Source organism: Micromonospora sp. NPDC049101, assembly GCF_040648675.1.
Lineage (GTDB): Bacteria > Actinomycetota > Actinomycetes > Mycobacteriales > Micromonosporaceae > Micromonospora.
Map to the genome: position 1 here is coordinate 1 of NZ_JBEZED010000033.1, position 91,409 is coordinate 91,409.

Consider the following 91,409-nt stretch of genomic DNA (forward strand, 5'->3'; position numbering starts at 1 on the left):
ACCCACGCCCTCACCGCCCTCACCACCAACACCGAACACCCCCACCTCACCCACCACCACACCCCACCCACCACCACCACCCACATCACCTTCCTCGTGCCCGCCGCGTCGCCGGACCCCGAACCCCTGGTCACCTGGTGGCGCACGCACGGGGTCGTCGCGGACACGGTGCTCACCGAGCGCGATCCCGAGGAGTTCCGCACCGCGGTCAAAGCGGCCACGGCCAGCGGCACCGCGCTGCTCATCGAGCTCGGCCCCCGTGGTCTCGAACGTCTCGTCCGGGACTCTCCCGGCGGGGACACCGCCCTCTACCTGCCGACCTACGCCCCCGACGACCCGGACCCGGAACACCGGCGTCTCATGCACGAGTCGCTGGGTGTGCTCTGGACCCGGGGAGTCCCCGTCGACTGGTCCGCGGTCTGCCAGCGTCCGGAGCGGATCCCGCACCTTCCGCGTTACCCGTTCGAACACCGCGACTACTGGGTCCCGACGCTGCGGCACGAGATGACCCCGGTGCCGACGTCGCGGCACGAGATGGCACCGGCCGACGCAGGCACCGGACTGCTGCCGCACTTCACCGACACGGCGTCCGGGCAGCTCATCGCCGAGACGCACCTGTCGCTGGCGGCGCTGCCGCTGCTCGACGAACACCGCGTGCACGACCGCATCCTGGTCCCCGCCATCGTCTTCCTCGAACTGGTGCACCGCTGCGCGCAACGCGCCCTCGACGGGCCGTTCGCCGTCGGGCGCCTGGCGTTCAGCCGACCGTTGATCCTCGCGGACGACGCCGCGCGCACGGTGCAGACCATCCTGGACCCGGATGACGATGGTGGCGCCCGCGTCCGCGTCTTCGCGCACGACCCGGACAGCGGCTGGCAGCAACTGCTCGAGGCCGACATCGTCGCCGCCGACTCGAACAACGCCGATTCGGGCAACGCCGACTCGGACAACGCCGACGAGTTGGAACCGGAGGAGTTCGAGCGGGCCCGCGGCCGGTGCCTCGACGACCTCGACCACGACGAGTTCTACGAACGAGCCTGGCATCCGTCCTTCGCCCTGGGCGCGAGCTTCCGGCTGGTGCAGTCGGCGCTGCGCGGCCGGGCCGCCGCGGTCGGGTACGTCGCCGCGCCGGACCCGTCGTGCGCCGCGCTGACCGCTGGGGTACGGCCCGACCTGCTCCTGCTGGACACCTGCGTGCAACTGATCGCGGTGGCGGCCGGGGCGGACGCCGGACCCGAACGGCCGCTGTACGTCGGCACCGGGTTCGCGGGCATGACAGTCCAGCGAGCCTTCACCGACGGCGAGATCCGCTGCACGGCGGTTCTGCGCGACGCCCCCGGCCGCGACGACGGTCTGGTCGGCGACGTGTCGATCACCGACGAGGACGGCCTGCTCTACGCCCTCATCAGTGGCGTGTCCTTCAGCCCACTCACACCGGAGACCGTGGAGCGGCTGACCGCCGGGCCGTCCTCGATGTCGAGCGGCTCGCCGACCCGGGCCCAGACGGGCCCGAAGGTCGCCCGACCCGACGTGTCGCGACTGCGCCGGACGAGCCCGCAGCAGGCACGCGAACGCCTCCAGCGGTACCTCGCGGCGCTGCTCGCCTCGGTCGAGGGATGCGAGCCGGAGGACATCGACCCGGCCGGGCCGGTCACCGCACGGGCCGACTCGCTGATGATCGCCGAGTTCCGGAGCGCGATCGAACGTGATCTCCACGTACGGGTTCCGATGGACGTCCTCTTCGACAACGCGTCGCCGGCCACGCTCGCCACGATGCTCGCCGACGAGATCCGCGCCGCCGACCCCGGGGTGCCCGCACAGGCTGGAGACCCGGTCGCGGCCCCGGCACCACCGGCGCTGGATCCCGTCCTCGCCGCCCAACCCCGCCCGCTGTCGATACTGAAGACCGGCAAGCTCACCCGGATGAGCGTGGACGAGATGGCCGCGCGCGCCGCGCTGCCGCCGTCGATCGCCGCCGACACGTCCGCCTGGCATCCCGACGGCGCACCGCGGGCCAGCCTGCTGACCGGCGCGACAGGTTTCGTCGGCGCCTTCCTGCTTGCCGAACTGCTCGAACGGCGCGACGGCGATGTCTACTGCCTGGCCCGGGCCAGCAACGCGCACCGCGCGCTGGAGCGGATCCTCACCAACCTCGACACCTACGGCATCGACGTCGACCGGCACCGGTCCCGGATCGTCGCGGTGCCCGGTGACCTGACGGAGCCGGGCTTCGGCCTGGGCGACGAGGCGTTCGCCGACCTGCACGCGCGTTGCGGCGACATCGTGCACTGCGGCGCCCAGGTCAAGTGGACCTATCCGTACCGGGCGCTGGAGCGGGCCAACGTGCACGGCACCCGGGAGGTGCTGCGCCTCGCCACGTTGGCCGGCCCGGCACGCCCGGTGCACCTCATCTCCACCGTCGGGGTGTTCTCCTCGGTGGAGTACGAGCCGGACACCGTCCACGAGTGGCAGCTGCCGATCGAGAGCGGACCGCTGTCGGTGGGGTACGCGCAGTCGAAGTGGGTCGCCGAGCAGATGATCCGCACCGCGCACGAGCGGGGCGTACCCATGACGATCCACCGGGTCAACGCCGGCGGGGACAGCCGCACCGGGGCGTTCAACCGGCACGACCACCTGAACATGATGCTCAAGGGCTGCATCGAGGCCGGGGTGGGGCCGCGCGAGGTCAACATCCACCTCCAACCGGCGCCGATCGACTACGTGGCGGCGGCGGTGGTGGAGGCGGCCCGCCGCCCCGAGTTGAACGGCGCCACCTTCCACCTGGTCAACGACAGCGACCTGACCTGGCCGCAGCTGTTCGAGATGGTCCGCGCGTTCGGGTATCCGATCGACCTGACCAGCTGGGACGACTGGCGTGAACGGATCACCGGCTCGCGTTCCGGGACCATGGCGCTGCTCGGCCTGGTGCCCTTCCTCGTGGACACCATCGACGACGCGCGGGTGCCACGGTTCGAGTCGACGTCGACCCGCCAGACCCTGGCCGGGCTCGGACTGACCTGCCCGCCGCTGACCACCGGGCTCCTCCACACCTACCTGCGACGGTTCATCTCCGCCCGGTTCGTCGACCCTCCGAAGGGAGCAGTCCGTGCACTCCGTGACGCACGAGCCGATCAACTATGACCCGGCCGATCCCGCGCATCGCGTCCTGCCCTGGCCGATGTACCGCCGGCTGCTCGAGGAGGCCCCGGTCCACCGTACGACCGCCACGACCCCGGACGGCGAGGACTTCTACCTCCTGAGCCGGTACGACGACGTGGCCGTGGCGCTGCGCGACCGCCGGCAGTTCTCCTCGCACGTGCGCCGGGGCGACTTCCTCGATCTGCCGATCATGGTGAACCGGGACGCCCCGGACCACACCAGGCTGCGCCGGGTGACCAACCGGGCCTTCGGGCCGCGCGCCCTGAGCACCCTGAACGGATGGATTCAGCAGACCGTCGAGGAACTCGTCGACGACCTGCTGGCCCAGCGCTCGGTGGAGTTCGTCGACCAGTTCAGCACCGCGCTGCCGCTGCGGGTCGTCGGCGGCATGCTCGGCTTCCCGATGGAGCGCAAGGCCGAGATGCAGCGCTGGTCCCAGGCCGTCATCGAGGTCTTCTCCGTGATGGGCGGCCTGGACCCGGAACAGGTGCCGGGTTTCTTCGAGGACTTCATGGGCCTGGTGGGGTACATCGACGAGTTGGCCGCCGAGCGCGTGGGCTGCCCGCACCGCGGCGACATCCTCAGCGATCTGGTCAGTCGCAGGGAGTCCGGGGACGTCGACCACGACGAGATGGTCGGCCTCGGTTGGTCCTATGTGGCCGCCGGCATGGAGACCACCATGAACCTGCTCGGCGGCGGGGTGCGGATGCTGCTGGAGGACCGGGAGTTGGGCCGGGTGCTCGCCGCCGATCCCGACCGCACCGACGACTTTATCGACGAATACCTTCGTCTATATACTCCGACGCCATGGTTGCTGCGCCGCGCAGAGGTGGACGTCGATCTGCACGGCACCGTGATCCCGCGCGGCGCCCTCGTGCACGCGCTGCTCGCCGCGGCCAACCGCGACCCGCGCAAGTTCCCCGACCCCGACGTGTTCGACCTGGACCGCCCGAACAAGGAAGACCACATGGCCTTCGGCGCCGGGCCGCACTTCTGCCCGGGCGCCGTGCTCGGCAAGATGTTCGCGGGCAGGGCATTCCGCGCTCTCTACCCGCATCTGGACCGGATGTCGATCGACCCGGACCGTCCGCCGCGTCTGCGATCACGGCCCGGCACCTACGGCATCGAGCACATGGGTGTGCTCATCGAACCGGCATCGCGGGCCGACGTGGCGTGAGTGCGCGGAGACCGCCACAACCCTGAGAGCGGGAGACATGATCGAGAGTTTCGGGCTGGGCAAGACCTTCCGCGGTCGTCGCAGCAAGGTCGAGGCGGTGAGCGGCGTGGACCTCGTCGTGCAGGCCGGGGAGGTCTTCGGCTTCCTCGGGCCCAACGGCGCGGGCAAGACGACAACGGTACGGATGCTCGCGACCCTGCTGCGTCCCTCCTTCGGCCGGGCCACCGTCTGCGGCGCCGACCTCGTCGAGCAGCCCCGCGAGGTCCGCAAGCACATCGGCTACGTCGGCCAGCGGGGCGGCACCGACCCGTCCATGACGGCCTGGCAGGAGCTGATCATCCAGTGCCGGTTCCACGGCATGAACAAGTCCGCGGCACTGGCCCGCGCCGAGTGGGCGGTCGACGCCTTCGAACTGGGCGACTGTGCGGACCGGCGCACGGGCACCTACTCGGGCGGGCAACGCCGGCGTCTCGACCTGGCGCTCGGCATGATGCACTCGCCCAAGCTGCTGTTCCTCGACGAACCGACCGCCGGCCTCGACCCGCCGAGTCGGGCGAACCTGTGGGTCCAGGTGCGCAGGCTGCGCGACGAGGGGATGACGGTCTTCCTGACGACGCACTATCTCGACGAGGCGGACGCGCTGTGCGACCGGCTGGTCATCATCGACCGCGGCCAGATCGCCGCCGAGGGCACCCCGCAGGACCTCAAGCGTGAGATCGCGGGCGACATCATCGTGGTCGGGGTGGAGGGCGACGCGAAGACGATCCACAAGGTGTTGGCCGAGCAGCCGTTCGTTCGGGACGCGGACGAACCCGATCCGCAGACCGTCCGCCTGTTCGTGGAGAAGGGCGAGACCGCGCTGCCGCACGTGATGCGCCTGCTCGACGCCCACGGCGCGCAGCTCACCTCGATCGCCCTGGAGCGGCCGTCGCTGGACGACGTGTTCCTCCGCAAGACCGGCAGGTCGCTTCGCGATGCGAAATGACGCCTTCCCCGCACAACCAAGGAGTGCACCGTGAAGTTGCTCACCGAGACCTGGCTGGTCTACCAGCGCGCCATGATCCGTACCTTCCAGAGTTTCCGGGGGGTGGTGGTGATGACGGTCCAGCCCCTGTTCTTCCTGATCCTGTTCGCCCCCCTGCTCAAGAGCAGCCTGCGCGGGGCGGACCCGGACAAGGTCCTCAACCTGTACGTCCCGGGTCTGCTTGTGCAGTTGGCCATCTTCACCTGCCTCTACGCCTGCTTCTCGCTCGTCGCCGAGACCCACTTCGGTGTGCTCGAACGGTTCCAGGTGACCCCGGTCAGCAGGTTCGCCCTGCTGCTCGGGCGCACCATGCGCGACGCGTCGGTGCTGCTCATGCAGTGCGTGATGATCACCCTGCCGGCGGTGGCGTTCGGGCTGCACCTGTACCCCCTCCAGGTGCTGCAGATGGCGGGTCTGCTGCTGCTGCTCGCCCTGGGCATCGCACCCCTGTCGTACGCGCTGGCGTTGATCTTCAAGACCAACGAGGTACTCGGTCCGGGGGTCAGCCTGATCACCATGCCGCTCACGCTGCTGTCGGGCATCTTCGTGCCGATGACGTACGCACCGGACTGGCTGCGCTGGCTGTCGCTGGCCAACCCGCTCACCACCGTGGTGGAGGGCGCCCGTGAGCTGTACGCGGGACACGCCTGGAACAGCGGAGTCGCCTGGGCGTACGGCCTGGCGGGCGTCGGTGCGGTCGTGTCGCTCACCTACACCGGACGGCTCTTCGCGCGTACCGCTGAGTGACCGCGCCGGTGTCACCGGCGCGGCGGAGTTCGCCACTGCAGGAGGGTGATCCCCACGTGACCTCGATTCTGGTAACCACGCACGCCATCACCGGGCACCTGCGCTACGCGACACCCCTGGTGCGGGAGTTGGTCGTCGCGGGCCACGACGTGCTCTGGTACACCGGTAGGGCGTTCGAACCCCTGGTCGTCGGGACCGGCGCGAGGTTCGCCCCGATGACCGCGCGCGCCGGGGCCGACGTCGGCGCGGGCGACGCGCTGCAGAGCGCACCGGACCGCGCCGGCGGGGTCGGCGGTTACGGCACCACAGTGCTGGAGGTGTTCGTTCGCCCCGTCGAGGCCTTCGTGGCCGACATCGACGAGCTGATCGACTCCTTCGCGCCCGAGGTGGTGGTGTCCGACCACAGTTTCCTGGCCGGGATGTTCGCGGCCGAACGACGGAACATCCCCCTGGTGGTGTTCTCGACCGGCGCGCTGCACGTGTCGAGTGTGGACACGGCACCGTACGGCACCGGGCTGCCGCCGGCGCGCGGGCCGCTCGGCCGGGCGCGCAACCGACTTCTCTACCAGTTGGTCCGGCGGGTCGTCATGCGCGAGCCGCAGCGGGAGGCGACCCGGATCCGGGCCGCGCTCGGCCTACCGCCGCTGCCGGGCTTCTTCTTCTCCTGGCCGCAGCAGATCGTCGACCGGTACGTCCAGTCGAGCATCCCCGAACTCGAGTACCCCCGGCGCGACCTGCCCGACTCGGTGGTGTTCTGCGGGCCGATGCGGCTGGAGGGGTTGGACGACTGGAAGGAGCCCTCGTGGTGGGGGCGGATCGCGCAGGCGCGGGCCGCCGGCCGGCCGGTGGTGTTCGTCACGCAGGGCACCGCCGCCACCGATCCGCTCGACCTCCTGCTGCCGACGATCAGCGGGCTGGCCGACGAGGAGGTGCTGGTGGTCGCCACGTCGGGTGGACGCGACCCGCAGGAGGTGCTGCCCGCGGAGCGCCGTCCGCCGAACCTGGTGCTGGAACCGTACATCCCGTTCACCGAGGTGCTGCCGCACGTGGACCTGATGGTCACCAACGGCGGTTTCGGCGGCGTGCAGACCGCCCTGGCGCAGGGCGTGCCGCTTGTCGCGGTCGGCGACTCGGAGGACCACATGGAGAACAACGCCCGGGTGCGGTGGTCCGGCGCGGGCCTCTGGCTGAGGAAGGAGCGGCAGACGGCCGAGCAGCTGCGCGACGCCGTGCACACGGTGCTGACCCACCCGGCGTACCGCGCCCGCGCCCGCGAGCTGATGACCGCCTACGAGCGCTTCCCGGACGGTGCGCGGGCAGCGACCCGGGTGGTGCTGGACGCCGCGACCGCGCGCCGCCGTGGTGCGGCCTGAGGACGGCACACACCATCCACGGTACGACGAGACGCGCCCACCTTCACGACGCCGCGTGCCGCTCGGCGGCCAGCACCCGGTTGACCCGGCGGATCTTGGCGTCCACGGCATCGTGGCCGACTGTTCTGAGGTAGCCGGCATCGTCGAGGTGCTGGTGATAGTGCAGCAGCACGGGATCCGAGGGCAGCGGGTCGACAAGGTGCGTCGGGTAGTTGAACCTCGGCGTGAGGTCGCACACGGCCAGGCCCAACTCGTGTGTCGCCAGCCCGAACGCGACCTGGTCGGTGTGGAACGTCAGGTCGCCGAGGACCTCCGGGCGGTCCAGCAGCCACCTGTTCCATCTCGGCCAGGCGCTCCCGATGGCCTCGAACGCCTCACGCGTCAGCACGTACACCCCGCCGTTGAAGTTGCGGGCGAAGGTCGGCTCTCCGGAGTGGGTGGCGAGGGCGAGACCTGGTTCGGAGTCGAAGCCCACCGCCGCGAAGATCCGCCGCCAGTGGTCGTACGACGGTCGCGCGAGGTCGACAGTCTTGGCGGCGATCATCTCCAGGCCGGCGAACAGGCCGGCGACGTCGTCGGCGAAGGCGATGTCGCAGTCCGTGAGGACGACCTGGTCGGCGTCTCGCAGCGCTTCGCTGTGCAGTTGGCTCAGCTTGTTGGAGTACGGATGGCGTCTGTCGAACGGCGGGACGGTGCGGATCTCCACGCCCAGGTCACGGAGGACGTCGAACTCGCGGCCGTCGACCCCTTCGACGAGGTGCATGACCAGCTCGGAGGGCTGGCGTCGGGCGATGCGCAGCAGCGTCGTACTCCAGATCCAGGCCTCGTGCCGGTATCTCGGGGAGCCGTCGACGACGCAGGAGAACTTCACCGTCTCGTTCATCCCCGGTCTTTCCGTGAGTGGGAGGGCAGGCTGAGTCGACGGACCCTACTCACCGGCCACGAACTCCCGCCGCACCTTGGGCGGCCAGGATCCGCTCTCGAAGATGCCCAGGGAGTACGCCCTGCCGACAAGCGCCGTCCGGTTCGTCACCCGGAACTTGCGCAGTAGTCGTCCGATGCGGTATTCCACACCCTGTCGGCTGAGAAAGAGGCTGGCCGCCAGTTGCACGCTCGACGCGCCCGAGGCGACGCCCTCCAGGACACCCGCGTCCCGGACGTTCAGCGGCGGGACCTTGCGGGCGGGCACGGGCCTCGCCGCGTGCGGGGTGACCCGCTCCACCGCATCGATCCCCTGCGCCTCGTCGTCGCTTCGCATCGCGGATCCCCGGAGGCGCGTCATGCTAGCGATCCCCCGTGCGGACGGGTTCCCGCGTGCCGATCCGGCGCGCTTCGGCCAGAATCGCCGGGCCGAAATCACCCCACAGCCCGTCGAGCCTTGAGGTGATCACGACGGTGTCCACCGCCCGGTCCGGCAACGCGGTACGGACGCCCACGTTGTGGCGCACGTCGTGGCGGGCCCCGGCACCGTCGGCGACAAGCCGGTCCACGACCTGCCGGTCGAAGTCGGCGAGTACGCAGGACTGCCGGACAGCGGGCACGACGGCCCCCGCCCCGAGCACGGCGACGCGTGCGTCGGGCGCGATCGACTCGAACGCCTTCGCCAACTCGGCGGTGACGGTGCGCCCGGCACATTGGCGGGTCCAGTCCGCGACCCGGCGGCTGAGCATCTCCACCGTGCACAGGGCAGGCTCGGTGGGCGACTGCAGGACCAGCCAGCCGAGTTCGAGTGAGGGCTCGGCGAACCGGTACTTGGTGAAGAAGCTCTCCGCGTTGCGCAGGAGGCCCGCGAAGTTCACCGCGCCGTCCCGCTCGTGTGGCGACTCGATCGCCCACGCGTCCAGGCTCAGCTGGATCGCGGTGCCGTTACGGGCCAGCCGGTAGCCCAGGTCGACGTCGTCCAGGCCCCAACCGCGGAAGTCCTCGTCGAAGCCGCCGACCGCCCAGAAGTCGACGGCGGGTATGGAGCAGTTCGAACTCCAGAACAACTCCTCCGGGAAGATGCGCTCACCCAGGTCGAACCCGACCTTCTCGAACTCCTCGTGCCGCGGGTCACGAAACCTCGGCTCGTCCCGGTAGCGGTCAGCCACCTGCTGCGGTGTCAGCGTCCGGACGGCCTCGGCCAGCCCGGCCGGGGGCGCGTAGCTCGGGTCGTCGACCCTGCGTGGAGGGTATGCGTACACGTACCCGGCGATCGCCCGGCCGGGCACGGCAGGTGGGGTGTGCGCGAGCAGATGTGCCGTGAGCAGGTCCGGGCCGGCCAGCGTGGCACAGTCCAGGAACACCAGCACTGGTGCCGTGGCCAGCCGGGCGCCGGCGTTGCGCACCCGGGTGACGCCGTTGTCGCGCACCTGCGCGGCCCGGGCACCGAGATCCTCCTGGAAGAGGTACTTGAGCCGCAGTCGGCCGGCGAAGGAGTGGACGACGGACCGGGTCTCGTCGGTCGAGCCGTCGTCGGCGACGATCACGTCGTACTCGTCGACTCCAAGTGTCTGCTCGCAGAGGCTCTCAAGCGTGCGGCGCAGGTCCTGGGCGCGGTTGTGGGTGGGCACGACAACGGAAACCCGCGGTGTCGTGTCGCCGCCGACGAAGGACGATTCCGCGGTCGACTCACCGCCCCTTTTCGACACTCGGCCCTCCTCGTGCTGATTTTGCCGAAACAGTGTCCACCAGGCACCCAACCGCAGGGGAGCCGAGAAACGAGAAACCAGAAGAAGATAATCGCAGGCAACGTCGCCCGAACTGCATCCAATCCATCGAATACTCGTCCCACTTAACGATGGGCGTTGATATGTTAGCCACGATCCAGCGGGTGGTCAAGGCAGAGGAAACCCCCACAACGATCCGTCGCAGTTAGCGTTTGTCCGGCTTGGTAACGTATTTTGAACGGTGAAGACGTCACTGTGGCGGCGAGGCCACAGCGGTGACGACCTGGAGAAACGCCCCACCAGCCACGACGCCGTAACCAGCGGATTCGAACACCACCTTTGGGCGCAGACAACCGAAGATCAGCAGAAGCCCTACCCATTTACCACCCAGCCCACAACACAGGCGATTCCATTATCGAACCGGACAAAGCCACACCACGACGAAATCGCCGGGAGAACCGGCCGCCTGCCGCCAACGGAACTCGGCGGCCGACACCTACCGCACTCGCCCCAGCAATGGCACAATGGCTGCCATCGTCGGGCATCGATTGTTTACTCCAGGCCGCGCCAGCGCGATCCCCAGGTGGCGCAATCCCTACCCCGGGCGGAGAGTTTATGAATGATCAAGTTTGGCATGACCTGCTGGCCCTTCAGGTTTTAGCCCCGCTGTCATCGAGCTATCTGCCCTGGAATGTGGCGGCAATGCGTCCCAGCGGTGTCGTCGCCGTGCTCAACGAGGTCGTCATCAACCGGCGGCGCCACATCGTGGAACTGGGCAGTGGCATCTCGTCGGTCTACCTGGGACGCCTGGCCCGGCAGCGAGGGGGGCGGGTCTGGACGGTGGAGCACGACGAACAGTGGGCCGACACCATCGAACAGCAGCTCGCCGACGAGTCGCTGGACGACGTGGTGACTGTCGTGCGCGCACCCCTGGCGCCGACGGCGTCCGCGTGGCCGCACGAGGAGAACGCGTGGTACGAGACGGACGCCATTCGCCGCGGGATCGCCGACCAGCCGATCGACCTGCTCATCATTGACGGCCCGCCGGCGAGCGACGTCGCCCGGCAACACTCCCGGTATCCCGCGATCCCGTTCTTCGCCTCACTGCTCGCGGACGACTACGCAATCATTCTCGACGACATCGACCGACCCGGCGAGCAGGAAATCATGAAGCGCTGGGAGCAGGATCTCGACATCAGTTTCGAACGACAGATCCTGGCCGGCGGAATCGGAATCGGCCGCCCACGGCCGTCATTCACGGTCTGAAACCCGAGGGGCGACATGAAGATTGTCACCATAGCATCCGACCTCGACCAGCCGTTCCTCCAACGCCTCCTGATCCCGTCCTGTGGCATTCTCGGACTCGACCTGGTCATTCTGCACTCCACCAAGGACGGCTTCCGACACAGCGACAAGCGGTCCATCATCACGGGCTACCTCGCGCAGCACGTCGAGGCCGATGAGCTCATCGTGTTCACCGACGCGTACGACACGTTGTTCATTCGCGGACAACAGCACATCGAAGAGGTCTACGAGACCTTTGCGCAGCCGGTCGTCTTCAGCGCCGAGGTCGGCAGTTGGCCACTGGGTGCCCTCGGATTCGCCATCCTGGACGCTCCCCCCACTCCGCCGTACCCCTTCCTCAACAGCGGCGGGTACATCGGCCCGGCCGGCGTTCTGCTCGACCTGCTCGACAGATACCCGCAGCCGCCGAGCGACCGGTTCGGGCTCCTGCGGAAGTTGCGGCAGTTCGGCTACGACACCAACGAGCGGTACGCCTTCAGTGACCAGTACTACTGGACACTGGTGCAGCTTCTCGAAGGCGAGACCGTGGCGCTGGACCACAGCGGCCAACTCTTCGAGAACCTCGGCCCGCCCATACCCGATGTGTGGGACCTGCAGATCCTGCTCGGGCACTACGAGTTCTACACGCAGGACCGGAAGGCGACCAGCTACCGGCAGGAGCGCGCGCGTCTCGAAGAGGTGCTGAAGACCCCCAGCCAGGCCGCGCACATCCACTTCTCCAATCCCATGGGCAAGGCCGCCGCACTGGACCTGCTCGACGAGGGGAAGCTGCCCGACTGGCTGCGCGAGGTCACCGGGTCCACGACACCGGCCGCTCGGGCGGCGACGGTCGTCGCGGTGGACCAACTGGTCGGCAACTGAGCACGCACGAGCCCAGGTGAACAACAGACGGAGGACGTGTGCACGCTGACCCGGGAGCTCGGCTCGTCGAGGAGCCAGCCTTCATCCTGTCGGCCATCCGGTCCGGATCAACCCTGCTGCGATGCATTCTCAACACACACTCACAGATCTGCGCGCCCCACGAGCTCCACCTGCCGCACACGAGGGTCGACACCACGACCTGGTACACCGAGCTGGCGCTGCGCACCGCGGGATTCCCCGACGAGGAGCTCGCCTTCCTCCTGTGGGACCGGATCCTGCACCGCCTGCTGGAGGCCAGCAAGAAGTCGGTGCTCGTCGAGAAGACACCCGGCAACTCGCTGTCCTGGCGTCGGCTCAGCGAGTGCTGGCCGCGTGCCCGCTACATCTTCCTGCTGCGCAACCCGGCGGACATCATGAGGTCCGCGCTGCGGGTCGGGCCTGATCCGGAGTCCACTGTCGTTCCGATCGTGCTCGAGATGATCGACGGAGTCGAGGACGCGCGGCGCGAGCTGTCGGGCCTCACGATTCGGTACGAGGACCTGCTGTCCGACCCGGTCGCGTCGACGAAGGCCGTCTGCGCCTACCTCGACGTCGACTGGGAACCGACGATGCTGGAGTACGGCCAGGCGGACCACGGCCCGTTCGAGCCGGGAATCGGCGACTTCGGTGCCGCCATCCGCTCCGGTCAGGTGCAGCCCCGGCCGGTGACGACGACCGCGCAGCCCGTCCCCGACTACCTCGAAGACCGATGCGCTCGCTGGGGCTACACACCGGAGGCACGGGATGCCCGCTGAGCCCGCGACGCCCACTCGCACGCTCGACCTCTCCAGGCTTCCGCCGCCGGCTGGCCTCTGGCCGGCTCGCGTCACGCCAGACGTGCTGCCGTTCCAGGCGGACACCTTCGATCGTGCCGTCGTCGGGTTGGACGCTCTGCAGGCCGCGCGGCTCCCACGCCTGTTCGACGAACTGGGTCGCGTGGTGGTCGACGGTGGTGCGATCGAGTTCGTGGTGCGTGACGACGAGCCCGTCGACGGTTTGACGATGCGCTTTCCGGACCTGATCGCGGCGGTCCTCCAGGCGTTCGACGTCTCCGCCATCGCGTCGAACGACGGTCTCCTCGCCATCCGCACCCAGAACGACGCCGGGAGACGACCCGGCGACGTCACCCTCGGGACCACCGATTCGACAGCCGACGCCGCGGCCGCGCTCCTGCTCATGATGCGCGACCGCGACATCGAACGGGCCGCAACGCAGGCACCGCCGAACGCGTCGCCTCCCGCCGTCGACGACGGCTCGCCGACGACCGGCCGGCCCTGGCGCATCGAGGTGGCCACCGGCGACAGCGCACCGGCGCACGCGGTCCGGTTCGAGTCGGCCAGCCTTCCGACCACACCACCGCGGCGGCCCGACCTGCGCGTCGCGGCCGTCCTCGGCGAACGGTCGCGGCTGGCGCTGCGGTACGAGTTCGGTGTGCAGCCGGTCCGGCGGGGCTCGTGGCGCGCGGCCTTTCGGCCGGCGCCGCCGCACCTCCTCCTGGTCGAGTCCAGCTGCCCGGCCGACGATGCGGGCGGGCCGTTCACCCCCGACGGCGGGCTCCACCCGTGGGTCGTGGAGCTGCTGGACCACTGCCGCCAGCACGCCGTTCCCACTCTCTTCTGGAACAACGACGACCCGTCGGGCTACGAGCCGTTCCTGCCCGTCGCCCGCCACTTCGACTGGGTCTTCACGGTGGACCCGAGCTGCGCGCGCCGATACCGGGCGGACCTCGGGCACGAGCGGGTCGGTGTCCTGCCGTTCGCGATCCAACCGCGTATCCACAACCCGGTGGGAGCCTTCTCGCACGCCGTCGGCGACATCGCGTACGTCGCACCACGTCACGATGTCGGCGCCGAGTTCCTGAGCGCCACCGCCGGTCTCGGGCTGCACGTCCTCCTGCTCGACGAACCCGGGTCGCACCCCGCGCTCTCCCCCGCCCTCAAGGATCACGTCGCCAGTCACGTGACGTACGACCAACTGCTGAGCGCGTACCGGCGCTACCGGGTCTTCCTCCAGGTGGACCCGGTCTCGGACCCCACGACGCTCTCGCCCGCTCTCCTGGAGCCGCTGGCCTGCGGCACCCCGGTGCTCGGTGGCCCGTCACCGGCGGCCGTCGCGATGGTGGGCCCCGGCGGCGTGGCGGCCATCGCGGACAGGTCATCGCCGCAGATGCTGGTCAAGGCCCTCCTGTCCAGCACCGAGCTGAGAGACCGTCAGGCCGTGCAGGGGGTCCGGTGGGTCATGCGGGAGCACACCTACGCGGACCGCGTCGACGATCTCCTGCGGACGGTCGGCCTGCGCTCCAGCCCGAAGCCGCCGCCCCGCGTCTCGATCGTGGCGCCGACCCATCGACTCGGCGGATACGAGAGCATCATCAGAAACGTCGGTCGCCAAACCCATGCCGACCTGGAGCTGATCCTCGGCCTGCACGGCGTCGACGAACCGGAGTCGCGCATCCGGGACGCCGCAGCCGCCCAGTCGATCCAGCACCTCACGGTGGTGCGCCTACCGAGTGAGCTGTCACTGGGATCCGTGTGCAACGAGCTGATCAAGACGGCGTCCGCGCCGTACGTTGCCCGGTTCGACGACGACGACCTCTACGGCCCGAACTACCTGGAAGACCAACTGCGCGCCTTCGAGTACACCGAGGCGGACATCGTCGGCAAATGGACCAGGTTCATCTTCCTCGAGAGGCTTCCCGCCCTCGGCGTGATCTTCCCCGGCACCGAGCACGTCTATGGCACACCCCTGTGCGGCGGGACACTCCTGATGCGCCGGGAGTTGTGCGATGTGGTGAGGTTCGCCGACCAGACCAGAGGCGAGGACATCAGGTTCGTCATCGACGCGGCCCAACAGGGGTACGCCACCTACGCGACCGACCGCTTCAACTACGTCTACGTACGCCACACCGACACCTCCCGACACACCTACCAGCCGGCAGACCTCGACCTGCTCGCGCAGACCAGGATCGTGTCGTTCGGCCCGTCACTCGACCACGCGTTCGCCTGAGCGGTACTGATGAACACACCGAGGCGTCGATCCATGCGGGTCATCTTCACCGGGGTGCCGCTGCTCGGCCACCTCCTGCACCAGGTGCCGACCGCACGAGCCTGCATCGACCAGGGGCACGCGGTGTCGGTGCTGGTGCCGGAGTCGGTGACGAAGGTCTTCGGCGGCGAGGAGTTCGAGATGCTTCCCGCCGGCGCGGATGCGGGTGCCCTCCGTGCCGAGGTGCTCCGCCGTACCGGTGAGGATGTCATGGCGGGGGCGACACTCGCCGCCCAGCTTGAGGCCTTCGGCAACACCAGGATCGACCTCTCCGCGGCGGACAGCCTGGCCGCGGCTCGGGCCTGGCGGCCGGATCTGATCGTCACCGATCCGACGGACGTTCTCGGGCCGCTCGTCGCCACCGCCCTGGACGTGCCCGCTGCCACGCTGACGGTCGGGCCGGAGGGTTCGCCGGAGTTCCAGCAGAGGTTGCGGCAGCAGGTGTCCGGGCAGTACGAAAGCCGCGGACTGACGCCTCGGCCGGCCCGCTGGGTGCTGGACGTCTGCCCTCCGGCGATGCGACGCGACGACTGGCAGGCCACTGAACGATGGCGGCCACTGCGCCCCGAGGCCCACCGCGCTCCACCCGGCCAGCGCGCCCCCGTGCTCCGCGCACTTGTCGGGCAGCCCCGGATCCTGGTCACCTTCGGCACCCTCTTCACCGACGCCCGGCGGCTCGACCCCATCCTGCGCGCGCTCGCCTGCACCGGCGCGGCGCTGCGGGTGCCCGTCGGGCTCACCGCCTCGGCGGACGACTTCGACGTCGACCACGCGGCGGTCGTCTTCGAGCCGTTCGTGCCACTGCACGACCTGCTGGCCGACATCGATCTGGTGGTGTGCCACGGCGGCGCCGGAACCGTGCTCGGCGTGCTGGCCACCGGGCTGCCCATGGTGGTCGTGCCGCAGGGAGCGGACCAGTCCATGCATGCCGGCCGGGCAGCCAACGCGGGCGCCGCCGTGCAACTCCGGCCGGACGACGTCACACCGGAGACCGTCGCCCGGGCCGTGGACACGGTGCTCGGCACGCCCAGCTACCGCACCAACGCCGGCAGGATCGCCGACCAGATCGCCGCCATGCCATCCCCCACGGAGGTGGTCACCGCGCTGGCCACGGAATTGCTGACCGACGCGCGGTGACACCTCGGCAGAACCCGTTGCACCCGACAAGATCCGTCGTACGTCCGGAGGTGACCCGATCATGGCTGACCACATCGACCCGGCACGATCGACGGCGCTGGTCGAGATCCTGCGGCCCGAGCGACGGCCGCGCATCCTCGACGTCGGCGCCAACCCGCTCGCCAACCCCCTGGACCGGCCCCCGTACGAGACTCTCGTCGAGCAGGGCCTGTGCGAGGTGTGGGGCTTCGAGCCGCAGGAGCGCGCGTACCGGGAGTTGCTGAGGACCAGGCGGGACAACGAGCACTACCTGCCGTACGCCATCGGCCGGGGCGGCCCGGCGACCCTGCACGTCTTCCGGAACGGCGCCTTCAGCAGCATGTACCCGATCCATCTGCCATCGATCGACTTTCTCGACCGGTGGCGCGACGAGACCACGCTGGTGGAGACGATCGACATGGAAACCCATCGGATCGACGACCTGCCGGGCATCGTCGACATCGACCTGCTCAAGATCGACTGCCAGGGCTACGAGGTCGAGGCGATGCGGGGCGCGGAGAAACGGCTCGCGGGCGCGGTCACGATCATCCCGGAAGTCCGGTTCCTGCAGCTGTACGACAACGAGCCGAACCTCTGCGGCCTGGACGGATACCTGCGCGCCCAGGGGTTCATGCTCCACAAGTTCCTGTTCGTCAAGTCGACCCTCATCAACCACTCCCGATTCGGCAGGCTGCCGAAGGAGCTGACGGTGAACCAGGCGGTCGACGGCGATGCCGTCTACATCAGGAACCCGGTCGCACCGGAGCTGACCACCGAGCAGCTGAAGAACCTCGCCATCTTCGCCGACGCGGTCTTCTTCTCCTTCGAACTCGTCATTCGGTGCCTCGACATTCTCGCCGCCCGCGGGGTCGTCACCGACGCCGACATCCAGTCGTACGTCGACCGGCTGGTCGGCTGAGCCGCGCGACGGCACCGGCCGCGTCTTCCACCAGACGTAGACAGCTCCCGCGGCACGCTCCCGGCGGGGCTCGATCCGCCGCTCACCGCCGGGGTTTGGGCGGGTGCGGCTGTTCGGGTGGTTTCCCCATGGCATGAGCGGCGTCGGAAGCGGCGATGCCGGCGAGGACGGCGACCGCGGTGCCGGCCACGGCCAGCGGCGGCAGAAGGATCATGAACGGTGCGGCGCCGGCGAGCGCCAACGCGCCGATGATCCGCGAGTGCGACACCCGGTCGAACACGGCATGTTCCACCAGGGCTCGCCCGATCAGGAACAGCATCGGTCCGCCGAGGACGACGAGAATCCACGCCGCTTCCGTGTGTCCGAACGGATGTTCGATCACAATCTCGTACCCGACGGCGACGGTGACGATCCCCGTCACCATGAGGACGTGCGCGAGGAAGGCCTCCCGGATGAGGTGCGCGGGCTCAGCGGTGGCTCTGATCGCTTCGGGCAACAGCTGGCCCGCCCGGAAGAGGTAGACGCGAAACAGCAGCACGGTCGTGATGAAGGCGACCGCGAAGGCTGCCACGGATCCGATGTGCCGGAAGGACGTGTCGCTGTAGGCCGAGCCTGTCGTCAGGATCAGCTCGCCGAGGGCGATGATGAAGAACTGTCGGTAGCGCTCGGACAGGTACTCGGCCAGGACGGGCCACTGCCGTTGGGTGGGGCGGGTCCAGGGCGCGGGGTAGAACAGCAGCAGCGCCGCGCAGTCGATGGCGATCGCGAGCGTCCACAACAGCCCGCGGGCCAGGTCCGTCACGACCGCTCCGGCGATCCACGGCACGGCCGACAACGTGAACCAGAAGAACACCCCGGCCGCCCGGCGCTGAGCTTCGTGGCCGCGCAGCATCGGCACGATGACCAGACCACGAATGATGTGGACCGCGACGTACGCGCCAGCGAACGCCATGCCCCGGTCCCCGAACGCCTGCGGCACCGCCACCGTCATCACCAGCGCACCGAGCATGGCCGTGTAGACAAGCAACTGGAGCTGCGGCCGCTGTGGGTCGTAGAGGTCGGTGACCCACGCCGTGACGAACCACAGCACCATGAACGCCAGCAGCAACAGCAGCGTCTCGGCGGCCTCGACGAGGACGACCCGCCGCTCGGTGAGCTCCTCGACCAGCCGCTGTGAGACCCGGTTGAGAGCGAAGACGAACACCAGGTCGAAGAAGAGCTCCAGGAGGCTCGGCCGTTGCGGTTGTCCCGGCTTTCGAAGCAGCGCCGCTGCCGTTGTCGACATGGGCTGCCCATTTCTACCGGCTTCGCCTGTCCGGGTATTGGTACCACGCCGGGCAGGTCGTCGAAGCCATAGTCGAAGAATGCCGAAGACCGTACCTGCGGCTCAGGATTGCTTCTCCCGTCCTGGGGTACCCCGCTGCGCCACGCGGGCGCCGTCGGATCAGCCGAGCGGGTCGCTGTGAGCCGCGTACACGCCGAGGGACCGGTACCGGATGGATCAGCGGGAGGTGGGCGCGCGGGCCGGGGCTGACGACTTGGTGGAGCTGCGGGTGCACGGGGTGTCCGCCACGGGCCCGGACGACCTGCTGGATCGGCCACACGTGCAGCAGGTGGCGGGTGACCGCAGGGGCGGCTTCTACCGGCCGCGACCGGGAAACCAGCAAGACGATGCGGCGGACGGACCGACGCTGGAGGCCTACCGCTGGAACAATCTGCCCGCCGGCACCGCGACGCGCACGCTGTCGATGGTGATCCTGTTGCCCTTCATGCTGATCAACCTCGCCATCTGGATGCGTCCGGCCGCAGCCGGCCCCGACCCGGTGGTCAAGGCCCTGTGCCGGCTGTTGGCACTCACCCTGACCGGCATGTACGTGCTGAGCACCGTGGGCATCGCGCTGGACGTGATCGCGTGGAAGTGCATGTCCTCGCCGGAGTGCCTGGACGGGCGCAGCTGGCTCTCCTGGCTCGGGGAGCGTCCGGCCGGACTGCGCCTGGCGGTGCTCGCGCTGGCGCCGGCCGCCGCCATCAGCCTGGTGTGGGGGCTCAGCGCCCGCCCGGCGCTCCCGTTCCCCGTCTTCCGTGCGGCCGACCAGCCCCTTCCGGCGCACCGGCTCACCGCAGTCGGTCGGTGGGACAACGAGCCGCTGGTCGGTCGGCTGCGCTCGATTCACGTCACGGCGGCGTTTGCCACGCTGGATCTCAGCCTGCTCGGTGCCCGGGCGGCACAGGGCCTGTCGATCGGCACCGTCGCGCTGGGGGTAGCCGTCGGCCTCCTGCTGATCACGTGTGCGGTCCTGCTCTGCACCCCACCCCTGACCACGCCCACGGAGTGGCGGCTCGACCGGTTGGTCGGCGTGCTGCGCACGATCGCCCTCGGCCTGACCGTGGTGGTCTGGCTCCACGTTCTGACCAGTTCCGCCTCGTGGCCGGAGAGGAACGGGCTGCCCGGCTACAACCTGACGGTCGTCGGGCTGTTCATCGGTCAGGCGGTGCTGCTGGCCGCCCTGGGGGCGGTGCTGTTCTGGCACCGCGATCGCAAGCCCGGTGTCGCGCCCTCGCTCGGGTTCGGTGCCCTGGCGGCCTCCGTCGCCGCGATCAGTCTGGCCCTCACGTTCTCCGCCGAACTGGTCTATCGGGTGTCCGACGTCCTGAACAGGGGCGCGCCGACCGCGGACGCGCTGATCACCAGCCCCCCACGTGCCTGCATCTGGGCGATCCTCGGCTTCTCGCTGGCCGTGCTGGTGACGCTGGCCGTCGCCGGCGTGGTGTCGCTGGCGTCACGACCGGGACGGATCCGTGCCGCGGCGGCGATCGTCGCGCGCGACTTCCCGGACGCGCCGGCCGAGGCCAGGCCACGGCTGCGGCAGGTGCGCAAGGCCATCGCCCGCGCCCGGTTCACCGAGAGGCTGCTGCCGCTCGCGGTGCTCTACGCCTGCCTTGCCGGAATCGGCATCGCGGCGGTCGCGCTCGGCCTGCTGCCGACGCCTGCCGACGAACTGATCCAGCGGTACGTGGGGGTGCCGGCCAGCCTCGTCGACTTCGGCATCGGTGTCGGCAGCTACCTGATCGCCGCCATCATCGCCGGTCTGGTCGTCGGCGGAATCTTCGCCTACCGCACCCCCGGCTTTCGTCGGTACGTGGGCGTCGTGTGGGACCTGGGCACCTTCTGGCCCCGAGCCGCACACCCGTTCGCGCCACCGTGCTACGCCGAACGGGCCGTGCCCGAACTGACCTTCCGGATCACCCACCTCGTCGACTCCGGCCACGCGGTGGTGCTCACCGGACACAGCCACGGCTCGGTCCTGCTCGCCGCGACGGTGCTCCAACTGCCGCCACGGGTCACCGACCGGATCGCCCTGCTGACCCACGGCTCGCCGCTGCGACGGCTGTACGCCCGGCTCTTTCCCGCGTACGTCAGCGACGAGGTGATTCGCGAGATCGCCGATCGGGTGGACTGGCGGTGGGTGAACCTGTGGCGGGACACCGACCCCGCCGGCGGGCGCGTCTTTCCGCCGCACCGACCCGACGAGGCACCCGCCGCGTCGGACCGGAAGGCGACGGTGGACCGACGGCTTCGCGACCCCCGCGACGTCACGGCTCCGGCCGGCGACATCTTTCCGCCACCGATCAAGGGACACAGCCCCTGCGAAGCCGACGAGGCGTTCACCGAGGCGGTGCGTGACCTCGCCGGCCACCTCCGCTGAGCGAACAGGTAGTGCCGGACGTTCCTCGTCAGACGAGGCGGGTCATCCAGCCGTACGGGTCGGCGACCCGGCCGTACTGGATGTCGAGCAGATGGCGGCGCACCCGCATGGTCACCGAGTCCTCGGCGCCGGCCTTCGGGGCCGTCACCTCGCCGCCCTCCCAGACCAGGCGCCCGACCGGCGTGACCACGGCGCCGGTGCCACAGGCGAAGACCTCGGTGATCGCGCCGGACGCGACGCCCTCCTGCCATTCCCGGATCTCCACCGGGCGCTCCTCGACCTGCAGGCCGAGATCCTTGGCAAGGATGAGGATCGACCCCCGGGTGACGCCCTCGAGGATCGTGCCGAGTTCCGGGGTGATGATCCTGCCGTCGGCAGTGATGAAGTAGAGGTTCATGCCGCCCAGCTCCTCCACGTAGCGGCCCTCGGCGGCGTCCAGGAAACAGACCTGCTCACAGCCGTGCTCGACGGCCTCTACCATGGGCGCCAGGCTGGAGGCGTAGTTGCCGCCGCACTTCGCCTCGCCCGTGCCGCCCCGTGCCGCCCGGGTGTATTGGGTGGACAGCCAGATGGAGACCGGCTTGACGCCACCGGAGAAGTACGCGCCGACCGGGCAGGCGAGCACCATGTAGGTGATCTCCTTGGCCGGGCGAACCCCCAGGAACGGCTCGGACGCGAACATGAACGGTCGCAGATAGACGCTGTACTCGTCCTGATCCGGCACCCACACCTGATCGGCACGGACCAGTGCCTCGACCGAGGCCATGAAGTCCGGCACCGGCAACTCGGGCAGTGCCAGCCGTCGGGCGGACCGGGCGAAGCGCTCGCCGTTGGCCTGCGGCCGGAACGACCAGATCGAGCCGTCCCGGTGCCGGTACGCCTTCATCCCCTCGAAGATCTCCTGCGCGTAGTGCAGCACGGCCGCCGCGGGGTGCATGAGGATCGGACCGAACGGGATGATCTCGGAGTCCTGCCAGCCGCCGTCCGGCCTCCACACCGCCCGTGCCATGTGGTCGGTGAAGTACCTGCCGAACCCCGGATTCGCCATGATCTCGGCTCGCCGCTGCGCGCTCGCCGAGCTCGGATTCTGCTGCAACGGGAACGACAGGCTCATGGCCGGGTCCTCTCAATGGCCGCGTCCCTGAGCGCTCAGGTCACCGAGGATGAACACGCAGGGGAGATTTGTCAGATGACAGGTGGAGAATACCGACCGTGTTGTCGCCCACGGTGGACAGACCGCAGCGACTCGGAGGGACGGCGCGGCCGTGAGCCAGGGTGACGAGCGGATCGCCGCGGCCGCCGACGACGCCGCCCGTCAGGTGCTGAGCCGGGTGGTCGTGTGTGCGGGCACCGACCTCGTCGACGTCGACGACATCTGGGCCCCCCGCTTCGCGGATTGGCATCTCACCCCGGGAGAACGCGCCTACTGCCTGCTCGCGCGCGACCCGGCGGAACGCTTCGCCGTCCGCTTCGCCGCCAAGGAGGCGGTGTTGAAGGCCCTCGGGACCCGGCCTGAGCGGGGCGGCCCTGCGGGAGATCGAGGTGGTCCGCCGCCACTGCGGGCAGCCGGCACTGGCCCTGGCCGGGCGCGCGACGGTGCTCGCCGAAGCGGCCGGTGTCGGTTCCTGGCTGATCACCCTGACGCACAGCCGACATTTCGCTTATGCCTTCGTCGCGGGCGTCGGCCGACCGTCCTGAGCGCCTTCCCATTTATCTGCACGCCCAAGCTGGACACACAACTTCGTCTCGCCAGTTCTCGGCGTGAGGTGACGGTCCACAGTGCTTGGACGGCCGTGGCACCGCTCACCGCGATGCCACGGCCGACCTTGCCAGTGCGCGCCTTGTCAGGCGGTCGTCCTCGCCGCCTCCAGGATGACCTCGGTGACCTCGTCGGGGTGCGAGATCAGGCCCAGGTGGCCGGCGTCGATCCGGGTGATGTCGGCCCCGGCCCGCTTCATCATCTCCTCCAGGCGGGCCGGCGGGATGACCCGGTCCTCGGTGCCGATCACCGCCCATACCGGGATCGTCTTCCACGCCGGCTCCGTGGCCGGCTCCGCCGTAGCGTTCGTGGCCAGGGCAATCTGGGATACGGCGAGCACCTCCGCCTGACGCCGAGGCAGGCCGTTGGCGAAGCCGGTGATGAAGACCTTCGGCAGGACGTACGAGTCGGCCGCCCCCTCCGGGGCGCCGGGGAACGGCACGAGCTTGAAGACGCTCGTGGGGTCGGTCGCGGCCGGGTCCAGCACCGAGCCGGAGCCCGCGCTGAGATCCTCCACTGTCTCCCCCTTCTCCGGGGCGAAGGCGTCGACGAACACGAGTGCCTTGACGTTGTTGTTGCCGGTCGCGGCGTCGCTCGCCACAAAACCGCCGTACGAGTGGGCCGCGAGCACGATGGGACCTTCGATGGTGGACAGGAAGTCCTTCAGGTAGCCGCTGTCGATCGACGGCCCCCGGTTGGGTTGTGGCGCGACCTGGACGTCGAAACCGCGGGCCTGGAGTCTGCGGACCTCCCCACTCCAGCTTGAGCCGTCGGCCCAGGCGCCGTGCACCAGGACGATTGTTGGTCTGGTGCGGTGCCCCTCGTCCGGGGTTGGTCGCACACCGCCGTCCGCGGACACGCCTGGGGCGGCTGAGCCGAGCACCGTCACCAGCGTCGCGGCGGCGAGCGTTGCGGCGATGGTCTTCGGCCGACGTAGCGAGATACCGAGCATGTCTCTTCTCCCTCGTTGGTCAGTGGTTTCCGAGCGCGGGCAGATGTGCACGGCCGCCGACGCGGCCCCGCCGGGGCCGCATCCGCCCGGCAACCCCGTTGAGGAGCACGTGGACGGCTGGCGGCCGGGCTCCGCTGCCGCGATGACGTGCCTGCTCGCCCGACCTCACCGTATTCGCGCCGAGGGGGAATCTCGGACGGAAGGGGAAAATCGCTCAGGTTTCGCCTTGTCGTAGGACACGCACCCAAGCGGGCACTTCGAGGATCTGTAAACAATCCTTGATATTAGGCTTCACGAACGTCAATATGTGGGGGTCGCGGGTCGTCGAAGCCTGGGGAGTGAGCCATGAGAAGCCGTCGGATTTTCGCAGTGGTAGCCGGGGCGGCGATGACCGTCACGGCCGCCGTCGCCTTCGTCCCCAGCAGCATGGCGGCCGTGCCCTCGGCCAACGCCGTCGCGATGGTCGCCTGCACCGCCCCGGCCTGGGCCGAAGGCCCCACCTACCAGGCGGGTGCCCAGGTCACCTACGGCGGCCGGCTCTACCAGGCGCTCGTCACCCACACCGCGCACCCCGGCGCCGGCTGGAACCCCGCCGCGACCCCGTCGCTCTGGCGTGACCTCGGCGCGTGCTCGGGAAGCACGCCACCGCCCACCACGCCACCACCCACCACGCCACCACCGACGACCCCGCCGCCCACCACGCCACCACCGACCACCGCTCCCCCCACCACGCCGCCGCCAACCGGTGGGACCTGCGCGGTGAAGTCGCGGCCCACCGGCAAGGTGCTGCAGGGCTACTGGGAGAACTGGGACGGGGCCGCCAACGGCGTACACCCCGGCCTCGGCTGGATCCCGCTCACCGACAGCCGGCTCAACCAGCACGGCTACAACGTGATCAACGCGGCGTTCCCGGTGATCCGCTCGGACGGCACGGTCCTCTGGGAGAACGGCATGGACGCTGGCGTGAAGGTGGCCACCCCGGCCGAGATGTGCCAGGCCAAGGCGGCCGGCGCCACCATCCTGATGTCGATCGGCGGGGCCGCCGCGGGCATCGACCTGAGCTCCACCGCGGTCGCCGACCGGTTCATCGCGACGATCGTGCCGATCCTGACCGCCTACCACTTCGACGGCATCGACATCGACATCGAGACCGGCCTGACCGGCAGCGGCAACATCAACACCCTGTCCACGTCGCAGGCCAACCTGATCCGGATCATCGACGGCGTGCTGGCCCGGATGCCGTCGAACTTCGGCCTGACCATGGCACCGGAGACGGCGTACGTCACCGGCGGCAGTGTGGTCTACGGCTCGATCTGGGGCTCGTACCTGCCGATCATCAAGAAGTACGTGGACAACGGCCGCCTCTGGTGGCTGAACATGCAGTACTACAACGGCAGCATGTACGGCTGCGCCGGCGACTCGTACCCCGCGGGCACCGTGCAGGGCTTCACGGTGCAGACGCAGTGCCTGAACAACGGCCTCACCATCCAGGGCACCACCATCCGCGTGCCGTACGACAAGCAGGTCCCCGGGCTGCCCGCGCAGATCGGGGCGGGCGGCGGCCACCTGTCGACGTCGCTTGTCACGCAGGCCTGGAACTCCGTGCCCGGCCTCAAGGGCCTGATGACCTGGTCGGCGAACTGGGACGGGTCGAAGGGCTGGACCTTCGGCGACAACGTGAAGCGCCTACAGGGCCGCTGACGGCGACGGTGCCGGGCCCCCCGCCAGCCGGTCATCCGACCGGCAGGGAGCCCGGCGCCTCGAACGGCCGGCGTCTCGTCCGTTCCTGCTCAGCGGAGTCGCTGACGCCCCAGGACGTACCTGTCGACGCGATTGCCGTACCGGCCGATCCCCGGCCCTCCCAACCGGAAGCCCAGGGATTGGAAGAGCTGCGAGGACCGGACATGCTGACTGTCGATCTCGGCGACGATCGGGAGACCCGCGAGGCCGCGGGTGATCCGGAGCTGACCGAGCACGGCACGGAGCGCTTCGCGGGCGTAGCCGTTCGACCACCGCGCGGGGGTGATCCAGACCCCGATCTCGAGGTCGTCCGCCCGACGCTCGACGGCCACCACGCCGACCTGCTCGTCGGTGTGGCGATCCGCGACCTGGAGCCACACTCCGCTGCCCTGTTCGTGCGCGGCCCGGCCCCGGTGGAACCGGTCAACCGCGCGCTGCCGGCTCCACGGGGCGCCGTCGCCCACGAGATGCGTCACCTCCGGATCAAGGGCCAGAAGGAGAAATGCCGGCAGCTCTGACTCCCGGTAGGGCCGCAGGAGCAGACGGGCCGTCATCAGCGTGGATACCCAGCGGTCGTAGCGGACACCGTCAGGGCCGTTGGGGGTGGGCCCCCTCCCCGGGGTCGTCAGGGCCTTCCCCGCCGTGCTGTCCACGTGGTCGGGAACCGCACCCTCGTGGCGATCGCCGGTGGTGGAGGTCCCGGTCGGCTCGAACATCAGAATCGACCCGCCCGGCGAGGACGGCTTGTGCTCGGTGCCCTTGGGAACCACGAAGGTGTCGCCCTGACGCAGCACGACTGTGTGTTCCTGCCCGGCCGCGTCGCGGTAGGCGACATTGAACTGGCCGTCCAGGACCAGGAAGAACTCGTCGGTGTCCTCGTGGACGTGCCAGACGTGCTCGCCCCGGGTGTGGGCGATCCGCACGTCATAATCGTTTGTCCGAGTCACGATTCGCGGACTGTAGACGTCGTCGAACGACGCAAGCGCCTCGGACAGATTCACGACGGCCAGGTGAGCGGGAGTGATCGACATGGACCGAGCATCCCCCGGGGCCGCCGCGCCGGTCTTGGACGTTCTTGACGCCGACGGCGCCCGACCGCCCGGTTGCCGAGTCCGGGCCTGGCGGCCACCGGTCCCCGAGATCAGCGAGGTGTTCCACGCCCAGATCGTCGACTACGCCTACCCGCCGCACGCCCACGACACCTGGACGGTGCTGATCCTCGACGCCGGCGCCCTCCGTTACGACCTCGACAACCGACACTGTGGGGTGAGCGGCACCGACTATGTCGCTGTCCTGCCACCCGGAGTGGTCCACGACGGCCGCCCCGCCGCCGACGCGCCCGGCTTCCGCAAGCGCAACCTGTACCTCGACCCGGCGTTTTTGCCCGCCAGTCTGATCGGCTCCGCCGTCGACCACACCGTCCTCCGCGACGGCCCGCTGCGCCGAGCCCTCGCCGGGCTCCACCAGGTCCTTGCTGCCGACGAGGACCCGCTGAACGCCGAAGCCCGTCTCGCCATGGTCAGGCAACGACTCACCGACCACCTGGCCGCCGTGCCTTCTCCGCCGGCCCGGCCGGAACCGCAGGCCGCCCGCGCGCTGAGGGCGCTGCTCGACGAGCACACGGTGGAGGCCGTCAGCCTCGCCGCCGCCGCTCGCCTCCTGGGCCGTTCGGTACCGCACCTGGTCCGCAGCTTCGGCCAGACCTTCGGGATCAGTCCGCACGCGTACATCATCGGGCGGCGGGTCGAGGCCGCCCGCAAACTTCTCCTCACCGGCATCCCGCCGGCCGAGGTGGCGATCGCCGTCGGCTTCTGCGACCAGGCCCACCTGACTCGGCATTTCCGCCGACACACCGCCACCACGCCGGCCCGGTACAGCCGCACCCGGCAGGCAACGCATCCTCCTCGGGCAACCAGTCAGAGCCTCCGCGGCGATCCTTCGCCGCGGAGGCTCTGACCACTCGGCTAGGGCGTGTGTCAAGGTCCTCGGTCGAGCCGAGGCGGAGTCCAGGCGGCGGTCCGGCAAGGCGGGAATTGGCCCGGATACCGGTGTTGTATCCGGGCCAATTCCCAATGCGGCCGGTCGTCGTCTGGGCCCGCCGCAGGCCGGCCAGAGGGGCTTTGACACACGCCCTAGCTCAGAGGCGCGGATCCTGCTGGACCATGAGGGCGTTGAGGATCGGGTCGTGCTCGCCCTTGTCGCGGCGCAGCTCGATCCTCAGGTCGCCACCGGCGTGCTCGACGGTGACCAGGTTGGTGTCCGCGGTCAGCGTGCCCACGGTCGCCTGTACGTCGTGGTCGTACAGCACGACCTTGCCGCCGACCAGGACGTCGAAGGCCCGCTTGCCGGCCTTGACCTTCTCGATTTCCGCGAAGTCGAGGGCGACCCGGTACTTTCCGGCCGGGGCGTTCTTGAACACGTAGCTGAACGTCTCGCCGGTCCGCTGGCTGCGGAACAGCGCGTCGTCCTTGGTGCCGGCGATGTCGGCCCTGGTGGTGCGCGCCTTGCCGCCGACGTAGCCCCACGGCCGCGAGCCCAGCGCCTGGTCGGGCGCCCAGCCGAAGCCGTCGGTGCCGACGTGCCCGGGCCCGCCGACGTCGACGCCCTTCCAGTAGGCCGAGGTCGCCAGGCGGACCGGCTTGAGCTGGGCTTCACCCTTGCCGGCGTTCGACGCCACGAGCACGTCGCCGACGAGTACGCCCGGCTTGACGCCGGCGTTGTCGGCCGTCGCCGTGACCGTGGTGGACGCGCCGACCGCGAGCGTGACAGTGCCGGTGGCGGCCGCGCCCGTGAGGGTCAACCACGGAAGGTCGGCCGCTTCGTGCCCGCCGTCGTCGGTGCGCTTCTGCTCGCTGATCCGCACGTCGAGCGGGGCGGAGCCGGTGTTGGTCACTGTCACGTCGGCGGTCGCCTTCTGGTCCTTGTCGAGGAGCCAGTCGAGGTCGCCGCCGGTGACGGTGGCGACGCCCGTGGTCAACGCTGTGTTGACCACCTCGGCCTGATCCTTCCTGGCGATGGTCACCGGGTGGCTGGCGGTGACGTAGTTCGGCGCCGAGACCTGAACGGTGTTTCCACCGACCAGCGCCTGGGCCTTCCACCGGCCCAACTCGTCGGTCGTGATGACCCGTTCACCGCTCGGTCCGCTGAGCGTGACGATCGCGCCCGCGATCGGCTTGCCGTCGTTCGCGTTGGTGGCCGTTCCCTCGATCGTGCCCGCCGCCGGGAGGGTGTATTCCAGCCCCAGGCCGGCCTTCAGGACGGGCTGGTTGAAGGAGTACTGACTCGCCGGGTTGCGCGTCAGGCTCTCCACGCCGACAGTCGCCGACGACCCTCGGGTGAGGGGGTTGTCGCCGCCGATCCCGTCGCCGTACCCGATCTGGATCCGCCCGTCCGCGATCAGGGTGACCGAGAAGCTCACCCGAGCCGTCCGGTCACTGTAGAAGGCGACGTCGCGCCACTCGACGACCTGCGCCGCCAGTCCGTCCACCTGCGTCGTGCCGTAGTAGATGCCTGCCTCGTCGTCGACGATGAGGTCGTCCCAGAGCGGGTAGATCGCGTCGATCGGGTACGGCGACGGCAGTGCCGTGTTGTTCCCCAGCGTGCTGGCGCGGTCGAAGGTCAGCGTGCCGTTCGTCGTCACGCACACGCCGTCCCAGGCCGTGTCGTAGAACGGAGCCAGGAAGCTGGAGTCGAACCACAGCGGGCCGCAGAGGTCGTCGCCGTGCCACCCGGACTCCTGCGTGCCCTGGCGGTAGAGCCCGTCGGTCACCTTCACCGAGTACGAGCGGCCGGCGGGAGCCACCGGCACGGGGCCCGGCTCCGGCTGCTCGGGTTGGGGCTCCGGCTCGGCCGCGTCGGCGCGTGGGTCGAGCGTCACCCGCAGCGCGGCAACGGTCGGGGCCTTCAGTCCCTTCGCGCCCCGCAGCTCCACGGTCAACGGACCGCCCTTGTGCTGCACGACGGCGGTGCGCCAGTCGGCGGTGTTCGGCCCCACGGCCGCCGCCGCGTCGTACGCGTACTCCGTCAGCGAGCCGTCCACGACGACGTCGAACACCCGCTTGCCCCTGGCCACCTTCTCGATCTCGGCGAACCCGAGATCGATCGCATAAGTGCCCTTGGGAGCGTCGGGGAAGCGGTAGAACAGCTCCTTCTCCTGGGTGGTGCGCTGCGACTGGAACAGGGCGTCGTCAGTCGTACCGTTGATCGCGGCCTTCGTGGCGGCGGTCTTCGTCCTACCCTCGTAGCCCCACGTCTTCTTGCCGGCGGCCTGGTCGGCGGCCCAGGTGAAGCCGGAGCCGTCGGTGAACGACGGTCCGCCGGCGTTGACGCCGACCTGGTACTTCGTGGTCGTGAGCGTCACCGGGACGTAGGTCTTGGACTGGCGTCCGGAGTCGGACCTGACCACGATGTTCGCGCCGAGGACTCCCGGCTTGGTGTCCTTCGAGGAGACCGAGACCTTGACGGTCGTCGACGCGCCCGGGGCGAGGGTGCCGCCGGTCGAGGAGAGCGACAGCCACGGCAGGTCGGTGATCAGGTCGTCCTCGACGTCGACGAGCACGACGTCATCGGCGATCTGGTCCGCCGCCCACAGCGCCCCGGTCGAGTCGGTTTCGAGGCCGCCGCCCTGGCCCGCCTTCTGGCCCGGGAACCACCACGCGTTCACCAGCGAGCAGTCGTCGGGGTCGACCTGCAACAGGCGGGTGGGCCGGTTCGAGGTGAGATCGGTGTACCAGATGGTGTCGGACGACTGGTTGTAGGCCAGGCCCATCACCTCGGGCAGCGGTGGGGCGCAGAACGACAGCAGCGCACCCGGCTTGTCGTGCGAGGTCCCGGCGACGGTGCCGATCATGCCGTTCTTCCGGCCACCGACGTAGAACACGTCCTGCGTCGGGTTGTAGGCGAGTCCGGTCAGTTGCAGCGTGGACCAGTCACCCTTGATCTGCCGGGTCTCCTTCCCGGTCGTCCGGTCGAAGCAGTGGATATAGCTGGCCGGGCTGTCCTCCATCTGGCACATGTCGCCGGTCTTGGTGTCGAGTGCCATGTCGAACGCCCGGTACGCGGGGTTCCACGACGCGTCGAAGACCTTCCCGGTCGGCTTGCCGGTCACCGTGTACGCGGTGTTGGTCCGCGCGTTGTAGTCGTGGACCCAGACGTCACCGTCGTACCCGATGCCGGAGGGCTCCTTCTTCTCGATCGTGCCCGGGATGGCGATCCGGGTGATGACGTCACCGCCGGAGGTCGCGCCGACCTCGGCGGCCGCCTGTGCCTCCGCCGCCTTCACCGTCGCCGCCTTGCCGTCGACGTTCGACGGCTTCATGCCGCTCGCACCGGCCTTCCACGCGGTGAGGTCGATCGTGCTGGCCGCACCCTTCCCGGTGCGCGTGGTGGCGCCGGCGGCGTCCAGGTCGGGGTGGCGGGCGGCCTCGCCCAGGTTGTACGTGAGTGGGGCGGAACCGTTGTTGGTGAGCGTCAGCGAGCCCACGCCGTTCTGGTCGGTGCCCAGCACGGCGTCGAGGCCGTCGGCCTTCAGGCCGGCGACGCCCGTGGTCAGCCGCGCGTCGATCTTCGCTTTCGCGTAGAGCTTGTCGAGGGAGAAGGGGTACGCCGCGGTCGGGTAGTTCGGCGCGTCGACGGTCATGGTGTAGTCGCTGACGGGAAGCTGGCGATGCACGATGCCGGTCCCGTTGGTCGTGACGGTCTCCACGAGCCCGGACTTGTTCGTGAACGAGACCTTGGCCCCGGCGACCGGCAGTGCGTCGTTCTTGTCGACGACAGTCGCGTCGAGGTACCCGAAGTCCGGCAGGTCGTAGGTGACGATCATCCCGTCGCGCAGCACCGGGGCGCTGTCGGAGAACCGGATGCCGTCGACGCCGGCCCAGCCCTGGATGCCGGTGACGGCGTGGACGCCGGCGGTCACCGGGTCGTCGGATCCGACGCCGTCGCCGTACCCGAAGATCACGGTGCCGGAGCGGGTGAGCGTGGCCGAGAAGCTGACCGGCTCCGTGTACTCGGTCCGGTCCGGATAGGCCCAGAGTTTGGCGTCGCGGTACTCGACGACGAACGCGTCCTCGCCGTTGACCTTGGTGGCCGCCGTGAAGACTCCCCCGCCAGGGGCGAACTCGACGGGGGTCTCGACGTAGAACGGGAAGATGCCCGCCCCGCCATAGCCGGGTCCGGTGGCGCCGTCCGGGGCGATCACGCCGCGCAGACCGATGCCGAGGGTGTCGTGGCTGCCGTTGTAGAGCGCGATCGGGAACGGCAGCTTCACCGTCGCCCACACGCCGCTGCCGAAGGTGACCGGGTCGGTGCCGCGCAGGTGTTCACCCTCGGAGACGGCGCAGCTGTAGCCGCCCTCGTCGACGACGAGCCCGACGCGGATCTCGCGCGACTCGTTCTGCGCGCCGACGCTCAGCGCGACGCTCGTGGGCGAGAAGCAGGCGTTGGGCGTGACGGTGAGGGTGTACCCGCCCTCGGGGACGGCGCCGATCGTGAACGCGCCGTTGGCATCGGTGCGTACCGGCTTCAGCGGCGTGTCCCGGACGGAGACGTCGGCGTTCGGAACGGGCCGCGACTTGTCGTCGACGACCCTGCCGCTGATGTCGTGCCGCACGGCAGCCGTGAGCGGCAGCTTGACGGAGGTGTCCTGGCCGAGGGTGATCGTGACGTTCGCGGTCGCGGTCAGGTAGCCGAAGACCTTGGTGCTGAGCTGGTAGTCGCCGACCGGGAGGTTCGTGGTGAACCGGCCGTCCTTGTCGGTGCCGATCGACCGGCTGAACGGTCCGCTGATCGTCACGTCGGCGGCGGGGACCGGGGCGCCGTTGGCGGTGACGACGCCGGTGAGGGTGCCGCCCTTGCGGGGCGCGAGTTCGAGCAGCCGGACGAGGTCGAGCCGGCCTTCGCCAAACTTGTTGTTGACGTCGGCGGTGCCGCCGCACTCGGTGTCGTCGACGTCGACGGCCGACTCACCGAGCAGGCGGCGGGTCTCCTCGACCTGCCCGATGAGGGTCGGGTCGTAGCTCCACAGCGCCGCGACGGCGCCGGCAACGTGCGGGGCGGCCATCGAGGTGCCGGACATCTCGACGTAGCCGTTGCCCGGGTACGACGAACGGACACCGTCGCCCGGGGCGGAGATCTCCGGCTTGATCCGGCCACCCTCACCCTCGCCCTTGCGGGAGAACAGCGCGAGCGTGCCGTCCGGCCTGGTGGCGCCGACGGAGTAGGCGCTCTCGGCGGAGCCGGGCGAGGAGACGGTGTCACAGTCCGCGTACGGTGCGGTGTTGCCCGACGACCAGACGCTGAAGATGCCCGCGGCGCTCCAGGCGTCGTCGATGGCCTGGAAGAAGTTGTTGAAGCTGTGCTCTTCGGTCTGGCCCCACGAGTTGTTGATGACGTGCGGGCGCTTGGACGGGTCGGGGTTGTTCCCGTGCACGTCGGTCGGGGCGAGCAGCCACCAGCCGGAGCGCAGCAGCGACTCGACGCCGGTGCTTTCGCAGCAGCCGTTCGTCGCGATCCACCGCGCGTCCGGGGCGACGCCGACGTGGTTGGTGCCGTCGTCACCGACCATGGTGCCCATGGTGTGCGTGCCGTGGCCGTTGTCGTCGCACGGCGCGTCGGCGCACGTGCCCCGGGCGGCCATCCAGTTGTAGTTGTGGTCGACAGTGCCGTCGGTTTTCGTGCCACGGTACTTCTGCAGCAGGGCGGGGTGGTCGAACTGGACGCCCGAGTCGAGGTTGGACACGGTGATGCCCGCACCGGTGGCGCCCATGGCCCAGGCCTCGGGTGCGTGGATGGCGTCCAGACCCCAGGTGGAGGTGCCCGCCTCGGCGGCGGCCTTCGGGGCGGGGCGGGCCTCCTGGTCGGCGGGGCTCTGCTCGTCGACGGGCTTGACCAGCGCGACCTGCGGCGTCGCGTGGATCTCGGCGACCTGCGACTTCGAGGCCACGGTGCGGGCGAGCTTCTCGTTGCCGCCCTTGACGAGCACCGTGTTGGCGATCGGGTAGGAGGTGTACTTGACGCCGGCCCGGTCGAGCTCGGTGGACACGGAGGCCAGGGAGGTCTTCGCCGCCGCGGTCAGCGCGTCGTAGACGAACTGCCCGCGAGCGGTCCAGTCGGTGATCTTCTTCGTCGGCGCGAGGTCGGCCCTGGTGTCGAACGTGATCCAGAAGTCGGACTTCGGCTCCGCGCGGAAGCGGTCCTTCAGGTTCGTGGCGATCTTGTCGGTGGGGGCACCGGGATCCGGTTCGACGGCGGACGCCGGTGGCGCCTGGATCAGGCTCAGGCCGACCGCTACGGCAAGCGTTGCCGCGAGGGCTGTGATTCTCATGAGAGTCCTTCGACCTACAGGGGTTGGTAGGGGTCGTGGTTCATGTGGTCGTCGGTACCGTCGGCGTCATGGGCGTCGGGGGCGCTGACGTGCGGCTCGCGAGGCGGCTCAGGTGGTGGCGGATGCTCGATGGCGGCGTCGTCACGCGCGACTTGTCGCTCAGGCACGCATTGCCCAAGGGCTATGGATCATGCAGCCATGCTCGGCGGGCTCAGTGGCCGTCGCTATCCAGCGGATACGTCAATTTTCACGACGGGACGTCGAGGGAGTCCTCTTCGGCGAACACTCCGGCCTCCACCGCCTTGACCGCGAGCGCGGTCCGGGTGGTCACCTTCAACTTGCGCATCGCCGCACGCAACTGTTGATCCACGGTCGCCGGTGACTTGGCCAGGATCCGGCTGATCTCCCGGTTGGTCTTTCCGGCGACGACCAGTTGGACCACGTCGAGCTCGCGCGGTGAGAGCTGGTCGCCGTACCCTCGTCGGCCGCCACGCCACAGTCGCGGTACCTCGGCGCCGTGCTCGCGAAGCCGCTGTGCGACACGGTCCGCGTCGCCACGGGCCCCGAGCCTGAACAAGTGCTCGTACTGTGCGGCCAGCAACTCTCGGCCGTGGTCGAGCCGGCCGTGCGCGATGAGCGCCTCGGCTTGCCGCTCGCGGGCGAGCATGGCGTCGTAGGGACGCGGCAACGCGCTCCAGGCGCGCGCCGCCCGATCCCACGCTGTGGCCGCCCGGGCGTGGTCTCCGGCCGCGGCGAGCAGCAGGGCACGGCATCCGGCGAGCGCGGCGCGAGGTGCGGGCGCCGTACGGCCCCGCAGCCCTCTGGCGAGCTGGTCACCCAGGCGCGTCGCGGCCCTGAGGTCCCCCGCGGCGAGATGCGCCTCGATCCGGGCGGGGACCAGGTCCGTCGCCCAGATCCAGATGCCCTTCCTCCGGACGGTGTCCATCGGCTCGTTGGTGACCTGCAGCGCCCGGCCGCTGTTTCCGTCCGTCAGCCACAGTCTGGCCAGCGCGGCGGCGGCCTCCATCGTGTCGTCGACCGCGCCGAGACGGGCGGACTCCTCCAGGACCAGGCGGAACTGCTCCTCGGCGGCGCGCCGCCGTCCGGCTGCGGCGGCCAGTCGGGCCGCGAGCCGGATGCTGCCGAGGTAGTGCGCCGGACGGTCGCGGTCCGCGTCGGCGAGTGCCGCGCCCTGTTCGGCGAGACCCTCCCACCGGCCGGTGAGCCACGCCAGGTTGGCCTGTTCGAGTCGGACGTTGTGCTGCAACCGGGACGCCTGCTCGGTCTCGGCGAGGTGCATGGCCACGGCGAGGTGGTCGTCCGCGTCGGCGTACCGGCCCCAGATCACCGCGCCGGTCCCGACGTTCGTGTGGATGCGGGCCACGTCGAGACGCTCCGCCGAGGTCGCGCCGTCGACGGGCAGGCCGGCGACGACGTCCCACGCCTCCTCCTCGCCGAGCATGAGCAGCGCCGCGGCTCGGTTGCCGGCCAGGTTCAGCCGTTCCGCGGGTGAGGCGAATTCGGTGGTGAGTTCAGCGGCGCGATCGAGCCAACGCCGATGGGTCGACGCCGGCCACGGTCCCGCGTAGGCCCAGCCCAGGTAGGTCATCGCCCGGGCCGCCTCGACCGGGTCATGGTCGAGGTTGGCCACCGCCTGCTCAAGCTCGCCGAGTGCGGCCTGCGCCTCACCCGCGGTGATCAGGAGCCGACCCAACGGGTTGCGGATCTCGGCCTGCTGGCGGGCGGAGAGACCGGGGGTTTCCAACACCGAGCGCAGGGTACGGATCACCCGCTGGTGGACCTGGTCGACCGGTTCGCGACGGCCCAGTGCGGCTACTCCGGCGATGCGCGCTATCCGTGCCCGGTCCACCGGCGGCAGCACGGCCCACGACAACAGGTCGACGAGCATGTCGACAGCCTTGGTGTGGTCGCCCGACGCCATGGCCAGCTCGGCACCCTGCTCGGCGTAGCGCGCCCAGGACCGCGTCTCGCCGGCCTCGCGGAAGTGGTGGGCAAGGCGTGCCACCGGCGGCGGGTGGATGTTCTCCAGGGCCCGGCCGGCCAGCAGGTGGACGTGTCTGCGGTCGGTCATCGGGATCGCCTCGTAGACAGCCGTCGCGGCCAGCACATGCCGGAATCGCCACTGGCCGCGGTCGTCTCCGTCCAGGACACCGGCGCCGGCCGCCTCCGTGATGGCGTCGCGACACGCGGCGGGCGACAGGCCGGCGGTCACCGCGATCGTGGCCACCGACGACCGCTCAGCCAACGTCGCCGCGGCTCGCAACACCTGCTGCGCCGTCGGCGACAGACGGCCCACCCGCTCCCGGGTGGAGTCGCGCACCGTCGGCGGCACCCGTAGCTCGCGCAGCTTCAGCCGGACCCACTGCCCGTCGCGGAAGACGAGGTCGGCGCGGTCGTACATGAGGCGAACCGACTCCTCAAGCGCCAGCGGGACACCACCGGTCCGCTCGTGCATGAACGTGGCGAACTCCTGCGATATCGGGTTGCCGTCCAGCATCGAGGACACCAGCGCCGCGGTGTCGTCGGGTCGCATCGGCGCCAGGGCGATCCTCAGTTGGGTCACGCCGGCGGGCAACCGGGACGTCAGCCGCAGCAACAGCGACCCGTCATCCACCTCCTCCGGCCGGTAGGAGATCACGAGGCTGGGCCCGTCCGTCTGCTGCCGGGAGGTGACGAACAGCAGGAACTCCAGGGTCACCTCGTCGGCCCAGTGGGCGTCCTCGAGCACGAGAACGTCGACGTGCAGAGCGCGCAGCAGCTCGTCCAGGGCGCGGAACAGCCGATGCCGGGCTGCCTTCGCGTCGTCCAACGGCGGTAGCGCGGGCGGCAGGTCCGCGGACCATTCCGGGAACAGGGGCCGTAACGCACCCGCGAGCGCGGTGAGCGGCAGTCGCGACACCGGGTGGTCGATCCCACCGAACGCGTCGACGATCGGCCCCAAGGTCAGCGACTCGCGCAGCGGTGGGCACACCGAGACCAGGGCGGTGCGCTGGCCCGGCGCCGCCAACCACTCGCGCAGCAGTCGGCTCTTGCCGATGCCGGCCTCGCCCTCCACCAGCACGATCGCCGGTGGCCGGGCCAGGGCGCCCCGGAGCGCTGCCATCTCCCGAGCACGGCCCACGAAGTCCGGTGTGGAGACCGTCGGCGCGGTCCCGTCGTCCTCGGGCGAGGGGTCGAGCATGCGTGATGATCTCGCTTTTCGCTGCTCGGGCGCAAGTACCGGAGGCAGGTAGCACCCTGCCGCCAATCCATCAAAAACATTTGATGGATCGTCTCTGTCTGATGTATCTTTCGGTTGTGGCGATGTCGAGTCAAACCGCTCCGGCGTTCGTGCGTCTCGCCGCCCATCCGCTGCGGTGGCGGCTGCTGACCGAGCTCGCGGCCAGCGACTACCGGGTCCGAGAGCTGGTGACGCTCGTGGACGAGCCACAGAGCCTGGTCTCCTATCACCTGCGGCTGCTGCGCGACGGCGGCCTGGTAGCCACCACCCGCAGCAGCTTCGACGGCCGCGACAGCTACTACCACCTGGATCTGGACCGTTGCGCCAAGGCGCTGGCCGACACCGGCGGCGCGCTGCATCCGGCGCTGCGCCGGGCACCCGTCGCGCCGCACGTGGTCCCGGTGAACCTGGGGCGCGCACCCCGCCTCGGCGTGCTGTTCGTCTGCACCGGCAACAGTGCCCGCTCACCGATCGCGGAGACCCTGCTCCGGCACCACACCGACGGCCGGGTGGAGGTGACCAGCGCCGGCACCCGGCCCAAACCCCGCCTGCACCCCAATGCCGTACGGGTGGTCCGCGAGGAATTCGGTCTCGACATCACCGGCCAGCGCCCCCGGCACTGGGACACGCTGACCGGTCGCCGGTTCGACTACGTCATCAGCCTGTGTGACAAGGCCCGCGAGGCATGCCCCGACTTTGCGGGCCACCCCCGGCGAGTGCACTGGAGCATCCCCGACCCGGCCCCGGCCGACGTCACCGACCAGGCCGGCTACCCGGCCTTCCAGCGCACCGCGGCCGACATCGCCACCCGCGTCAGACACCTGTTACCCGTCCTCAACGCCATCCGGCCCTGACGAAGAGATGCCGCCATGACACTGCCCGACCAGCACGCCAGCGTTCGCTACATTGTCGATGACGTCCAAGCGGCCATCGACTTCTACACCACCCGTCTCGGCTTCACCCTGCACAGCAGCGCCGTGCCCGCCTTCGCCGACGTCGTGCGCGGCCCGCTGCGGCTGCTGCTGTCCGGGCCGGCCAGTTCCGGCGCCCGCGCCACCCCTGACGACGTCACCGACGCCGGACGCAACCGCATCCACCTCGCCGTCGATGACCTGGATGCCGAGATCGACCGACTGCGCGGCACGGGCCTGTCGTTCCGCAGCGACGTGATCTCCGGCCCGGGCGGACGCCAGATCCTGCTCGCCGACCCCGCCGGCAACCTCGTCGAGCTGTTCCAACCCGCCCATCGACCGGACGCACCCTGACCCCCACCACGAGCGGCACACGTCCTAGCTGTCGCGCGGGGTCACCAGACCGGACTCGTAGGCGATGATCACGAGCTGTGCGCGGTCGCGGGCGCGCAGCTTGGCCATGGCCCGGTTGACATGGGTCTTCGCGGTCGCCGGGCTGATCACCAGGCGGTTGGCGATCTGGTCGTTGGACAGACCCCTCGCGACAAGCGTGACGGCTTCCCGTTCGCGGTTGGTCAGGACCGTCAGCGCCAGGCCGGGATCCAGCTGCGGCGGTTGGGAGACGTAGCGGTTGATCAGCTTGCGCGTGATCGCCGGCGCGAGCAACGCGTCCCCCCGGGCGGCGACGCGGACGGCGTGCAGGAAGTCCTCCGGCCGGATGTCCTTGACGAGGAACCCGGCCGCGCCGGCTCGAAGTGCGTCGAAGACGTACTCGTCCAGGCCGTAGTTGGTCAGGATGACGACGTGCACCCCGGCCAGCGTCGGGTCGGCCGCGATGCGCCGGGTCGCCTCGATACCGTCCACGAACGGCATCTGAATGTCGATGAGCGCGATGTCCGGCAGATGCTGCCTGGCCAGCGCCACACCCGCGGCACCGTCGGCGGCCTCGGCCACCACCTCGATGCCGTCCTCGGCGTTGAGCAGTGCGCGGAATCCGCTACGGATGAGCACCTGGTCGTCGACGAGCAGGACCCGGATCACGGCGTGCGTTCCAGTGGAAGTTCGGCCTGGACGGTGAAGCCGCCCTCACTGAGCGGTTCGGCACGGAGGCGGCCGCCGAGGGCGGTCACCCGTTCGCGCATCCCCAGCAGCCCGACCCCGGCCACCGGCACCAGCTCCGGTGTGGCCCCGCCGTCGTCGTCGACCCGGATGGCCACCGTGTCGAGCCGGTAGTCGATCCGGACCGATGCCGTGGCGGCCGCGGCGTGCCGGACGATGTTGGTCAGCGACTCCTGAACGATCCGGTACGCGGTCCGGTCCACCGCGGCTGGCACGTCGGCGCGGTGTCCCTCGACGGTCAGGGTCGCGTCCAGGCCGGTCGTCCGGGCGCGCCGCACCAGGTCCGCGACGTGGTCGAGCCCGCACGACCGCGTGTCCGCGTCGTCGCGCAGCGCCTCCAGGGTCGCGCGCAGTTCGCGGGACGCCTCGCGACCGGCGTCCCGGATCGCCAACAGCGCGTCCGGCACCGGGTCGCCCCGCTTCCGGGCCAGGTGCACCGCGACCTCGGCCTGCACCTTGATCACCGAGATCTGGTGGGTGAGGGTGTCGTGTAACTCCCGCGCGATGTGCAGCCGTTCCTCGTCGGCACGGCGCAGCGCGCTCTCCTCGCGGGTGCGCTCGGCCTCGTCCGCCCGCCGCTCGGCCTGGCGCAGCGCCTCGCCGGCCGCACCCGCGGCGATCAACCAGGCCAGTTCGAGAACGCCTCGGGCCTGCGCGAACGCCTCGCCCGGGTCGTACCGGCCCGACGCCATGGCCGCGACGGGAAGGGCCACCAGCGTGATCACACTGGTCACCACAGTGCCGGTGCGGTGCCCCGCGCGTACGGCGGCGTACACCGCGAACAGGTACGCGACGGCCGGCACGTCGACCCCGGCCCACTGACCGGCCACGGCGCACAGCCCGGTGAACGCCAGCACGGGGATCGGGGCGCGGCGACGCGCGGTAAGTGCCAGGCCCCCGGCCGCCAGCAGCACACCGCCGAACGGTTCGAGGCCGCGCGGTTCGGAAAGCCCGGTGACCAGGACGACGGTCGCCACACCGACCGCAACCGCCCAGTCCCGGACGCCGATGCGGGCCCTGCTCATGTGGGCACTCTAGCGGGGAGTCCGCCCTGGTCGACTCATGCCCGCGCAGGAGTGGCGACCTACCGCACCCGCGGTAGTTCGTCACTCCTACCGCGTCCGCGGCAGCGCGAGGTGACCGCGCCCGCACGACGCCGACGGATGGTGCCGAGGGCCAGGATTGGGCAACGTCCCGCCCGATCGAAGGAGATCGCATGTCACTCCAGCACCTCGCCGCATCCACTGTCGACGCCTACACCCTCACCGGTGGACGCCTCGTGGCCACCACCGCCGCGTTCGTGGCGCTGGCCGGCGCGATTGCCGGCGGACTCGCGCTCGCCCGCCGTGTCGGACGCCGAGGAACGACAGGAGCCCTGGTGGCGGGCATGATCGGGACGGTCGTCGGTGGGTGGGTGGTGGCCACCGCCGACGGAGGTCCCGGCAGCGGCAGCGGAGTCGTAGGTGGCTACGCGGCGCTGGCGCTGGGTGTGCTCGCCGTGGTCCTCGGCGGGATCGCGGCGGCCCGGTCCTCGCACCCCGCCTAGGGCGTGTGTCAAGCCCCTGGCCGGCCTGCGGCGGGCCCAGACGACGACCGGCTGCGTTGGAGATTGACCTGGATACAACACCGGTATCCAGGTCAATCTCCGCCTTGCCGGACCGCCGTCTGGACTCCGCCTCGGCTCGACCGAGGACGTTGACACACGCCCTAGGACACTGCCCGATGCCGTTCACCGGCTGGTTCGGTGAGGCCGACGACGAGCAGCAGGTACGCGGTCAACTCGGCCATCGCCGTGAGCGCCGGCATCGGTTGCGGCATGGACAGCGTGGGCGTGACGGCATCCCAGAAGAACCCGACGTTGTCGCTCCACAGGTGCAGGGGCATCGGGACCACGGCGATGCCGCTGTCCATCAGTGGCAGCGCCATGAGGGCCAGCAGCGCCGCGCCGGTCGAGGCGAGCCGCCGACCGTGGCCGAGAAGCGCCGAGGCGAGTGCCAGCGCGGCGATTCCGAGAACCAGGGGCGGCAGGACCGCCATGCTCACGGCCGTCGTCAGATCGGCCACGTCGGTGTCGCTCGCTCGCGGAGGTTCAGCAGCGGCGGTAAGCCAGGTGGCGACAACGCGCACGGCGGCGTACCCGATGACCAGCGCTGCCCCCACGACGGCCGGCACCGCCGTCCGCCAACGCCAACCACCGCGGCGAAACGCGACGAGCAGCACCAGGACCACGGTCAACGAAGCCCAACAGAGGGAGAGGCCGGACTCGAACGCGGACGGTGTCTCCGGGGCCGGGCCCGGCGTGAGCATCTGCACGCCGTAGCCAGCGCTGTCCCGAGCGGTCGGCATCGTCCGGACCGCGTCGGCGAGCAGGATCGCGAGGGATACGCCCAGCGCCCAGCGGGAGACCGGCGATCGGCTGACCATGGCGTGGGCAAGGAGCAGACCGACGCTCAGCACCTCGGCGTAACGCCAGATCGGACGGGCCGTCAGGACGCCTGCGACATGGACGGCGGCGCACACCGCCGCGGCGGACAGGAGGAACAGCCGAGGACGCACGGGCGCATCCTGCCACGAGCCGCGTGAGCCGCCGCTGCGCGCCAGCGACCTGGGTGCCGGTCAAGCAGAGGCCTCGATTTCGCGGTTCAGGGGTGAGTGGGGTGTTCGTGATCGGCGTGGCCTGCCGGTTCGAGCTGGAACGTGGAGTGTTCGACGTCGAAGTGCCCGGCCAGGCAGGTCTGCAGGGCGTCGAGTAGTTGTGGGGCGTGGCCGTCGTGGAAGCAGGAGTCGTCGACGACGACGTGCGCGGTGAGGACGGGCAGGCCCGAGGTCACGGTGTGTACGTGCAGGTCGTGCACGCCAAGGACGTGGTCGACGTCGGTGATGTGCTGGCGGATCTGTTCGAGGTCGGCCTCCGCCGGGGCGGCTTCGAGCAGGATGTTGACCGCGTCGCGCAACAGCCGCAGCGCACGGGGGGCGATGACGAGGCCGATGAGTAGGGACACCATCGCGTCGGCGCGGGTGAAGCCGGTCAGCGCGATGACCGCGGCGGCGGCGAGGACGCCGACGGAGGTGGCGGTGTCGGTGGCGACCTCGAGGAACGCGCCGCGCATGTTGAGGCTCGCGTCGCGGGCCCGGTAGAGCAACGCCACCCCGACGAGGTTGCCGACCAGACCGATCGCGGCGAAGACGGCCATGCCACCGGGTCGCACGTCGACCGGTTCGAACAGACGCCGGACGCCCTCGACGAAGACGTAGACGCCCATCCCGGCCAGGATCAGGCCGTTGACGGCGGCGGCGAGGATCTCCGCGCGCGCCCAGCCGAAGGTGCGCCGCCCGGTCGCCGGGCGGGCGGAGAGCATGGCCGCGCCGAGAGCGAGGGCGACACCGCCGGCGTCGGCCAGCACATGACCGGCGTCGGCGAGCAGCGCGAGGCTGTCGGTGAGGACCGCACCGACGACCTCAACCGCGAAGATCACCAACGACACCAGGAGTACGCCGGCCAGGGCTCGGCGGTGCCGCCCGGTCGCCGTCACCTGGTGGCTGTGGCCGTGGTCGTGGCCCATCAGTGGGTCTCCCTCGCCGCTCCGGCACCGTCGCGCCGGCCGATCAGATCGGAAATCATGCTCACATGCGCATACTAAGATGATTGGTTCGCGCCACGTCAAGACTCGTGACCAAATAGTTCAGCATTTTGTTTATTCAGCGGACGATGTACTGTTGCGTGGTGGAGACTCTGACGCACGGGCAGGTCCTGGCCCGCTTCGGTCACGCCCTGTCCGACCCGGTCCGCGCCCGCCTCCTGCTCGCCCTGCGCGAGGGGCCCGGCTACCCCGCGGACCTCGCCGACCTGCTGGGCACGAGTCGGCAGAACCTGTCCAACCACCTGGCGTGCCTGCGGGGCTGCGGCCTCGTCGTCGCGGTGCCAGAAGGCCGGCGCAGCCGCTACGAACTGGCTGACGCCCGACTCGTGCACGCCCTCGGAGACCTCCTCGGCCTGGTCCTGGCCGTCGACCCGGCCGCCTGCCCCGCCGCCGAGTCCGAGGGGTGCTGCTGATGGGCACGCCCCTGCCGTTGGTGTCGCTCGGCCCGTCACCGGCCCGACAGTCGGTCTTGATTCGGCGGGTGCGCCTGTTCGTCGCGGCGACGATCACCTACAACGTCGTCGAGGCGATCGTGGCGATCACCGCCGGCAGGATGGCCTCCTCGACCGCGCTGATCGGGTTCGGCCTCGACTCCGTCATCGAGGTGGCCTCCGCCGCCGCCGTCGCCTGGCAGTTCTCCGGACCCGACCACGAACGCCGCGAACGCGCCGCGCTACGCGTCATCGCGTTGTCGTTCTTCGCCCTCGCCGCGTACGTGACCGTCGAATCGGTGCGCGCGCTCGTCGGAGCGGACCGCGCGGAGCACACCACGATCGGCCTGGTCCTGGCCGCGGTGTCCCTGGCGGTGATGCCAGTCCTGTCGGCGGCGCAACGCCACGCCGGACACGAACTCGGCTCGGCGTCGGCCGTCGCGGACTCCAAACAGACCCTGCTCTGCACGTACCTCTCGGCGGTGCTGTTGGTCGGGCTCGCGGTCAACTCGCTGTTCGGCTGGTGGTGGGCCGACCCCGCCGCCGCCCTGATCATCGCTGCGGTCGCGGTGAAGGAAGGCCGCGAAGCCTGGCGCGGCGACACCTGCTGCGCCCCCGGCGCTGCCCTGCGCTCCCCCGCAGGCGGCGACGCCAGCGGGTGCTGCACCACCGACAGTCGCTGAGCGGACCTCCAGGAGGACCGCGTACCGGGGCGGCGACGCCGGCGGGTGCGGTGCCGTCAGGTGCCGGTCATCCCTCGGCGGTGGGTCGGCTGTGCACCACCAACTCGTCGATCTCCAGCCGGCCGACCCGCAACTCGCGCACGACGGCCCGGCGGATCGCCAGCCGCCCGATGGCCAGCGCCCCCACGGCCACGGCCCCGACCGCCAGCGCCCCCACGGCGAGGCCACCCAACGACGCCGCCCCCGCGGCCCGCGCACCCGTCGCCACCGCGCCGTCGGCGCGCGTCCCGGTCAACCGCATCAGGCGTACGTCTCGCTTCATCCCCCCATTGTCCGCGTATCGCCGGCCGCCCGCTGCCCACCCCGAGGCCCTGTCCCCCGTACCGTCCGCTCTGTTCACCTCCCGCTGCCGGGTGACCATCGGAGGCGCGCATCTAGGACGTCAGCTGCTGGGTCAGCCGGTCCAGGCCGCCCCTGATCAGCTGCCCGTACTGGTCGTCGCCGAGCGCGCCGATCCCCGCCCGTGCCCGCTCGACGTATTCGCGGGCCCGGTCGAGATCGCCGAGCCTGCGGTGGCACTCGGCCAGGCTGAGGTGCAACGACGGATACAGACCCGCCACCGACATCGGCACCCCAGCCTGCGCCAAGCGGGCATCGGTGAGCAGGTCGGCCGCCGCCAGCGCTCGCTCATCCCAGATCAGCTCCTGCTCGACGTCGTCCTGCACGTCGGCCATCGAGTGTGCGAGGACGCAGACGTGCAGAGGATCGCCGCGGTCCCCGCCGATCTCGTCCCAGATCTGCGTGAACAGGTCGCGGGCAGCCGCACGCTGGCCCTGATGATGATGCAGCTGCACAGCGTGGTTGATCCGGGTCAGCGTCGCCTCGAAGGCCGACGGCTGCTCCTGCACAGCTTCGTCTCGCGACGAGGGGGTGGATCCGCGCGGCTCACCCACGCTCGCTCCCCACCGCCGGATCCGCGGCGGCCCGCGGGAAGCGTGCCACGAACGTGCGGTACACCGGTGTTCCCGGCACGGTGTCGCGGATGGCGAACACCACGTGGTCGAAGCGGTCGACCTCGCGCAGCGCGTAGGCGAAGGCGTCGGCGACCGTAGCGGGATCGTTGCGGAACACGCCACACCCCCACGCGCCCAACACCAACGTCCGACGTCCGTGCGCGGCCGCGACCTCCAGCACCCGGCGGGCACGCCGGGCCAGCACCGCCGGCACGCCCGCGGCGTGTTCGGGCTGCTCGCGCAGGATCGCGCCCAGGTTCGGCGCCGCGGCGGTCAGGAACGACGTGGTGTACGGCTGGTCGAGCAGATCGCCCTCGTCGTCCCGGAACACCGGCACGTCCGGGGAGAAGATGACGCGGTCGCTGTACCGCAGGTCCCGCTGGTCGCGGTGGAACGCGTAGAACTCCGGGGCGGCACGGAGACACGCGTACAACGCCGAGGAGCGGGCGATGCTCTCCTCCTGCGCCTGCGCTCCACTCAAGAAGCCGCCACCCGGGCTCCTCGCCGAGGCGAACACCAGACAGGCCGCTCCGGGCGCCAGTCGACGGGCTGCCTGCAACGTCGACTCGTCCGTCACCTCCACCCTGCCTCCGCCGGGCTTCGCGTCGCCCGCCGCGGGCACCTCGTCTGGCAGGTGCAGACGAGTGCCGGCGACCGCGGCACGGACATCCTCGCCAACGTCGACCTCGGCACCGGCGCCAGTGCGATAGCGCCCCGAGTCAGCGATGGCGACAGTCTGCCGGGCAATCTCGCGGAGACGGTCGCTCACCCGGCGTACCCGTCCGTGCTGCGACCCTCGATCGTCACAAGCACCACGTTAGGCAGTCCCGCCCCGGCCGGCAACCAGGCCGAAATATCGGTGTCACCGGGGCGGGGCGGTGGCTAACGTACGCGGATGAGCACTGTTCCGATTGCCGGGCTGCGGCTGCGGTTCCACACCGACCCGGGCGAGTTCCTGGCCGCTGCGGGTGACTACCTGGGCGCCGATCCGGTCGTCAGCACGGTCGTGACCACGATCGCGCACCGGGTGCTGTCGCAACGGGCCGAGGGGATCGGACAGCCGGACCGCAACTGGTGGCTCGTGGTCAGCGACGACTCCGGCACGGTGGTCGGTGCCGGGATGCGCACCGCGCCGTACGCTCCCTACCCGCCATTCCTGCTGCCCATGCCCGACGAGGCGGCCGTCGCGCTGGCCCACGTGTTGCACCAGCGCGAGGAGGAGGTCCTCGGGGTCAACGGGGCCCTGCCCGCCGCTGACCTGTGCGCCGCCGAGCTGACCCGGCTCGGCGGGGGTCGAGTCCAGGTCACCCAGCACACCCGGCTGCACGAGCTCGGCGAGCTGGCGTGGCCGCCGCCGGTGCCGGGCGGCCTGGTGGTCGCGACCGAGGCCGACGTGGCACTGGTCACCGAGTGGTGCGCCGCGTTCGTGGGCGACGCCGACGAACAGGCGGGCCGTCCGCGCGGTACCAGCGCGCACGAAGTGCCCGACCAGGCCGAGCTGCTGCGCCGGATCCAGGGTGGACGGCTGTGGTTCTGGGTCGACGAGACTGGGGAGCCCGTGCACCTCACCGGGGCCAACCCGCCGTCGTTCGGGGTGGCCCGGTTGGGCCCGGTGTACACGCCGCCGGCCCAGCGCGGGCGTGGTTGGGCCAGCAACGCGGTTGCCGAGGTTTCCCGACAAATCCAGGCCGAGGGCGCGCGGGTCTGCCTGTTCACCGACCAGGCCAACCCGACCTCCAACAAGCTCTACGCCGCCCTCGGCTACCGGCCGGTCGTCGACATGGCCAACCTGATCATCGTCCGCTGACGCGGCATGCACCGCGACAGCCTCCGACAGCGGCAGCCGGCCGACAGCATGGGACGGTCAGCAGTCACAGTTCTCCGAACGTGTCGTGCACAGCGAGTTGGTCAAACCTGACCCGCGCGGTCCTCGGCGCGGCGTTCCCGCTGGTCCGCACCTTCAGAGTGGCTGTCGGGCCGGGAGTGTCCTCGACGATGACCACGTCCGGCACGTCGGCCGGCAGGTCGGCCGGCCATCCCGCGTCGTCGGTCGGCTCACTGGTCAAGAGGCGCGCGGGACGTCCACTCAGGCCCGTCTCGGTGGCCCGCACCGGCCGCCACCCCGTCGACGCCGGTCCGGTCGGCGCGGCCGTGCTCAGTGGGTGCTCAGCTGCCGTCGGATCGTCGGCAGCGCCTGGGCCGGTCACTTACCGAGCCACATGTGCAGCAGGTCTTCTTTGTCCACGACGCGACGCTCGGAGAGCTCCGCGAGCAACTCCAGGTGGACGGGGCCGTCGAAGATCTCGGCCCGCTCGGGACGCAGCGCCCCGCCGAGACCCAGGGCCGGGACGAAGCCGTAGATGGTGTCCGGGCCCACCGGGCCACGCAGTGCGCGTACCCGCTCGAACAACGGCTCCCTGTCGGCACCGTAAAGGTCGACACTGCGACGGTCCTGGCACATCAACAGCGCGTACAGCCGGTCATCGCGGCCGTCGTCGGACAGCGCGCGGTCGGAATGATCGGAAGGGATCACCCACCCGTGATGCGCACTGATCGTCAACCGCGAACCCGTCTGCTGCCCCCACACCTGCAGGTCGCCGAACGCACTGCGGCTCACCGCGACCCATCGTTCCGCTCTCGGCAGCTCGAGGCCGTCTGTCCATGCGTCGACCGCCGGCTGCCACACCTCCGGATCACACAACCAGAACGATCCGTTGCCAAAGCCGGCGAATCCGTACTCACGCCAACACGCCAGCAGCAGATCGGGCACGACACCGGCGAACTGAGTCAGCCGATCAGCGCGGACCGGAGCGGAACAGGTGGGAGGTCCCCAGATCTCAGCCAATTCCGCTACTTCACCATGCGCCATCGCGTTGCCTTTCCTCGTACCGCGAACCAACTGCCTGCCCGACCAGAACACCGCAGGTCCAGCGGGTCACGGGCAGCAGCCTACGGTGCCACGCGCGAGGGGCCGCGCGTCGAAGACGACGTGGCGTTTGGACTACCCTCGCGCCGTGGAGAGCACCGAGATTGACGCACCCATCGTCGGCGTCACCGTCTACCCGGACCGGGCCCGGGTCACCCGCCGGGGCAGCCCTCGGCTGGCCGCCGGCGAGCACCGGCTACGCGTCGCGCCACTCCCACTCGGCCTGCGGCGCGACTCCATCCGGGTCGGTGGGCGGGGCGCGGCCACGGTGCTCGGTGTGGACGTGACCACCTGGCGGCAGGCCCGCAGCGCCGACCCGCAGATCGTCGACCTCGAACAGCGACGCCGCGAGCTGAACGACGAGTTGGCCGAGGTCGCGGACGCGGACGCAATCGAGGAGCAGCGCGGGGAGTTCCTCACCCGGCTGGCCGAGCGAGCCGGTGGCACGTACGCCAGGGCGTTGGCCTCCGGCGACGCGGCGCCGACCGACGTGGCGGCCTTCAGTGACTCGGTGGCCGGTCAGCTGGCCGAGTCACGCGGCCGGCGGCGCGGGCTGTCTCGGCGGCGCACCGAGTTGGTCGCGGAGTTGGCCGCGGTCGAGCGCGACCTGAACGCGGCGCGTGGCAAGCGGACGCCGGACCGGTTGGCCGCCGAGGTGACGGTCTCGGTGGCGGCCGACGGCGCGGAGGTGGAACTGGAGTTGACCTATCTGGTCGACGGTGCGGTGTGGCGGCCCTCCTATGACCTGCGGCTGGTCGAGGACACGATGACCGTCACCTGGTTCGGGTTGGTCAGCCAGAGCACCGGAGAGGACTGGCCGGAGTGCGAGCTCCAGCTCTCGACCGCCCGGCCTGCGGCGACGACAGGCGTACCCGAATTGTCGCCCTGGTATCTCGACCGGCTTCGGCCGGTGCCGGTCGCGGGCGCGGCGGCGGCCATGCCGGTCGGGATGCCGCCCCCGGCACCGGGTGGGGCGCCGGCACCGTCCGCGGCGCCCCGGCAACGGTTGCAGGAGAGCGTCGCCCAGGTCGAGCAGGGCGTCAGCGCGGCCACCTATCGGCCGGCCCGGCCGGCGGCGGTGCCGGCCGACGGCAGCGCGCACCGCGCCACCATCGCCGTGCTGGAGCTGCCAACCCGACTGGACCATGTGACCGTGCCGGTCCGTGCCGCCGAGGCGCACCTGCGTGCGACGGTACGCAACACGTCGGAGCACACGATGCTGCCCGGTCCGGCGGCGGTCTTCCACGGCGCCGATTTCGTGGCGGCCACCGGGCTGCCGATGTGGGCGCCGGGCGAGGAGATCGAGCTGGGGCTCGGGGTCGACGACCGGTTGCGGGTGGAGCGGAAGCTGCACCGGCGCTCGGAGACCAGGGCCGCGCTCGGGTCGACGCGGCGGCGGGAGGTGGACTACCGGATCACCGTCGCCAACCACACGCCGCGGTCGGCGACCGTCGAGGTACGCGACCAGTTGCCGGTGTCCCGCGACGAGGCGGTGGTGGTGCGGGAGACGAACCTGGCACCGGCACCGGCGGAGCGTACGGAGCTGGGAGAGCTGGCCTGGCGGCTGTCGCTCGCACCGGGCGACAGCGCTGAGATCGCCGTCGGCTTCCGGGTGGAACTGGCCAAGGGGGTGGAGCTGACCGGCTGGCGGGAGTAGGCACCGCATCTCGTCGTCGGGCAGCGGACCGGTCAGGCGATGCCGTCCCAGGCGGAGCGCTGTGCGGTGTCGCCGCTGCCCAGGCGGTCCAACTCGGCGAGGTACACGGCCTGCATGCGGTCGTAGTGCCGGAGCAGCAGCATGACCTCCTCGTCGCCGTAGCCCTCGATGAGCCGCTCCGCCCGCTCGGCGAATCGTTCGTACGGTCGCCTCAACTCAGCGAGCCGCTCCGGCCGCAGGGTGACGATCACCCGCCGCCGGTCCGCCGGATCGCGCTCGGCCAGCACGTAGCCCGCCTGCTGGAGCCGGCGGAGCATGCTGGTCACCGCCCCGGTGGTGAGGTTGGTCCGCTCGGCGACCTGCCCCGCGGTGGCCGATCCGACATCCGCCAGGTAGTCCAGGCACTCCAGGTCGCTCACGGTGAGGCCCAGCCGCTCCGCGATGGCGTACCGGAACACCATGGACAGCCGCGACATCTCCTGCCCGGCGCGCATGAGGTCGGCGATCGCGGACGCCCGGACCGGCTGGTGGGACATGCCCGCAATCATGCCTCCGGGACGGTGACCCGGTGCAGTCGAGGTAACACGCGGGTCAGCACCCAGTGCGGTGCCGCCGCACCCCCGGTGAGGCGGCGCATCAACCCGGCGGCGGTGTCGACGGCGCGGAAGGCGTAGGACACCATCTCGTCCTGGTAGCTGGCGATCGCCTCCTGCACCGGCGCGCCGCTCGCCCGGGCCTCGACCAGCCGGTGGCCGAGCAGGGCGGCGTCGCGCAGCGCCGTGTTGCCGCCGTGGGCGCCGAACGGCGGCATGGCGTGCACGGCGTCGCCCATCAACGTCGCCCGGGGCACCGCCCACCGGCGCGGGCGCCGGCCGGTGGCGAAGAGGTTGAGCACCGTGGCGTCCAGTTCGGCGCTGTCGACCAGCCGCCGGATCAGCGGGTGAAAGTCCGTACCTCTCCGGGCGGCCAGTCTCCACAACGCCAGCAGGTCCCCGCGCACGTCGACGGGCACCTCCTCCTGCCGGAGCAGCAGTCCCCACATGACGTAGTCGTCGCCGGTGGGCGCATAGCTGCCCGGTGCCAGGCGCGCGAACGCCTCCGACGGGCTCTCGCCGAACCGCATGGAGGTGAAGAAGAAGGCGAGGCCCGGCCGGTCGGCGATGGCCAGGACCCCGCTGGAACGCAGCGCGTCCGGGATGACGCTCACGCCGTTGCGCCGCAGGGGCGACCGGCCGTAGATGCCCGCCATCGGGGTGTTCGCCGGGTCCGCGTCCGGCATGAGCTGCGCGCGCAGCGCCGAGCCGACGCCGTCCGCGCCCACGACGACGCTTGCCGTCGCGGCCCCGCCGTCGGAGAAGCGCAGCCGCGGCCTTGCCGGGTCGCCGCTGTCCACCGCGACGGCGTCCTTGCCGTAGTGGATGCGTCCGTCCAGCCCGGACTGCAGGATCGATCGCAGGGTCAGCCGGTCGACCTGGCGGGTCGCGTGCGGCTCGTCCTTGAAGGTGATGGTGAAGGCGTCCCGCAGCCGACTGTCGGTGAAGCGCAGGTGCCCGCCGGGCTCGTCACCGGTGGTCAGTGCCAGGTTGTACAGCGAGCGGGGCAGGCTCGCGCGCAGTGCTTCCAGCCCGTACCGGTCGAGAATGATCCGGTAGCCCTGCCGCCGGACGAAGGGGCCCGGGTCCCGCTCGTAGACGTGCACGTCGATGCCGGCACGCATCAGGTACTGGGCGAGGCAGAGGCCGGAGAGGCCGGCACCGGCGATTCGCCACTGAGAAGTCCGTCGATGCAACCATGCAGTTATCTTAATGACTAAGATGATTTGGGCAAGGCTGCCAGCAGCCTGCCGGCCGTCGTCGGGGTGCCCGCACACCGGACGGCACATCGGCAGCGATCGAGGGCGCGGATGAGCTGTCGACGGCAGCGGGGACGGTCCGGTCTGGACCGCCCCCGCCGGGAATCATTCGGAGATGACGAACTGGGCGGTGCTTGTGGTGTCGTAGTTGACGCCGTTCTTCTCGGCGTGGTGGGTGCAGTTGACCGTGACCGTGCGGGACTGGACGGGAACGCCGGTGACCGGGACGGTCGGAGACCAGAAGGTCACGTCGACGAGGGCGCCGTTGTTCTCGGAGTCATAGTCGTGGGTGGCGTAGCTGAGCACGGTGGCGGAGCACCTGACGTTTATGTAGTTGGCGTCCACCCGGTCGTTGCCCCAGGTGGCGAGCCGGGAGTAGCCGCGGACCTTGATGCCACCCACACGCAGTGGCCAGCTTCCCTCGTGGCCGGTGTCTTCCAGTTGGATGACGCCCTGCAGGTTGTAGGCCGGGGTGGGTGGGGTGCCGCCGCCACCGCCACCGCCACCCTCACCGCCACCGCCACACTCCGAATCGACGGGGCATTCGGGGACCCACGCCTGCGCCGGCATGGCGGTCACGCCGCTGAACGCGAAGCAGGCCAGCAGGGCGACCCCCAGCGTGGAAGCGCGTCTAAGCACGTCATCTCCTGTCAGCAGACGCCCGGGCAGGTCACCCAGGGCGTTCGATTGGACGCGTAGAGTATGGCCACGGTTTTGGGGAGCGCGAAAGGCATTGCGCGCTACGGCGCGACAGGACTGTCCCTTGTTCGCTCATCGGATGTCGTCGGCCCTGCCCCTGCCAGTCGACAGGATCTCGACACACCCTCGATCGGTGTGCGGCGTCATCCTTTGCCGGAAACGGCGTCAGCCGATTTACGCATTGCTGGATCGACGTGCATCGCGCGGTGGGCGGAATGGCCTGAGGTGGTTGGACGATCCGGCTCACTCTGGGGGCGGGCTCGGGACAGGGGGTGGTCGAGCGTCGCGCGGAGCGGGCCCAATCGATGTGTTCAGCTCGGTCGATCGGGCTGGCCGGCAAGCTCGCGGGCGTCGGTGATCAGGGCACTGGCATCATCGGGTTGGGCAGGGACGAAGCGGCGGGTGCCCACCTCGGGTTCCGGAGCGAGGAACCGATCGAGTACGACTGACGAGCTGGCCCCGGCGCGGAAGCAGTTGGCCGCACCACGACAACGCCTGAATTGAGGACCAATGCCCGGACTCGCCGAACGCCTGGCCGACCTCGCCAGTGGCGTGATGCTGGACGACGCCCACGTCACCGGCCTCAGCCACCTCTCCCCCGAGTTCGTCCGGATGACGCTGTCGGCCGAGGCGTTCCGAAAGGCGACCTGGGTGCCCGGAGCGAAACTCCAGCTCCGCCCGCGACGCGGTTCGATGAGCCTGCGCACCTACACACCAACGAGTTGGGACGCCGACCGGGGTGTGACGGAGCTGGTCGCGTACACGCACGGAAACGGTCCGGCGGCGCAGTGGTTCGAGCGGGTGACAGAGGGCCAGACCTGTGCGGTCTTCGGGCCACGGCGCTCCATCGACCTGCGCGAGGCCGCCGGTCCCGTGCTCTTCGTCGGGGACGAGACGAGCGTGGCGCTCGCCCACGCGTTGCGCACCATTCCCGCCGAGACGTCGTATGTCTTCGAGGCACGCGATCCGCTCGCGCTCACCGACGTACTCGCCCAACTGGGGATCACCGAACGAGTGGCGGTCGTCCCGAAGGCCGCCGACCGGGTCGAGCTTCTTCAGCACGGCCACACGGCGGCCGTCCAGGCGCCGTACACCCTCATCGTCACCGGCGACGCGGCGACGGTGCACGCGGTGCGGCGGGACAGCCGTGGGTGGGAGCGGAAACCCCGGCGGGTCATGGGCAAGGCATATTGGGCCGAGGGCCGCACCGGCCTCGACTGATCCGCGCGGGCACCACTACTGGCCAGGGCTGCGACGGTGTTCTTCGATTGTGGAGATGTGCCGCTCGGCCCAGGCCCGGACCACCGCCAGCGGGGCGTCCAGGGAGAGCCCCAGGCTGGTGAGCGCGTAGTGGACGCGCGGCGGCACGCTCGCCTCGACGCGGCGGGTGACCAGGCCGTCGCGGCACAGGCTCTGCAGCGTCTGCGACAGCATCTTGTTCGACACCCCGGGTGCGCGGCGACGCAGCTCCGCGAACCCGAGCTCGGCCGGATGGTTCTCCGCCAGCACCTTGATCAGCATCGACGTCCACTTGTCGCCGATCCGGTCGAGCAGTTGCCGGGTCGGGCAGTCCGGGCTGAAGAGGTCCCCGGTTACTCCGGGCTCACCGGGTGGCGCGAAAGTGCCCTCTTGCCAGGTCATCAGGCATCTCCCATGGTATGCAGGTAACCAATGGTAACCGCCGGGAGATCAGACATGGAATTGCGCAGAATCCGGACAAACGGCACGGAGTTGAACGTCGCCCTGGACGGCGAGGGCCCGCCGGTGCTGCTGATGCACGGCTGGCCGCACACCTGGCAGGTCTGGCGCGAGGTGCTGCCGTTGCTGGGTGGGCGGCGCCGCGTCATCGCACCGGACCTGCGCGGGCTCGGCGACAGCGCTCGCGCGGCGGACGGGTTCGACGCGGCGACCGGTGCCGGTGACATGCTCGGCCTGCTCGACGCGCTGGGGGTCGAGCAGGCCGAGGTCGTGGCCCTGGACGCGGGCGTGCCCGCCGCTTTCCTGCTCGGCGCCCTGCACCCGGCCCGGGTACGCCGCCTGGTGCTGATGGAGGCGACGCTGCCCGGCCTGCCTGGTGGCTTCCCGGCACCACCGTGGTGGTTCGGCTTCCACACGGCCCCCGGGCTGGCCGAGACGGTGCTCGAAGGCCACGAGGCCGAATACCTCGACTTCTTCCTGCTGGCCGGCACCTTCGAGCGCCGGGGGGTGCCCCCGGAGATCAGGGACGCATTCGTCAGCGCGTACACCGGTCGTGCGGCGCTGCGCTGCGGCTTCGGCTACTACCGCGCCGCCGAGCAGAACGCGGCGGCGATCTCCACGGCGGGCCGGCTGACCACGCCCACCCTGGCGGTCGGCGGCAACACCGTCGGCGACCTGCTCTACCGACAGCTCACCCCCATCGCCGACGACCTTTCCGGTGAGCTGATTCCGCACAGCGGCCACATCGTGCCACTGGACCGCCCGGACGCCGTCGCACAGTTGCTCCGCGTCGACTCCGCCACGTCCCGTTAGGGCCCGTGTCAAAGCCCCTGGCCGGCCTGCGGCGGGCCCAGACGACGACCGGCCGGGTCGGTCAGTTCCCGGCGCTTGTGAAGTTCAGGACGTCGATCCGGCTGCCGCCCCTGTGGGGTGCGAACACGCTGGCGATGTTGTTGGACTTCAGCAGGCGGTGGTCGAGCAGCGGATCCGAGGTGAAGTTCGCCGTGGACCGGTAGCGGACGGCCCAGTCCGACCAACCCGAGGCCCGGGACGCGGTGGCGATCTGCAGCACACCCGTGTTCGACGCGGCGCTGACCACGAAGAGGTTGTCCTGGGAGTCGACGCCGATGTCACCGCGGCTGACGCCCGCCTGGTAGCCGAGGATTCGCTGGCTCCACTGGCCGGTCGCCGCCGCACGCCAGTAGTGCACGAGCACGGCGCTGGTGCGGGCGTTGGTGAAGACGGCGTCACTGGGCGCCGACGGCGGCAGGTGGGAGGCCAGGACGTGCACGTTCCCCGCCGAGTCCACCGTCTGCGATTCCTGGTTCATCAGGCCGCGGTTCTGCCCGATGGTCCAGAACCGTGCCGCGGCGGTGGTCGTCGAGATCGGACTGGAGTCGGCGGTGCCGATCAGCGCACCCGACCCACTGCGCCACGTTCGGCCGCGGTCCGCGCTGTACGCGTAGAAGAGATCGTGGTTGCTACTCGCGTCGAAGGTCTCCCGGACGGTCCAGGTCAGGTGCAGCAGACCCTGCGCGTCGTACTGGAAGCCGAACAGATAGGCGTTGTTGCCGAGCGTGGTGCCGTTCATGATCTTGCCGACGAAACTCCACGCACCGGCCCGATATTCGAACAGGACCTGGTTGCCGTTGCCACTCTCCCCCGTCCGGATCGTCAGTTGCAGGTTGCCGTCGGGCATGGTGGTGAACTGGGGATAGGTCATGACGGCCATGTCGCGCCCGGCGAGGCTGTTCTGCACGGCGCCGAAGATGCCCGGTGACCAGGTGGCGGTGTCCGGCGCGGTGGCGATGCCGGCCACCGACTTGCGGTAGCGGAAACGCTGCGAGTGCATGTCGAACGAGAGGTGGATGCTTCCGTCCACGTGGGAGAGCCCGATGCTGATCACGTTGTGTGAATCGGTGGTGGTGGTGCGATAGTCCGTCAGTCGGATGGTCTGCCAGGTGCCGTTCGTCGGACGCCGGGAGACGTTGACGTAGCCCTGGGCGTCCCAGAACGCCGCGTACTGCCACCGGCGGTGCGAGACGATGCCGTCCTGCTGGAACGATTCGCCGTTCATCAGGCCCGTGTAGCTCTCCGCGGTGCGGCCCTGGGTGGTCAGCGTGGTCGTGGTCGGCGCATTCACCGTCGGCGACGCCGCCGAGGCCGCCGAGCCGCTGGTGGTGACCAGCAGGAGCCCGGCCAGCGCCACGCCCACCCGGTACCGCTGCACAACCGTCATCGAAGATCCTCTCTCGGCTGGGGCTGGTGACCATCATCGCGGCGATGCGGCCATCGCGCTGCCCGCGCCGAGGGCGTGGTGCCGACGGCGCGTCCGCGGCCATGTCGCGGTCGATCGGTGTTCGTGGAAGGGATCGCTGTGGTGGTGGACACGAAGCCGCTACTTCGTCGTCTCTTCCGGCCGGTGCGACGTAGCGTTGAGGGCTGCCCAGGGCGGGTCCGCATGCCGCATGCCTGGTTGACGCCGATCCCTGAGACGAAGATGGTGAACGCCGGGTGCCCGTGACGAGTGAACTCCAGGTGGTTGCGCTACCGCCGACAGCTGCCGCACCGAGGATCCCCGCGGTGTTCCGATCCTCCCCGGCGGCGGCCCGCCGCACGCTCGTCGACATTCTCGACGACTCCGTGCACACGCACGCCGAGGCTCTCGCACTCGACAACGGTGCCACGGCACTGACGTACCGCGACCTGGCCGACGAGGTCGAGGCCGTCCGGCGGTCGCTGGCCGGGCACGGCATCGGTGTCGGCGACCGCGTGGGTGTCCGGATCTCCTCCGGTACGGCCGAGCTGTACCTGGCGATCCTCGGCGTTCTCGCGGCGGGCGCGGCCTACGTACCGGTAGACGCGGACGATCCGGAGGAACGCGTCGAGCTCGTCTTCGCCGAGGCGGGAGTGGCGGCGGTGCTCGGGGACGGGCTGGCGGTGTCGGTGCGGCGTACCCCCGGGGGTCGGATCGCCCGGCCCGACCCGGGCGACGACGCCTGGATCATCTTCACCTCCGGCTCGACCGGCACCCCGAAGGGGGTGGCGGTCAGCCACGGCGCGGCGGCGGCCTTTGTCGACGCCGAGGCCCGGTTGTTCCTCGCCGACGAGGCCAGCGAGGCGATCGGCCCGCAGGACCGGGTCCTGGCCGGGCTGTCGGTGGCGTTCGACGCGTCCTGCGAGGAGATGTGGCTGGCGTGGCGGCACGGTGCCTGTCTGGTGCCGGCCGCGCGGTCGCTCGTCCGCAGCGGTGTCGACCTCGGGCCGTGGTTGGCCGAGCAGCGCATCTCGGTGGTGTCGACGGTGCCGACGCTCGCCGCGCTGTGGCCGGTCGAGGCGCTGGAGGAGGTCCGGCTGCTGATCTTCGGTGGTGAGGCCTGCCCACCGGAGCTGGCACAGCGCCTCGCCGTCGAGGGCCGCGAGGTCTGGAACACCTACGGGCCGACCGAGGCGACAGTGGTGGCCTGCGCCGCGCGGATGACCGGCGAGGGGCCGGTCCGGATCGGGCTGCCGCTGGCCGGCTGGGACCTCGCGGTGGTCGACGCCTCGGGCGCTCCGGTCGCGATGGGTGCGACCGGCGAGCTGGTGATCGGCGGGGTGGGGCTCGCCCGCTACCTGGACGCGGGCAAGGACGCCGAGAAGTTCGCGGCGCTGCCCGCGCTCGGCTGGCAGCGGGCGTACCGCAGCGGTGACATCGTCCGGGCGGAGCCCGAGGGGCTCCTGTTCGTCGGCCGCGGTGACGAACAGGTGAAGCTCGGCGGACGCCGGATCGAGCTGGGTGAGATCGACGCCGCGCTGCAGGCGCTGCCCGACGTCGCCGGTGCCGCCGCGGCGGTGCGGCGCACCGCCGCGGGCAACCAACTGCTGGTGGGGTACGTGGTTCCGCACGACGGCGTCACGTTCGATGCCGCGACGGCGGCGCTGCGGATCCGTGAGCAGTTGCCGGCCGCGCTCGTGCCGCTGCTGGCCGTGGTGGAGGCGCTGCCGACCCGAACATCGGGCAAGGTGGATCGGGCCGCGCTGCCGTGGCCGCTGGCCACCGGGCAGGACACCGCAGGCGAGCTGACCGCGACCGAGGAGTGGCTCGCCCGCGGTTGGGCGGAAATCCTCGGCGTACGCCCCACCGAGGCGGACGCGGACTTCTTCACCCACGGCGGCGGCAGCCTGAACGCGGCGCAACTGGTGGCCTGGATCCGGCGCCGGCACCCCCGGGTCTCGGTGGCGGACATCTACCTCCACCCGAAACTGTCGCGGCTCGCGACGATGCTCGACGCGCTCGACAGCACAGCGGCGACACGCCGGGAGGTCCGGCCGACGCCGAGGCGCGCGGGGCTGATCCAGGCCGCGCTGATGGTGCCGATGCTCGCGCTGGTCGGGCTGCGCTGGCTGACCGTCCTGGCCGCCCTCGGCAACCTGCTCACCCTGCTCACGCCGGCACCGTGGGCGCCTGCCGTGTCCTGGTGGTGGGTGGCGCTGGGCTGGCTTCTGCTGTTCAGCCCGCTGGGCCGGATCGCCCTGGCCGCCGCGGGAGCGCGGCTGCTGCTGCGCGGGGTACGCCCCGGCAGCTACCCGCGCGGCGGCGGCGTGCACCTGCGGCTGTGGGCCGCCGAACGCCTCGCCGAGCTGACCGGCGCCACGAGCGTCGCCGGAGCCTCCTGGATGATCACGTATGCCCGGGCGCTCGGCGCGTCCATCGCTCCCGACGTCGACCTGCACTCCGCACCGCCGGTCACCGGCCTGCTGAAACTGGGCCGCGGCGCGGCGATCGAGCCAGAGGTCGATCTGACCGGCCACTGGGTCGACGGCGACGTCGTCCATGTCGGCAGGGTCCGCGTCGGCGCGGGTGCCCGGGTGGGTTCCCGCAGCACCCTGATGCCCGGCGCCCGCGTCGGCAAGGGCGCGCGCATCGCCGCCGGCTCGACAGTGACCGGCGCCGTACCGGCGAATCAGCGCTGGGCCGGCTCACCTGCCACCCCCGCTGCCAAGGATCCCGCCGAGTGGCCCGGTCAGCGGCCGGTGCGAACGCGACTGCGGTCTCGCGGTTGGCCGATCGCGTACGCGCTGACCGCCCAACTGCTGGGGCTGCTGCCGGTTGTGGCCGCCCTGCCGGCGCTCGCCCTGCTCGGCTGGACGCTCGCCGTCCGGCCCACTGTCGGCGCGGTGCTGGCCGCCGTCGCGGTGGCGACCGTCGCCTACCTGGTGGGCTATGCGCTGCTGGTGCTCGGGGCGGTGCGGGCGCTCAGCATCGGCCTGCGCGCCGGCTACCACCAGGTGCAGGGTCGGGTGGCGTGGCAGGTGTGGACGACCGAACGGCTGATGGGGATGGCGCGGGTCGGGCTGTTCCCGCTCTACGCCAGCCTCTTCACGCCGGTGTGGTTGCGGCTGCTGGGCGCCAGGGTCGGGCGCGGGGTGGAGGCGTCCACGGTGCTCGCACTGCCGGCGATGACCACCGTCGCCGACGGGGCCTTCCTGGCCGACGACACCATGGTCGCGACCTACGAGCTGAGCCACGGATGGCTGCGGGTCGCCCCGGCCCGCATCGGTAAGCAGGCCTTCCTCGGCAACTCGGGGATGGCGGCACCCGGGCGTTCGGTGCCCAAGCGCGGGCTTGTCGGCGTGTTGTCGTCGGCGCCGTTCAAGGCGAAGAAGGGCTCCTCGTGGCTCGGCGCGCCGCCGATGCCGCTGCGTCGGACCGTGGAAGCGGCCGACACCAGCCGCACCTTCGACCCGCCGCTGCGCCTGAAGCTGGCCCGGGCCGCGATCGAGCTGTGCCGGATCGTCCCGGTGATGTGCGCCGGTGCCCTGGCGGTCGGCGTCCTGGCCGTACTCGCGATCGTCTGGCGGGCCGGCGGGTGGTGGGCGGCGGCGCTCGCCGCCGGGCCGGTGCTGCTCGGCGCGGCGATCACCGCCGCCGCCATCGCGACGGCCGCGAAGTGGCTGCTGGTCGGACGCTTCCGGGTCGCCGAGCGCGCGCTGTGGACCTCCTTCGTCTGGCGCAACGAACTCGCGGACACGTTCGTCGAGGTCCTCGCCGCGCCGTGGCTGGTCCGCTTCGCGACCGGCACGCCACTGCTCGCGGCGTGGCTGCGCACGCTCGGCGCGAAGATCGGCCGGGGCGTGTGGCTGGAGACCTACTGGCTGCCCGAGTACGACCTGGTGCGCCTCGGCGACGGCGCGACCGTGAACCGCGGTTGTGTGGTGCAGACCCACCTGTTCCATGATCGTGTGATGAGCATGGACGAGGTGACACTTGGCGCGGGAGCCGCGCTGGGCCCGCACGGCATCGTCCTGCCGGGTGCGAGCATCGGGGCGCGGACCACCGTCGGGCCCGGTTCGCTGGTGACCCGCGGCGACGCCGTGCCGTGCGACAGCCGATGGTTGGGTAACCCGATCACCACCTGGCCGGCGCCAGCGGCACGGTCGGCATGAATCCGAAGGCGGCGTCGGCGTCGAGCGGCGCGACACCCGGCGCCGGTCGCTCCGGCGACTCCTACCTGCCCGAGCACGGCAACGGCGGCTACCGGGTGCGGCACTACGACCTCGACCTGGACTACCGGGTCGTGTCCAACCGCCTCGCTGGCCGGGCGGACCTCACCGCGGTGGCCGGGCAGTCGTTGTCGCGGTTCACCCTCGATCTCGGTCGGTTGCGCGTCCAGGACGTCCGGGTCGACGGGCGCCCGGCGAAGTACCTGCACCGCCCGGACAAACTGCAGATCAAACCCGAGCGGCCGATCGGCGCCGGGGACACCTTCCGGGTGGAGATCCGGTACGCGGGAAAGCCGGTGCCCATCGCCGGCCGCTGGGGCACCCTCGGGTGGGAGGAACTCACCGACGGGGTGCTGGTGGCCAGCCAGCCGAACGGGTCGCCGTCCTGGTTCCCGTGCGACGACCAACCCGGCGCCAAGGCCACCTTCCGGGTGGCGGTCACGACCTCCTCCCCGTACACGGTGGTGGTGACAGGTGATCCCGTGCTCCAACGCCGGGCCGCGGGCGGCACGACGTGGGTATACGAGCGGCGCGAGCCCACCTCGCCGTACCTGATGAGTGTCCAGATCGGCCGCTACGAGCTGGTGGACCTGGCGGTCGGTGCGGTGCTGCAGCGCGCCGCGATCCCGCCCGCGCTGCGCCGGAACGCCGCCCACGACTTCGGCCGGCACGGCCAGATCATGTCGGCGCTACAGCGGCTCTTCGGGCCGTACCCCTTCACGCAGTATGTCGTCGTGGTCGCCGACGACGACCTCGACGATCCGGTCGAGGCGCAGGGCATGGCGGTCTTCGGGCGAAACCACGTCGACGGGCGGCGCACCCACGAGCGGCTGGTGGTGCACGAGCTGGCCCACCAGTGGTTCGGCAACAGCCTCACGGTGGCCGACTGGCGGCACATCTGGCTCAACGAGGGCTTCGCCACGTACGCCGAGTGGTTGTGGTCCGGCGTCTGCGGCGAGTTGCCGACAGACGCCCTGGCCGCGCAGTGGCACGCGTGGGTCGCGGATCGCCCGCGGACCGTCATCGTGGCGGATCCCGGCGTCGACCGGATGTTCGACCCGCTTGTCTACAAGCGGGGTGCGCTCGCGGTGCACGCCCTGCGCAAGCGGGTCGGCGACGAGTCGTTCTTCGCGCTGCTGCGCGCCTGGGTCGCCGAGCACCAACACGCGACGGTGACGACCGAGCAGTTCCGGCTGCACGCCCAGCGCTTCGCCCGCGAGCCCCTGGACGGCCTGTTCGCCGCCTGGCTCGACAGCCCGACGCTGCCCCCGTTGCCCCGCTGACCACCGACACGCCTCAAGGGCGTGTGGCAAAGCCCCTGGCCGGGCCGAGGACTTTGCCACACGCCCTAAGGGTCACCGCACGGCCCGGGCGCGGTTTCCCTGTGGTCAGTCCGAGTTCACCGCGTCTCCCTACCTTGCCATCGGATCACCCTGGTCCTTCGTTCCTGACGAGATGAGGATTGATGGCAGTAAGCAAGCGGGTCGGCCTGGGTGCTGCGGTGGCCGCGCTGATCCTGACGCTGCCGGGCGCCGCGTCCGCGGCCGAGCAGAGCACGCGGCACCGGGCCGAGCTGATCAAATTCGCCATGCTGCCGGCGGCGACATTCGTTCCCGGTAGCGAACCGGCCGGCTCGTCGCTGGGCACTGCCCCGATCAACGGCATCATCCCGCCGTTCGCCGACCAACCGGTCCAGGGGTTCAGCGGCGTCCTCCGCAACAGCGACGGCACCTTCGACGTGTTGTCCGACAACGGTTTCGGCAACAAGGCCAACAGTGCCGACTTCCTGCTGCGTGTCCAACGGGTCGCGCCCGGCTTCGCCAGCGGCACCGTCGACGTGGTCGGCGGCATCAACCTGACCGACCCGTACGGCAAGGTTCCGTTCGCTCTCACCCGCGCCGACCGGGTGCTCACCGGTGCCGACTTCGACGTCGAGTCGATCACTCGGACGGCCGACGGCACGTACTGGATCGGTGACGAGTTCGGTCCGTACCTGCTGCACTTCGACCGCGCGGGCCGCCTCCTGCAGGCGCCGGTGCAACTGCCGGGCGTGTTCGCTCCCGAGAACCCGACCCGCGGCACGACCCCGGCCAACCTGTCCAGCAGCAAGGGCTTCGAGGGCATGGCCCAGTCACCGGACGGCGGCACGCTCTATCCGCTGCTCGAGGGCACTGTCGCGGGCGACCCGGCGGGCACCCTCCGGCTCAACGAGTTCGACGTCCGGACCAACACCTACACCGGTCGGCGCTGGACCTACGCGCTCGACGCCGCCGACCACGCGATCGGTGACGCGATCATGGTCGACCGCGACCGCTTCCTGATCATCGAACGGGACAACGGCCAGGGTGCGACGGCGAAGGTGAAGAGGATCTACCTGGCCGACAAGCGCGACCGGGACCGGGACGGGCGCCTCGACAAGACGCTCGTCGCCGACCTGATGGACATCGCCAACCCCCGGCACGTCGGCGGGTTCGGCAGCACCTTCACGTTCCCGTTCCAGACCATCGAGGACGTGGTGATCCTCGACGACCGCACGATCGCCGTCCTCAACGACAACAACTTCCCGTCCTCCTCGGGCCGCACGGCCGGTCAGGCGGACAACAACGAGTTCATCGTGATCAAGTTGGACCGCGGCCTGGACGCCGACAAGCGCGTCCTGCGTCGCTACTGACCCGGACCCCCAGGGGGTGGGTGGCCTGTTCCGCCGCCCACCCCGCACCGGGACACCAGCCAGCGCATCCGCCGACAGGGGCCTCGGCGTGCGGCCCGGCCGGCCGGGTCACCTCCCCCGGGCGGGAGGCGTCACCCCACCGCAGGCGCCGATCGTGCGCGCGGCCGCGGCCTGGACCTGGGGGGACGGATCGGACAACGCCGCGGTGGCCGTGGCCAGCAGCGTCGGCACGATCTGCCGGCAGCCGAGTACGGCCCGGACATAGAGGGCGCCCTGCAGCCGCCCGTCCTCCCAGATCCCCTCCTCGTCGCCGTCGCGAAGTGCCTCGGCCAGAGCGGCGTCCACGTCGAAGTCCGGCTCGGGCAGGTCCCGGTCCGTGCTGCTGCCCGCCTCGGCCACCGCGGCCAGGAAGTTGAGCAGTTCGGCGCGCAGGTCGGGATCGGTCACCCGCGGGTCGACGAGCAGCGCGGCCACGTCGAGGGCGGCCGGCGGGGTCGCGGTCCACGGCGTTCCCTGGTGGACGATCGCCGACCGTAGGTGCTTGATCGCCCTCGCGCGGGCCGCCGGGTCGTCGCCGGCGAGCGCCGCCAGATGGCCGGGGGTGTCCCCGGCGAGGCCGTAGGCGTGCAGCAGAGCGGCGTACTCGGTCACGCCTGGAAAATACCCGGCCGGCACCGCAACTGGCATCCGCGCACGCCGGTGAGCGGGAGTCTGGTCGGAGCCGCTCGGGCCGCCCCCTCCGGCGCGACACAGCGTCGTCGCCTGCTCGGCCGCCGTGTGTCGATGTCGCCGCGCGCCCGGTGCACACACCTGAGCGGCGAGTGGGGCGAGGGTCAGTGACCGGGCTGCGATCCGGCGGGCCGGAGACGGTCGCGGGCCACCAACTCGACGGTGAGGACGACGGCGACAGCCTCCACGGCAAGGAGCCCGACGAGGACCACCAACTGTGTCACCCCTGCGACGAGAGGGCTGCCTCCACCGAGCAGCACCCCGACGAAGGCGCCGGGCAGGGTCACCAGGCCCACCGTCCGGGTCTGGTCGAGCGCCGGGACCAACGCCTGTCCGGCCGCCGGACGGCACACCAGCAGCACCGCGTCGCGCGGCAGCAGGCCCAGGGCCAGGCCGGCCTGCACCTCACCACGCCGGCTGGTCAGCTCGTCAAGCGCACGACGACCCGCCAGCGACGTCGCGGTCATCGCCCCGCCGATCAGGATCCCCGCGACCGGGATGATCGCGATACCGCGCATCGGCACCAGGCCCGCCGACAGCAGCCCCGCCACCACCAGCATGCTGCCCGCGACAATCGGCGCACCCGCCCACCAGCCCCGGCCACCGCCGGTGACCCGCCGACCGGACGTGACCGTCGCCACCACGCACATCAGAACGACAAACGCGGCCGTGGCCCACAGCGACACCACGATGCCCACGATCAGCAGCGACACGGCACCCAGTTGGATCGCCGCACGGACGGCGGCGACCACGACCTGCCGACCGTGACCCAGCTTTCCGAGGGTCACGACCGCCGCCGCCACAAGGGTCAGGACGACCAGCGCGACACCGAGCTTCGGGCCGACCACGAGCATCGTCGAGGACATGCGACAAGTGTCCCTTCGGGCCCGGCCAGGGACGCACGCGCCGCCCACCCCAGCGGACCCGTTGGGCGATCGAGGAGTGCACTTGTTCTGTGCGCCCACGCCCACCTCATCGCCACCGAGGACGACGACGGCCGCATTTCTTGCACCTCGGCGAGGTCCGCGGACGCCCGGCCCCGGCGCGCTGGCGACCGGCCAACAACGCGATCAGCTCCTCGGTGCCGGAGGCATGAGCGGTGGTGCTGCATTCGCCAGAATTCGGCGTTGGCTGTCGGCACCTTGGTCGTCCTGGAACCCAGCGAGGACGCGGCCAACCTCAAGGTGGACCAGTCCCCCGGGCTGAGGTGATCATCGCCGCCACCACCCTTCCGTCTGCGACCACGCCGGAAGGTGCACCGTTGTTGGTGCGAGATCAGAATTTGGAGCGCAGGTCGCTGTATCCGGATCTGCCGAGTTGATCCATGACCTGCGCGAGGTGGTGCGAGGTTGTCCAGGCGCGCCAGTTCGCGGCGTTACCGGGCCCACCGACGCCATCGGCCCGCGTGGCGATCTCACGATCTCCCCAGGAAAAGCCTCGTCCTTGTGTAGGCCAATGGTCGGAGGTAACCAGTTCCTTGCACAGGTCGTACATCGGGTGCCTGTCGATCGCGCCTCGGGGCCAACGGTAGATCCACCACACCTCGTCATCGCTGTAGCGGAGACTGGGCATAGGCCGCCAAGTCGCTCCGCCCATCCCGGGATGGGCGATGCTGTAGTCCGCGTACTGGATGCCGAGGTCCTGCACACGTTGCCACAGCCGTAGGTCCCAGCGCCGCAGGGCTGTTGGTGTGTAGACCGGGAGTTGGGAGATGCTCTGCGGCATCGCACCTGCCGCGACCGTGACCGAACGCCAGGGGTAGCGCTGAGCCCAGGACACGCATTTGCGGACGACCGGTTCGACCCTGGTCAGGTCGCGTTCGGATCGCACCTCGAAAACATCAAGGACCACGTGGCAATGCTCGATGTTCAGACCGATCTCGTTCCTAAGGCGTTCCAACGCCTCTTCGGCTTCCCCGTCGTCGGGGTCGCGGGTGTCACTGCCCAGCCGGAGAATCATCTGGCCGTTATGGAGGTCGGCCGCGTGTCGCACGTCCGCCAACCGTGCCGCGGTGTCGTACAGGTGGAGGACTGGCAGCATCGGGATCCCCCAGGCGGCGAGGTCTTCGGCGATGTCGCGCAATGGCCGACGCGCGCCGCCGGTTGGGTCGGTGAGATGCCGAACATCAACGGCGATCGTCAGATCGGCCGGCGCTGACTCGCGCACCTGGTTGGTGAATCGGTAGGCGTCCCTGATAGAGCCGTTGCCGCTCGGGACCACCTCAAAGATAGGCAACATGTGCCACACCAAAGCGGCGGGCAGTTGCGCGATCGCCCTGAACTCGCCTTCCCTGCCTTTGAGGATGGGCATGTACGTGACCATGAGTCCGCCCTTGCCAGTTTCATCCTGGGTCAGTCACCTCCATCCATGGTCAACGATAGGTAGCAGGTTGACAACTCATCGTGACAAGTTGGCGGGCAGGCGGCGTGCTCGCGCGGGTGAGGTGATCGGATCACGGCATCACGTTTACGCGCTCCGATCTCGGGCATCAACCGACCGTCAGGTCGCGCATACCCTCGGGCCGGGTCGGCACGCGTGATGCCGAAGCGACGTCCCGATCCGCGCGACGCCAGAGGGCAATGGGCAGGGCGGCGAACAGGACGCTCGCAATCCCGAGCAGGCTGATGGCCGCACCGACGCCGAGCAGATCGGCGACCAGCCCGGCGAGGGCCGCGCCGAGTCCGTGCGCGGTGAGGTTCGTGGACGCCGCCAGGCCCAGCCCCCGGGCGCGCTGGCTGGCGGGGAGCAGTTCCGCGAACGCGGACACCGAGATGACGATGAGCACCGCCCACGCCGCACCGCTGAGACCGAAGACCAGCATGATCAGGTACGGGTCGTCCAGCGCGATGACGGCCAGCAGTGGCAGGCCGGGCGCCACGCACGCCATGGGGAACGCCCGCGGGTCATGTGCCACGACGGCGTACCTGGCGAAGAGGCCCAGGGCCACCACGGCGAACAGTCCGGCCGAGGCCATGAACAGGCCGACCCACCGCGGGCTGAGGCCCACCTCGGCCGCGAGCGCCACGGCCAGCGCCTCCGGGGCGATGAGGAACAGCGCCGAGAAGGTCATCAGGAAGATCGCGCGACGGGCCGGCGACCGCCAGATGAGGCCGAGCGTCGAGGTGATCGTCGTCGGCTCACCCGCTGTCGCGGCGGCCGGCCGACGCCTGACGAACAGCAGGATGACGATCGCCGACACGGCGAACGTGAGGCCGTCGACGACCAGGCAGATGGCCGGCGTGAAGGCAGTCGACAGGAAACCGCCGGAGGCGAACCCGGCCAGCGTCGCCCCCTGGTTCACCGACTGCCGCACGGCCATCCCGGCGCCGTACCGCTCGGGCGGCAGGATGTCGCGCAACAGCGCGAGGCGGGCGGCCTGGTAGGGGCCGCTCAGCAACGCCGACGTCGCCACCAGGCCGCACAGCAGCGGCAGCGGAGCACCGGGAATCGCCATGGCGAGGACGACCGCCGCCCGGATCCCGTCGATGACCACCAGAACCTCGCGGCGAGGCCGGCGGTCGGCCGTCGACGAGAGCAGGACGCCGCCCACCACGGTGGGCAGGTAGGTGAGCCCGTAGGTGAGCCCGCTGAGCCCGGCCGACCCGGTTCGTCCGAAGACCAGCAGGGCCAGTGCCACCCGGGCGAGCTGGTCACCGAGCACCGACAGCAGCTCGGTCACCGTGACGGCACGGAACTCCCGGTCCCGCAGCAGCGGCTTCATGGTGGCGTCCTTCCGGTCCCGACCCGACACCCCGGACGCTTCCATCGACCACTGCAGATTCACTGACGGCCAGGCGGGTGTCGCGTTCAGTGCCTGTCAAGTCGCCGACGGTTGACTCCGACTCAGTCGACGACGTCGAGGAGGTGGCCATGAAGAAGAAGTTCACGCCGTACTGGTGACCCGGAATGCAGCCGAGCCGGCCGGCGGAGTCTCCCTCCCGGAGACGCCGCCGACCGCGCTGCGGGCGGTCGAACGGGGGTTGACGACGACCGCGTTACCTTCGCACTCGTCCGGCGGGGCAAGGCTCGGGCGATGCGGGCTATCCTCGACGGCACCGATCCCGCCTGACGTCCTGCGTTATTTCCTTCGTTGTTCGGCCCCGACCAGCTTGTTTGCATGGTGGCATGGTCATGTCACCTTCTGTTGTCACGTCATCGCTCCATCGCGGCCTCACGTCGGGCCAGATCGGGATGCTCACGATCGGCGGGGTCATCGGCACCGGGCTGTTCCTCGGCTCCGGCCTCGCCGTCTCCATGGCCGGACCGACCGTGCTGCTCACCTTCGTCGTCGGTGGGCTTCTCGCGATCGCCCTCACCTACGCCGCCACCGAGATGGCGGTCGCCCATCCCGACCTGCACGGGTTCGGCGCGCTCGCCCACCGCTACCTCGGCCCCCTCGCCGGGTTCACCCAACGCTGGCTGTACTGGGGTGTGGTCGCGATCGGCGCCGGCACCGAGACCGTCGCGGTGGGAATCTACGTTCGGTACTGGTGGCCGCAGGTGCCGCTGTGGATACCGGTCACGCTCGCCGCCGCGGCGGTCATCACGGTCAACGTGTTCCCGGTGCGGGCCTTCGGCACGGTCGAGTACTGGTTCTCGTCCATCAAGGTCGCCGCGATCGTGGTGTTTCTCGTCCTCGGCGCTGTGCTCCTCACCGTCGGGCTGCCCGACCGGCCGGCGACCGGCCTGTCGGCGGTCACCGACGCGCCGTCCTATCTGCCGCACGGACTCACCGGCCTCGTGGTCGCGCTGATCGTGGCGACCTTCAGCTTCGGCGGCACCGAGGCACTGGCGCTGACCGCCGCCGAATCGGCCGACCCGGGGCGCGACCTACCGCGCGCCGCGCGCGGGACGATTCTGCGCGTATGCCTGTACTACCTGCTCAGCATGGTGGTCATCGTATCGGTGTCGCAAGCCGTCGGCCGAGCGCCGGACGGCGCGCTGACCACGAGCCCGTTCGTGCTGGTCTTCGAGTGGACCGGGCTGCCGGCCGCCGCCGCGGTGATGAACTTCGTGGTGCTCACCGCCGCGCTGTCGGCCCTCAACACGGCCTTCTACGTGTCGACGCGCACGCTGCACTCGCTCGCGGTCGACGGCCAGGCGCCGGCCTGGGCAAGACGCGTCAACCGTCACGGCGTGCCGGTGAACGCGGTCGCCGCGTCGGCCATCGGGCTTCCCCTGGCGGTGACGATGTCCCTCGTCTCGCCCGACGACGCGTTCGCGAAGCTGCTCGGCATCGCGTTGTTCGGCGTCGCCACGACCTGGGTGCTCATCTTCGCGACCCACGTGGCCTTCCGCCGCCGCCCACGCACCGCCGGCGACGAGGCGCACCGGTCGCCGCTGTCGCTGCCCGGCGGTTGGCACACCAGTGCCGCGGCGGCGGTCGCGATGGCGCTGGTGGTCGTGAGCATGCTGTTCGTCGGGACGTTTCGGGTCGCGTGGACGGTCGGCGCGCCGACCGTGGCGGTGATCGTGGTGACGTACGCGTTGACCCGGACGGTACGACGCCCACGCCCGCGACGGTGACCTGCGACGACATCGCCCTCTCCGGTCCGCAGCCGCGCCGCTTACCGGAGAGGGCGATGTCGTCGATCCAGTGGGCGTACTCGCCCGGCGTCGTGCCGCTCTGGGGAAGCTGCCGGTGTGTCTAGTGACCCCGGTCCCGGCCGAGGAAGCACGACAGCAGTTGCCTGAACTCGTGCGGGTGCTCGATCGCCGGCACGTGCCCACATCGGCCGAACACGTGCAGACGGACATCGGCCAGGTGGTCGAGCAGGGGCTGGGCTGCCGTCCCGAGCGGGGTGACCCGGTCCTCGGCGCCGTGGACGAGCAGCACTGGCGCGCGTACCGCTGCCAGCGTCTGCGCCGAGAGGGTGAGATCGTCGACCCAACGTGCCCTGGGCGGAGGGAACAACGACGCGTACGCCGCCTCCCCCGCTCGCATCGCGGCCGCACGGGCATCGACTGCCGAATCGGTCACGAGCGCCTGGTCGAGGACGAGGCGACTCAGCATGTCTCGTGCCCCGAGCGGGCCGGCGGGGGCGGCCCAGAGCGCGTCGAGATCGGCGGACAGCGGTGCCCCGGGGGCGCCCATCGTCGAGACCGCCACGACACGGGTGACCTGCTGAGGGCGCGCGGCCGCCAGCGCCAGCGCCACGGCGCCGCCCATGGAGTGGCCCACCACGGCGTAGTGCTCGACGCCGAGAGCATCCATCAGGCCCGCGGCCTGCTCAGTCCACAGCCGCAGCCCACCCCTGGAGCCCGCCGGGACAGGTGTACGGCCGAACCCCGCCTGGTCAGGAGCCACCAGGTGCCAGGACGTGCCCAGTGCCTGCGCTGTCGTTGCCCAGGCACCGGACCCGGTCGTGCCGGGTCCGGAGCCGTGCAGCATCAGCACCGCGGGCCCGGCGCCGCCCTCGAGGACGTGGACAGGGGAGCCGTCGACCGTGACGGTCCGAAGTGCTGTCACCGGGGCAGGCCGGAAGCGCTCATGCCGATGCGGAGTTGACGGACTTCGCGAAGAGCTCCATCATCGCCCTGCCGAACTGCGGCATGTCGGGCCATCCCCGGCAGGAGACGAGGTTGCCGTCCACGACGTCGGGAGCGTCGATGACCGTCGCGCCCGCGTTCTCCATGTCACCGGTGATCGGCGGGAAGCAGGCCGTCTTTCGACCCTTGAGCAGGCCGTACACCGCGGGCACCTGCGCGCCGTGGCAGACCAGCGCGATGGGGAGGTTGCGCGCGAAGAAGTGCTCGGTGATGCGCCTGACGTCGGCGTCGACCCGGATCCACTCGGGAGCACGGCCCCCGGGGATGATGAGGGCGTCGTAGCGCTCGACGTCGACCTCGGCCCACGGCACGTCGACCGGCAGCTTCCGGCCGTTCTTCTCCACGTAGGCGTCGGAGTTGGGGTCGAACTCGTGGATGACCAGTTGCACGTCACGCAACGTCCGTGACGAGACGTCGACGTCCCAGCCGCCCTCCTGCACGCGATAGTAGGGATACATGGTGTCGAGCTCCTCGGCGGCGTCGCCGGTCAGGAGCAGTGCTCTGGGCACCTGCTTCTCCTCGCGTCCGGTGGTGGTGAGGGTGAGGTGAATCCAATCCGATCCGATCCGATCCGATCGATTGATAGCATTCCTCGGCCCAGCCCGCCCGTCAAGCCTCTACCGCCATTGCGTCCGCGTCCTTGACCTCGTCGAACAATCGTCGGAAACGCTCGCCGGATCGCAGGATGTGCCGACGCATCGCGTAGGCGGCGGCGTCGGGGTCACGCGCGGCGATCGCGGCCACCACCTCCTCGTGCTCGGCCATGGCCAGGTGGGTGACCTGGATGTCGTGGTGCAACCGGAAGAGGTGCACGTGACTGTGCAGGCGGGCGAGCGCTTCGCGGATGACCTGGTTCTCCGCGCTCAGGGCGACGAGATCGTGAAAGGCGGCGTCGCGTAGCCCGAAGGCGCCGTAGGCCGTGGGTCCGTTGCCCCCCTCCAGCTCCGCCATCTCCTCCAGCATTCGTCGCAGACCGGCCACCTGCGCGGAGGATGCGCGTTCGGCGGACCTCCGCGCCGCCGCCGGCTCAAGGAGCAGGCGAACCTCGAGCATGTCCTCGAATCGGTGCCGGGTGATTTGAGGGGGAATGCGGTAGCCGGCGTGGGGCACACGCACGACCAGGCCCTCGGCCTCCATCCGGTTCAGGGCGTCTCGGATGGGTGTCTGCGACACCCCCAGCTCGCGGGCCAGGACGTCGATCGTGACGCGCGAGCCAGGCTCGATCCGTAGCGACATCAGCTGTCCGAGCAGCGTGTCGTACACCTCGTCGGCAAGCCGGCCGCCAGCTCTTCCCGGCGGCGTTCCGCCCGGCACGGCCCTACGGCCCCGCGCGCTCATCGCTTCCTCGACCATCGTGACGTGAGGTCCTTTCTTGCGCCTTCGGGAACCTGTTGACATCAGTCACAACGCTGCGGGATGCTGACGCCCCCACGGGATCGTATAGGAAAAGTGCGGGATGCTCGCCATCCTGCACCATCGCGGAACCACCCCGCCAGCGCTCCACCTCGATCACCCGGAACTCCCCCGCGACAGCCCGGCAACACGCCTGAACAACCCAGCACCTGCTCGGCGAAGCACATAGCGAGGCTCTAGAAGTCCCCACTCAGAAAGCAGGCGAGAAGATGCGGCATCCGAAGCGCATAGGACGAATATCCGCTCCCGGGCGGAAGGTGCGGCTGGCGACGGCGGCCCTGCTGCTGGTGGCCACGACCGTGACGGCCTGCGGCGACGGCAAGGACGACGGTACGAAGGCGAGCGCCCCCAAGGCACCGGCGACCATCCCGGAACTCACCAAGGACCCGCTGACCCTCAGCTTCATCTGGTTCGACTGGCCGCCCGCCAAGGCACTGGAAGCCTTCGCGAACGCGGAGTACAAGAAGGAGCGGCCGAACGCGACCATCAAGGTCAACACCGTGCCGAACGCGAACTGGCACGATGCGATGTTCACCCAGTTCGCCGCGCGCAAGACCGACTTCGACATCGCGATCCTGGACTCGCAACACATCGGCGAGGCCGTGACGAACGGCAACATCCTCGACCTCACCGACTTCGTCAAGAAGAACATCGACGTCACGGCCTACAACCCGTACCTCCTGGCGGCCTACGGCCAGTACCCCCAGGCGGAGACCGGCAAGCGCGACGAGAACGCCAGCCTGTACGGACTGCCGCTGCTCGGCGACACCTGGACGATGATCTACCGCAAGGACCTGATCGGCGACAAGCCGCCGCAGACCTGGGACCAGATGATCTCCGCCGCCGAGAAGTGCCAGACGGAGAACCCCGGCGTCAGCGGACTGGCCTTCCACCAGGCCAACGGCTCCGACGCAGCAGCCGTCACCTACAACACGGTCAACGGCGTCTACGGCGGCAACCTCTGGGACCCCAAGGCGCGCAAGATCGAGGGCATCCTCAACGACACCGCGGGCCAGGAGGCGATGGACGTCCTGGTCAACAAGATGAAGCCGCTGACGGCCAAGGGCTCCGGCAACTGGTTCATCGACGAGGTGAACGCGGCGGTCGCCCAGGGCAAGGCCTGCATCGCGTTCAACTGGATCGCCGCGAGCGGCGGCCTGCTCGATCCGAAGGAGTCGACGCTCGGCACCACGCGGGAGCAGATTCTCGACAAGCTGGGCTTTGCCACCCTGCCGACCCAGAAGACGAACCTGGTCCCGCTCGGCGGTATGGGGATGCACGTGTCGGCCTACTCCTCCGCGGCGAACCAGGCCGAGGCCCTGAACTTCATGGAGTGGTTCGAGCGGGCCGACATCCAGAAGAAGTGGGCCGCGGCCGGTGGCGTGCCATCGCGTACGGACGCCCTGGAGTCGCCCGAGTTCCTCAACGCCGGGCCGTTCAACCAGGTGTACACCGACTCGGTGCCGCGGATGCGGGACATGTGGAACGTCCCCGAGTACGCGCGTCTCGTCAACATCGAGAACACCAACGTGAACGCGGCTCTCAATGGCGCGAAGAAGCCGAAGGAAGCGCTCGACGACATCGCCAAGGAGCAGCAGGGCGTGCTCGACACCGGCAACCGCAAGGGTGGCGGCGGACTGTGAGTGACTCCGTCCCTCTGACGACCGACCCCGGGCAGGTGGCGTCCGCGACGCCACCTGCACCGGGGCGGTCCCGCCGGCTGAGCGACCGCGGGCTCGCCGTGGCCTTCATCTCCCCCGCGCTGCTGCTGCTGCTCGCGATGTCGGTGTTCCCGTTACTGTGGGCGTTGTACCTGTCGTTCACCGACTACTCGGCCACCCGCGGCGGGCCGGCCAACTTCGTCTGGTTCGGGAACTACACCGCCATCCTGACGTCGGCGCAGGTCCACACGAGGGCCCTGACGACGTTGATCTACGTGGTCGGCGCGGTCGGCCTGCAGACCGTGCTCGGTTTCGGCATCGCCTACCTGATCTCCCGGCGCACGCACGGGCGAGGAGTGCTGACCACGCTGTTCCTGGTTCCGATGATGCTGTCGCCGGTCGTGGTCGGGCTGTTCTGGCGGTTCATGCTCGACGCGCAGTTCGGCGTGGTCAACAGCATGCTCGGCTCGCTCGGGGTGGGGCAGGTGGAGTGGCTCACCCGGCAGCGAACGGCGCTGATCTCCCTGATCGTGGTCGACACCTGGCAGTGGACGCCGTTCATCATGCTCATCGCACTCGCGGGTCTCACCGCGGTTCCCAAGTACCTGTACGAGGCCGCCTCGATCGACCGGGCGTCCGAGTGGTTCCGGTTCCGCACCATCACTCTTCCGCTGGTGTGGCCGCTGCTCCTCATCGCCGTGTTGTTCCGGGCCATCGAGGCCTTCCGGCTGTTCGACCTCGTCTACATCCTCACCAACGGAGGCCCGGGCGTCTCCACCGAGACGTTGTCGTTCCACATCTACAAGGTCGCGTTCCTCGGCTTCAACACCGGCACCGCCTCGGCGTACGGGATCCTCATGGTCCTCGTCGTCATCGTCCTCACGCAGCTCTACCTGCGCTACCTGAACAAGCTCAAGGAGGGCTGATGGCCGTCTCCGTCGACGAGGCCGTGGCCACAGGTCCGGCCCGGGATCACACGCCCCCGACGCGACGCCTGGGCGGCCGGGGCCGCTCGGTGTTGGAGATCGCGTTGCTGACCGTGCTGGCCGTCGTGATGCTCTTTCCGGTGCTGTGGATGATCGAGACGTCCATCAAGGAGAACCGGGACGTCTACGCCATCCCGGCCAAGTTCTTCGACTTCAGGGTCACCCTGGAGCACTACAAGGACGTGTTCGTCGCCCCCGGCGGCGGTCGCTCGGCCTTGTCCGTGGCGTTCCTCAACTCCGTCGTGGTCGCCGGGGTCTCCACGCTGCTGGCCACCCTGCTGGGAGTCCCGGCGGCCTGGGCCTACTCGCGCTTCGCGGTGAAGGCGAAGAAGGACCAACTCTTCTTCATCCTGTCCACCCGCTTCATGCCGCCCGTGGTGGTCGTGGTCCCGATCTTCCTCATGTACCGCCAGGTCGGGCTCATCGACAGCAAGCTCGGCCTGATCCTCATCTACGCCGCGTTCAACGTCCCGTTCACGATCTGGATGATGAAGGGGTTCGTCGACGAGGTGCCCGCCGAGTACGAGGATGCCGCCATGCTCGACGGCTACACCCGCTTGCAGGCGTTCCGGCTATTCACCCTTCCCCTGCTCGTGCCCGGCATCGCCGCGACGGCGGTCTTCGCCCTTATCTTCTCCTGGAACGAGTTCGTGTTCGCCACCTTCCTCACCTCCAGCGACGACGTCCGGACGGCCCCACCCGCCATCGCCGGCCTGATCGGCGGCACCACCACGGACTGGGGTCTGGTGGCCGCCGCCTCGGTGGTGTTCGCCCTGCCGGTGCTCGTCTTCGCCTACCTGGTTCGCAAGCACCTCATCGCCGGTGTGACGCTCGGGGCGGTGCGACGCTGATGGCGGGCATCGAGGTGACCGCGCTGCACAAGCGCTACCCGGACGGGACGGTCGCGGTCGAGCATGTGGACCTGTCCATCGGTGACGGCGAGCTGTTCGTCATGCTCGGCCCCTCGGGTTGCGGCAAGACGACCACGCTGCGGGCCATCGCCGGCCTGGAGAGGCAGACGACTGGCGACATCCGCATCGGCGACACGCTTGTCAACGACCTGCCGCCCGCCGAGCGGGACATCGCCATGGTGTTCCAGTTCTACGCTCTCTACCCGCACCTGAAGACCCGCGACAACCTGGCGTTCCCCCTGCGCGCAGAGGGGCTGCCCAAGGCGGAGGTGCACAAGCGGGTCGAGGAGGCCGCCCGGCTGATGCGGCTTGGTCCACTCCTGGACCGGCGACCGCGCCAGCTGTCCGGCGGGGAGCAGCAGCGCGTCGCGCTCGCTCGTGCCCTGGTGCGACGACCGCGCGCATTCCTCATGGACGAACCTCTCACCAATCTGGACGCGGAGCTGAGGGCGGACATGCGCACGGAGATCAAGCACCTGCAGGGGGAGCTGGGGGCGACGATGGTCTACGTCACCCACGACCAGGTCGAGGCGATGTCGCTCGGCCACCGGATCGCCATCCTCAACAAGGGCCGCGTCGAGCAGATCGGCACGCCACTGGAGGTCTACGACCGTCCGGCGAGCCTCTTCTGCGCCGCGTTCATCGGCTCCCCGCCGATGAACCTCATCGAGGTGGAGGTGGCCGACGGGGAGCTGCGCGGTCAGGGCGGCCTGGTCCTCACGCCACCGCCCGGCCTGCCCCGCGACCGTCGCCTGGTCGCGGGCGTCCGGCCGGAGGCGCTGGAGGTCACCGCACCGGGGGCGGAACGGTCGGTCCCGGCCCGCGTGGTCTCGGCGGAGTGGCTGGGCGACGAGATCATCTACGTGGTCGACCACAGCGGCCAGCGGGAGGTACGGGTTCGGATGCCACCGACCGTCCGTTTCGCCGCCGACGCGAAGGTCGGGCTGCGGCACACCGGTGGGACCCCGGCGGTCTACGACGTGCGCACGGAAGAGCTGGTGGCCTGATGGGAACCGTGGCAGTACAGGGGCTGTGCAAGTCCTTCGGTAAGGTCCAGGCCCTGGACGGGGTGACGCTGGACGTGCCGGACGGCTCGTTCTTCGTCGTGCTCGGGCCCTCCGGGGCAGGCAAGACGACGACCCTGCGAGCGATCGCCGGGCTGGACAAGCTCGACGCCGGGTCGGTGCATCTGGACGGCAGGGACGCGACAGGTGACACCCCGGCCGCACGCGACCTGGCCATGGTCTTCCAGAGCTACGCCCTCTATCCGCGACGCACGGTGTACGAGAACATCGCCTCGCCGCTGCGGGCACGCCGCTGTTCGTCGAGTGAGATCGCCGCCGCCGTCGAGCAGATGTCGAACCTGCTGCACATCGAACGTCTGCTGCAGCGTCGTCCCGCGCAGTTGTCGGGTGGTGAGATGCAGCGGGTCGCCCTGGCCCGGGCGCTGGTGCGTCGACCGCGCGCGTTTCTCATGGACGAGCCGCTGACGAACCTCGACCTCAAGCTCCGCGTCGAGATGCGTACCGAGCTCACCCGCATCCACCGCAGCCTCGGGGCGACCTTCGTCTACGTGACGAACGACCAGGTCGAGGCCCTGTCCATGGCCGACCAGGTCGCGGTCCTCAAGGAGGGGAAGGTGCAACAGGTCGGAACGCCGACCGAGGTGTACGAGCGTCCCGCCAACAAGTGGGTCGCCGGATTCGTCGGAAGCCCGCCGATCAGCCTGCTCGCCTGCCACGCCAAGGGAGATCGTCTGGTCGGTGCGCAGGGCTGGACCCTGCCGCGGCCCCGCTGGACCACGGCCGAGGACGGTCGTGCGCTTCTGCTGGGCGTGCGCGCGGAGGACCTGTCCGTCGAGCAGCGTGGGGACGCGTCGTTGTCAGGGGAGCTCTACGGGCTTGAGCCGCTCGGTGACCGCACGGTGGTCGACGTCCTCGTGGGGACGGAGATCCTCAAGGTCAAGGCACGACCCACAGTCACCGGTACGCCCGGCGAACGGCTGCACGTCACAGTCGACCTGGACCGTGCGCACCTGTTCGACGCGGGCACCGGGCTGTCGCTGTCCGAGGCTGGGCGCTAGGGCCTGTGTCAAAGCCCCTGGCCGGCCTGCGGCGGGCCCGGCGACATGCGCCAGCACGTGGCGGTCGAGCCTCGACGGACCGTCACCGGTGCGCACGACCTGACGACGCGGGGACGGCTGTGCTCCGACAAGGCGATCGGCGGCGCGGGGCGTCGCGATCGCTGAGGCACGCCGGACAGCACCAAGAAGATCACAGGAGGCGACGCAGTGAGTGACCCGATGAACGTCCTGCCCCCCGAGTACCGGCGGCTCCGGATCGGCGACGCCTGGCGCGACGCCGCGAGCGGAGCCACCTTTGCCGTCGAGGACCCGGCCACCGGCAAGACCATCGCCGAGGTGGCGGACGCCGGCGTCGTGGACGGCCTCGCCGCTCTGGACGTGGCGAGCAGGGCAATGGCGGAGTGGGCGGCGACACCGCCACGGAAACGGTCGGAGTTGTTGACCGCGACGTACCGGGCACTGACCGAGCGGTCCGAGGACGTCGCCCGGCTGATAACGCTCGAGATGGGCAAGCCGCTCGCCGAGGCTCGGGGCGAGGTGGCCTACGGCGCCGAGTTCTTCCGGTGGTTCGCCGAGGAGGCGGTACGCGTCGAGGGGCGCTACAGCACCGCTCCCACGGGTGGATATCGCATCCTCACCGTGCCGAAGCCGGTCGGACCGTGTGTCTTCGTGACGCCCTGGAACTTCCCGTTGGCCATGGGTGCCCGCAAGATCGCTCCTGCGCTGGCGGCGGGCTGCACGACGATCACCAAGCCAGCGGGCCAGACACCACTGACCATGCTGTTGCTGGCCCGCATCATGGAGGAGGTCGGCGTTCCCCCGGGCGTCGTCAACGTGGTGACCACCAAGCGTTCCGGTGAGGTGGTCTCCGCGCTGCTGGCCGACCGGCGGACCCGCAAGCTCTCGTTCACCGGGTCGACCGAGGTCGGGCGCGTGCTGCTGCGCCAGGCCGCCGACAACGTGCTGCGTACCTCCATGGAGCTGGGCGGCAACGCGGCCCTGATCGTGTGTGCGGACGCCGACCTGGACGTCGCGGTCGACGGTGCCATGGTGGCCAAGATGCGCAACATCGGGGAGTCCTGCATCGCGGCCAACCGGATCTACGTCGAGGAGCCGGTGCGCGAGGAGTTCACGGCGCGCTTCGCCGAGCGGATGGGCGCGCTCTCGGTGGGCCATGGTCTCGACGACGGCGTGCACGTCGGGGCGTTGATCGACGAGGCCTCGGTCGCCAAAATCGACGAGCTGGTCGCCGACGCGGTCGAGCGCGGCGCCCGGGTCCTGGTGGGCGGCGAGCGACCGGACGGGCCGGGCCACTTCTACCCGCCCACGGTCCTCGTCGACGTGCCCGACGACGCGCGGATGCTGGCGGCGGAGATCTTCGGCCCGGTGGCGCCGATCATCTCGTTCACGTCCGACGAGGAGGTGCTGGCGAAGGCCAACGACACCGAGTTCGGCCTGGTCGGCTACGTCTTCACCCGTGACCTGCAGCGCGCGCTGCGGTTCGCCGAGGGGCTGGACACCGGGATGGTCGGCATCAACCGTGGTCTGATCTCGGACCCGTCGGCTCCGTTCGGCGGCGTGAAGCAGTCCGGGATCGGCAAGGAGGGGTCGCACGAGGGCATCCTCGAATACCTCGACCTCACCTACGCGGCGATCGACCTACCGTGACCGGCCTGCTGCTCCGGGCGCCCGCCGAGGATCACCGCGCCCCGTGCGCCCCGCACATCGCCGCCGACGTTCCGGAGAGGCACCGACATGCTTGAGACCGTCCGCGGACCACGCCAACTGATCGTGGGCGAAGGGGTCGCGCAGAACATCCCGCGAGTGGTGGCCGAGAGTGGCTCGCGCGTCCTCATCGTGACCGACCAGGTTCTCTTGGGACAGCCGGGCGTGGCCGAGATCGTGGCCGCCGTGCGGGAGAAGGTCCAGGCCGTCGAGGTGTTCTCCGACGCGACGCCGGACGTGCCACTCGCCGATGTCACCCTGGCCGTCTCGGCAGCCGCCGAGGTGGACGCCGACGTGATCCTCGCCATCGGGGGTGGCACGGTGATCGACCTGGCCAAAATCGTCGGTGTCATCCGACGCCACGGTGGGACACCGCGCGACTTCTACGGCGAGTCGAAGGTGCCGGGGCCGACGATGCCTCTCGTCGCGGTCCCGACGACGTCCGGCACCGGCTCCGAGCTCACCCCCGTCTCGGTGTTGACCGACCCGGACCGCGAGCTGAAGGTGGGGGTCTCCAGCGTCCACATCGTGCCCGACTTCGCCATCGTCGACCCCGAACTCACCTACAGTTGCCCGGCGACCGTCACCGCCCACTCCGGCATCGACGCGTTCTGTCACGCGGTGGAGAGCTACACCGCGCGACCGCGGGCCCACGGACCACGCGACCCGGTGGAGCAGGTGTTCCTCGGCCGCAACCCGATCACCGACCACTACGCGCTCCTGGCCGCGGAGCGGATCGCCCGTAGCCTGCGTCGGGCGGTCCGGGACGGCGGCGACACGGACGCGCGCGCGGACATGTCCTACGGGTCCATGCTCGCCGGGCTCGCGTTCTCCCACGCGGGCAACGCGGCCCCGCACGCTCTCCAGTACCCCATCGGCGCGGCCACGCACACGCCGCACGGCCTGGGCGTCGGGCTGCTCCTGCCCTACGCGCTGGACGCGGCCAGGGATGCCATCGCCGACCGGTTGGCCGTCCTCGCCGGGGTGTGCGGGCTCGACGTGGCCGACGCCTCGCACGCCGAGGCCGCGGACACGTTCCTCACCTGGCTCGACGGGCTCCTTGCCGACATCGGCATCCCTCCCACCCTGGCGGACATCGGCGTGGCACGCGCCGACCTCCCGCGCTTCGCGGAGATGGCCAGTGGCGTCACCCGCCTGATCCAGAACCATCCGGGCCCGACCGACACCGACAGCCTGACCGCGATCCTCGAAGCGGCCTGGGCCGGGGACCGGACCCGAAAGTCCTGACGTCGAGCAGGACTGACCGGACCGGCCGCGGTGGGTGCCCGCTCACCGCGGCCGACCCAGGGCTCGATCGACCATGTGAAGGCCGTGGTGTTGCGGACGGCCCATCCGGCGAAGGTGCGGGCCGGCCGGCCGAGGATCCGTTCGACGTGTGGGCTCACCTGTTGCTCGCCGATTTTCGGCGTACCCAGAATGTCAGCGGTGCGGCACGGCTGCTACCGGTTTGCCACCGAGGAAGTCCTTTAGGATCTCGGTGAACCGCGCCGGCTGCTCCTCGGCCGCGTAATGGCCGCAGCCGTCGATGACCATCCCGGTGACGTCGTCGGCCGCCAGCCGCATCGTCTCGGCGACCGCCGCGCCGGTGTACCGCGCGCCGCCGACAGCGAGCACCGGCAGCGTCAGCCGGGTCTTCTTGCGCTGCTCGTTCTGCGCGATCGTCTCGTCCAGCGCCCGGTAGTACGCGAAGCTCGCCCGCAGCCCGCGAGGATCCGCGACGATCGCATCGACGTAGACGTCGACGGCGTACGTGGGGATCGCGTCCGGGCTGGCGGCCTTATTGGCGAACTGGTAGCCGAAGAAGAGCCGCTCTCTCCCCCGGACCAGCTCCTCGTTGAGGTCGGTGAGGCGGTTGAAGCCGAAGTGCCAGAGCCGCTGGTTGACCGCGGCCGGGCTGAAGACCGACGGGGTAGGTGTGAGACCGGGGATGATGGCGTCGACGACGGCGAGCCGGCCCACCCGCTCGGGGTGATCGGCAGCGAGGGCGTATCCGGTCCACATGCCGATGTCGTGGCCGACCACGTCGAACCGGTCGTGCCCGAGCGCGGCCATCAGCGCGACCAGATCGGCGGCGAGGGTGCCGGCGTCGTAACCGTCGTCGGGCTTGTCGGAGAGCCCGGCCCCGCGCGAGTCGACGGCGACGACGGTGTGCTCGCGGGCGAGGGCGGGCATCACTTCCCGCCAGGCGTACCAGGTCTGCGGCCACCCTCCGACCAGCAGCAGCGGCGGGCCGTCCCCGCCGGTGACGGCGTGCAGCCGCAGCCCGTTTGCCTCCACGAGGCGGCTGGTGAAGACGTCGGTGAACCCGTCGGGCAGCCGTAGCGAACTCAGGTTTGTCATGCCGGTGACCATACGCATCTTGGAACGATCAGTACAAGACCCTTGGAACGATCGGTACAAGATGTGTAGACTCACGAACCATGGCGGGCCGCAAGCAGTTCGACGTGGACGAGGCGCTACGACGCGCGATGCACGTCTTCTGGCGCTGGGGATATTCGGAAGCGTCGATCGACCGCCTGACCGAGGGCACGGGTCTGGGCCGGGGCTCGCTCTACGGCACCTTCGGCGACAAGAGCACCCTCTTCCGCAAGAGCCTGCAACGGTACGCGCAGACCTACCACCCGCTGTACGAACAGGCGCTGTCCGGCCCCCACCCGAGCCCGAGCGCCGTTGTGGCCGCCTACCTGCAGGTCACCCTGAACCGCATCGCCGACCCAACGGTCCCGGACGGCTGCCTGCTCACGGTGTCGGCAACGCAGTTCCCGGCCCTCGACGCGGAGAGCCAGGTGGCGGTCCGCGCCATGATCGACGGTGTGCGGGCGATGCTGCGGCAGGCGTTGCTGGCGGCCGGGGCCGGTGAGCAGGAGGCGGCCGAGTTGGCGTTGTGCACACTGGCAACGAACAAATCCCTGGCGGTGCTGAGCCGCACCGGCTTCTCGGGCGAAGACCTGGCAACCGTCGCCGCAGCCGCCGCCCGTCACCCCTAGGGTCCGTCGCGGACATGCCGCGCCGAGGCCTCATCCGGAAGGACGCGCCTCCAGAGCCGGCGGCAGGTGTACGGCGATGTCCAGCCCGCCGGTCGGCCGTGCGGCGCTGGAGATCTCTCCACCGTGCGCGGTAACGACCGCCCGGACGATGGACAGGCCGAGCCCGGCCCCGCGGGTGCCGTTGCCGGTGCCCCGGACGAACGGCTCGAACAACCGCCGCTCCTCCTCCGGCGTGACCAGCGGGCCGGTGTTGACCACCCGCAGGAACGCGAGCCCGTTCGCGATGCCGGAGGTCACCGTGACGTCTCCGCCGGCGTGGTTGTAGCGCAGCGCGTTCTCCAGCAGGTTGCCGACCATCCGTTCCAGCAGCACCGGCTCGCCGCTGGCCGGCGCCGGCCGCAGGTCGGTACGGAGGGTGACGGCACCGTGCGCCGCCCGGTCGGCGGCGCCGGCAACTGTCGCGGCGACGTCGGCCAGGTCCACTGGCGTTCGGCGGGGCGGGCCGGCCTGGCTGCGGGCCAGGACCAGGAGTCCGTCGAGGGTGCGTTGGCTGGTCTCGACGGCGGTGGCGATGTCGCCGGCCATCGCGACGAGTTCGGCGCGGTCGGGTTCGCCGTCGAGGGTGACGTCGATGGCGGTGCGCATGGTGGTGAGCGGGGTGCGGAGCTCGTGCGCGGCGTTGGCCACGAACAGGCGTTGGCTGTCGAGGACCCGGTCGCGTTCGGTGATGCCGTGCTGGATGCGGTCCAGCATGCCGTTGATGGTGGCGGCCAGCGTGGCGAGTTCGTCGGCGGGTCGGTGGACCGGTATCCGTTCGGACAGTTTCTCCACGGACAGCCGGTTCGCCGTGCCGGACATCGTCCGGATCGGCCGCAGTATCCGCCCGGCCACCAGCCAGCCGGTCACCCCGGCCAGCGCGGTCACCACCAGCAGCGCCAGCGCGTACCCGGCACCGGTCACGGTCTCGATGAGCTGTGGATCACCGAGCTTGCGCCGCAGGGTGCTGACGGTGATCCGCACGGCGTTGGTGAACGGGTCGGCGTGCTCGTCCCACACCTTGTCCAGCAGCGTCTCCGCGCTCACCACGGCACCGTCGGCGGCGAGCAGCCGTTCCAGCACCCCGAACTCCTTCGGGGTCAGCGACAGCAGTCGGCCAGCCCGGTCGACGGTGCGCCGGGACGGATCGAGTTCGACATCCCGCGCGCGCAGCACCGGAGGGCGGGCCGGCGTGCTGCGCCGGGCCAGCGCACGCACCCGGGCGACCAACTCGGCGAACGCGAACGGCTTGGCCAGGTAGTCGTCGGCGCCCAGGGCCAGCCCGTCCACCCGGTCGGACACGGCACCGGACGCGGTGAGCATCAGCACCCGGGCTGCGCCGCGCTGTGCCAACAGCCGGCACACGGTGTCACCGTGCACGACCGGAAGGTCCCGGTCCAGGACCACCACGTCGTACGGGATGATGTCGCACTTGTCCAGCGCGTGCTGACCGTCGTGTGCCACGTCCACGGCGCAGCCATGCTTGGTCAGCCCGGCCGCGACGTACGTGGCCAGGGGTTGTTCGTCCTCGACCAGCAGCACCCGCATCCGCCCAGTATCCCCAGCAGCGCATATGGGTGGTGTATGGGTCGGCGATCGGTTGCCGATGCGCGGTCGTCGGTAGACCTGCAACGGTCCGTGTGTCGATCGGGAAAGGACCGTGCTCATGGAATCGACTTCGGTAGGTGGGATCGACCGGCGGCGGCTGGTCGGCTGGGGCGGTTTGGCCGCCGTCGGCGCGGTGGCCGGAGTACCGCTGGTGGGCGCCGGGGTCGGCCACGCGGCCCCGGCCGCGACCGGCCCGTCCGGGCACGACCGGATCCCGCCGGACGCCCTGCCCGGCGGGGCCTACGACCGGTACGTGGCGCAACTGGCCGCGGAGGGCAGGTTCTCCGGCGTGGTGCTGCTGTCGCACCGGGGTCGGACGGTGCTGTCCCGCAGTTACGGCATGGCCGACAGGGAGAAGGGGATCCGTAACCACGAGGGGATCGCGTTCAGCCTCAGCTCGGCGGGCAAGCCGTTCCACGCGGTGGCCATGTTGCAGCTCGCGCAGCAGGGCAAGGTGCAGCTGACGGACCCGGTGGGCAGGTACCTGACGGGCTTCACCAAGGACATCGCCGAGCAGGTGACCATTCACCACATGCTGGCCGGCAACTCCGGGATGAACACCCCGGCCGAGGACACGGATCGCGTCTTCCAGAGCCGGGACGAGGTGCGCGAGTACTGCGAGCAGTGGGCCCGGCAGTCGAAGCTGGTGGCCCCCGTCGGCACTCCCACCGACCACGCCGGCGCCGAGGTCGCCATCCCCGCGCTGATCATCGAGGCCGTGACCGGCAGGACGTACTGGGACTACGTCCAGGAGAACATCTTCCGGCGCTGCGGCATGACCGGCACGGCGTTCTCCACCAGGCCCCAGTGGCTCACCGACCGGCACCTCGCGCACCCGTACATGATGTTGGCCGACGGCAGCCGGGTCGACGCCGTCCGCAACCTGGACAAGAGCAGCCCGTACCTGGCCGGCAAGAACCCGGGCCGGGCCTTCATCGACGCCCCCGGGGACGGCGGCTTCGCCACCGCGCCGGATCTGGTCCGGTTCGCGCACGCGCTGGGCGACGGCACTGTGCTGAACCGGCCCTGGGCCGACCTGCTCACCGCGGCCAAGATCCCGCATGGTCCGGCGTCGTTCGGGTCTTACACGATTCCGGTCCGCATCGTCAACGGCCAGTGGATGTTCGCGCGTGCCGGCGGCAACCCCGGTGTCGGCGCCAGTTGGAGCATCTACCCGTACACCGGCTGGGTCGGCGTCATCCTCAGCAACAGCGACGGCGCGCCGCTGCAGGAGATGAGCCAGCGGGAGATGCGGGCCGTCACCGGGGGTTCGCCCGACGGCGGCGGGCCGGGTGGGGGCGGCTGACGCGACTCTCCGAACATTTTCGTGGGTGGTTCAGGCCCGGGCCAGGAGCGGTTGGCTGGGCCAACCGCCAAGCAGGGGCCCGGGTGTACGGACGGAAGCGGGGTTGGCATGCGCATGGACTGGCACGACTGGATCGGCACCTTCACCGGCGTGGTCCACACCACGGTGGCCGCACTGCCCCTGGCCGCGCTGGCGGTGTCGGTTCTGGCACGCCGTCGCATCGCCACCGGCGCCACGCCCGCGCGCGCGTGGCGGATGTCGCTGGCCGAGGTCGGCATCGTCTACGGGACGGTGCCGTGGGTATGGATGATCCTGTTGCCGGGCACCCGGGCCGGGACGAGCCTGGTGCCACTGCGGGACCTGCTCACGATCCTCACCGACCGAGGGCCGGTGGCGCTGACGGGCCAGGTCGTCGGCAACCTGATCGTCTTCGCGGCACTGGGATTCTTCGCCCCGCTGCGGTTCGCGGCGCTGGCGTCGGTGCCGCGGATGGTGGCGCTCGCGGCGGGCTGCTCGGTCCTGGTCGAGACCGCGCAGTACGTCCTGCGGCTGGATCGGGTGTCGTCGGTGGACGACGTACTGCTCAACGCCGCCGGCGCCGGGCTGGCCGCGCTGGCGTCGCGTCGCTGGTGGCGCGCCACGGCCCGGGACCAAGCGCGGCAACTGGCTAGCAGAAACCACGCGAGAGGGCTGACCCACGTCGGCATGCCCGAGGTCCCGACGACGGCCAGCCGGGCGTCGGACGAGCGCCATCGACCAGCTTCCGACTAACCGTGTGCCTTCCTCCGAATCCGCCGCAGCCGTCGGGGTGGTCTCTTAGGCTGCGTTCACCGCCGGCGGCCGGGCCCGCCCAAAGGTGAGGAGCACCGATGACCCACAGCGAACGCCATCGCCCGGAGATCGTCGTCGGGCTGGTGGCAACCCCGCCGGACCACCCCGCCCGGGTGGCCGCACCGCTCAGGGCCGAGCTGGCCGGTGGGCTCGCCGAGCGGGTTGACGCAGACGTACGGTGGATCGTCCGGGAAGGCTGGGGCGACATGGCGCCGCGCCGCGACCACGGCGTTGAGGCACTGCTCGACGACCTTGCCCAGCGGCGCGCCGACGACCAGTGGGACGTCGCGATCTGTCTGACCGACCTGCCGCTGCATGCCGAGCGGGTGCCACTGGTCGCGCAGACCTCCGCTCGGCGTCGAGTCGCGGTGGTGTCCCTGCCCGCGCTGGGGCTGCGCCAGCTGCGAGCGGCCCGTGCGGCCGTCCCGGACCTGGTGAACAGGCTGCTGACCGATGCTTCCGACAAGCGGGTGCCTCCGACCGACCAAGCACCGGCCGAGATGGCACGCCGGATGCCCGCCGTTCACCGAGTGGTCGGCGAGGCCGACGCCGGTGAGCGGCGCTACGTCGCCTCGGGGCTGGTCGGACGGATGCGCCTGGTGACCGGGATGGTCCGCGCCAACCGCCCGGGGCGCGCCCTGCTGGGCCTGTCCAAGCTGCTGGTCGGCGCATTCGGCACGGCCGCGTTCGCGCTCACCACGGACACCATCTGGCAGATGGGCGATGCCCTCGGCGGACTCCGGCTCACCGTGATCATGCTGCTCGGCCTGGCCGCGTTGGTGACCTGGCTGATCGTCGCGCACGACCTCTGGGAAAAGCCAGGCCGCCGGACACCGACCGAGCTGGCACGGCTGTTCAACCTGGGTACGATCCTCACCCTCACGCTGGCCACGGCGGTGTCCTACGTGGTGCTGTTCGTGGGAACGGCGCTCGTCGGCGCGCTGCTGATCGACACCTCCGTGCTGGAACAAACCCTGCAGCGACCTGTCGACTGGACCGACTATCTGACGCTCGCCTGGATCACCAGCTCGCTGGCCACCGTCGGCGGCGCGATCGGCTCCGGGCTGGAGAACGAGGAGACGGTCCGGGCCGCCGCGTACGGCTACCACCCGCAACCGGATGGCTGGCGGGACGAGCAAGGCGGGCAGTCCCACCGCGGCAGGTAGGCGGTACCCGTCCGAGCGGAAACTTGTCCACCAGGCCGGCGAAGACGCCCAGCACGAACACGCTGCCGCCCTTGCGACAGTTGTAGATCGCCTCGCGGGCAGCGATCGGGCGGTCGGACTCGATGCGCAGCTGCTGCTTGACCTGGTCGTACCAGAATTGCGGACCGCTGCTGTGCGATTCCATACCGACTGCCTCGATGCACACGTCCGGGCCTCGACCGCCACTGCGTTCCAGCAACTCGCCGCTGACGTCCTGCTGCTCGTAGTTCAGCGTTTCGACGCCGAGGTGCGTCTGGGCCATCTGGAGCCGGTTGTCGAGTCGGTCGATCACGATCACCCGGTCGGCACCGAGCAGCACGGACGCCCGGGCCGCCATCTGTCCTACCGCACCGGCGCCCCAGACCGCCACGACATCACCCGGTTTGACCCCGGCGAGGTCGGCGCCCATCCAGCCGGTCGGCGCGGCGTCGGAGGCGAACAGCGCACGCTCGTCGCTCACCCCGTCCGGGACGGTGAAGGCACCCTGGTCGGCGTAGGGGACGCGGATGTACTCCGCGTGGCTGCCGGCGAAGCCCCCGAGTGCGTGCGAATAGCCGTAGCAGCCGCCCGGTGCGGCACCCCAGACGTTCTCGGTGATCATCGGGTTCGTGTTGCCGTTGTCGCACAACGAGAACTGTTGTTGCTGGCAGTACCAGCACTTGCCGCAGGAGACGAACGAACAGACGAGGACCCGGTCGCCGACCTTGTGCTTGCGTACCTGCGGACCGACCTCGACGATGTCGCCGAGGAACTCGTGCCCGAGGACATCGCCGCGTTCCATGAACGGGATGTACCCGCCGAGCAGGTGCAGGTCCGAACCACAGGTCACCGTCCGACGGACCCGGACAATGGCGTCCTGCTCGTTGCGGATCCGCGGGTCCGGGACCTGCCGGACCGCGAGCTCGTTTGCTCCCTCCCAAACCAGCGCCTTCACAGTCGTCCCTCCCGCCGACCCGTCGAGCGGCGGCGGCAACCGGGAGCCGGGCACCGTCGCACAGCCGTACCGCGATCTCTGTCCCCCGGCCGCCGGGGGCAGGCCGGACCTGGACCTCGACGGCGTCGCCAAGCCCCGCCAGCGGCTCGGGGAGTTGTCCACCGGGAGCGACGTCACCGGCTGGTCGATTCACCGTCGCCACCTGCCACCGCGGCCCGTGATCGTTGCTCTGGGCAGTCCCACCGAGCAATCGCCGGACGACCATTCCGCCGCCCACCACGACCGCTCCGCCGATCAACCACCTCATGTCCGCCCCCGTCCTGGCACAGGAGCGAGTACCTACAACATCTCGAGCGGTTGCGGGCCGGCCGGCGGCGGGAACGCCGTGTCGAGTGCCGCCACGTCCTCCTCGGTCAGCTGCACGTCGTGCGCTTCGGCGTTCTCCCGGGTGTGTTCGGGCCTGGACGATCGGGGGATGGCCGCGATCATCTCCTGACGCAGCAGCCAGGCCAGCGCGACCTGAGCGGGCGCGGCCTCGTGCCGGGCGGCGACCTCCGCGACCTGGGGATGGCCGAGCAGTCGACCCTGCTCGATCGGCGAGTACGCCATCACCGGGATGCGGTGCTGGCGTAGCCACGGCAGAAGGTCGTACTCGGGACCGCGGCGGGTGAGGTTGTACAGGATCTGATTGGTCGCGCAGGCGTCACCGCCCGCATCCAGGAGGTCCGTCATGTCGGAAAGATCGAAATTGCTCACGCCCCACTGCCCGATGTCACCGGCGTCGACGAGTTCGGTGAACGCCTCGATCGTCTCCGCGAGCGGATGCGCGCCGCGCCAGTGCAGCAGGTAGAGGTCGATGTGGTCGACGCCCAGTCGTTGCAGGCTGCGGCGGCAGGCCTGTCCGGTTCCCCGTCGGCTGGCGTTCGACGGAAGCACCTTGTCGACCAGAAAGACGTCGGGTCGCCGTCCGATGATCGCCTCGCCAACGAGTTCCTCGGAAGCGCCGTCACCGTACATCTCGGCGGTGTCGATCAGGGTCATGCCCAGGTCGAGCCCGGCACGCAAGGCGGCCAGTTCGTCCTGCCGCCTTGCCGGGCGCTCGCCCAGATACCACGTTCCCTGGCCGAGCACGGGCATGGTCTGGCCGGTCGGCAACTCGATCGCATCGGCGGGCAGCGTCATGTCAGCCTCTCCGGGTAGCAGTAAGTGGCCTGGGTTACCCGCCGCGACAGGCAGCACACGCGGGCAGCGCGGCCCTCTGCCCGAAGGCAGGCGCTGTGCAGCGGGCACGCGCCCGGGATTGTCCACCCCCGATCGGGCTTCGCCGCCAGTTTGCCGGTTCCCGCACCGGGAAGGCGACGGCGCACCAGCGATGCACCGCCGACGGGGCGGCGCCGCAGAGGGAGGCCGCAGAAATGGCGCAGAGCCAGCCACTGAGCGGCAAGCGGGTCGCTTGCCTAGCCGCCGACGGAGTGGAGGACGTGGAGTACACCCAGTCCCGCGCCGCCGCAGAGCAGGCGGGAGCCGAGGTTCACCTGATCTCGTTGCAATCCGGCGAGATCCAGTCGATGAACCAGGACATCAACCCTGCCAACCGCTATCGGGTGGATCGGACCGTGAACGACGTCAACGCGGCCGACTACGACGGCCTGTTGCTGCCGGGCGGGACGGTCAACCCCGACCGGCTCCGGATGAATCCGCAGGCGATGAACTTCGTCCAGGCGTTCTTCCAACAACACAAACCGGTGGCGGCGATCTGCCACGGCCCCTGGTCGTTGGTCGAGACCGGCATGGTCAACGGTCGGACCCTCACCTCGTTCCCCAGCCTGCGCACAGACATCCGCAACGCCGGCGGGAGTTGGGTGGACCAACAGGTGCAGGTCGACAACGGTCTCATCACCAGCCGCAGCCCCAGCGACCTTCCGGCCTTCTGCGCCAAGATGGTCCAGGAGTTCGCCCAGGGCGAAGGCGTCCCCCAGATGGCGACGGCCTGACCGATGGGGCTCAGGGTCCGGAGGATCAGGCCGGGTCCTGAGCCCGTGGCGGCGCGGGACGGCGGGCTGAGTCGCGGGACAGCGCCTGCCTCGCCCCGTCCGGCCTGCCCCGTCCGGCCTGCCCCGTCCGGCCTGCCGGCCCCGCGCGGCCCGGCGACGGTCGGCGGTCCCCGCGTCCTTTGCTCTGCACCCGCGGAGGCACCAGCTACAGACCGTGAGTGTCGCCTCCGCGGGTGCAGAGCAAAGGACGCGCACAAGGCGGGGCGGGGAATGCCCATCTGTTTGCCGTAAACGACTCTGGGTAGCCGAGATCGGTGAGCGGGCCAGACACAGACCTAGGCACCCGATCGGACACCAGCCGTGCCGTGGCGTTCAGCGACGCGATCTTCGCCATCATCATCACGCTGCTCGTCCTGGACCTCGGGATACCGGACGTCCCGCCGGGCCGCCTTCTGTCCGGCTTGCTCAGTCAGTGGCCGTCGTACGTCGCGTATCTCGCGTCCTACTCATACGTGGCCGTCGTCTGGCTCAACCACAAGGCGGCGTTCAACCGTATTCAGCAGGTCGATCGCGGCCTGCACTGGGTGAACTTGTTCGTGCTGTTCAGCACGGCGCTGCTGCCGTTTCCGACCATCGTCGTGTCGCACGCGCTGCAGGAGCACAACACCGCGGACCAGCGTGTGGCCGTCGCCTTCTACGCGCTGATCGGCGCGTTCCTGTGCGCGACGTGGCTGGCGTTCTACCACTACCTGGCCCGGAATCCCGATCTGCTGAAAGAACAGGTCAGGGACGGCTTCTTTCGCGTCGAGCGCGTCCGGGCCCTCACCGGGGTCGTCCTGTACCTCCTCGCGGGACTGGTCGGCTACCTGGTGGCCCCCTTGATCGGCCTGGCCATCTTCCCCCTCCTGCCCGTCTTCTACGCCATCACCAGCGCCGGCCTGTACCAGTTGCGGATCACCCGACGTATCACCCACCGCCCTCCGCCACCACGCTGAGGGCGGGCGAACCGCCGTTTCACCCCGGCGAGGGCGGGTACCCGCCGCAATCCGGTTCGAGAGGGGCTTCGAGGTGAACTACAGCGAGTTCATTCAGTCTGTGGCAGCACGACCCAAGGTCCCGCCGGGGCAGGCGGAGCCGATCACCCGCGCCACACTCGAGACGATGGCAAAACGGATCACTGGTGGCCAGGCGAGGGACCTCGCCTCCCAGCTCCCCGAGGAGCTACGAGGCCTGGTGTTCAGACCCACCGAAGATCCGGAACGGTTCGGCCTTACCGAATTCCTGGCACGGGTGCAGTCCCGGGCAGGGGTGGATCTCCAGGTGGCCACCGACGGAGCGCGGGCCGTATTGGATACCCTCCGTGATTCCGTCAGCGCAAAGACATCCCAGGTGCTTGGTTGTCAAGCGGCAGCTTCGTTGAGGTGGTGGGACCAGGCGGTGGTCTCGTTGTAGGAGGTGCCGGTTTTGAG

75 protein-coding genes and 2 pseudogenes are annotated in these 91,409 nt (G+C 70.3%); 42 read left to right on the forward strand and 35 right to left on the reverse strand.

The annotated features are described in order from the left end of the window. From AB0B57_RS31670 to AB0B57_RS31690, 5 genes are all read left to right on the forward strand, one after another. A partial coding sequence (locus AB0B57_RS31670; protein WP_357078174.1) for a thioester reductase domain-containing protein occupies positions 1-3,141 on the forward strand: 3,141 nt, incomplete at its 5' end. Further along, a complete protein-coding gene (locus tag AB0B57_RS31675) occupies positions 3,107-4,336 on the forward strand; it encodes a cytochrome P450 (protein ID WP_357078177.1) in 1,230 nt (409 codons plus the stop codon). The genes AB0B57_RS31670 and AB0B57_RS31675, both read left to right, overlap by 35 nt. A 37-nt stretch (positions 4,337-4,373) precedes the next feature. After that, entirely contained in the window at positions 4,374-5,321 is a 948-nt protein-coding gene (locus tag AB0B57_RS31680; protein ID WP_357078180.1) for an ATP-binding cassette domain-containing protein, read from the forward strand. Positions 5,322-5,351: 30 nt separating this feature from the next. After that, entirely contained in the window at positions 5,352-6,107 is a 756-nt protein-coding gene (locus AB0B57_RS31685; protein WP_357078183.1) for an ABC transporter permease, read from the forward strand. A gap of 56 nt (positions 6,108-6,163) precedes the next feature. Continuing rightward, positions 6,164-7,480 carry a glycosyltransferase gene (locus tag AB0B57_RS31690; RefSeq protein ID WP_357078186.1) on the forward strand — a complete coding sequence of 439 codons (1,317 nt, stop codon included), beginning with the start codon at positions 6,164-6,166 and terminating at the stop codon, positions 7,478-7,480. Between the two features lie 43 nt (positions 7,481-7,523). On the opposite strand, the gene AB0B57_RS31695 is transcribed toward AB0B57_RS31690, so the two are convergent. Genes AB0B57_RS31695 through AB0B57_RS31705 form a run of 3 tightly spaced genes read right to left on the reverse strand, consistent with a single transcriptional unit; the run spans position 7,524 to position 10,110 of the window. Further along, positions 7,524-8,363 (reverse strand): hypothetical protein, encoded by an 840-nt coding sequence (locus AB0B57_RS31695; RefSeq protein WP_357078189.1) that lies wholly within the window; start codon positions 8,361-8,363, stop codon positions 7,524-7,526. Between the two features lie 45 nt (positions 8,364-8,408). After that, positions 8,409-8,738: a LuxR C-terminal-related transcriptional regulator gene (locus AB0B57_RS31700; RefSeq protein ID WP_357078192.1), complete on the reverse strand. Its 330-nt coding sequence runs from the start codon at positions 8,736-8,738 to the stop codon at positions 8,409-8,411. 25 nt (positions 8,739-8,763) lie between these two features. Then, a complete protein-coding gene (locus tag AB0B57_RS31705; protein WP_357078196.1) occupies positions 8,764-10,110 on the reverse strand; it encodes a glycosyltransferase in 1,347 nt (448 codons plus the stop codon). 633 nt (positions 10,111-10,743) lie between these two features. Between AB0B57_RS31705 and AB0B57_RS31710 the strand changes: the two genes are divergently transcribed. The 6 genes from AB0B57_RS31710 to AB0B57_RS31735 all read left to right on the forward strand — a co-directional run bounded on the left by AB0B57_RS31710 (position 10,744) and on the right by AB0B57_RS31735 (position 17,452). Next, the gene (locus AB0B57_RS31710; protein ID WP_357078199.1) at positions 10,744-11,394 is read left to right on the forward strand and encodes a class I SAM-dependent methyltransferase; all 651 of its coding nucleotides are present in this window, start codon (positions 10,744-10,746) and stop codon (positions 11,392-11,394) included. 15 nt (positions 11,395-11,409) lie between these two features. Further along, complete coding sequence (locus AB0B57_RS31715; protein WP_357078202.1) at positions 11,410-12,294, forward strand: glycosyltransferase domain-containing protein; 885 nt, start codon at positions 11,410-11,412, stop codon at positions 12,292-12,294. Positions 12,295-12,332: 38 nt separating this feature from the next. After that, on the forward strand, positions 12,333-13,088 hold the full coding sequence (locus AB0B57_RS31720; protein ID WP_357078205.1) for a sulfotransferase: 756 nt from the start codon (positions 12,333-12,335) through the stop codon (positions 13,086-13,088). Beyond that, positions 13,078-15,339, forward strand: coding sequence for a glycosyltransferase (locus AB0B57_RS31725; protein WP_357078208.1), 2,262 nt, complete (start codon positions 13,078-13,080; stop codon positions 15,337-15,339). The genes AB0B57_RS31720 and AB0B57_RS31725 overlap by 11 nt, the downstream gene beginning before the upstream one ends. Positions 15,340-15,372: 33 nt before the next feature. Further along, on the forward strand, positions 15,373-16,515 hold the full coding sequence (locus AB0B57_RS31730) for a glycosyltransferase (RefSeq protein WP_357078211.1): 1,143 nt from the start codon (positions 15,373-15,375) through the stop codon (positions 16,513-16,515). A gap of 61 nt (positions 16,516-16,576) precedes the next feature. After that, entirely contained in the window at positions 16,577-17,452 is an 876-nt protein-coding gene (locus AB0B57_RS31735; protein ID WP_357078214.1) for an FkbM family methyltransferase, read from the forward strand. Between the two features lie 82 nt (positions 17,453-17,534). Here AB0B57_RS31735 and AB0B57_RS31740 read toward each other — a convergent pair whose 3' ends face one another. Next, positions 17,535-18,737 (reverse strand): low temperature requirement protein A, encoded by a 1,203-nt coding sequence (locus tag AB0B57_RS31740; protein WP_357078218.1) that lies wholly within the window; start codon positions 18,735-18,737, stop codon positions 17,535-17,537. Positions 18,738-18,948: 211 nt separating this feature from the next. Here AB0B57_RS31740 and AB0B57_RS31745 point away from each other — a divergent pair, with 211 nt between their 5' ends. Further along, entirely contained in the window at positions 18,949-21,159 is a 2,211-nt protein-coding gene (locus tag AB0B57_RS31745) for a hypothetical protein (RefSeq protein ID WP_357078221.1), read from the forward strand. Between the two features lie 28 nt (positions 21,160-21,187). On the opposite strand, the gene AB0B57_RS31750 is transcribed toward AB0B57_RS31745, so the two are convergent. Then, positions 21,188-22,273, reverse strand: coding sequence for a branched-chain amino acid aminotransferase (locus AB0B57_RS31750; protein ID WP_357078224.1), 1,086 nt, complete (start codon positions 22,271-22,273; stop codon positions 21,188-21,190). 223 nt (positions 22,274-22,496) lie between these two features. Between AB0B57_RS31750 and AB0B57_RS31755 the strand changes: the two are divergent. Continuing rightward, positions 22,497-22,655 (forward strand): annotated as a pseudogene (locus AB0B57_RS31755) (4'-phosphopantetheinyl transferase superfamily protein); the annotation flags it as partial. Between the two features lie 46 nt (positions 22,656-22,701). Next, positions 22,702-22,857, forward strand: a complete 156-nt coding sequence (locus AB0B57_RS31760; RefSeq protein WP_357078227.1) for a hypothetical protein — start codon at positions 22,702-22,704, stop codon at positions 22,855-22,857. Positions 22,858-23,003: 146 nt separating this feature from the next. Here the strand turns inward: AB0B57_RS31760 and AB0B57_RS31765 are convergent, their stop codons facing one another. Next, complete coding sequence (locus tag AB0B57_RS31765) at positions 23,004-23,870, reverse strand: alpha/beta hydrolase (protein WP_357078230.1); 867 nt, start codon at positions 23,868-23,870, stop codon at positions 23,004-23,006. 345 nt (positions 23,871-24,215) lie between these two features. Between AB0B57_RS31765 and AB0B57_RS31770 the strand changes: the two genes are divergently transcribed. Further along, positions 24,216-25,571: a glycosyl hydrolase family 18 protein gene (locus AB0B57_RS31770; protein ID WP_357078233.1), complete on the forward strand. Its 1,356-nt coding sequence runs from the start codon at positions 24,216-24,218 to the stop codon at positions 25,569-25,571. 89 nt (positions 25,572-25,660) lie between these two features. Here the strand turns inward: AB0B57_RS31770 and AB0B57_RS31775 are convergent, their stop codons facing one another. Next, a complete protein-coding gene (locus AB0B57_RS31775) occupies positions 25,661-26,641 on the reverse strand; it encodes a GNAT family N-acetyltransferase (RefSeq protein WP_357078236.1) in 981 nt (326 codons plus the stop codon). Between AB0B57_RS31775 and AB0B57_RS31780 the strand changes: the two genes are divergently transcribed. Continuing rightward, entirely contained in the window at positions 26,640-27,566 is a 927-nt protein-coding gene (locus AB0B57_RS31780; protein WP_357078239.1) for an AraC family transcriptional regulator, read from the forward strand. The two genes, AB0B57_RS31775 and AB0B57_RS31780, sit on opposite strands and share 2 nt — an antisense overlap. A 181-nt stretch (positions 27,567-27,747) precedes the next feature. Here the strand turns inward: AB0B57_RS31780 and AB0B57_RS31785 are convergent, their stop codons facing one another. Next, a complete protein-coding gene (locus AB0B57_RS31785; protein WP_357078242.1) occupies positions 27,748-33,933 on the reverse strand; it encodes a S8 family serine peptidase in 6,186 nt (2,061 codons plus the stop codon). A 247-nt stretch (positions 33,934-34,180) separates the two neighbouring features. Further along, a complete protein-coding gene (locus AB0B57_RS31790) occupies positions 34,181-37,135 on the reverse strand; it encodes an AAA family ATPase (RefSeq protein ID WP_357078245.1) in 2,955 nt (984 codons plus the stop codon). Between the two features lie 122 nt (positions 37,136-37,257). Here AB0B57_RS31790 and AB0B57_RS31795 point away from each other — a divergent pair, with 122 nt between their 5' ends. After that, complete coding sequence (locus AB0B57_RS31795) at positions 37,258-38,028, forward strand: ArsR family transcriptional regulator (protein ID WP_357078248.1); 771 nt, start codon at positions 37,258-37,260, stop codon at positions 38,026-38,028. 15 nt (positions 38,029-38,043) lie between these two features. After that, the gene (locus tag AB0B57_RS31800; RefSeq protein WP_357078251.1) at positions 38,044-38,439 is read left to right on the forward strand and encodes a VOC family protein; all 396 of its coding nucleotides are present in this window, start codon (positions 38,044-38,046) and stop codon (positions 38,437-38,439) included. Positions 38,440-38,463: 24 nt separating this feature from the next. Here the strand turns inward: AB0B57_RS31800 and AB0B57_RS31805 are convergent, their stop codons facing one another. Both AB0B57_RS31805 and AB0B57_RS31810 read right to left on the reverse strand, forming a co-directional pair. Further along, a complete protein-coding gene (locus AB0B57_RS31805) occupies positions 38,464-39,126 on the reverse strand; it encodes a response regulator transcription factor (protein WP_357078253.1) in 663 nt (220 codons plus the stop codon). Continuing rightward, positions 39,123-40,229, reverse strand: coding sequence for a sensor histidine kinase (locus AB0B57_RS31810; RefSeq protein WP_357078256.1), 1,107 nt, complete (start codon positions 40,227-40,229; stop codon positions 39,123-39,125). The genes AB0B57_RS31805 and AB0B57_RS31810 overlap by 4 nt, the downstream gene beginning before the upstream one ends. A 191-nt stretch (positions 40,230-40,420) precedes the next feature. Here AB0B57_RS31810 and AB0B57_RS31815 point away from each other — a divergent pair, with 191 nt between their 5' ends. Then, positions 40,421-40,750, forward strand: a complete 330-nt coding sequence (locus AB0B57_RS31815; RefSeq protein WP_357078259.1) for a DUF6223 family protein — start codon at positions 40,421-40,423, stop codon at positions 40,748-40,750. A gap of 161 nt (positions 40,751-40,911) precedes the next feature. Here the strand turns inward: AB0B57_RS31815 and AB0B57_RS31820 are convergent, their stop codons facing one another. Together AB0B57_RS31820 and AB0B57_RS31825 are read right to left on the reverse strand one after the other, a co-directional pair. Then, entirely contained in the window at positions 40,912-41,760 is an 849-nt protein-coding gene (locus AB0B57_RS31820) for a hypothetical protein (protein WP_357078262.1), read from the reverse strand. An 86-nt stretch (positions 41,761-41,846) separates the two neighbouring features. After that, positions 41,847-42,767, reverse strand: a complete 921-nt coding sequence (locus tag AB0B57_RS31825) for a cation diffusion facilitator family transporter (RefSeq protein WP_357078265.1) — start codon at positions 42,765-42,767, stop codon at positions 41,847-41,849. A 146-nt stretch (positions 42,768-42,913) separates the two neighbouring features. Here AB0B57_RS31825 and AB0B57_RS31830 point away from each other — a divergent pair, with 146 nt between their 5' ends. Together AB0B57_RS31830 and AB0B57_RS31835 are read left to right on the forward strand one after the other, a co-directional pair. After that, entirely contained in the window at positions 42,914-43,258 is a 345-nt protein-coding gene (locus AB0B57_RS31830) for a metalloregulator ArsR/SmtB family transcription factor (protein WP_357078268.1), read from the forward strand. Next, a complete protein-coding gene (locus tag AB0B57_RS31835; protein ID WP_357078271.1) occupies positions 43,258-43,959 on the forward strand; it encodes a cation transporter in 702 nt (233 codons plus the stop codon). The genes AB0B57_RS31830 and AB0B57_RS31835 overlap by 1 nt, the downstream gene beginning before the upstream one ends. Before the next feature lie 67 nt (positions 43,960-44,026). Here AB0B57_RS31835 and AB0B57_RS31840 read toward each other — a convergent pair whose 3' ends face one another. The 3 genes from AB0B57_RS31840 to AB0B57_RS31850 all read right to left on the reverse strand — a co-directional run bounded on the left by AB0B57_RS31840 (position 44,027) and on the right by AB0B57_RS31850 (position 45,741). Then, on the reverse strand, positions 44,027-44,281 hold the full coding sequence (locus tag AB0B57_RS31840; protein ID WP_357078275.1) for a hypothetical protein: 255 nt from the start codon (positions 44,279-44,281) through the stop codon (positions 44,027-44,029). 112 nt (positions 44,282-44,393) lie between these two features. Continuing rightward, positions 44,394-44,867 (reverse strand): hypothetical protein, encoded by a 474-nt coding sequence (locus tag AB0B57_RS31845; protein WP_357078393.1) that lies wholly within the window; start codon positions 44,865-44,867, stop codon positions 44,394-44,396. Positions 44,868-44,904: 37 nt separating this feature from the next. Next, positions 44,905-45,741 carry a TIGR02452 family protein gene (locus AB0B57_RS31850; RefSeq protein WP_357078278.1) on the reverse strand — a complete coding sequence of 279 codons (837 nt, stop codon included), beginning with the start codon at positions 45,739-45,741 and terminating at the stop codon, positions 44,905-44,907. A gap of 126 nt (positions 45,742-45,867) precedes the next feature. On the opposite strand from AB0B57_RS31850, the gene AB0B57_RS31855 reads away from it, so the two are divergent. Next, a complete protein-coding gene (locus AB0B57_RS31855; protein ID WP_357078281.1) occupies positions 45,868-46,779 on the forward strand; it encodes a GNAT family N-acetyltransferase in 912 nt (303 codons plus the stop codon). Between the two features lie 64 nt (positions 46,780-46,843). Here the strand turns inward: AB0B57_RS31855 and AB0B57_RS31860 are convergent, their stop codons facing one another. Together AB0B57_RS31860 and AB0B57_RS31865 are read right to left on the reverse strand one after the other, a co-directional pair. Further along, positions 46,844-47,083: a hypothetical protein gene (locus AB0B57_RS31860; protein ID WP_357078284.1), complete on the reverse strand. Its 240-nt coding sequence runs from the start codon at positions 47,081-47,083 to the stop codon at positions 46,844-46,846. Positions 47,084-47,175: 92 nt separating this feature from the next. Further along, positions 47,176-47,841: a GAD-like domain-containing protein gene (locus AB0B57_RS31865; protein WP_357078396.1), complete on the reverse strand. Its 666-nt coding sequence runs from the start codon at positions 47,839-47,841 to the stop codon at positions 47,176-47,178. A 145-nt stretch (positions 47,842-47,986) separates the two neighbouring features. Between AB0B57_RS31865 and AB0B57_RS31870 the strand changes: the two genes are divergently transcribed. After that, positions 47,987-49,555 carry a mucoidy inhibitor MuiA family protein gene (locus AB0B57_RS31870; protein ID WP_357078287.1) on the forward strand — a complete coding sequence of 523 codons (1,569 nt, stop codon included), beginning with the start codon at positions 47,987-47,989 and terminating at the stop codon, positions 49,553-49,555. Positions 49,556-49,587: 32 nt separating this feature from the next. On the opposite strand, the gene AB0B57_RS31875 is transcribed toward AB0B57_RS31870, so the two are convergent. The 3 genes from AB0B57_RS31875 to AB0B57_RS31885 all read right to left on the reverse strand — a co-directional run bounded on the left by AB0B57_RS31875 (position 49,588) and on the right by AB0B57_RS31885 (position 52,046). Beyond that, positions 49,588-50,091 carry a MarR family transcriptional regulator gene (locus AB0B57_RS31875; RefSeq protein WP_357078290.1) on the reverse strand — a complete coding sequence of 168 codons (504 nt, stop codon included), beginning with the start codon at positions 50,089-50,091 and terminating at the stop codon, positions 49,588-49,590. Positions 50,092-50,099: 8 nt separating this feature from the next. Further along, a complete protein-coding gene (locus AB0B57_RS31880) occupies positions 50,100-51,344 on the reverse strand; it encodes an NAD(P)/FAD-dependent oxidoreductase (RefSeq protein WP_357078292.1) in 1,245 nt (414 codons plus the stop codon). Positions 51,345-51,512: 168 nt separating this feature from the next. After that, positions 51,513-52,046 carry a hypothetical protein gene (locus AB0B57_RS31885; protein ID WP_357078295.1) on the reverse strand — a complete coding sequence of 178 codons (534 nt, stop codon included), beginning with the start codon at positions 52,044-52,046 and terminating at the stop codon, positions 51,513-51,515. A 570-nt stretch (positions 52,047-52,616) separates the two neighbouring features. On the opposite strand from AB0B57_RS31885, the gene AB0B57_RS31890 reads away from it, so the two are divergent. Continuing rightward, positions 52,617-53,327, forward strand: coding sequence for a siderophore-interacting protein (locus AB0B57_RS31890; RefSeq protein WP_357078298.1), 711 nt, complete (start codon positions 52,617-52,619; stop codon positions 53,325-53,327). Between the two features lie 15 nt (positions 53,328-53,342). Here the strand turns inward: AB0B57_RS31890 and AB0B57_RS31895 are convergent, their stop codons facing one another. Then, positions 53,343-53,747: a helix-turn-helix domain-containing protein gene (locus AB0B57_RS31895; RefSeq protein WP_357078301.1), complete on the reverse strand. Its 405-nt coding sequence runs from the start codon at positions 53,745-53,747 to the stop codon at positions 53,343-53,345. Positions 53,748-53,801: 54 nt separating this feature from the next. Here AB0B57_RS31895 and AB0B57_RS31900 point away from each other — a divergent pair, with 54 nt between their 5' ends. Then, entirely contained in the window at positions 53,802-54,617 is an 816-nt protein-coding gene (locus AB0B57_RS31900; RefSeq protein WP_357078304.1) for an alpha/beta hydrolase, read from the forward strand. 61 nt (positions 54,618-54,678) lie between these two features. On the opposite strand, the gene AB0B57_RS31905 is transcribed toward AB0B57_RS31900, so the two are convergent. Further along, positions 54,679-56,043 carry a BNR repeat-containing protein gene (locus AB0B57_RS31905; protein ID WP_357078307.1) on the reverse strand — a complete coding sequence of 455 codons (1,365 nt, stop codon included), beginning with the start codon at positions 56,041-56,043 and terminating at the stop codon, positions 54,679-54,681. 275 nt (positions 56,044-56,318) lie between these two features. Between AB0B57_RS31905 and AB0B57_RS31910 the strand changes: the two genes are divergently transcribed. The 3 genes from AB0B57_RS31910 (at position 56,319) to AB0B57_RS31920 (ending at position 62,961) form a co-directional block, all read left to right on the forward strand. Further along, complete coding sequence (locus tag AB0B57_RS31910) at positions 56,319-60,233, forward strand: Pls/PosA family non-ribosomal peptide synthetase (RefSeq protein WP_357078311.1); 3,915 nt, start codon at positions 56,319-56,321, stop codon at positions 60,231-60,233. Beyond that, positions 60,230-61,573, forward strand: a complete 1,344-nt coding sequence (locus AB0B57_RS31915) for a M1 family metallopeptidase (RefSeq protein WP_357078314.1) — start codon at positions 60,230-60,232, stop codon at positions 61,571-61,573. The genes AB0B57_RS31910 and AB0B57_RS31915 overlap by 4 nt, the downstream gene beginning before the upstream one ends. Positions 61,574-61,755: 182 nt before the next feature. After that, on the forward strand, positions 61,756-62,961 hold the full coding sequence (locus AB0B57_RS31920) for an esterase-like activity of phytase family protein (protein ID WP_357078317.1): 1,206 nt from the start codon (positions 61,756-61,758) through the stop codon (positions 62,959-62,961). A 108-nt stretch (positions 62,962-63,069) separates the two neighbouring features. On the opposite strand, the gene AB0B57_RS31925 is transcribed toward AB0B57_RS31920, so the two are convergent. The 4 genes from AB0B57_RS31925 to AB0B57_RS31940 all read right to left on the reverse strand — a co-directional run bounded on the left by AB0B57_RS31925 (position 63,070) and on the right by AB0B57_RS31940 (position 67,411). Beyond that, on the reverse strand, positions 63,070-63,612 hold the full coding sequence (locus AB0B57_RS31925) for a hypothetical protein (RefSeq protein ID WP_357078320.1): 543 nt from the start codon (positions 63,610-63,612) through the stop codon (positions 63,070-63,072). A gap of 182 nt (positions 63,613-63,794) precedes the next feature. Next, the gene (locus tag AB0B57_RS31930; RefSeq protein ID WP_357078323.1) at positions 63,795-64,556 is read right to left on the reverse strand and encodes an ABC transporter permease; all 762 of its coding nucleotides are present in this window, start codon (positions 64,554-64,556) and stop codon (positions 63,795-63,797) included. Between the two features lie 409 nt (positions 64,557-64,965). Then, on the reverse strand, positions 64,966-66,000 hold the full coding sequence (locus AB0B57_RS31935) for a beta family protein (protein WP_357078326.1): 1,035 nt from the start codon (positions 65,998-66,000) through the stop codon (positions 64,966-64,968). Positions 66,001-66,178: 178 nt separating this feature from the next. After that, positions 66,179-67,411: an MFS transporter gene (locus AB0B57_RS31940; protein ID WP_357078329.1), complete on the reverse strand. Its 1,233-nt coding sequence runs from the start codon at positions 67,409-67,411 to the stop codon at positions 66,179-66,181. A 470-nt stretch (positions 67,412-67,881) separates the two neighbouring features. On the opposite strand from AB0B57_RS31940, the gene AB0B57_RS31945 reads away from it, so the two are divergent. Continuing rightward, entirely contained in the window at positions 67,882-69,216 is a 1,335-nt protein-coding gene (locus AB0B57_RS31945) for an amino acid permease (protein ID WP_357078332.1), read from the forward strand. A gap of 121 nt (positions 69,217-69,337) precedes the next feature. Here AB0B57_RS31945 and AB0B57_RS31950 read toward each other — a convergent pair whose 3' ends face one another. From AB0B57_RS31950 to AB0B57_RS31960, 3 genes are all read right to left on the reverse strand, one after another. Then, positions 69,338-70,159 (reverse strand): alpha/beta hydrolase, encoded by an 822-nt coding sequence (locus AB0B57_RS31950; RefSeq protein ID WP_357078335.1) that lies wholly within the window; start codon positions 70,157-70,159, stop codon positions 69,338-69,340. Positions 70,160-70,178: 19 nt separating this feature from the next. Then, complete coding sequence (locus AB0B57_RS31955; protein WP_357078339.1) at positions 70,179-70,748, reverse strand: DJ-1/PfpI family protein; 570 nt, start codon at positions 70,746-70,748, stop codon at positions 70,179-70,181. A gap of 100 nt (positions 70,749-70,848) precedes the next feature. Further along, a complete protein-coding gene (locus AB0B57_RS31960) occupies positions 70,849-71,592 on the reverse strand; it encodes a GntR family transcriptional regulator (RefSeq protein WP_357078343.1) in 744 nt (247 codons plus the stop codon). Between the two features lie 269 nt (positions 71,593-71,861). Here AB0B57_RS31960 and AB0B57_RS31965 point away from each other — a divergent pair, with 269 nt between their 5' ends. From AB0B57_RS31965 to AB0B57_RS31995, 7 genes are all read left to right on the forward strand, one after another. Then, the gene (locus AB0B57_RS31965) at positions 71,862-73,295 is read left to right on the forward strand and encodes an extracellular solute-binding protein (RefSeq protein WP_357078346.1); all 1,434 of its coding nucleotides are present in this window, start codon (positions 71,862-71,864) and stop codon (positions 73,293-73,295) included. Next, complete coding sequence (locus AB0B57_RS31970) at positions 73,292-74,239, forward strand: sugar ABC transporter permease (protein ID WP_357078349.1); 948 nt, start codon at positions 73,292-73,294, stop codon at positions 74,237-74,239. Before AB0B57_RS31965 ends, AB0B57_RS31970 begins: the two co-directional genes overlap by 4 nt. Beyond that, complete coding sequence (locus AB0B57_RS31975; protein WP_357078352.1) at positions 74,239-75,150, forward strand: carbohydrate ABC transporter permease; 912 nt, start codon at positions 74,239-74,241, stop codon at positions 75,148-75,150. The genes AB0B57_RS31970 and AB0B57_RS31975 overlap by 1 nt, the downstream gene beginning before the upstream one ends. Next, positions 75,150-76,217: an ATP-binding cassette domain-containing protein gene (locus AB0B57_RS31980; protein WP_357078355.1), complete on the forward strand. Its 1,068-nt coding sequence runs from the start codon at positions 75,150-75,152 to the stop codon at positions 76,215-76,217. The genes AB0B57_RS31975 and AB0B57_RS31980 overlap by 1 nt, the downstream gene beginning before the upstream one ends. Beyond that, positions 76,217-77,293, forward strand: a complete 1,077-nt coding sequence (locus AB0B57_RS31985; RefSeq protein WP_357078359.1) for an ABC transporter ATP-binding protein — start codon at positions 76,217-76,219, stop codon at positions 77,291-77,293. Before AB0B57_RS31980 ends, AB0B57_RS31985 begins: the two co-directional genes overlap by 1 nt. Positions 77,294-77,500: 207 nt before the next feature. Beyond that, the gene (locus AB0B57_RS31990; RefSeq protein WP_357078362.1) at positions 77,501-78,961 is read left to right on the forward strand and encodes an NAD-dependent succinate-semialdehyde dehydrogenase; all 1,461 of its coding nucleotides are present in this window, start codon (positions 77,501-77,503) and stop codon (positions 78,959-78,961) included. 87 nt (positions 78,962-79,048) lie between these two features. Next, positions 79,049-80,266, forward strand: a complete 1,218-nt coding sequence (locus AB0B57_RS31995) for an iron-containing alcohol dehydrogenase (protein ID WP_357078364.1) — start codon at positions 79,049-79,051, stop codon at positions 80,264-80,266. Positions 80,267-80,458: 192 nt separating this feature from the next. Here AB0B57_RS31995 and AB0B57_RS32000 read toward each other — a convergent pair whose 3' ends face one another. After that, positions 80,459-81,379 carry an alpha/beta hydrolase gene (locus tag AB0B57_RS32000; protein ID WP_357078367.1) on the reverse strand — a complete coding sequence of 307 codons (921 nt, stop codon included), beginning with the start codon at positions 81,377-81,379 and terminating at the stop codon, positions 80,459-80,461. A gap of 80 nt (positions 81,380-81,459) precedes the next feature. Here AB0B57_RS32000 and AB0B57_RS32005 point away from each other — a divergent pair, with 80 nt between their 5' ends. Continuing rightward, entirely contained in the window at positions 81,460-82,026 is a 567-nt protein-coding gene (locus tag AB0B57_RS32005) for a TetR/AcrR family transcriptional regulator (RefSeq protein WP_357078370.1), read from the forward strand. A gap of 30 nt (positions 82,027-82,056) precedes the next feature. Here the strand turns inward: AB0B57_RS32005 and AB0B57_RS32010 are convergent, their stop codons facing one another. Both AB0B57_RS32010 and AB0B57_RS32015 read right to left on the reverse strand, forming a co-directional pair. Beyond that, positions 82,057-82,986, reverse strand: coding sequence for a HAMP domain-containing sensor histidine kinase (locus AB0B57_RS32010; protein ID WP_357078400.1), 930 nt, complete (start codon positions 82,984-82,986; stop codon positions 82,057-82,059). Continuing rightward, positions 82,963-83,610: pseudogene (locus tag AB0B57_RS32015) on the reverse strand (response regulator transcription factor); the annotation flags it as partial. The gene AB0B57_RS32010 and the pseudogene AB0B57_RS32015, both read right to left, overlap by 24 nt. Positions 83,611-83,728: 118 nt before the next feature. On the opposite strand from AB0B57_RS32015, the gene AB0B57_RS32020 reads away from it, so the two are divergent. Together AB0B57_RS32020 and AB0B57_RS32025 are read left to right on the forward strand one after the other, a co-directional pair. After that, entirely contained in the window at positions 83,729-84,976 is a 1,248-nt protein-coding gene (locus AB0B57_RS32020; RefSeq protein WP_357078373.1) for a serine hydrolase domain-containing protein, read from the forward strand. 108 nt (positions 84,977-85,084) lie between these two features. Further along, on the forward strand, positions 85,085-85,747 hold the full coding sequence (locus AB0B57_RS32025; protein WP_357078376.1) for a VanZ family protein: 663 nt from the start codon (positions 85,085-85,087) through the stop codon (positions 85,745-85,747). A 1,080-nt stretch (positions 85,748-86,827) separates the two neighbouring features. Here AB0B57_RS32025 and AB0B57_RS32030 read toward each other — a convergent pair. Next, the gene (locus AB0B57_RS32030) at positions 86,828-87,946 is read right to left on the reverse strand and encodes an alcohol dehydrogenase catalytic domain-containing protein (protein WP_357078379.1); all 1,119 of its coding nucleotides are present in this window, start codon (positions 87,944-87,946) and stop codon (positions 86,828-86,830) included. Positions 87,947-88,285: 339 nt separating this feature from the next. Beyond that, positions 88,286-89,128, reverse strand: a complete 843-nt coding sequence (locus AB0B57_RS32035; protein ID WP_357078381.1) for an aldo/keto reductase — start codon at positions 89,126-89,128, stop codon at positions 88,286-88,288. 233 nt (positions 89,129-89,361) lie between these two features. Between AB0B57_RS32035 and AB0B57_RS32040 the strand changes: the two genes are divergently transcribed. The 3 genes from AB0B57_RS32040 to AB0B57_RS32050 all read left to right on the forward strand — a co-directional run bounded on the left by AB0B57_RS32040 (position 89,362) and on the right by AB0B57_RS32050 (position 91,392). Further along, positions 89,362-89,940 carry a type 1 glutamine amidotransferase domain-containing protein gene (locus tag AB0B57_RS32040; RefSeq protein ID WP_357078384.1) on the forward strand — a complete coding sequence of 193 codons (579 nt, stop codon included), beginning with the start codon at positions 89,362-89,364 and terminating at the stop codon, positions 89,938-89,940. A gap of 365 nt (positions 89,941-90,305) precedes the next feature. Beyond that, positions 90,306-90,935 carry a TMEM175 family protein gene (locus tag AB0B57_RS32045; RefSeq protein WP_357078387.1) on the forward strand — a complete coding sequence of 210 codons (630 nt, stop codon included), beginning with the start codon at positions 90,306-90,308 and terminating at the stop codon, positions 90,933-90,935. Positions 90,936-91,008: 73 nt separating this feature from the next. Beyond that, on the forward strand, positions 91,009-91,392 hold the full coding sequence (locus tag AB0B57_RS32050; protein ID WP_357078390.1) for a DUF2267 domain-containing protein: 384 nt from the start codon (positions 91,009-91,011) through the stop codon (positions 91,390-91,392). The last annotated feature ends 17 nt before the right edge of the window (positions 91,393-91,409 follow it).

Bases quoted from the DNA above. Each gene is read 5' to 3' on its own strand.
- AB0B57_RS31680 (WP_357078180.1), top strand. From the start codon at position 4,374: ATGATCGAGAGTTTCGGGCTGGGCAAGACCTTCCGCGGTCGTCGCAGC.
- AB0B57_RS31695 (WP_357078189.1), bottom strand. From the start codon at position 8,363: ATGAACGAGACGGTGAAGTTCTCCTGCGTCGTCGACGGCTCCCCGAGA.
- AB0B57_RS31700 (WP_357078192.1), bottom strand. From the start codon at position 8,738: ATGCGAAGCGACGACGAGGCGCAGGGGATCGATGCGGTGGAGCGGGTC.
- AB0B57_RS31710 (WP_357078199.1), top strand. From the start codon at position 10,744: ATGAATGATCAAGTTTGGCATGACCTGCTGGCCCTTCAGGTTTTAGCC.
- AB0B57_RS31715 (WP_357078202.1), top strand. From the start codon at position 11,410: ATGAAGATTGTCACCATAGCATCCGACCTCGACCAGCCGTTCCTCCAA.
- AB0B57_RS31725 (WP_357078208.1), top strand. From the start codon at position 13,078: ATGCCCGCTGAGCCCGCGACGCCCACTCGCACGCTCGACCTCTCCAGG.
- AB0B57_RS31730 (WP_357078211.1), top strand. From the start codon at position 15,373: ATGCGGGTCATCTTCACCGGGGTGCCGCTGCTCGGCCACCTCCTGCAC.
- AB0B57_RS31735 (WP_357078214.1), top strand. From the start codon at position 16,577: ATGGCTGACCACATCGACCCGGCACGATCGACGGCGCTGGTCGAGATC.
- AB0B57_RS31740 (WP_357078218.1), bottom strand. From the start codon at position 18,737: ATGTCGACAACGGCAGCGGCGCTGCTTCGAAAGCCGGGACAACCGCAA.
- AB0B57_RS31745 (WP_357078221.1), top strand. From the start codon at position 18,949: ATGGATCAGCGGGAGGTGGGCGCGCGGGCCGGGGCTGACGACTTGGTG.
- AB0B57_RS31750 (WP_357078224.1), bottom strand. From the start codon at position 22,273: ATGAGCCTGTCGTTCCCGTTGCAGCAGAATCCGAGCTCGGCGAGCGCG.
- AB0B57_RS31765 (WP_357078230.1), bottom strand. From the start codon at position 23,870: ATGCTCGGTATCTCGCTACGTCGGCCGAAGACCATCGCCGCAACGCTC.
- AB0B57_RS31770 (WP_357078233.1), top strand. From the start codon at position 24,216: ATGAGAAGCCGTCGGATTTTCGCAGTGGTAGCCGGGGCGGCGATGACC.
- AB0B57_RS31780 (WP_357078239.1), top strand. From the start codon at position 26,640: ATGGACCGAGCATCCCCCGGGGCCGCCGCGCCGGTCTTGGACGTTCTT.
- AB0B57_RS31775 (WP_357078236.1), bottom strand. From the start codon at position 26,641: ATGTCGATCACTCCCGCTCACCTGGCCGTCGTGAATCTGTCCGAGGCG.
- AB0B57_RS31785 (WP_357078242.1), bottom strand. From the start codon at position 33,933: ATGAGAATCACAGCCCTCGCGGCAACGCTTGCCGTAGCGGTCGGCCTG.
- AB0B57_RS31790 (WP_357078245.1), bottom strand. From the start codon at position 37,135: ATGCTCGACCCCTCGCCCGAGGACGACGGGACCGCGCCGACGGTCTCC.
- AB0B57_RS31795 (WP_357078248.1), top strand. From the start codon at position 37,258: ATGTCGAGTCAAACCGCTCCGGCGTTCGTGCGTCTCGCCGCCCATCCG.
- AB0B57_RS31800 (WP_357078251.1), top strand. From the start codon at position 38,044: ATGACACTGCCCGACCAGCACGCCAGCGTTCGCTACATTGTCGATGAC.
- AB0B57_RS31810 (WP_357078256.1), bottom strand. From the start codon at position 40,229: ATGAGCAGGGCCCGCATCGGCGTCCGGGACTGGGCGGTTGCGGTCGGT.
- AB0B57_RS31815 (WP_357078259.1), top strand. From the start codon at position 40,421: ATGTCACTCCAGCACCTCGCCGCATCCACTGTCGACGCCTACACCCTC.
- AB0B57_RS31825 (WP_357078265.1), bottom strand. From the start codon at position 42,767: ATGGGCCACGACCACGGCCACAGCCACCAGGTGACGGCGACCGGGCGG.
- AB0B57_RS31830 (WP_357078268.1), top strand. From the start codon at position 42,914: ATGTACTGTTGCGTGGTGGAGACTCTGACGCACGGGCAGGTCCTGGCC.
- AB0B57_RS31835 (WP_357078271.1), top strand. From the start codon at position 43,258: ATGGGCACGCCCCTGCCGTTGGTGTCGCTCGGCCCGTCACCGGCCCGA.
- AB0B57_RS31840 (WP_357078275.1), bottom strand. From the start codon at position 44,281: ATGAAGCGAGACGTACGCCTGATGCGGTTGACCGGGACGCGCGCCGAC.
- AB0B57_RS31855 (WP_357078281.1), top strand. From the start codon at position 45,868: ATGAGCACTGTTCCGATTGCCGGGCTGCGGCTGCGGTTCCACACCGAC.
- AB0B57_RS31865 (WP_357078396.1), bottom strand. From the start codon at position 47,841: ATGGCGCATGGTGAAGTAGCGGAATTGGCTGAGATCTGGGGACCTCCC.
- AB0B57_RS31875 (WP_357078290.1), bottom strand. From the start codon at position 50,091: ATGTCCCACCAGCCGGTCCGGGCGTCCGCGATCGCCGACCTCATGCGC.
- AB0B57_RS31890 (WP_357078298.1), top strand. From the start codon at position 52,617: ATGCCCGGACTCGCCGAACGCCTGGCCGACCTCGCCAGTGGCGTGATG.
- AB0B57_RS31895 (WP_357078301.1), bottom strand. From the start codon at position 53,747: ATGACCTGGCAAGAGGGCACTTTCGCGCCACCCGGTGAGCCCGGAGTA.
- AB0B57_RS31900 (WP_357078304.1), top strand. From the start codon at position 53,802: ATGGAATTGCGCAGAATCCGGACAAACGGCACGGAGTTGAACGTCGCC.
- AB0B57_RS31905 (WP_357078307.1), bottom strand. From the start codon at position 56,043: ATGACGGTTGTGCAGCGGTACCGGGTGGGCGTGGCGCTGGCCGGGCTC.
- AB0B57_RS31915 (WP_357078314.1), top strand. From the start codon at position 60,230: ATGAATCCGAAGGCGGCGTCGGCGTCGAGCGGCGCGACACCCGGCGCC.
- AB0B57_RS31920 (WP_357078317.1), top strand. From the start codon at position 61,756: ATGGCAGTAAGCAAGCGGGTCGGCCTGGGTGCTGCGGTGGCCGCGCTG.
- AB0B57_RS31930 (WP_357078323.1), bottom strand. From the start codon at position 64,556: ATGTCCTCGACGATGCTCGTGGTCGGCCCGAAGCTCGGTGTCGCGCTG.
- AB0B57_RS31935 (WP_357078326.1), bottom strand. From the start codon at position 66,000: ATGCCCATCCTCAAAGGCAGGGAAGGCGAGTTCAGGGCGATCGCGCAA.
- AB0B57_RS31940 (WP_357078329.1), bottom strand. From the start codon at position 67,411: ATGAAGCCGCTGCTGCGGGACCGGGAGTTCCGTGCCGTCACGGTGACC.
- AB0B57_RS31945 (WP_357078332.1), top strand. From the start codon at position 67,882: ATGCTCACGATCGGCGGGGTCATCGGCACCGGGCTGTTCCTCGGCTCC.
- AB0B57_RS31960 (WP_357078343.1), bottom strand. From the start codon at position 71,592: ATGGTCGAGGAAGCGATGAGCGCGCGGGGCCGTAGGGCCGTGCCGGGC.
- AB0B57_RS31965 (WP_357078346.1), top strand. From the start codon at position 71,862: ATGCGGCATCCGAAGCGCATAGGACGAATATCCGCTCCCGGGCGGAAG.
- AB0B57_RS31975 (WP_357078352.1), top strand. From the start codon at position 74,239: ATGGCCGTCTCCGTCGACGAGGCCGTGGCCACAGGTCCGGCCCGGGAT.
- AB0B57_RS31980 (WP_357078355.1), top strand. From the start codon at position 75,150: ATGGCGGGCATCGAGGTGACCGCGCTGCACAAGCGCTACCCGGACGGG.
- AB0B57_RS31985 (WP_357078359.1), top strand. From the start codon at position 76,217: ATGGGAACCGTGGCAGTACAGGGGCTGTGCAAGTCCTTCGGTAAGGTC.
- AB0B57_RS31995 (WP_357078364.1), top strand. From the start codon at position 79,049: ATGCTTGAGACCGTCCGCGGACCACGCCAACTGATCGTGGGCGAAGGG.
- AB0B57_RS32000 (WP_357078367.1), bottom strand. From the start codon at position 81,379: ATGACAAACCTGAGTTCGCTACGGCTGCCCGACGGGTTCACCGACGTC.
- AB0B57_RS32005 (WP_357078370.1), top strand. From the start codon at position 81,460: ATGGCGGGCCGCAAGCAGTTCGACGTGGACGAGGCGCTACGACGCGCG.
- AB0B57_RS32020 (WP_357078373.1), top strand. From the start codon at position 83,729: ATGGAATCGACTTCGGTAGGTGGGATCGACCGGCGGCGGCTGGTCGGC.
- AB0B57_RS32025 (WP_357078376.1), top strand. From the start codon at position 85,085: ATGCGCATGGACTGGCACGACTGGATCGGCACCTTCACCGGCGTGGTC.
- AB0B57_RS32035 (WP_357078381.1), bottom strand. From the start codon at position 89,128: ATGACGCTGCCCGCCGATGCGATCGAGTTGCCGACCGGCCAGACCATG.
- AB0B57_RS32040 (WP_357078384.1), top strand. From the start codon at position 89,362: ATGGCGCAGAGCCAGCCACTGAGCGGCAAGCGGGTCGCTTGCCTAGCC.